The sequence below is a fragment of the Daejeonella rubra genome (assembly GCF_900103545.1).
Lineage (GTDB): Bacteria > Bacteroidota > Bacteroidia > Sphingobacteriales > Sphingobacteriaceae > Daejeonella > Daejeonella rubra.
In genome coordinates this window covers 1-115,343 of sequence record NZ_FNHH01000004.1, presented here as the reverse complement: position 1 = coordinate 115,343, position 115,343 = coordinate 1, and the positions used below count along the sequence as shown (strand labels likewise).

Annotated in this window: 99 protein-coding genes (1 of these 99 running past the window's edge); 46 read left to right on the top strand and 53 right to left on the bottom strand. The window is 38.1% G+C overall.

The genetic code is table 11. The features are described from left to right. Positions 1-1,118, top strand: partial view of a KUP/HAK/KT family potassium transporter gene (locus BLR27_RS04280; protein ID WP_090700733.1) — the 3' portion only. 823 nt of this gene lie to the left of the window's left edge; only the last 1,118 of its 1,941 coding nucleotides appear in the window; its start codon lies off the left edge, out of view; its stop codon occupies positions 1,116-1,118. Positions 1,119-1,235: 117 nt separating this feature from the next. On the opposite strand, the gene BLR27_RS04275 is transcribed toward BLR27_RS04280, so the two are convergent. The 3 genes from BLR27_RS04275 to BLR27_RS04265 all read right to left on the bottom strand — a co-directional run bounded on the left by BLR27_RS04275 (position 1,236) and on the right by BLR27_RS04265 (position 6,807). Next, positions 1,236-2,015, bottom strand: a complete 780-nt coding sequence (locus tag BLR27_RS04275; protein ID WP_090701099.1) for a GLPGLI family protein — start codon at positions 2,013-2,015, stop codon at positions 1,236-1,238. A gap of 4 nt (positions 2,016-2,019) precedes the next feature. Continuing rightward, on the bottom strand, positions 2,020-4,809 hold the full coding sequence (locus tag BLR27_RS04270) for a TonB-dependent receptor (RefSeq protein ID WP_090701098.1): 2,790 nt from the start codon (positions 4,807-4,809) through the stop codon (positions 2,020-2,022). A 294-nt stretch (positions 4,810-5,103) separates the two neighbouring features. Then, positions 5,104-6,807: an amino acid permease gene (locus tag BLR27_RS04265; RefSeq protein ID WP_090700730.1), complete on the bottom strand. Its 1,704-nt coding sequence runs from the start codon at positions 6,805-6,807 to the stop codon at positions 5,104-5,106. A 75-nt stretch (positions 6,808-6,882) separates the two neighbouring features. Between BLR27_RS04265 and BLR27_RS04260 the strand changes: the two genes are divergently transcribed. Together BLR27_RS04260 and BLR27_RS04255 are read left to right on the top strand one after the other, a co-directional pair. Continuing rightward, the gene (locus BLR27_RS04260) at positions 6,883-7,539 is read left to right on the top strand and encodes a phosphatase PAP2 family protein (protein ID WP_090700727.1); all 657 of its coding nucleotides are present in this window, start codon (positions 6,883-6,885) and stop codon (positions 7,537-7,539) included. Then, on the top strand, positions 7,526-9,103 hold the full coding sequence (locus BLR27_RS04255; RefSeq protein ID WP_176767606.1) for an ArnT family glycosyltransferase: 1,578 nt from the start codon (positions 7,526-7,528) through the stop codon (positions 9,101-9,103). The genes BLR27_RS04260 and BLR27_RS04255 overlap by 14 nt, the downstream gene beginning before the upstream one ends. On the opposite strand, the gene BLR27_RS04250 is transcribed toward BLR27_RS04255, so the two are convergent. The 4 genes from BLR27_RS04250 to yihA all read right to left on the bottom strand — a co-directional run bounded on the left by BLR27_RS04250 (position 9,085) and on the right by yihA (position 13,085). Further along, complete coding sequence (locus tag BLR27_RS04250; protein ID WP_090700718.1) at positions 9,085-9,753, bottom strand: DUF829 domain-containing protein; 669 nt, start codon at positions 9,751-9,753, stop codon at positions 9,085-9,087. The two genes, BLR27_RS04255 and BLR27_RS04250, sit on opposite strands and share 19 nt — an antisense overlap. Before the next feature lie 80 nt (positions 9,754-9,833). Next, on the bottom strand, positions 9,834-11,549 hold the full coding sequence (locus BLR27_RS04245) for a M3 family oligoendopeptidase (RefSeq protein ID WP_090700715.1): 1,716 nt from the start codon (positions 11,547-11,549) through the stop codon (positions 9,834-9,836). Between the two features lies 1 nt (position 11,550). Continuing rightward, a complete protein-coding gene (locus tag BLR27_RS04240; protein ID WP_090700711.1) occupies positions 11,551-12,411 on the bottom strand; it encodes a UbiA-like polyprenyltransferase in 861 nt (286 codons plus the stop codon). A 71-nt stretch (positions 12,412-12,482) separates the two neighbouring features. Beyond that, positions 12,483-13,085, bottom strand: a complete 603-nt coding sequence (yihA, locus tag BLR27_RS04235; RefSeq protein ID WP_090700707.1) for a ribosome biogenesis GTP-binding protein YihA/YsxC — start codon at positions 13,083-13,085, stop codon at positions 12,483-12,485. A gap of 139 nt (positions 13,086-13,224) precedes the next feature. Between yihA and ubiE the strand changes: the two genes are divergently transcribed. The 21 genes from ubiE to BLR27_RS04130 all read left to right on the top strand — a co-directional run bounded on the left by ubiE (position 13,225) and on the right by BLR27_RS04130 (position 34,907). Beyond that, positions 13,225-13,956, top strand: coding sequence for a bifunctional demethylmenaquinone methyltransferase/2-methoxy-6-polyprenyl-1,4-benzoquinol methylase UbiE (ubiE, locus tag BLR27_RS04230; RefSeq protein ID WP_090700704.1), 732 nt, complete (start codon positions 13,225-13,227; stop codon positions 13,954-13,956). Continuing rightward, on the top strand, positions 13,953-14,696 hold the full coding sequence (gene porT / locus BLR27_RS04225) for a type IX secretion/gliding motility protein PorT/SprT (RefSeq protein WP_090700701.1): 744 nt from the start codon (positions 13,953-13,955) through the stop codon (positions 14,694-14,696). Before ubiE ends, porT begins: the two co-directional genes overlap by 4 nt. Before the next feature lie 41 nt (positions 14,697-14,737). Continuing rightward, entirely contained in the window at positions 14,738-15,493 is a 756-nt protein-coding gene (locus BLR27_RS04220) for an SDR family oxidoreductase (RefSeq protein ID WP_090700697.1), read from the top strand. Positions 15,494-15,614: 121 nt separating this feature from the next. Beyond that, entirely contained in the window at positions 15,615-16,064 is a 450-nt protein-coding gene (locus tag BLR27_RS04215) for a GatB/YqeY domain-containing protein (protein ID WP_090700694.1), read from the top strand. Between the two features lie 124 nt (positions 16,065-16,188). Next, a complete protein-coding gene (locus tag BLR27_RS04210; RefSeq protein ID WP_090700690.1) occupies positions 16,189-16,947 on the top strand; it encodes an alpha/beta fold hydrolase in 759 nt (252 codons plus the stop codon). 9 nt (positions 16,948-16,956) lie between these two features. After that, the gene (locus tag BLR27_RS04205; protein WP_090700687.1) at positions 16,957-17,619 is read left to right on the top strand and encodes a CBS domain-containing protein; all 663 of its coding nucleotides are present in this window, start codon (positions 16,957-16,959) and stop codon (positions 17,617-17,619) included. Between the two features lie 9 nt (positions 17,620-17,628). Next, entirely contained in the window at positions 17,629-18,513 is an 885-nt protein-coding gene (locus BLR27_RS04200) for an NAD kinase (RefSeq protein ID WP_090700682.1), read from the top strand. Between the two features lie 16 nt (positions 18,514-18,529). Further along, positions 18,530-19,321, top strand: coding sequence for a type IX secretion system protein PorG (gene porG / locus BLR27_RS04195; RefSeq protein WP_090700679.1), 792 nt, complete (start codon positions 18,530-18,532; stop codon positions 19,319-19,321). Between the two features lie 274 nt (positions 19,322-19,595). Continuing rightward, the gene (locus BLR27_RS04190) at positions 19,596-20,336 is read left to right on the top strand and encodes an isoprenyl transferase (RefSeq protein WP_090700674.1); all 741 of its coding nucleotides are present in this window, start codon (positions 19,596-19,598) and stop codon (positions 20,334-20,336) included. A gap of 61 nt (positions 20,337-20,397) precedes the next feature. After that, on the top strand, positions 20,398-22,941 hold the full coding sequence (locus tag BLR27_RS04185) for a BamA/OMP85 family outer membrane protein (protein ID WP_090700670.1): 2,544 nt from the start codon (positions 20,398-20,400) through the stop codon (positions 22,939-22,941). A gap of 93 nt (positions 22,942-23,034) precedes the next feature. Then, complete coding sequence (locus BLR27_RS04180; RefSeq protein WP_090700667.1) at positions 23,035-23,565, top strand: OmpH family outer membrane protein; 531 nt, start codon at positions 23,035-23,037, stop codon at positions 23,563-23,565. A 40-nt stretch (positions 23,566-23,605) separates the two neighbouring features. Beyond that, positions 23,606-24,157, top strand: a complete 552-nt coding sequence (locus tag BLR27_RS04175; RefSeq protein WP_090701095.1) for an OmpH family outer membrane protein — start codon at positions 23,606-23,608, stop codon at positions 24,155-24,157. 128 nt (positions 24,158-24,285) lie between these two features. Next, positions 24,286-25,092 (top strand): glutamate racemase, encoded by an 807-nt coding sequence (gene murI, locus BLR27_RS04170; RefSeq protein ID WP_090700663.1) that lies wholly within the window; start codon positions 24,286-24,288, stop codon positions 25,090-25,092. A gap of 69 nt (positions 25,093-25,161) precedes the next feature. Beyond that, complete coding sequence (gene nuoH, locus BLR27_RS04165) at positions 25,162-26,232, top strand: NADH-quinone oxidoreductase subunit NuoH (RefSeq protein WP_090700660.1); 1,071 nt, start codon at positions 25,162-25,164, stop codon at positions 26,230-26,232. 59 nt (positions 26,233-26,291) lie between these two features. Then, the gene (locus tag BLR27_RS04160; protein WP_090700656.1) at positions 26,292-26,882 is read left to right on the top strand and encodes a 4Fe-4S binding protein; all 591 of its coding nucleotides are present in this window, start codon (positions 26,292-26,294) and stop codon (positions 26,880-26,882) included. Beyond that, on the top strand, positions 26,879-27,412 hold the full coding sequence (locus BLR27_RS04155; protein WP_090700652.1) for an NADH-quinone oxidoreductase subunit J family protein: 534 nt from the start codon (positions 26,879-26,881) through the stop codon (positions 27,410-27,412). The genes BLR27_RS04160 and BLR27_RS04155 overlap by 4 nt, the downstream gene beginning before the upstream one ends. After that, entirely contained in the window at positions 27,409-27,714 is a 306-nt protein-coding gene (gene nuoK / locus BLR27_RS04150; protein ID WP_090700648.1) for an NADH-quinone oxidoreductase subunit NuoK, read from the top strand. The genes BLR27_RS04155 and nuoK overlap by 4 nt, the downstream gene beginning before the upstream one ends. A 1-nt stretch (position 27,715) precedes the next feature. Next, complete coding sequence (nuoL, locus tag BLR27_RS04145; RefSeq protein ID WP_090700645.1) at positions 27,716-29,755, top strand: NADH-quinone oxidoreductase subunit L; 2,040 nt, start codon at positions 27,716-27,718, stop codon at positions 29,753-29,755. A 49-nt stretch (positions 29,756-29,804) separates the two neighbouring features. Beyond that, positions 29,805-31,406, top strand: a complete 1,602-nt coding sequence (locus BLR27_RS04140; RefSeq protein ID WP_090700641.1) for a complex I subunit 4 family protein — start codon at positions 29,805-29,807, stop codon at positions 31,404-31,406. Beyond that, entirely contained in the window at positions 31,403-32,890 is a 1,488-nt protein-coding gene (locus tag BLR27_RS04135) for an NADH-quinone oxidoreductase subunit N (RefSeq protein ID WP_090700638.1), read from the top strand. The genes BLR27_RS04140 and BLR27_RS04135 overlap by 4 nt, the downstream gene beginning before the upstream one ends. Positions 32,891-33,005: 115 nt before the next feature. Beyond that, positions 33,006-34,907 carry an amidophosphoribosyltransferase gene (locus tag BLR27_RS04130; RefSeq protein ID WP_090700635.1) on the top strand — a complete coding sequence of 634 codons (1,902 nt, stop codon included), beginning with the start codon at positions 33,006-33,008 and terminating at the stop codon, positions 34,905-34,907. A gap of 128 nt (positions 34,908-35,035) precedes the next feature. On the opposite strand, the gene BLR27_RS04125 is transcribed toward BLR27_RS04130, so the two are convergent. Next, positions 35,036-35,665, bottom strand: coding sequence for a LysE family translocator (locus BLR27_RS04125; protein ID WP_090700632.1), 630 nt, complete (start codon positions 35,663-35,665; stop codon positions 35,036-35,038). Between the two features lie 145 nt (positions 35,666-35,810). Here BLR27_RS04125 and BLR27_RS04120 point away from each other — a divergent pair, with 145 nt between their 5' ends. The 3 genes from BLR27_RS04120 to BLR27_RS04110 all read left to right on the top strand — a co-directional run bounded on the left by BLR27_RS04120 (position 35,811) and on the right by BLR27_RS04110 (position 39,810). Then, positions 35,811-37,418 carry an MFS transporter gene (locus tag BLR27_RS04120; protein WP_090700629.1) on the top strand — a complete coding sequence of 536 codons (1,608 nt, stop codon included), beginning with the start codon at positions 35,811-35,813 and terminating at the stop codon, positions 37,416-37,418. Continuing rightward, a complete protein-coding gene (locus BLR27_RS04115; protein WP_176767605.1) occupies positions 37,418-37,873 on the top strand; it encodes a deoxycytidylate deaminase in 456 nt (151 codons plus the stop codon). The genes BLR27_RS04120 and BLR27_RS04115 overlap by 1 nt, the downstream gene beginning before the upstream one ends. 98 nt (positions 37,874-37,971) lie before the next feature. After that, a complete protein-coding gene (locus BLR27_RS04110) occupies positions 37,972-39,810 on the top strand; it encodes a UbiD family decarboxylase (protein ID WP_090700626.1) in 1,839 nt (612 codons plus the stop codon). Between the two features lie 28 nt (positions 39,811-39,838). Here the strand turns inward: BLR27_RS04110 and BLR27_RS04105 are convergent, their stop codons facing one another. Then, positions 39,839-40,429, bottom strand: a complete 591-nt coding sequence (locus tag BLR27_RS04105) for a C40 family peptidase (RefSeq protein WP_176767604.1) — start codon at positions 40,427-40,429, stop codon at positions 39,839-39,841. 148 nt (positions 40,430-40,577) lie between these two features. Next, entirely contained in the window at positions 40,578-41,060 is a 483-nt protein-coding gene (locus BLR27_RS04100) for a YdeI/OmpD-associated family protein (RefSeq protein ID WP_090700618.1), read from the bottom strand. A gap of 102 nt (positions 41,061-41,162) precedes the next feature. On the opposite strand from BLR27_RS04100, the gene guaA reads away from it, so the two are divergent. The 3 genes from guaA to BLR27_RS04085 are packed head-to-tail and all read left to right on the top strand — an operon-like array spanning position 41,163 to position 45,059. Next, positions 41,163-42,692 carry a glutamine-hydrolyzing GMP synthase gene (guaA, locus tag BLR27_RS04095; protein WP_090700613.1) on the top strand — a complete coding sequence of 510 codons (1,530 nt, stop codon included), beginning with the start codon at positions 41,163-41,165 and terminating at the stop codon, positions 42,690-42,692. After that, a complete protein-coding gene (locus BLR27_RS04090) occupies positions 42,649-43,890 on the top strand; it encodes an ABC transporter substrate-binding protein (protein ID WP_143007693.1) in 1,242 nt (413 codons plus the stop codon). The genes guaA and BLR27_RS04090 overlap by 44 nt, the downstream gene beginning before the upstream one ends. Continuing rightward, on the top strand, positions 43,887-45,059 hold the full coding sequence (locus BLR27_RS04085; RefSeq protein WP_090700521.1) for an RsmB/NOP family class I SAM-dependent RNA methyltransferase: 1,173 nt from the start codon (positions 43,887-43,889) through the stop codon (positions 45,057-45,059). Before BLR27_RS04090 ends, BLR27_RS04085 begins: the two co-directional genes overlap by 4 nt. A gap of 18 nt (positions 45,060-45,077) precedes the next feature. Here BLR27_RS04085 and BLR27_RS04080 read toward each other — a convergent pair whose 3' ends face one another. The 3 genes from BLR27_RS04080 to BLR27_RS04070 form a co-directional block, all read right to left on the bottom strand. After that, positions 45,078-45,647 (bottom strand): MarC family protein, encoded by a 570-nt coding sequence (locus BLR27_RS04080; protein WP_090700517.1) that lies wholly within the window; start codon positions 45,645-45,647, stop codon positions 45,078-45,080. Positions 45,648-45,757: 110 nt separating this feature from the next. Beyond that, entirely contained in the window at positions 45,758-47,233 is a 1,476-nt protein-coding gene (locus BLR27_RS04075) for an amino acid permease (protein ID WP_090700513.1), read from the bottom strand. 206 nt (positions 47,234-47,439) lie between these two features. Next, the gene (locus BLR27_RS04070) at positions 47,440-49,710 is read right to left on the bottom strand and encodes a sodium-translocating pyrophosphatase (RefSeq protein WP_090700510.1); all 2,271 of its coding nucleotides are present in this window, start codon (positions 49,708-49,710) and stop codon (positions 47,440-47,442) included. A 288-nt stretch (positions 49,711-49,998) separates the two neighbouring features. On the opposite strand from BLR27_RS04070, the gene BLR27_RS04065 reads away from it, so the two are divergent. Beyond that, a complete protein-coding gene (locus tag BLR27_RS04065; protein WP_090700506.1) occupies positions 49,999-51,417 on the top strand; it encodes an APC family permease in 1,419 nt (472 codons plus the stop codon). 72 nt (positions 51,418-51,489) lie between these two features. Here BLR27_RS04065 and BLR27_RS04060 read toward each other — a convergent pair whose 3' ends face one another. From BLR27_RS04060 to cmk, 13 genes are all read right to left on the bottom strand, one after another. Next, positions 51,490-52,323, bottom strand: coding sequence for an energy transducer TonB (locus BLR27_RS04060; protein WP_176767603.1), 834 nt, complete (start codon positions 52,321-52,323; stop codon positions 51,490-51,492). Between the two features lie 73 nt (positions 52,324-52,396). Next, positions 52,397-53,707 (bottom strand): bifunctional folylpolyglutamate synthase/dihydrofolate synthase, encoded by a 1,311-nt coding sequence (locus tag BLR27_RS04055; RefSeq protein WP_090700500.1) that lies wholly within the window; start codon positions 53,705-53,707, stop codon positions 52,397-52,399. 68 nt (positions 53,708-53,775) lie between these two features. Further along, entirely contained in the window at positions 53,776-54,219 is a 444-nt protein-coding gene (locus BLR27_RS04050; RefSeq protein ID WP_245704427.1) for a hypothetical protein, read from the bottom strand. Positions 54,220-54,306: 87 nt separating this feature from the next. Continuing rightward, positions 54,307-55,128: an energy transducer TonB gene (locus BLR27_RS04045; protein WP_090700496.1), complete on the bottom strand. Its 822-nt coding sequence runs from the start codon at positions 55,126-55,128 to the stop codon at positions 54,307-54,309. After that, complete coding sequence (locus BLR27_RS04040; protein WP_090700492.1) at positions 55,125-55,526, bottom strand: ExbD/TolR family protein; 402 nt, start codon at positions 55,524-55,526, stop codon at positions 55,125-55,127. Before BLR27_RS04040 ends, BLR27_RS04045 begins: the two co-directional genes overlap by 4 nt. Further along, positions 55,523-56,221, bottom strand: a complete 699-nt coding sequence (locus BLR27_RS04035) for a MotA/TolQ/ExbB proton channel family protein (protein WP_090700487.1) — start codon at positions 56,219-56,221, stop codon at positions 55,523-55,525. The genes BLR27_RS04040 and BLR27_RS04035 overlap by 4 nt, the downstream gene beginning before the upstream one ends. A gap of 2 nt (positions 56,222-56,223) precedes the next feature. Then, positions 56,224-57,300, bottom strand: coding sequence for an HU domain-containing protein (locus BLR27_RS04030; RefSeq protein WP_090700483.1), 1,077 nt, complete (start codon positions 57,298-57,300; stop codon positions 56,224-56,226). 45 nt (positions 57,301-57,345) lie between these two features. Further along, a complete protein-coding gene (locus BLR27_RS04025; protein WP_090700479.1) occupies positions 57,346-59,016 on the bottom strand; it encodes a TonB-dependent receptor in 1,671 nt (556 codons plus the stop codon). A gap of 11 nt (positions 59,017-59,027) precedes the next feature. Continuing rightward, positions 59,028-62,048 (bottom strand): tetratricopeptide repeat protein, encoded by a 3,021-nt coding sequence (locus BLR27_RS04020; RefSeq protein WP_090700473.1) that lies wholly within the window; start codon positions 62,046-62,048, stop codon positions 59,028-59,030. A 144-nt stretch (positions 62,049-62,192) separates the two neighbouring features. Beyond that, positions 62,193-63,134, bottom strand: coding sequence for an aspartate carbamoyltransferase catalytic subunit (locus BLR27_RS04015; RefSeq protein ID WP_090700469.1), 942 nt, complete (start codon positions 63,132-63,134; stop codon positions 62,193-62,195). Then, complete coding sequence (gene pyrR / locus BLR27_RS04010) at positions 63,134-63,676, bottom strand: bifunctional pyr operon transcriptional regulator/uracil phosphoribosyltransferase PyrR (protein ID WP_090700465.1); 543 nt, start codon at positions 63,674-63,676, stop codon at positions 63,134-63,136. Before pyrR ends, BLR27_RS04015 begins: the two co-directional genes overlap by 1 nt. 181 nt (positions 63,677-63,857) lie before the next feature. Further along, positions 63,858-65,858 carry a 30S ribosomal protein S1 gene (rpsA, locus tag BLR27_RS04005; RefSeq protein ID WP_090700461.1) on the bottom strand — a complete coding sequence of 667 codons (2,001 nt, stop codon included), beginning with the start codon at positions 65,856-65,858 and terminating at the stop codon, positions 63,858-63,860. 321 nt (positions 65,859-66,179) lie between these two features. Continuing rightward, a complete protein-coding gene (gene cmk, locus BLR27_RS04000; RefSeq protein WP_090701084.1) occupies positions 66,180-66,857 on the bottom strand; it encodes a (d)CMP kinase in 678 nt (225 codons plus the stop codon). A 106-nt stretch (positions 66,858-66,963) separates the two neighbouring features. Here cmk and arfB point away from each other — a divergent pair, with 106 nt between their 5' ends. Then, positions 66,964-67,374: an alternative ribosome rescue aminoacyl-tRNA hydrolase ArfB gene (gene arfB / locus BLR27_RS03995; RefSeq protein WP_090700457.1), complete on the top strand. Its 411-nt coding sequence runs from the start codon at positions 66,964-66,966 to the stop codon at positions 67,372-67,374. A gap of 16 nt (positions 67,375-67,390) precedes the next feature. Here the strand turns inward: arfB and BLR27_RS03990 are convergent, their stop codons facing one another. The 3 genes from BLR27_RS03990 to lon form a co-directional block, all read right to left on the bottom strand. Next, positions 67,391-68,356, bottom strand: coding sequence for a lipid A deacylase LpxR family protein (locus tag BLR27_RS03990; RefSeq protein WP_090700454.1), 966 nt, complete (start codon positions 68,354-68,356; stop codon positions 67,391-67,393). Positions 68,357-68,421: 65 nt separating this feature from the next. Further along, positions 68,422-68,937, bottom strand: coding sequence for a hypothetical protein (locus BLR27_RS03985; RefSeq protein ID WP_090700450.1), 516 nt, complete (start codon positions 68,935-68,937; stop codon positions 68,422-68,424). 76 nt (positions 68,938-69,013) lie between these two features. Continuing rightward, positions 69,014-71,491 carry an endopeptidase La gene (gene lon, locus BLR27_RS03980; RefSeq protein WP_090700445.1) on the bottom strand — a complete coding sequence of 826 codons (2,478 nt, stop codon included), beginning with the start codon at positions 71,489-71,491 and terminating at the stop codon, positions 69,014-69,016. Positions 71,492-71,829: 338 nt separating this feature from the next. On the opposite strand from lon, the gene BLR27_RS03975 reads away from it, so the two are divergent. Beyond that, positions 71,830-72,444 carry a tetratricopeptide repeat protein gene (locus tag BLR27_RS03975; RefSeq protein WP_090700441.1) on the top strand — a complete coding sequence of 205 codons (615 nt, stop codon included), beginning with the start codon at positions 71,830-71,832 and terminating at the stop codon, positions 72,442-72,444. 89 nt (positions 72,445-72,533) lie between these two features. Continuing rightward, positions 72,534-72,884 (top strand): hypothetical protein, encoded by a 351-nt coding sequence (locus tag BLR27_RS03970; protein WP_090700437.1) that lies wholly within the window; start codon positions 72,534-72,536, stop codon positions 72,882-72,884. Between the two features lie 31 nt (positions 72,885-72,915). Here BLR27_RS03970 and BLR27_RS03965 read toward each other — a convergent pair whose 3' ends face one another. Next, the gene (locus tag BLR27_RS03965) at positions 72,916-73,443 is read right to left on the bottom strand and encodes a hypothetical protein (RefSeq protein ID WP_090700434.1); all 528 of its coding nucleotides are present in this window, start codon (positions 73,441-73,443) and stop codon (positions 72,916-72,918) included. Then, complete coding sequence (gene gpmI, locus BLR27_RS03960; protein ID WP_090700429.1) at positions 73,443-74,966, bottom strand: 2,3-bisphosphoglycerate-independent phosphoglycerate mutase; 1,524 nt, start codon at positions 74,964-74,966, stop codon at positions 73,443-73,445. Before gpmI ends, BLR27_RS03965 begins: the two co-directional genes overlap by 1 nt. Positions 74,967-75,048: 82 nt before the next feature. Here gpmI and BLR27_RS03955 point away from each other — a divergent pair, with 82 nt between their 5' ends. Genes BLR27_RS03955 through BLR27_RS03940 form a run of 4 tightly spaced genes read left to right on the top strand, consistent with a single transcriptional unit; the run spans position 75,049 to position 77,889 of the window. Further along, complete coding sequence (locus BLR27_RS03955) at positions 75,049-75,450, top strand: DUF4783 domain-containing protein (protein ID WP_090700424.1); 402 nt, start codon at positions 75,049-75,051, stop codon at positions 75,448-75,450. Between the two features lie 43 nt (positions 75,451-75,493). Next, a complete protein-coding gene (gene nadC, locus BLR27_RS03950) occupies positions 75,494-76,348 on the top strand; it encodes a carboxylating nicotinate-nucleotide diphosphorylase (protein ID WP_090700420.1) in 855 nt (284 codons plus the stop codon). 54 nt (positions 76,349-76,402) lie between these two features. Beyond that, entirely contained in the window at positions 76,403-77,047 is a 645-nt protein-coding gene (gene plsY, locus BLR27_RS03945) for a glycerol-3-phosphate 1-O-acyltransferase PlsY (protein WP_090700414.1), read from the top strand. A 26-nt stretch (positions 77,048-77,073) separates the two neighbouring features. Further along, on the top strand, positions 77,074-77,889 hold the full coding sequence (locus BLR27_RS03940) for a M48 family metallopeptidase (RefSeq protein WP_090700410.1): 816 nt from the start codon (positions 77,074-77,076) through the stop codon (positions 77,887-77,889). Here the strand turns inward: BLR27_RS03940 and BLR27_RS03935 are convergent. From BLR27_RS03935 to BLR27_RS03920, 4 genes are read right to left on the bottom strand one after another with little or no spacing between them, the layout of a single operon-like run. Beyond that, a complete protein-coding gene (locus BLR27_RS03935; RefSeq protein WP_090700407.1) occupies positions 77,882-79,174 on the bottom strand; it encodes an anthranilate synthase component I family protein in 1,293 nt (430 codons plus the stop codon). The two genes, BLR27_RS03940 and BLR27_RS03935, sit on opposite strands and share 8 nt — an antisense overlap. A gap of 51 nt (positions 79,175-79,225) precedes the next feature. Beyond that, positions 79,226-80,500 (bottom strand): adenylosuccinate synthase, encoded by a 1,275-nt coding sequence (locus BLR27_RS03930; RefSeq protein WP_090700402.1) that lies wholly within the window; start codon positions 80,498-80,500, stop codon positions 79,226-79,228. 32 nt (positions 80,501-80,532) lie between these two features. Further along, positions 80,533-81,009, bottom strand: a complete 477-nt coding sequence (locus BLR27_RS03925) for a Fur family transcriptional regulator (protein WP_090700398.1) — start codon at positions 81,007-81,009, stop codon at positions 80,533-80,535. A 57-nt stretch (positions 81,010-81,066) separates the two neighbouring features. Beyond that, entirely contained in the window at positions 81,067-83,298 is a 2,232-nt protein-coding gene (locus BLR27_RS03920; RefSeq protein WP_090700393.1) for a RelA/SpoT family protein, read from the bottom strand. A gap of 115 nt (positions 83,299-83,413) precedes the next feature. On the opposite strand from BLR27_RS03920, the gene BLR27_RS03915 reads away from it, so the two are divergent. From BLR27_RS03915 to bshB1, 3 genes are read left to right on the top strand one after another with little or no spacing between them, the layout of a single operon-like run. Further along, positions 83,414-84,034 carry a DUF4294 domain-containing protein gene (locus BLR27_RS03915; RefSeq protein ID WP_090700389.1) on the top strand — a complete coding sequence of 207 codons (621 nt, stop codon included), beginning with the start codon at positions 83,414-83,416 and terminating at the stop codon, positions 84,032-84,034. Continuing rightward, complete coding sequence (locus tag BLR27_RS03910) at positions 84,031-84,537, top strand: glutathione peroxidase (RefSeq protein ID WP_090700384.1); 507 nt, start codon at positions 84,031-84,033, stop codon at positions 84,535-84,537. The genes BLR27_RS03915 and BLR27_RS03910 overlap by 4 nt, the downstream gene beginning before the upstream one ends. Continuing rightward, positions 84,534-85,250 carry a bacillithiol biosynthesis deacetylase BshB1 gene (gene bshB1, locus BLR27_RS03905; protein ID WP_090700380.1) on the top strand — a complete coding sequence of 239 codons (717 nt, stop codon included), beginning with the start codon at positions 84,534-84,536 and terminating at the stop codon, positions 85,248-85,250. Before BLR27_RS03910 ends, bshB1 begins: the two co-directional genes overlap by 4 nt. A 53-nt stretch (positions 85,251-85,303) precedes the next feature. On the opposite strand, the gene lat is transcribed toward bshB1, so the two are convergent. The 3 genes from lat to BLR27_RS03890 form a co-directional block, all read right to left on the bottom strand. Beyond that, positions 85,304-86,635: an L-lysine 6-transaminase gene (lat, locus tag BLR27_RS03900; protein WP_090700376.1), complete on the bottom strand. Its 1,332-nt coding sequence runs from the start codon at positions 86,633-86,635 to the stop codon at positions 85,304-85,306. Between the two features lie 193 nt (positions 86,636-86,828). Then, positions 86,829-87,716: a 1-aminocyclopropane-1-carboxylate deaminase/D-cysteine desulfhydrase gene (locus BLR27_RS03895; protein ID WP_176767602.1), complete on the bottom strand. Its 888-nt coding sequence runs from the start codon at positions 87,714-87,716 to the stop codon at positions 86,829-86,831. 44 nt (positions 87,717-87,760) lie between these two features. Next, the gene (locus BLR27_RS03890) at positions 87,761-88,840 is read right to left on the bottom strand and encodes a DUF6588 family protein (RefSeq protein ID WP_090700373.1); all 1,080 of its coding nucleotides are present in this window, start codon (positions 88,838-88,840) and stop codon (positions 87,761-87,763) included. Positions 88,841-89,062: 222 nt separating this feature from the next. On the opposite strand from BLR27_RS03890, the gene BLR27_RS03885 reads away from it, so the two are divergent. Both BLR27_RS03885 and BLR27_RS03880 read left to right on the top strand, forming a co-directional pair. Further along, on the top strand, positions 89,063-90,082 hold the full coding sequence (locus tag BLR27_RS03885; RefSeq protein WP_090700369.1) for an RluA family pseudouridine synthase: 1,020 nt from the start codon (positions 89,063-89,065) through the stop codon (positions 90,080-90,082). Positions 90,083-90,084: 2 nt separating this feature from the next. Then, positions 90,085-90,924, top strand: a complete 840-nt coding sequence (locus BLR27_RS03880) for an aminotransferase class IV (RefSeq protein WP_090700365.1) — start codon at positions 90,085-90,087, stop codon at positions 90,922-90,924. A gap of 7 nt (positions 90,925-90,931) precedes the next feature. On the opposite strand, the gene fmt is transcribed toward BLR27_RS03880, so the two are convergent. Next, entirely contained in the window at positions 90,932-91,846 is a 915-nt protein-coding gene (fmt, locus tag BLR27_RS03875) for a methionyl-tRNA formyltransferase (protein ID WP_090700362.1), read from the bottom strand. A gap of 197 nt (positions 91,847-92,043) precedes the next feature. Beyond that, a complete protein-coding gene (locus tag BLR27_RS03870; protein WP_090700358.1) occupies positions 92,044-93,309 on the bottom strand; it encodes an exo-beta-N-acetylmuramidase NamZ family protein in 1,266 nt (421 codons plus the stop codon). 110 nt (positions 93,310-93,419) lie between these two features. Between BLR27_RS03870 and BLR27_RS03865 the strand changes: the two genes are divergently transcribed. Next, on the top strand, positions 93,420-94,640 hold the full coding sequence (locus BLR27_RS03865) for an ABC transporter permease (RefSeq protein ID WP_090700353.1): 1,221 nt from the start codon (positions 93,420-93,422) through the stop codon (positions 94,638-94,640). A 2-nt stretch (positions 94,641-94,642) separates the two neighbouring features. Here BLR27_RS03865 and BLR27_RS03860 read toward each other — a convergent pair whose 3' ends face one another. The 5 genes from BLR27_RS03860 to BLR27_RS03840 form a co-directional block, all read right to left on the bottom strand. Further along, positions 94,643-95,089 (bottom strand): hypothetical protein, encoded by a 447-nt coding sequence (locus BLR27_RS03860; RefSeq protein ID WP_090700350.1) that lies wholly within the window; start codon positions 95,087-95,089, stop codon positions 94,643-94,645. A 50-nt stretch (positions 95,090-95,139) separates the two neighbouring features. Then, positions 95,140-95,949 (bottom strand): nucleoside triphosphate pyrophosphohydrolase, encoded by an 810-nt coding sequence (gene mazG, locus BLR27_RS03855; protein WP_090700347.1) that lies wholly within the window; start codon positions 95,947-95,949, stop codon positions 95,140-95,142. Between the two features lie 41 nt (positions 95,950-95,990). Beyond that, the gene (gene mnmD / locus BLR27_RS03850) at positions 95,991-96,665 is read right to left on the bottom strand and encodes a tRNA (5-methylaminomethyl-2-thiouridine)(34)-methyltransferase MnmD (RefSeq protein WP_090700342.1); all 675 of its coding nucleotides are present in this window, start codon (positions 96,663-96,665) and stop codon (positions 95,991-95,993) included. A 36-nt stretch (positions 96,666-96,701) separates the two neighbouring features. Beyond that, on the bottom strand, positions 96,702-97,214 hold the full coding sequence (locus BLR27_RS03845) for a rhodanese-like domain-containing protein (RefSeq protein ID WP_090700338.1): 513 nt from the start codon (positions 97,212-97,214) through the stop codon (positions 96,702-96,704). 149 nt (positions 97,215-97,363) lie between these two features. Then, positions 97,364-99,409 (bottom strand): M13 family metallopeptidase, encoded by a 2,046-nt coding sequence (locus BLR27_RS03840; protein ID WP_090700332.1) that lies wholly within the window; start codon positions 99,407-99,409, stop codon positions 97,364-97,366. Positions 99,410-99,758: 349 nt separating this feature from the next. Between BLR27_RS03840 and BLR27_RS03835 the strand changes: the two genes are divergently transcribed. Then, the gene (locus BLR27_RS03835; RefSeq protein ID WP_090700329.1) at positions 99,759-102,392 is read left to right on the top strand and encodes a valine--tRNA ligase; all 2,634 of its coding nucleotides are present in this window, start codon (positions 99,759-99,761) and stop codon (positions 102,390-102,392) included. 44 nt (positions 102,393-102,436) lie between these two features. Here BLR27_RS03835 and BLR27_RS03830 read toward each other — a convergent pair whose 3' ends face one another. From BLR27_RS03830 to BLR27_RS03795, 8 genes are all read right to left on the bottom strand, one after another. Beyond that, positions 102,437-102,862, bottom strand: coding sequence for a hypothetical protein (locus BLR27_RS03830; RefSeq protein WP_090700325.1), 426 nt, complete (start codon positions 102,860-102,862; stop codon positions 102,437-102,439). Positions 102,863-102,982: 120 nt separating this feature from the next. Further along, complete coding sequence (locus tag BLR27_RS03825) at positions 102,983-103,837, bottom strand: arsenite methyltransferase (RefSeq protein ID WP_090700321.1); 855 nt, start codon at positions 103,835-103,837, stop codon at positions 102,983-102,985. 54 nt (positions 103,838-103,891) lie between these two features. Next, positions 103,892-104,221: an ArsR/SmtB family transcription factor gene (locus BLR27_RS03820; RefSeq protein ID WP_090700317.1), complete on the bottom strand. Its 330-nt coding sequence runs from the start codon at positions 104,219-104,221 to the stop codon at positions 103,892-103,894. A 103-nt stretch (positions 104,222-104,324) separates the two neighbouring features. Continuing rightward, positions 104,325-106,697: an ATP-binding protein gene (locus BLR27_RS03815; RefSeq protein WP_090700314.1), complete on the bottom strand. Its 2,373-nt coding sequence runs from the start codon at positions 106,695-106,697 to the stop codon at positions 104,325-104,327. A gap of 174 nt (positions 106,698-106,871) precedes the next feature. Beyond that, entirely contained in the window at positions 106,872-107,609 is a 738-nt protein-coding gene (locus BLR27_RS03810) for an acyl-CoA desaturase (protein ID WP_090700310.1), read from the bottom strand. Positions 107,610-108,100: 491 nt separating this feature from the next. Next, on the bottom strand, positions 108,101-109,846 hold the full coding sequence (locus BLR27_RS03805) for a RagB/SusD family nutrient uptake outer membrane protein (protein WP_090700305.1): 1,746 nt from the start codon (positions 109,844-109,846) through the stop codon (positions 108,101-108,103). Between the two features lie 33 nt (positions 109,847-109,879). After that, positions 109,880-113,059, bottom strand: a complete 3,180-nt coding sequence (locus tag BLR27_RS03800) for a SusC/RagA family TonB-linked outer membrane protein (protein ID WP_176767601.1) — start codon at positions 113,057-113,059, stop codon at positions 109,880-109,882. A 368-nt stretch (positions 113,060-113,427) separates the two neighbouring features. After that, complete coding sequence (locus tag BLR27_RS03795) at positions 113,428-113,892, bottom strand: type I restriction enzyme HsdR N-terminal domain-containing protein (protein ID WP_090700297.1); 465 nt, start codon at positions 113,890-113,892, stop codon at positions 113,428-113,430. A gap of 112 nt (positions 113,893-114,004) precedes the next feature. On the opposite strand from BLR27_RS03795, the gene holA reads away from it, so the two are divergent. Beyond that, complete coding sequence (holA, locus tag BLR27_RS03790; RefSeq protein WP_090700293.1) at positions 114,005-115,036, top strand: DNA polymerase III subunit delta; 1,032 nt, start codon at positions 114,005-114,007, stop codon at positions 115,034-115,036. Positions 115,037-115,343: the final 307 nt, after the last annotated feature.

Here is a 115,343-nt window from a genome sequence, read left to right as displayed (position 1 = left end):
TGCCGGAGTGGTTCTTAATTGCCGGAATAAGTATTGCTACCGCAGCTGCGATCATTGCCAGTCAGGCTATGATCTCAGGTTCTTTTACTCTGATATCAGAGGCCGTGAGACTTAATTTGTGGCCAAAGGTTAAAATTAATTACCCAAGTAATCAAAAAGGACAGTTATACGTTCCTTCAATCAATATTTTATTGTGGGTAGGATGTATAATTGTTGTTCTGATTTTCCGTGAATCTCAAAATATGGAAGGTGCCTATGGATTGGCAATAAACCTTACCTTCCTGATGACCACAATACTTGTAGCTGTTTTTCTTAAGCGTAAGAAGTTCCCTAATTACCTGATTATAATTTTTGTAACGATCTACGGACTAATTGAATTAGGATTTTTAGTAGCCAATATGGCTAAGTTTCTTCATGGTGGGTGGTTTACTTTATTATTGGCTTCATTACTGCTTTCAGTCATGTGGGCATGGTATTCAGCAAGAAAAATTAAAAACCGCTTTGTAAAGTTTGTTGAGATAGATTCATATTATCCTATTCTAACTGAATTAAGCGAGGATGAATCTGTACCTAAATATGCCTCTCAGTTGGTTTATCTCACCAGTTCAAACTTTAATTCTGAGATAGAATCAAAAATAATGTATTCTATTCTTCAGAAGCAGCCAAAGAGGGCAGATGTTTACTGGCTCGTTCATGTTGATGTTACGGACGAACCATTTACAAGGGACTATAAGGTTGAAGCCTTAATCCCAAATAAACTGATTCGGATTGATTTTAAGCTGGGTTTCCGTGTGGAGCAGCAGATCAATGTGTTGTTCAGAAAAGTAGTGGAAGAGCTGGTGAAAAATGGTGAGGTCGATATTACAAGTAAATATACCTCCCTGAATAAATATAAGATCATTGGTGATTTCAGATTTGTGGTATTGGAAAAAGTATTGGCCAAATCAAATGTTTTAAGCTTCAGGGATAAGTTTATCATGGACTATTATTTCATACTGAAGAAGTTTTCACTTTCTGAAGAACGTGGATTTGGCCTTGATATTAGTTTTGTGACTATTGAAAGGGTACCTCTTATGATCTCTTATCAGGACACCAGTGAATTAACCCGCCTGGAATAGATCTTTATTTAATCTCAAAAACCAAAAAAGACGCTCTATCCGCGTCTTTTTTGGTTGTTATCATTTCGTAACTCCTTGATGAATCTCAGGAATGTATATCACCGGATCAATTCCAGATTACAATAGAAATGATTTCAGGGAATGCTGGGCATAGCTTCCCCAGCTTTTCATCACCTTGGTCAGAATAGCCAGCAGGCCTTTATTATCAGTTGCTTTTCCTTTTTTGGGTGCCACAAGTAGACCCGAAGCTATAGGCTTATCCGTTACCAGTTTGGCAAACCAACTCATGTTTTCATGCGGAAGGGCAACTCCAAGGATCATTCCTGGTAAACCGGTAAATGATTCCGGTCCGCCCGAAACAGGGATCTCATCTGTATAGAAAGCAACTACATAGATCGAATCCATAATAATGGCATTTGCCCTGCGGCATGAATATCCTGCAATGTCACGGGTTTCTGAAGTTATTTTCCAATTGATCTTACGTGTACTGTCACTCACCAGGAAAGTTTCTTCGAAAATAGATTTCTGGACAATGCTGGTATTGGAAGTTAAGTTTGTAAAGATGATATTATTCTGAGTAGATGCAGGAATGTCACTGAACCAGCTGCGGGCTGCATCTTCAACAGGGGCAGGTGTGAACAGGGTCTTATCTTTACTGAATACCAGGGTGCTTTTCAATACTCTGAATTGTGTTTGAGTTTTTTTGAATTGCTCGAAGGCTGGAATATAATAAACTTCATTATCCTTATTGATGTATTTTTTGATCTGAGCATGCATGTTCACACTTTTTTCAAATTCAATTGTGCCTTCAGTAGTGAATCGTGCATTCTGACAATGAGCAGAACGGGCTGATAAAATGGTCAATAATAAGATGGAAAGCAGGGTTAAATTTTTCATAAGTTTATTGTTTTTGTGAGCCTCCACCCATATGGTTCAGGTCATATGAAAGGGAAAACATGAAATATCTTTTGATAGTAGTATAGCTATTCTGAATGATCATATTACTTGTTGCCCTTCTGTTAAAACCAGTGTTTTGATTCAACAGATCATTGCCGCTAAGTGTTAGTTTAAGGCTTTCTTCTTTCAGGAAGCTTTTTGAAATATTTGTATTCCAGATCAGACGGTTAAAGTCCTGATCAAAGGATTGAGTCTTTTGCTGGTATTCGAAATTTGCGCTCGTTTGGATCCTTACCTTTTGTGGTAAGTATACCTGTAATTCAAATTGCGAGTTTGCTCCCCAGCCATTGTTATTGATCTGTTTTTGCAGGGATGATTCACTGGTTATATATTCCGGACCAAGGGAGAAATAAAATTCAATTTTTTTCTGCTTGTACATTTGAAATGTTAGCTGGGTGCCGTAACTGCTCGAACGTGTTTTATTCAATACATTATTGATCATGTTGAAGTAAGTATTGCCATCAGTATTTAAATTCATTCCAATTCTAAGTTCTGTTCCCGGAATCTTTCTTCCATATCCACCATAGAAATAAAAATTATTCGGGTTCTTATCGGCCAGGTTAAATGATTGATAGGTACTTTTTCCTGCTGCATCTGTTACGGTATTGTTCACAATTGCGTTATAGGTAGATGAATAGCTGCCACTTAAATAGATTGACTTGTCGCTAAGTACTTTGTAAGAATTATAGTAGGCATTAAATCCACTTCTGAATGAAGGTTTAAGATCAGGGTTTCCTAAAGTAATATTTAAGGGATCAGTATTGACTTTGATCGGCTGGATCTGATTGAGTGTTGGCTGGTTTGTTGAACCATTGTATCGTACTTCAAATGATTTCTGATTTGAAAAATTATGCCTGAAGGATGCCTGTGGTAGCCAGTTAAGAAAATCTCTTTGGTAAACTGTTCCTGTATTTCTGTCAGTTTGCTTAAAATCTACTGAACTTAATCGCGTTCCGAAATTAATAATGTTCTTATTTTTTCTGTAATTGAAAACGGCTCCGGTTTGGTTTGATGTTTGATCAAGCTCAAAATCATTGCTGAACTCTTTATCCAGAATATCATATTTTCCTGTAGATGATTTATTGAACGATTTCCTTTCTACAATGCTATTGTTCAGGTTTAGGCCGTAATTCAGAATGACAGAAAGGGATTTTGACAGGGGTTCAGTATAAGCAAGATTAGAATTAAATCCTGAATTTCTGCTCACATTGGTCTTATATTGGTCAATTAACTGGATGCTGTCAAGTACCCCTTGTGTATTGAAAAAGCTATTCTCTGAATTTAGAAATCCTGCTGCATCATCATCATCGTATTTCTGACCAAGAGTCAGCGATAGGGTACGGCCCTTCTTTTTTAGTTTTTTTGTCCATAAAGCACTGGTATTAAAAAGCTTCTGGTCTGCATCATTGCTAAGTCTTCGGTTACTTTTGTTAATTGATATACCATTTCCTCTGAAACCTGAGGCCAGAAAATTGCTATTGCTCTGACTGTTTTTTAATGTTCCGTCGATCGTGATTTTAAGGTCTGATGTTGTATCAAGCTTAACCAGAAATATGCCATCCAGTTTTTGCCGGAACATTGAATTATCGAAATTCTGATCGGAATTACTATTGATGATTCCAGTTGGCAGGTTATTCTGGTTTAGGGAGTTTTTGTTTCCTGCAACGTTGATCGAACCCGCTTTATAATTCATGTTTAAGGAATACTTATCTTCCTTCCATTTGGTATCATAATGAAGACCACCACTTCTGGTAACTGGGATTCCTTCTCCATTGAATCTTCCATCAAAGGAATCAAGGTCACTGCCACCTTCTCCGGATATCATGATCATACCACCTTCCATTACCTGAACATTGGATGAACTATATTTGCTGTTATCTTCCCATCCCAAGCCCGTTTTTGCAGTATTGGCAATAGTGCCATAGGCAGAAAATTTCTGTTTCTCCTTAAACACATTGAACATTGCCTGGCCCTGATAAAATTCTTCATTGCCTGCTCCTCCATCAACTTTTCCGAAATAACCCTGTTTTTTACCTTCTTTTAATTTGATATTAATTGTTTTGGTGCGTTCGCCATCATCTATTCCGGTGAAAGTAGCCTGATCGCTTTTCTTATCATAGAGCTGCACCTTGTCGACCATGTCGCCCCGGATATTTTTAGTAACAAGGGTAGGGTCATCTCCAAAGAATTCTTCTCCATCTACCAAAACCTTATTTACCGCCTGACCATGGGCTGTGATCTTACCGTCTTTATCAACCTGTATACCTGGCAACTGTTTCAGCAGATCTTCAACCTTTGAATTGGCCTCTATATTAAATGCTGCAGCATTGAACTCTGTTGTATCACCCTTGATCGTCATTTGTGCTGCAGTACCTTTTACAATTACCTCTTCCAGCAGGCGGGCTTTTAATATCATTTTGATCTTTCCGAAATCCCGGGCTGCTTTGATACTATCCAGACTGAATGTTTCTACATAATCTGCATAATCCGGGTAACTCACCAGAAGTATGAATTTACCTGCTTTAAGGTTATTCAGATTAAATCCTCCGTTGGCTGCTGCTCGTCCGAATCCGACAAGGGTTGAATCATTGGAATTCAAAATGGCGATGCTTGTATTCACCAATGGAACCCCCGAGACCGTGTCAAGCACTGATCCTTTTATAGTGTACTTGTTTTGCGCAAATGACACGATTGTACTGAAACAAATTAGTATTGCCAGTGTGAATACTTTCATATTATTCATTAAATTAATTACTCTATCAAAAGTTAAATATTTTATACATAAAGAAAATATTGATCATTTTTAGAATAAAATAACAGGATATTTTACTTATTATTAAGTATTTATATCCAAAAATGTAACAATTTTTTCATGTGTGTGCCGATCTGAATGTTAAATTTTGTTAATGTCCTACTAATCAGCATTTGTTTTTATTGGAATGTCTTTTTAAATTTTTCCAAAAAATAAGACGATGTAAAATTTTACATCGTCTTATTTTATCGGGACAAATTATTATAGACTCTGATTTTATTTATTCAGATTACTCTTATGATAAGAGTAGGAAAAGTATATGATCAGACCCAATCCAAGCCAGATCAAAAATCTTAGCCAGTTGGTGTACCCCAGTTCTGTCATCAGGTATAAACAACTTAACATACCCAAAACAGGAATAAGCGATAAATTTTTCATGAATGATAGTACAGACATGATGATTGCTGCCAGAATAAACAGGAAATAGGGGAGTTTATCTTTGTAAACATGCCAATCTCCATTGTAGTCAAATAATGCTAAAATTTGCTCTTTGAACACAATAAAGATTCCGATGAAGAGTAGGGGCACAATAAACTTTGAATTTATATAAGGGATGCGGAAACGTTTATGTTTGGATTCTTCAGCACCTTCTTTTGGCAGGAGCAGCACACCCGCACATACCAGCACAAATGCAAATAAAGTACCTATACTTGTCAGGTCAGTTACCTCAGTAAGGTTCATAAATAAAGCTGGAATGGCTACTACTGCACCTGTTACCAGTGTTGCAAACCATGGAGTTTTATATTTAGGGTGAATGCTTGAAAATTTGGCCGGTAACAGTCCATCCCGGCTCATGCTCATCCAGATACGTGGCTGACCCATCTGAAAGATCAGAAGTACACTTGCAGTGGCAATCACGGCACTTATTGAGATGATATAACTGATGTTTTCTAATCCCACATTTTTAAATACAAATGCCAGTGGATCTTCTACCTGTAATTCCTTATAACTTACCATTCCGGTTAATACAAGTGCTACAAGAATATATAATACCGTACAAATTATCAATGAGTAGATCATGCCTTTGGGCAGATCGCGCTGTGGGTTTTTACATTCTTCTGCTGTTGTTGATATTGCGTCAAAGCCAATGTAAGCAAAGAAAACTCCGGATACACCCTTCATCATACCTTCAAAGCCATTAGGCATAAAAGGATCCCAGTTGGCTGGTTTAACATAGAAAAATCCCAGAATTATTACGCCTATAACAACGGCAACCTTCAGGATGACCATTGCATTTGTTGCTCTCTTTGTCTCTCTGATTCCAATATACACCAGATAGGTAATTAAAAATACGATTCCAAGTGCCGGTATGTCTGCAATGAATTTAAAATTACCGGATCCGGGAGCAGTGGCCCATGCCTGCGCTGCAAATTTCGCCTTTTCGCTTATCACGCTAAGGTCAGTACCGGCTGTGAGCATTTCAGCATGGGCTTTTGATGCTGTGAGGTAATCCATTGTTAGATATGCCGGAATATGGATATTGAATCCTTCCAGCAAATTGGTAAAGTATTCGCTCCATGAAATAGCTACCGCAATATTACCAATCGCATATTCCATTAATAGGTCCCAGCCAATGATCCAGGCAATAAGTTCACCAAAAGAAGCATAAGCATAAGTATAAGCACTGCCCGCAACAGGAATCCTTGATGCAAATTCAGCATAACATAAAGCCGAGAAACCACAGGTAATAGCAGTGATAACAAATAAGATACTGACCCCGGGACCGCCCTGAAAGGCTGCATTGCCGATCGTTGAAAAGATACCGGCACCAATAACTGCCGCAATACCCATGAGGGTAAGATCCTTTACGGTTAGAACCCGTTTTAATCCTTCAGCCTCAATTTCAGCATCAGAAAAACCTGCTTTCCGGTCTTTCATAATCAGCTCAATCGATTTTTTTCGAAACAGGTTTATTGACATATCCTCTGAATATTGATTGGTTTAAGAATCAAACATAAAAATTATTTAGTTTTGAAAGCACATTCAAGCTAAATAATGAATAAAAGCCTTTCTGAAATCCTTTATAGACAGCGATATTTCCTGATCCCTTTTCTGATACTGATGATCACAGGATTTTCACTGATGCTGGTATTTTCTAAAAAGGATCTGTTTTTATTGATAAATAATCAGCATACTGCTTTTTTTGATCATTTTTTCAAACTTAATACCTGGCTCGGGGATGGCTGGATGACAATAGTTGTAATAATAGGAATGCTGTTTTTTAAATACCGCTATGCTGTTCTTACTGCGCTTGCATATGCATACAGTTCTCTTGCAGTTCAGATTTTCAAGAGATTATTCAATGCCCCAAGACCGGTTAAATTTTTTGAAGATATCACTCCAATACGTACAATTGATGGTTATACCATGCATGAATGGAATAGCTTTCCTTCCGGACATACTGCTTCTGCATTTACACTGGCGGTTGTTTTATCATATCTGCTTCCTTATAAACATAGCCATTGGATACTTATACCTGTGGCGGCTTTAACTGCATTTTCCAGAGTTTATCTGGCACAACATTTCATGGAGGATATTATTGCAGGTGCTTTATTGGCAGTAATAATGACATTTCAGCTTATCTGGTGGCTTGAACATACCAAATGGTATCATTCGCAAAAATTAGATGGGAGGTTGTTTGGAAAAGCTTGATATACCTACCAAGGCCCTTATTTTATTTGCCCTGAGTTTAACGTTGCTTTTGCTCAATCTGGATAAACCCATGATCTATATTCTTGATGAAGCTAAAAATGCCGAATGCGCTCGCGAGATGCTTGTTTCCGGAGATTATGTAGTTCCATATTTTAACGGCCAGATAAGAACAGATAAACCTCCTCTCCACTATTTTTTCATGGTTTGGGCTTATAAAATGTTTGGAGTTTCGGCATTTAGTGCCCGCTTTTTCTCAGCAGTTTTCGGTGCGTTAACTATCCTGATCAGCTTTTTATTTTGCAAAAAGTTTCTTAACGAGAAGGCCGCCTGGTTGACTGCTTTGGTTTTATTGTCATCATTGCACTTTAATTTCCAGATGCGCATGTCTGTGCCCGATCCATACCTCATATTTTTCATGACCGGGAGTTTTATGTGCTTTTATACCTTTCTGGTAGAAAAGAAGAAGCTTTGGCTGTGGTTGATGTATGCTTGCTTTGGTTTGGGATTGCTGACCAAAGGACCAATTGCCCTGGCATTACCCGGCTTAATTATGCTGGTCTTTTTGATTATTAGCAGAAGGTTTACCTGGTCTTTGGTTTGGTCTTTTCAAATTCCTGCAGGATTGCTCATATTGATGCTCATTGCCCTGCCATGGTATTGGATGAATTATGTGGCAACAAATGGTGTCTGGACTGAAGGGTTTTTTCTGAAGCATAATTTAAAACGATACTCAGATACTATGGAGGGGCATGGAGGTTTCTTTTTATTGCCATTGATCATGGTGATGATCGGATTACTACCATTAGGCGTATTCTGTATTCAGTCTATGTTTTTTGCCTTGAAGCATCGTGCAAAAGAGGCTTTATTGTTCTGTCTTTGTATAGTGCTTGGAATCATCATCTTCTTTTCGTTTTCGCAAACCAAGCTTCCTAATTATACGGCACCTGCATACCCTTTCATCGCTATCCTGATTGCTTATTTATTGTCTGCATTCGAAGAAATGAATGTCTCCCTGAGTAAAGTTAAATGGGCATTCGTTTTTTATTTAATCATAGCATTTTCCATTCCTGCAGCAGTTTATTTTGGCCTTAAGGCAGATCTGAATGTTCAGAGTTCAGCAGGTGTCTGGGTCTATTTTATACCTGTTCCAGTAGGAGCGATACTGGCATGGTACTTTATCAGCAGAGGAGAGATAAACAGATTCATTTTAAGTATTGGCCTGTCATTTATACTCTGCAATTTTTTATTCTTTGCAAAAGCTTATCCTGAAGTTTACGGCATAAATCCTGTTGCCGGATCATTAGATATGATAAAGGACAAGCCTGATCTGGTGTATTACAAAATGATGAATTCAGCCTACATCTTTAATATGCAGCGGTTGATTCCGGCAATTCAAAGTCAGGATAGTCTGTCTGTATATCTGAAATCCCATCCTGATGCGATAGTAATATCACGTAAGCAGTATGAGTCGGAAATACAGGTAGCAGGAGATATGAAGCCTGTTTTTGAGCAGAAAGATACCTTTGAAAATCCCACCACTGTTATTTACGAATTACGACGCTGACCTTTTTTTCGTAAGATCAGAAAAATGGTCAATCCAACAGCCAGCAGAACAACTATGATTCCCCAAATAAGATATTTTGTATTATCCGGCTTTTCAGGGTTGAGAGCCTGGCTTGTATATTGATCAGATCGGCTTAAATTTTCGTTAACTTCAATTGAGTTGAAAAATTTATCACGCTCCGGGATAGCATATTCTTTATGGATATTCTGATAAAGAAATTCAAAAATATAGGTGGCACTATTAGCATGCAATATTCTGAAATCGCGAAACAGAATTCCACCGCCAGTATCGATCTGAAGAGTAAAATCTTTAACTTTTAGTTCGCCAATAAGTTTGTCTTCTTCACCCGTAATAAGAGCATCAGAAGAGGAGCTTTTTACACTTTTTATATAGCCATCATAAAAACTTTTCAGATGTCTGTCTTTCTCGATATCTGGTGTTACCAGTGGAATGTCAGGTGTTTTGAAAAATAAAATAGTGCCAAATGAGGTTCTTGCAACAAGGCTATACTTTTTATCCGTATCTGTTTTTGTAAATCCCTTTGGAAGTTTAACTGAAACAGCGCTGTCGATCTTAAAGGTATCCCAGGTTTGAGCATGGGATAAAACAGGGATCATATATATTGCAAACAGTATGATTAATTTTTTCATACCTGTATGAATACAAAAAGTGTGCTATTTATTTAGCGATATAGTTTTTTGTTCAAAAACTGCACGTTCGAAAAGCAAAATTAGTCCAGCTTTTCAAGTTCACTTTTAATGAAGTCTGCCAGCTCTTTTACATAAGCAGCACTAAAGTTGAATTCGATCCCGGCTGTTTCATAGATCTCTTTAATAGTTTTAGTATAGCCTAACTTTAATGCATCCAGATACCTGGAAAGCCCTGTTTCAGGATCATTTTTATAGTTTTTCCAAACTGCAATTGCTCCAAGTTGAGCAATTCCATACTCAATATAATAGAAGGGCACTTCAAAAATATGAAGCTGTTTTTGCCAGAGATTTTCCAGTGCATATTGATGTTCAGACCAGTTGGCGAAATTATTGCCAAAAGGTTCGAATATATTTTTCCATGCTTCTGCTCTTTCTTCACTTGTATGTTCAGGGTTGGTGTATATCCAGTGCTGAAACTGATCTACAACGGCAACCCATGGAAGAGTTTTTAGTACATCTTTTAGTTGATCTTTCTTAGCTCTCTTAAGTTCCTCCGGATTGTCGAAATAAACATCCCAATGGTCCATTGAGATCAGTTCCATACTCATGGAAGCAAGTTCAGCGACTTCAGATGGAGTATGCTTAAAATCGTTCAATTCAAGGTCTGAAGTGATGAACGTATGAATGGCATGGCCACCTTCATGAACCATTGTTGTAAGATCACGGAAAGTGCCAGCTGAATTCATGAAAATAAAAGGGGCACCGCTTTCCGCCAGTGGATAATTATATCCTCCCGGAGCTTTTCCTTTACGACTGTCGACATCAAAAAATCCATTAGCTTTCATTATTTCGAGTCTTTCGCCTATATAAGGGCTTAAACCCCGGAAGCACTTGATAGACTTCTCAATCAGTTCTTCCCCATCTTTGAATGGTTTTAGCGCTGGTTTTCCTGAAACATCTACCTCCATATCCCAAGGCTTTAACTCATCTAATCCTAAAGCTTCCCGACGATTGTCTGCCTGAAGTTTTAAGATAGGAACAATTTCTTTTTCTATGGCTTCATGAAACTTATAACAGTCTTTTGGAGTATAGTCAAAACGCCCCAATGCCTGGAACATATAATCCCTGAAATTTTCAAATCCTGCATTTAAGGCTACCTGGTGGCGAAGTTTTAAAAGGCTGTTAAATAGTTCATCCAGCTTGTCTTTGTCTTGTAATCTGCGCGCTGTTATAGCCTCCCATGCCTCCTGACGTACTTTGCGATCCGTGTCTTTTAGAAATACAGCTGCTTGTTCCAGTGTATATTCCTGCTCACCAAGTTTAACAGACATTGAACCAGTGATTCCCTGATACTTTTGTTGCTCAACCTGAATTTGGGTCATTAAGGGGATGTTTTCTTCACGGAAAAGTTCAAGAGCTTTTTTAATCCCACGCGTGTAAACAAAGTACCTATCCTTATCTAATTCTTTAGAATACGGATTATCAATAAATTTCTTGTTTAATTGATTATGGATAGGCGCGATCTTAGGTTCGATCTCGGTTGCGAAAAATTGAAAATCCTTCAAAAGCTTCTCGTCTTTCGTATCGCAGGTCATGCGGATATATCTCCAGGCAAAATCTTCCTCGAGGGCTGCCTCAAGTTCACTTCTGTCTAAAAGCCATTTTTCAAGCTCTGAAACAGAATTTATATCCCGGTCTTGTAATTCATTGAATATAGGTTCAAGGCTATTCCAATCTACGTTAAGAGTTTCAGGGATGTAGGTTCTTGGTTTTTTAGAGATCTTAAGGTCGTTCATATTAAATTTGATTTCTCAGGTAAGCGTCAAGTAAAAAAAAGGCAGCAAATACAACTGATGCAATGCCATTGGTAGTGAAAAAAGCACGGTTCACTTTCGACAAGTCATTTGGTTTCACTAATTGATGCTGATAGATCAGCAAAATGATAAAGAACAAAACACCGGCCAGATAAAACCATGACAAGTCTGAAATGATATAGGGTATAGCCACGAATATTACAGCAAGAAAGTGAAATATCGATGAAACATTTAATGCATTTTTCTTTCCAAGCCAGGCCGGTATTGAGTTAAGATTATTTTCTCTGTCAAATTCCTCATCCTGAAGTGCATAGATAATATCAAAGCCACTAACCCAGCATAAAACAGCCAGAGAAAAATAAACAGGAAGCATGGCAAATTCTCCTGCAACAACCAAATATGCTCCGATTGGTGCCAATGCTAGTCCCAGGCCCAGAATAAGATGGCAGAGGGGAGTAAATCGTTTTGTATAACTATACCCGAGTACCACAGCAAGTGCTACCGGAGACAGGTAAAAGCAAAGTTTGTTTATAAGTAAAGTAGTAAGAATAAAAAGAATGCTATTTACGATAGTGAATATTAATGCTTCATTTGAACTGATCTTGCCTGATGGGATATCGCGTATAACTGTTCTCGGGTTTTGTGCATCAATATCCCTGTCTAGGTATCTGTTAAAGGCCATTGCTGCATTTCTGGCAAAGATCATACAAAGTACCATCAGCAAAAGTTTAAGCCAGTTAAACTCTTGTCCTGTTATTGAAATGGCAAGAAAAAAACCAATGAATGCAAAAGGCATTGCAAAAACTGTGTGAGCAAATAATACTAGAGAAAAATATTTTTTCATGAACAATTCTATTTTTAATTGAGCCTGGAAGTAAAATTAATATTAAGGTCTAGGCCTTTTGCTGAATACTTTTAGCGGGTAAACGACTTATTCAAATCACCTATAAAATTGAGAATTTCATCACGTCCCTGCTGAGTTTCTGCTGAAGTAATGTAATGCATTGGCACTTCCTCAAATATCTCCAGGAGTGATTTTCTGAATTTTGCAACATTCTGATCTGACTTAACATGCGATTGCTTATCTGCTTTTGTGAAAATCAGCTGGAAGGGAAGGCCGTTCTCTCCAAGCCATGAACAGAATTCAATATCGATCTTCTGGGGATCAAGCCGGCTGTCGATCAACACAAATACACATTGTAGGTTTTCACGGTTTCTAAGATAAAAACTAATGAATTTCTGCCATTCACCACGGTTGCTTTTGGATGTTTTTGCATATCCATAGCCTGGAAGATCCACCAGCTGCCAGTTTTCATTGATCAGAAAATGATTGATTAGCTGGGTTTTACCTGGTGTTTGAGAGGTTTTTGCAAGTCCTTTTTTCTGAACCAGCATGTTTATTAAAGAAGATTTTCCTACGTTTGAGCGGCCAATAAAGGCATATTCCGGTAATTCAGGAGGTGGTAATTTATCAGTCCTTGTATTACTGCATTGAAATTCTGCGCTTTTTATGATCATTTCACAAAGGTAGAATATTGACCGCAATGTTTAAAGCTTGTAAATTTAATTCAATCTGTTAAGGGTCATATTTATTCGCTTTCTTTCGAAAAGGTACGGGAGCTTTATTATCTCAACCCATATTCCATTATCTTTGCGCATGTCTAAAACTGTACGGCCTTATCAGGATTCGGATGCTACCAAGAAGGAGCAGGTAGCAAGTATGTTTAATAATATCTCTGGAACTTATGATTTCCTGAACCATTTTCTCTCCCTGGGTATTGATATGATCTGGAGAAAGATAGCGATCAGGGAGCTTATTCAGGATAAACCTGCCTACATACTTGATGTGGCCACAGGTACCGGCGACCTTGCTTTCGAGGCGATTCAGACTCTGAAGCCTGAGAAGGTTATCGGAATAGATATTTCAGATGGTATGCTGGGTATTGCCAGGGAGAAGATCCTGAAAAGAAAAATGCAGGATAAATTTGAAGTTCGTTTAGGTGATTCAGAAAAACTGCTTTTTGAAAATGATACCTTTGATGCGGTGACCGTGGCATTTGGCGTCCGGAATTTCGAAGACCTTGAAAAGGGCCTCAGCGATATGCTCAGGGTATTAAAGCCAGGAGGCAAAGCCGTTATTCTGGAATTCTCAAAACCAAAAGTGTTTCCTGTAAAGCAGGCTTATAATTTCTACTTTAAATATATTACTCCTGCAATTGGCAGGATGTTCTCGAAGGATAGCAGTGCCTATACTTACCTGCCTGAATCTGTCGCTTCATTTCCTGATGGTGAAAAATTTAATGCACTGATGCAAAAAGTTGGATTTCAAAATACCAAATACCGCCCTTTAACGTTTGGTATCTGTTCTATTTATATCGGAGTTAAATGAAGAAACTTCTCCTTCTGTGTATACTTTTCCTTTTTACTTTAAACAGATCAATTGCACAGGAGAACTGGGGTGGAGGTGTAGATGGTGAACAACTGCACTTTGGTTTTACCTTCCAATATGTAGCCTCTGAATATAAAATTCAAAAAATTGAGAATTGGAAAGGACCTTTCATAGATCCATTCAACGGATTACCAATGATTAACAGCCAGCTCCGGAGCTTAAGTTCTCCGGTGACTCCTGGTTTCGGCTTAGGTTTTGTATCTGATTACAGACTTGGCAACAACGCAAATTTACGATTCACTCCCGGAATGGTATTTACCGATGCCATCGTTAACTATGAGTTTGAAGATCCCAGCCTTTCAGTTCAGAGAAAAGTACAGGGAACTCTTATTGATCTTCCATTGGGTATAAAAATAAAATCTGACAGGAGAAAGAATTTCAGGGCTTATATAATTGGCGGTGCAAAATATTCCATTGATATTGTGTCTAAAAAGAAGACCGATGATATAGCTTTAAGTCCGGAAGCTAAATATTTAAAAAATCTTAAAAATACGGTTTGGTATGAGGCAGGGCTAGGATTCGATCTGTATTTTGAATTTTTCAAAATGTCGCCTGAAATCAAATTTGCACAATCAAGAAGAAGTGTATTGAAGGATAATGATAGGTTAGAAAACCCCTATACAGCTCCAATTAACAAACTTTTTGTTAGAAACATTCAGTTCAGTTTGTATTTTGAATAGCAATCCACCAGAATTTATTAATTTCGAATTTTAAAATCATTATGTCGAAAATAGCATTAATAACCGGGGCAACTGCCGGAATTGGCGAGGCTTGTGCCCGTCTTTTTGCACAGCAAAATTATGATCTTATCCTTACAGGACGCAGAACCGAGCGCTTAGATGCTCTGGCAAAACAACTCGTTTCAGAATTTGGGATCCGCGTCAACACGCTTACAATGGATGTGAGGAATAAGGAGGAAGTTGAAAAGCTGGAATCTTTATCTGAGGATTGGAAAAAAGTTGATGTGCTCATCAATAATGCAGGCCTGTCTCAGGGTATGGATCCGATAAATGCCGGAAATACAACTGATTGGGAAGTGATGATCGATACAAATATCAAGGGGCTTTTATATGTTACCAAGGTTGTATCAAACTGGATGATACAGAATGGTTCTGGCCATATCATCAACCTGGGATCTATTGCAGGGAAAGAAACCTATTTAAATGGAAATGTGTATTGTGCTACTAAGCATGCTGTAGATTCCTTAAATAAAGCAATGCGTATTGATCTTTTGCCACATAAGATAAAGGTTACAGCTATACATCCTGGTGCTGTCGACACAGAATTTTCTGAGGTTAGATTCAAAGGAGATAAGGATCGTGCTAAAAAGGTATATGAAGGTTATGAACCTTTACATGCACAGGATATTGCAGAAACAATCTGGTTTGCTGCTTCCCGTCCCGCTCATGTGAATATCAATGATATGCTGGTAATGCCTACTGCTCAGGCAAGTACATCCCATATTTTTAAGGAATAAGCCTGAATAATCCAATTTTACACTGCCTTAATAATTGTAATTTTGTAATATTTAACTTCAACTAATCAGGATTGTGTAGTTTTGAGAAAATTACTAACCAATTATTTAACCAATTTAGGCAATGTCTCTTCAACAAACTATTGATCAGGATATAAAATCTGCCATGCTGAGTAAAGACAGTGCACGTCTTCGGGGACTAAGAGCCATCAAAGCTGCATTGCTTCTTGCAAAAACAGAAAAAGGAGCAGAAGAAGGTATAACCGAAGAAATGGAGGTCAAGGTTCTTCAAAAGCTTGTAAAACAGCGTAAAGAATCTGCTGATATCTATCAGGCACAAAACCGCCCGGATCTGTACCAGATTGAAAATGAAGAATTACAGGTCATTGAAGCTTATCTTCCTCAGCAAATGGACAGAGAAGCAATAATATCTCATATTAAAGATGCAATTGCCCGTACAGGTGCTGCAAGTATGAAAGATATGGGTAAAGTAATGGGCATTGTAAATAAAGAATTATCTGGCAAGGCAGACGGGAAAACTATTTCGGAAGTCGTTAAAGAACTTCTTGGGTAATTTTTAAAAAATCTGATACTGATTTCTTAGGCTGATTTTTCAGTATTAAAATAAGTTTTTATATTGATTTAAGATTCAGACTTATATCTTAGCATGTAACACGATATATGTACTTAACAATTCTATGGAGTTCTCGATAAAAGAAGAAAACGGTTTTAAATATATTGATGAGGGTGAAGGCGAGGTGCTTATATTGCTTCATGGCTTAATGGGAGCACTTAGTAACTGGAGTGATGTGGTGAATGAATTTAAAAAGGACTACAGAGTGATCATACCATTGCTGCCTTTATATGATCTGCCACTTCTGACAACAGGGGTTAAATCACTTGCTAAATTTGTTCATAAATTTGTTAAATATAAGCAGTTAAAGAACATTACTGTTTTAGGAAACTCACTTGGAGGGCATGTAGGCTTGATCTATACATTAAATCATCCGGAGGAAGTAAAATCACTTGTGTTAACAGGAAGCTCTGGTTTGTATGAAAATGCATTTGGAGGTTCTTTTCCCCGACGTGAAAGCTATGATTTTATCAAGGAGAAAGTAGAATTTACATTTTATGATCCTGCAACAGCAACCAAAGAACTTGTTGATGAAGTTTACCAGATAGTAAATGACAGGATCAAGGTGATCAAGATACTGGCTATGGCTAAATCCGCTATCAGACATAATATGTCTAAGGATATACATAAGATCAAAGTCCCGGTTTGTTTAATATGGGGTAGGGACGATAAAATTACACCTCCGGAAGTGGCAGTTGAATTTCATCAGCTTCTGACCGATTCTGAATTAAATTGGGTTGATAAATGCGGACATGCTCCAATGATGGAAAGGCCCGTTGAATTTAACGCTCATTTAAAAAAGTTTTTAGACCGCATTTATTAGAATTATCCTATGTATGCACACGAACTTATAACTACTGTCATTCCACCGGTCAGAGCTTCTGATACTATCCAGAAGGTTATTGACAGGATGGCTGAGTTTCGTGTAAATCATCTTCCTATTGTTGATAACAAGCAATATATAGGACTTATTTCTGACCAGGATCTTCTGGAAGCTCAGGATAATTCGCTGCCTGCAAGTGTACTGAGTTTATCTTTATACAGTCCTTTTGTATTTGAAGAACAGCATATTTATGATGTGATTCGGATGTTTTTTGAACAGAAATTAAGCGTTGTTCCTGTTCTGGATTTAAATAAGAATTATAAAGGTGTAATTTCTATCAATGCAATCATAGAACATTTAGCCACAATTACCTCAGCAAAAGATCCTGGAGGCATTATTGTTCTGGAGGTTGATAACAGAAATAACTCTTTATCTCATATAGCTCAGATCGTAGAATCTGATAATGCACAAATACTTAGCTCTTTTGTTCAGTCATTCCCTGATTCAACAAGGCTGGAAATTACTCTCAAGCTCAACCGGACAGAGATCTCATCAATTATAGCTTCATTTCTAAGGTATGATTATCATGTAAAGGCCACTTTCAATGATACAAAATCTGACGATGGCACTTCTGATAGATATGATCAGCTCATGAATTACCTTGATATTTAATAAATCAACATGAAGATTGCAATTTACGGCAGGCAATTCAATAATACTGTATTACCGCATGTTCAACAGATTTTCAATATTCTGGCAGAACATAATATAGAAACGCTTGTACATGATAAATATAATCACTTCATTTCCGGAAAGATATTTTTCCCAAAGAAATTTCAGATCTACAGGAATTACCAGGACCTGATATCATCTGATGTTGATGTGATGATCAGCCTGGGAGGGGATGGGACCTTACTTGATACGGTCACCTTGATTCGTGATTCGAACATACCCGTGATCGGGATCAACTTTGGCAGGCTTGGGTTTTTGGCAAGTATTAATAAAGATGATATATCTTCTGCAATTAATAGCCTGATAAACAAAGAGTTTAGCTTGGATAAGCGCGTTCAGCTATGTATTGAATCAGAACTTAATTTGTTTGGGAACGAAAATTTTGCCCTGAATGATGTGACCATTCATAAGAGGGATACATCAGCAATGATGATCGTTCATGCCTATTTAAATGGTGATTTTTTGAATTCATACTGGGCAGATGGACTGATCGTAGCAACCCCAACTGGCTCTACTGCTTATTCCCTAAGTTGTGGAGGGCCAATTATGTTCCCGGGTTCCGGAAATATGGTAGTTACACCAATTTCTCCGCATAATTTGAATGTTAGGCCAATTGTCTTGTCAGACACAAATATACTTTCATTTGAGATTGAGGGAAGGAGCTCTAAATACCTCTTAACCTGCGATTCAAGAACAGAAGTAATAGATACCTCCATAAAAGTAAGAGTTAAAAAGGCTGATTTCGGAATCAATTTGATCAGGCTTAATAATGAAAACTATTTATCTACGTTAAGGAATAAATTACTTTGGGGAATTGATACAAGAAATTATTGATATCAAACTGTACTGAATGCGTAGACTAATACTTATTACACTCTTTTCCCTGGGATTTACTTTTGCTTCTGCACAGACATGGGAAGCCGGAGGATTTTTAGGTAGTTCTGGTTATATGGGAGATATCAATCCTGTTAAACCTCTAAAGTTTACCGACCTTGCATTCGGTGCCCAGATTAAAAGGAATTTCGATGGATATTGGTCGGCAAAGCTAGGTTTTATGCAAGGTAAGGTGCAGGGAAATGATGCCGAATCATCAAATTCATACCAGCGAGACCGGAACCTCAATTTCTATTCTCCAATTTCAGAGCTTTCTTTACAGGTTGAGTTCAACCTTTTCAAATATTTAGCCGGTGATATCTATGGTTATGGAACAAGGAGGGCTAGTCCCTATTTGTTCATGGGAGTAGCAGCATTCTCATTCAATCCGCTAACACAATATAATGGAGATGAAATAGAGCTGATTGCCGTCCAGACAGAAGCTGTGACCTATAAGAACAACGCAATAAGCGTCCCATATGGTGCAGGAGTGAAATATAATATTAAAGGCAATTTCAACCTGATTGGAGAAATTGGGTACCGGACAGCCTTTACAGATTATCTTGATGATATTAGCGGGAGATATCCTGATTTTACAGTGGTCTCACCCAAGAGTCCAATAACACAGCAATTGTCAGATCGTTCAGTTATCCCCAAAATAGGTATACCAGGTAACCAGCGTGGAGATTTTAGACCCCGGGATACTTATATGTTCGCCGGAATCAGCCTTACTTATACTTTTGTGCCTATTAAATGCCCCACCTTTTGATAAGGGAATATGGAATCAGGTTCAAATTTAAAGAGAAAAGAAAGCCATTTTTTTTATTAAATGCTATATACCTTTTTGACTATGCTGCCTGAATTTTATGCTTTTTTTCATGTGCCATGCTCTTTTTAATTCATGTAGTAGAATAACACAATTAAGTCATAACTTTGCATCGCGAAATTTTGGAACAATTTTTAAGCTCTGTTAATAATAATTTAATTAAAACAGACGATGTTTCTGTTTTAAAATGTTCCTGATTTAATGTTAATAAGAGTCAATGAGTTTACTTGAACAGATAGATAAAAACCGTTTGCCTCAGCATTTGGCAATTATAATGGACGGAAATGGCCGTTGGGCTAAGGAGAAGGGTAAACTGCGTGTTTTTGGACATCAAAATGGAGTTTTGGCTGTTCGGGATACAGTAGAAGGTGCTGTAGAACTAGGTATTAAGTATTTAACTCTTTATGCCTTTTCTACTGAGAACTGGAACCGACCGAAGCTTGAGGTAATGGCACTAATGGAGTTATTAGTTTCCACAATAAGTAAGGAGACTAAAACGCTGATGGATAATGGTGTTCGTTTGAATGCTATTGGAAATTTGAATTCTCTTCCTGACAGATGTCTTCGTCAGCTAAACGAGGCTATGAAAAAGACATCAGGAAACACAAATTGTACACTTACACTTGCTTTAAGTTATAGCTCCAGATGGGAAATAACAGAGGCTGCGAAAAAAATTGCAGTTAAGGTTAGAGATGGGGAACTAAAAGCAGAAGATATTACTGAAGATCTTTTTGGTGCCCACCTCAATACAGCAGATATGCCAGATCCTGAGCTTATGATCCGCACAAGCGGAGAGTACAGGATCAGTAATTACCTGTTATGGCAGATAGCCTATGCCGAATTATATTTCACTTCAAAATTATGGCCCGATTTCAGACGGCAAGATCTCTTTGAAGCCGTTATCGATTATCAGAAACGTGAAAGACGCTTTGGAATGATCAGTGAGCAGTTGAACTAATTTCACTTTTAACACTTTTTAACAAGCGATTAGCTTATTTTAGCACCGTTAAATACACCAAATGAACCGCATTCTCATATTATTTTTATTACTAATATCCGGCACTTCTGCAATGGCCCAGTTTGGGAGAACAGGAACGCCAACACCGGCAAGAACTACTTCAAACGAAGAGCTAAGCTACCTTAACCCTAAGGAAATGGTAATTGGAGGTACTACTATAACAGGTACCGAATTTTTAGATAAAGATGTTCTTATCACCATTTCAAAACTTACCAAAGGCGATAGGATAACTGTTCCGGGTGATGCTACCTCTAATGCTGTTAAAAATTTATGGGGACAGGGCCTTTTTGATGATGTGAAATTGAATATTTCTGAGATCAGGTCTGATACTGTGTTCTTTGAAATCGCTGTAGTTGAGCGTCCGCGTTTAACCCGGATTGAATTATTGGGATTGAAAAAAGGAGAGATAGGAGATGTAAATGAGAAGTTGAATGATAAAACCGGTAAAGTAGTCAACGAGAATTTATTAAAAACTACTACAGATATCATCAAAAAACATTTTACTGAAAAAGGGTACCTGTTTACTGATGTCACTATTGTTCAGAGGAAAGATACAGCAGAAGCTAATAATATTATTCTGGATATTAAAGTTGATAAAAATGATCGTGTAAAAATCAGTGAAGTACTATTTACAGGAAATAAGGACTTTAAAAACAAAACTCTTAAGAAATATCTTAAAAAGACCAAAGAGAAAGCTATTTATAAAGTGTTTGGTGCAGGAAAGTTTCTTCAGAATAAATATGATGAAGACAAACTGAACATGATCTCTAAAATGCATGAAAAAGGCTATAGAGATGCTGAAATTATTAAGGATACTACCTATCGTACTGGAAAAAGTACCATTGGAGTCAAGATTGATCTGTATGAAGGCCCTAAGTATTATTTTGGAAACGTTACATGGGCTGGAAATGCAAAGTATTCTACCACAGTATTGGATGCGATACTTGCAATTAAAAAAGGTGAAGTATTCAGCGAAAAGAAATTAGATAGAAAACTATCAAATAGCCCTGGTGGTGATGATGTTTCATCCCTTTATTTAAATGATGGGTACCTTACATTTAATGTGGATCCGGTTCAGACTAAAATTTATGGTGATACTATTGACCTTGAAATACGGATGTATGAAGGTCCTCAATACACCATTAATAAAATAATGGTAAAAGGTAATGAATTGACGAATGATAAGGTTATTCTGAGAGAGATCCGTACCAAACCAGGACAGAAATTCTCCAAAGAGCTTATAGTAAGGAGTACTCGTGAGATCGCACAGTTAGGAAACTTTGATGATACGAAAACCGATCCTAAACCTATCAATATCAATCCCAATGATGGAACTGTAGATATTGAATACAATGTAGTTGAAAAACCTTCTGATCAGATCGAACTATCCGGAGGTTTTGGTGGAGGCCGTGTGGTTGGTACACTTGGTTTGACCTTTAATAATTTCTCCGCACGCAATTTATTCAATATGAGTGCCTGGAAACCGCTGCCTAAAGGTGACGGACAAAAATTAAGTATCAGAGGGCAAACCAATGGTAAATATTACCAGTCTTATAGTTTTTCATTTTCAGAGCCATGGCTAGGGGGTAAAAAACCAATTTATTTTGGAATAAGTGCTTTTACTTCACTTCAATCAAACGGGCTTAGAAATAACGATATTAATCAGCAAAAAATTCGTTTAAATGGTATGACCTTTTCATTGGGTCAGCGTTTAAAATGGCCTGATGATTATTTCCAGGCGAATACTTCAATCAATCTTCAGCAGTATATCCTGAATAATTATAATCAGTTTATCTTTTCAACCGGTAACTCTTATAACTTTAACTTAACACAGGAATTCAGCAGAAGTTCGATAGATGCTCCAATTTTCCCTACATCTGGTTCAAATCTGAAGTTAACCATTCAGGCAACTCCGCCGTACTCCTTACTGAATAATAAGAACTACGCAGTTGCAACTGATAAGGAAAAGTATCGTTTTACTGAATATCACAAGTGGAAGTTTGAATCTCAGTGGTTCCAGCGAATTTATGGTAAATTAGTATTGAAGGCACAAGCTCAGTTTGGTTTTCTGGGGATCTATAATCAAGCTGTTGGCCAGTCGGCATTCGAACGATTTAAACTTGGTGGTGATGGAATGCAGGGATTCGATTACCTTCAGGGGTCTGAGATCATAGCCATGCGTGGATACGCCAATAATGCAGTTATTCCTGCCGGATCAAATCCAACAATTGCTCAGGGTTCAGGTAGCCCGATATTTAACAAATACGTTCTGGAGCTGAGACATCCAATTACAGCCAGTCAGACAGCAACAATTTTTGTACTTGCATTTGCTGAAGGTGGTAATACCTGGAATACCTTCAGAGAATTCGCACCATTTAACATCAGGCGTACTGCCGGTGTTGGTGCAAGGGTATTCTTGCCGATTTTTGGATTGCTTGGTATTGATTATGGCTTTGCCTTTGATAAAATACCTGGTGTGCCTGATAATGGAAGGAATCCTTTTACGTTTAGTATATCACAAGCCATGAATGGAGGGTTTAACTAATGCCTGTTATTTAGAAAAGGCATACCCTGAAAAAATCTGTAATATTATATAACCGTTATTATTAAGGTGATTACCTGAAACAATTATATAGAAATGAAAAAAATCGTTATTATCGCATTATTATTAGTTCTTTCTAGCTTAGGAGGATATGCACAACGATTCGCGTATGTTGACAGTGATTATATCCTGAAACATATTCCGGAGTATAATTCTTCACAGAAGCAGCTGGATGCATTATCTGCACAATGGCAGAAGGAGGTAGATAGTAAATTTGCAAGTATTGAAGGAATGTTCAAGGCTTATCAGGCAGATCAGGTATTACTTACTGATGAAATGCGTAAAAGTCGTGAAAACGAAATAATAGAGAAGGAAAAGGAAGCAAAGGAATTTCAGAGAATTAAGTTTGGGTTTGAGGGTGAACTTTTTCAGGTTCGAACTAAATTGATCAAACCAATTCAGGATCGTGTTTCTAAAGCTATTCAAGCAGTTGCTGATGCTCAGCAATTGGATATGATATTTGATAAAAACAGCGAGATTACACTTTTATATGCAAGTCCGCGTTTAGACAAAAGTAATGATGTAATAATTAAACTTGGATATAAGCCAGGAACAGTTAATAAATAAGATCTCACTAATCATAAACAAAAAACAGAATACAAAAAAAATGAAAAATTTATTAAAAATAGGAGTGCTTGCAGTTGGAATGATCCTTGCAGTTAATTCGGCAAATGCTCAGCAGAAATTTGGTCATATCAATTCTGCTGATCTTTTACAGTCTATGCCTGAGATGAAAACTGCTGATGCTAATTTTCAGACCTATGCTAAAGCAAAGCAAACATCTCTTGAGTTAATGGGTGCAGAGCGCCAAAAATTAGTAACTACTTACGAAGAGAAATACAAAACACTAAGTGAGGCTAACAGAGCTGCTCTGGAAAAAGAATTGACAACTCTGGGAGGCACAATTCAGGATCTTGAAAAACGTATCACTGAGGCACAGGAAAAAGCTCAGGAAGAATTAACTACAAAACGTACTGAATTATATCAGCCAGTTTTCAAAAAGGCAGAAGATGCAGTTAAGGTTGTGGCTAAAGAAAAAGGTTACGCTTATGTGTTTGACGTATCACAACCTGGAGTTGTATATTTTGACGGTGGTGAAGATCTGATCAATGTTGTTAAAGCAAAGCTAGGTATTGCAATTACCCCTGCGACTAAATAATTAGAAAATTTCTGTAAAAAAAAATGCGAAGCTTAGGGCTTCGCATTTTTTTTGCTCAATATTTTATAGCTTGCTAACTGAATATCCGCTCTTCTGGCAGGATGAAAATAATATACTATTTTTGAAAGATGAGTTCAGCACTACCCATTGGAATTTTTGATTCCGGTATCGGAGGTCTAACGGTAGCAAGTGCTATCCGTAAACTATTGCCAAATGAGCAAATAATATACTTCGGCGATACTGCGCATATGCCCTATGGGGATAAATCGCCAGAAGCAATAAAATTTTATAGTCTTAAAATTGCCAAATTTTTACTGGATAAGAATTGCAAGTTAATTCTTATCGCCTGTAATACCGCTTCTGCGCATGCCTACCATGAACTTCTTCACTTTTTAGGCGATAAGGTTCCGATTATCAATGTGATCGATCCTGTGGTCGATAGGATGGTCAGTTCAGGAAGCCATGGCCGAATAGGGGTGATCGGAACAAAGTCAACCATTCGTTCTGATATCTATGCTAAAAAGTTTAAAGCAATTGATCCTGCAATTCAGGTTTCTTCACTGGCTACTCCCTTATTAGCGCCAATGATTGAGGAAGGCTTTTTCAATAATAATATCAGTAAAACCGTCATTAACTCTTATTTATCATCAGCAAAATTAAAGAAGATCGATAGCCTGATCCTTGCCTGCACGCATTATCCCTTAATTAAGCCTGAAATATCTTCTTATTATAAGGGAAAAGTAGAAATAATCAATACGGCTGAAATTGTGGCTGAACATCTTAAGGAACGATTAACAAGCCTTAATTTACTTAACGACGAACTTCCAAAGAAACATCAGTTCTTCATTTCTGATTATACTCCTTCTTTTGCCCGCAGCACACGCCTGTTTTTTGGTGAAAAGATACATTTATCATATAAACCGATCTGGGATTAAGTTTAAAAGCATGATTTACACTGCATTTTTAAGCAGATTATGTAAGTTTGCGTACATAAGCCCGATAAATTGAATTTCTATCTGACATATGTATTGGTTGCAAGCGCATTATTTGCATTTACTGCCCTGTTTACTTTGTTCGCACTCTATTCTGAACGAAAAATCTCTGCATTTATACAAGATCGTTTAGGCCCTATGGAAGTAGGGAAGTATGGATCTTTACAAGCATTTGCCGATATATTAAAAATGCTTCAAAAGGAGTTTATTATTCCAACAGCCGCCGATAAAATTCTTTTTATTCTGGCTCCGATCATCATATTTGTTTCTGTATACCTTGGATTTGCTGCATTGCCCTGGGCTCCGGGCCTCATTCCGGCATCCTTAAACCTTGGACTTTTTTACATTTTTGCAATACTATCCATAGAAACGCTCGGAATTTTAATGGCAGGTTGGGGTTCCAACAACAAATATGCTTTGTTAGGTTCAATGCGTTCGGTAGCACAAATGGTCTCTTATGAGATTCCTGCCGGTATTTCACTTTTGTCGGTAGTGATGATTTCTCAGTCCTTAAACCTTCAGGAAATAACTATCAGGCAGGGAATACTCACTTCAGAAGCTGTGAATTTTCTGGGCATCTGGGATGTTAAGGCTATTGGAGGCATCCTTGCATGGAATGTTTTTCAGGCACCACATCTTATTGTAGCCTATATCATTTATTTTATTGCTTCATTGGCTGAATGTAATCGAGCCCCATTTGATATTCCGGAGGCAGAATCTGAACTGGTTGGTGGTTTTCATGTGGAGTATTCAGGTTTGAGGTTTGCCTTTATATTTTTGGCCGAATATTCCATGATGTTTTTGGTAGGTATGATCGGAGTGGTACTCTTTCTTGGCGGTTGGAATAGTCCTTTGCCCAATATCAGCTCAGTTTCATTAGCAACATGGACAACAGGAATAGGTTGGGGTATTTTTTGGATACTTACAAAAACCTTATGCGTTGTTGCGGTACAAATTTGGCTTAGGTGGACGCTGCCACGTTTTAGGGTTGATCAGTTGATGAGTTTTTGCTGGAAAGTATTAACTCCACTTGCATTTTTATGTATGCTAATTTCAGGTATTTGGCGCTTAACAATGATGTAAGATCATCGAATTATAAATAAAAAAATAGGAATCCGGTTTGTACGGTAAATCCTGGTAGAATGATAGAGAAAGTATTAAATGTATTTAAAACGGTTGTTAAAGGGTTAAAACTAACACTTGGCCACTTCTTTGCTGCAACAGAAAGCAGAAAGGTGAAGCCAATATCAGATCCAGGGTATTTTTCTCAAAAAACCGGAACAACGACTATTCAATATCCTCATATTAAACTTCCTGTGCCTGATGTAGGTCGCTATCAGCTGGACGTTGAAATGGATGATTGTATTGTTTGTGACCTTTGTGCAAAGATCTGCCCTGTTGATTGTATTGACATTGAAAGTATTAAGTCTACCGAGGCTATTGGTAAAACATCTGATGGTACGACCAAGAGGTTGTATGCAGCAAAATTCGATATCGATATGGCAAAATGTATGTACTGTGGTTTATGTACTGTTGTTTGTCCCACAGAATGTATTGTTATGACCGATACCTATGATCGGAGTATGATCGATCTAAGTGAAATGACCTATAAATTTTCTGATATGACAGCTGCTGAAGCCGATGAAAAGCGGCTGGCATTGGAGAAGTTAAATGCAGAGCGGCTTGCGTCAAAGCAGGCAGCAATGCAGCAAAATACTGACAATAAAATATGAATGCAGAACAATTGATCTTTTACTTTTTTGCTGCATTGGTTCTGATCTCTGCATTGATGGTTGTGACCATGCAGAATCTGGTAAGAAGTATTTTCTTGTTTTTTGTTACGCTTTTTTCTTTGGCGGCATTATACGTGTTTGCGCTTGCAGATTTTATTGCTGTAACTCAGGTTGTAATATATGTAGGAGGTGTATTGGTCCTGATGTTATTCGCATTTATGCTTTCAAACAAGGAGCTGCTAAATTCTCTTGAGCCAATAAAAAGAACTTTCAAATTAAATCATCTTGCCGGAATTTTCATCTGCCTTAGTTTTCTATTTATTCTGGTCAGTCTAATTGTTCAAATAGATTTTTCAGGATTAGATTGGATCAAATCGGCTGCGCCAATCCTTGAAGGGGATAATACGATCCATGCTATCGGAATGCATAGCATGACCAGATATCTGCTTCCCTTTGAAGTATTGTCGGTTTTCCTGATGATGGCATTAATAGGGGCTGCACATTTGGCCAGAAAGGGGAAAAAGATATGATCCCCCTAAGTCATTTTTTGATCATAAGTGCCTGCCTTTTCTGTATTGGTTTGTATGCAGTTTTAACCAAAAAAAATGCAATTCAGATTCTGATAGGTATTGAGTTTATGATCAACGCTGCGGTATTGAATTTCGTAGCTTTTGGCAGGTATGATAAGGAAAATGGAGGAGGGCAACTTTTTGCATTATTTGCCATTGTCCTGGCCGCAGCAGGAGTTGCGGTAGCATTAGCAATCATTTTAAATGTTTATAAGCACTTTAAAACGATTGATCCTTCAAAAATTGACAAGCTGAAAGATTAAAATGGAAGGATTAGAATTTTCAGGATTTGTTGGTATCATTTCACTATTGGTGATTTTGCTGCCTTTACTATCATTCCTATTGATCCTTGCCGGACAAAAGGGCAGGGGGGCTGATCTTGCTCTGATCAATATTTCGCTGACTTTCATACTTTCAGTTTATTTATTCTCCCTTCTCTGGAATAAACAACCCTTTCATTACCAAATCCCCTGGTTTTTAATTGGAGGCATTGAATTTAAGGCAGGTATTTTATTGAATAATCTTACTGTATTGATGATGATCCTGGTTTCGGGTATTTCAGTACTGGTTCATATATATTCCAGGATATACATGAAGGGCGATCCCAATATTCATAGATATTGGGCCTATTTGGGTTTGTTTTGTTTTTCAATGCTAGGTCTGGTCATTTCAGATAACCTTTTGTTGATTTATTTGTTCTGGGAACTGGTAGGCTTTTCTTCTTTTCTGTTGATTGGTTTCTGGTTTACCAGACATGCAGCATCTCAGGCCGCCCAAAAGGCTTTTATAATGAACAGGATCGGTGATATTGGTTTCCTTTTAGGGATAATGATCATTTTTAGCCAGTTTCAAACTCTTGATATTTCTGCGCTATTTGGCGACAATGGTCTCATGAAGGAGTCACGGATCAGCGAAGGCTTATGGATAAGTGGTTCCCGGCAGATTCCTGAAGTTTGGCTTAGTATTGCAGGGATAGCCTTTTTTATGGGTGCTATGGCAAAATCGGCACAGTTTCCTCTTCATACCTGGCTCCCCGATGCTATGGAGGGCCCAACTTCAGTTTCTTCACTGATCCATGCTGCTACCATGGTTGCTGCGGGAGTATTTTTAATTGCGAGGGTATATCCTGTTTTTGATCCTTTTGTATTGAATATAATGGTTTGTATAGGTGCATTTACTGCATTTATGGCCGCAACTATAGCATTAACTCAAAACGATATTAAACGGATTCTGGCTTATTCTACAATCTCTCAGCTTGGATTTATGGTCATGGCCTTAGGGATAGGAGCATATTCTGAAAGTATTTTCCATTTGGCCACACATGCTTTTTTTAAGTGTTTATTATTCCTTGCAGCTGGTTCTGTGATTCATCAGCTGCATCACTACCGTGATAAGCTTGGCCTTGATTTCGACTGCCAGGATATACGGATAATGGGAGGCCTTAGAAAAGGGATGCCAATTGCATTTATTGGGATGTGTTTGGCTTCAGCAGCTCTTATTGGTCTGCCTCTTAGCTCAGGATATTTATCAAAGGATGCTATCCTTATCACCGCTTTTGAATGGGCTGAAACAAGAAATGGTATATTCAAAATACTGCCATATCTATTGGTTTTAACAAGCTGGCTTACTGCTTTTTATATCAGCAGATTAGTTTTTAAAGTGTTTTTGGCTCAACCAAAACTAATTAGCAGGGAACAGACTGAACAGATCAAGGATGCACCAAATCAAATGTCTTATGTATTAATCATTCTGGCATTTTTCTGCTCGTTTATTGCTTTTTCATACAACCCGGCTTCATTTGAAAGCTCATGGCTTTGGAATGGTTTTTCCTCAGCATCTATACAAAAGGTAAATATTTATCATTGGCTCGTACCATTGATCCTGAATATTGGAAGTTTAGGATTATTATTTACAACCTATAAAATTTACGTGAAGAGTGATGGAATTTCCATCCCCGATAGAAATCTATTGTATCGTTTTTCAAAGCGGGAATGGTACCTGAATGAAATTTACAGCTATTTATTTACAGTTCCTGTAGAAAAGTTTTCAAGAGCATGCTATTGGTTTGACAGGAACTTTATTGATGCCCTGGTGTTAAAATCTGCTTCTTTGGTTGGAGTTCTATCAGGAATTACCTATTGGTTTGACAGGACCCTGGTGGATGGTCTTGTGAATGCAACAGGAACCTTAGCAAAATGGATCGGACGATTTTCACGCAATTTTCAGACAGGAAAATTGCAGCATTATCTTATTACTATGCTCCTGGTTGTGCTCTCATTTTTTATTCTAACTTATTTTATATGATCTTAATCAAATTAATCAACACCGCCATGCGGATTTCGGGAGGGACTAATTGAATATGTTATCATTACTGATTTTTTTGCCGCTTGTTGCTGCCTTGCTCATTCTGGTCTTGCCATCGCGATTCCAGCAGCAGTATAAATACATTACTCTGGGGGTAAGTTTGATACAATTTGTGTTAAGTCTGTTCATTTATTTAAAATTTAACAGCTCCTCACTTGCTGCTGGTATTAGTAAAGAGTCTCAATACCAATTAGTCGAGAAACTCCCATGGATTCGTCTGAACCTGGGAAATATAGGTAGTCTTGAAATTGATTATTTCCTGGGTATTGATGGTTTGTCAATGCCATTTTTGATTTTATCGGCCTTAGTTACTTTTGTTGCAACCCTGGCATCATGGGAAATTAAAACTAAACTCAAAGCTTATTTTTCCTTATTTCTATTATTGAATACTGCAGTGATAGGCGTTTTCTGTGCACTGGATTTTTTCCTCTTCTATATTTTCTATGAATTGATGCTTCTGCCACTTTATTTTCTGATTGGAATATGGGGTGGTATAAGAAGGGAGTATGCAGCTATCAAGTTCTTCCTGTACACGCTCTTTGGTTCGGTCTTTATGCTGCTGGTTATCATAGGATTGTACTTTTCGGTTATTAATCCTGCGACAGGTAATCACACTTTTAATATGATTCTGATGATGGATCCTGCCAATTATTCATATGGATCTATTTTCTCTGCTATTGCTGATAAAAATTTGTTTGGTATTTCTGCCCGATTACTTGCTTTTATCGTCTTATTTGTGGCATTTGCAATAAAAGTCCCGATAGTACCCCTACATACCTGGTTGCCTGATGCACACGTCGAAGCTCCAACACCGGTTTCTATTATTCTTGCCGGTTTACTTTTGAAAGTTGGAGGTTATGGAATTATCAGGATCTGTTACAGTATTTTTCCTGATGCAGCTATGCAATCTGCCTGGTGGATTGGCCTTATTGGAGTCGTTTCCATACTTTATGGTGCATTAAATGCGCTCGCTCAAACAGATCTTAAGCGACTGATCGCTTATTCTTCAGTATCTCATATGGGATTTGTATTGCTGGGTATTGCATCCTCTACAACCGAAGGAGTAAGTGGCGCCATGCTGCAAATGATTAGTCACGGCGGTTTATCAGCCATGCTTTTCTTCCTGGTAGGAATGATCTATGACCGGGTGCATGACCGTGAAATTGCAAATTTCCGCGGGTTGGCAGAAATTATGCCTCAGTTTACGGCATTTGTGATAATCGCTTTTTTCGCTTCACTCGGTCTGCCTGGTTTTTCTGCTTTTATGGCTGAAGCTTTCAGTTTAATAGGAGCATTTACCTCAGAACAGGTAAACGGGTTACTTCCACGCTGGATGGCTGTAGCGGCTTCTATAGGTATTCTTTTGAGTGCTGCTTATTTCCTTTGGACTTTACAACGAATGTTCTTTGGTCAGACCCGTTTAAAAGGAGGGGAGGAATGGCTCTCAAAACTCAGCGATGTCAATACCCGTGAAAAATTCGCATTGATTCCTTTGGCTGCCCTGGCTTTAGCACTGGGAATTTTTCCTTCCCTGCTATTTGATAAAATGAATGCGTCCGTTTTGGCCTTTGTTCAATTAATTTCCGGATGATGAACGAATTTATACCGTTTATATCCTCTTCCATTAATGATACGATCGCAAGCTTATCGTATTTTCAGTCTGAGGCGACTTTATTGGCAGGATTCATACTTGTGATACTGTCAGACCTATTTTTCTCTAAAAAATATCCACAGCTAAGTTTTGGTTTAACAATCAGTATTATATTGATTGTAATGGTTCAAAGTTTTGGGCTTCTGCATATAGAAAGCAAGTCGTTATTTGGCGGTATGGTCATACTGGACCATCTTTCCATACTCTTCAAAATTCTTTTTTGCCTTGTCAGTCTGTTATTTGTATTGTTTATCAGGTATAATCGTTCGTTGCAGCAGCATGAAAAAGGTACAGGTGATCTTTATGCTATTCTGCTGGCTGTTCACCTTGGAATGAACCTCATGGCTATGTCGGCCAATTTACTGATGGTTTATATGGCGCTTGAAATGGTGTCACTGGGGTCTTATTTAATGGTTGGCTACATTTCCCGTGATCAAAAACAAAGTGAGGCGTCCATGAAATATGCCTTGTTTGGTGCAGTATGTTCTGCTATTATGCTTTATGGGATCTCTTTGTTATATGGATTTACAGGCACCCTTGATTTGAATGATCCTTCATTTATAACCGGACTAAATAATATCCCACCTATGGCTTTGGGCGTATCATTGATCATGGTTTTGATTGGGATTGCATTTAAATTATCTGTTGTTCCGTTGCATTTCTGGGCTCCGGATGTTTACGAAGGAGCGCCAACGCCAGTTACTGCTTTTCTATCAACCGGACCTAAGATTGCCGGTTTTGCCCTTCTTATTAAGTTTATTGCCGTAATTAATTCTCTTAATATTGCATCATTTGATATTAATTTGATGCTCGCCTCAATGGCTATTGTCAGTATGGTGCTTGGGAATTTTGCCGCAATCTGGCAAAATAATACCAAACGCATGCTTGCTTATTCTTCAATCGGTCATACCGGTTTTATGATTATGGCTTTATTTGTTTCCCCGGGAGAAGGATACAAAGCACTCATATTTTACATGTTTATATACATAATAATGAATATGGCTGCATTTTTAATTGTAGATGAAATTGAAGAGCAAACAGGAAAACAAAATCTGGATGAGTATAATGGCCTGGGCCGTCAATTAAGTATTTTAATGATTTGTTTTGTACTTGTTTTAGTATCCCTGACAGGTTTACCACCAACGGTTGGCTTTACCGCAAAATTTTTTGTATTCTCAACCGCATTGAACGCATATAATTCATCAGGTTCTTTGATAATTTTGATGATGATCATTATAGCGGCGATCAGTACTCTGGTGTCTTTATTCTATTATTTAAAAGTGCCTTTAAATGCATATTTGAGAGAATCTGCCTATTCAGGTGTAAGGGTAAGCAATACGGCCAAAACATACCTGAGTATGTTTTTAGCATTTTTGCTGTTGCTGCTAATTGTTTTCCCCTCACTTATTGAACAATTCCTTTGATTCTGAAGCCTGAATTCACTTGTTTTGAATTATAGCGATCAGGAGATTATTTTCAGTGTTTTTTCATTGGCTTCTTAGGGATTAAATATCTATTTTTGCAATCTCAGAACTACTTATGAGTGACCAGATCAAACATGAGTGCGGAATCGCACTTATCCGCCTTTTAAAGCCTCTATCTTATTATCAGGAAAAATACGGCACGGCCCTTTACGGGCTGAACAAATTGTATTTACTGATGGAAAAACAACATAACCGGGGGCAGGATGGAGCGGGTATTGCCACCATTAAGCTGGATGTGCAGCCAGGAAAGCGTTATATAAGTCGCCATAGGGCAATGGGAGCGAATGCAGTAGCAGAGATCTTTGAGTACGTACAAAAAAAGTTTGCTGATGTCCACAAAGAAACTCCTGAACTTCTTCAGGATACTGAATGGCTGAAAGAAAATATTAGCTTCACCGGAGAGGTACTCATGGGCCATTTGCGTTATGGTACTCATGGAAAAAATAGTATTGAAAGTTGCCATCCATTTTTACGTCAGAATAACTGGATGACCAGAAACCTGGTTGTAAGTGGTAATTTTAATATGACCAATGTGGATGAACTTCTTGAACAATTGTTTGAATTGGGTCAGCATCCCAAGGAACGGACAGATACTGTTACAGTTCTTGAAAAGATCGGACACTTTCTGGATGATGAGAATCAGATACTATTTGATAAATATAAAAATGAAGGTTTCTCTAACGAAGAGATCAGTCACCAGATTGCAGAGCATATAGATGTAGCTTCAATCCTTCGCCGTTCTGCAAAGACCTGGGATGGTGGTTATACAATTAGTGGTATTTTTGGTCACGGTGATGCTTTTGTTATGCGTGATCCTGTTGGCATCAGGCCGGCATTCTACTATCATGACGATGAAATTGTGATCGTTACTTCTGAGCGGCCTGCCATACAAACTGCGTTTAATGTTCCTTTGGAATCAGTAAAGGAGATAAAACCCGGCCATGCCCTGATCATAAAAAAGAATGGCACTGTCAGTGAAGAGCAGTTTAGAGAACCTGAAGAACAAAAATCATGTTCCTTTGAGAGGATCTATTTCTCAAGAGGTAGTGATGCATCGATCTATAAGGAACGTAAGCAACTCGGACTGTTTCTTTGTCCTCAGATATTCGATGCCATTGATAATGATCTTAAAAACACTGTCTTCTCCTATATCCCTAATACCGCAGAGGTAGCTTTTTATGGGATGGTAGAAGGGGTTCATAAATACCTCAGAGATTTCCAGAAGGATGCGCTATTGAACAGAGCCGACAAAATATCGGATGCTGAGCTTGAAGATGTATTGAGCCTGACTGCAAGGATAGAAAAAATTGCGATCAAGGATGTAAAGCTCCGGACCTTTATTACTCAGGATGCTGACAGGCAGGATATGGTGGCTCATGTTTATGATACAACCTACGGACTGATCAACAGAGGTGCTGATAACCTGGTTATTCTTGACGATTCGATCGTAAGAGGTACCACCCTGAAGCAAAGTATTCTGAAAATCCTGGATCGCTTAGGTCCCAAAAAGATCATTGTAGTTTCCTCTGCCCCTCAGATCAGGTATCCTGATTGCTATGGGATAGATATGTCAAGAATGGGAGAGTTCGTAGCATTTGAAGCCACTATTTCCTTATTGAGAGAAACTGGAAGAGAAGATGTAATTGATCGTGTTTACCGCAATTGTATTGAATCAGAGAAGCTGGGGAATAAGCAGGTGAAGAATTATGTTCAGGAAATATACAGCCAATTTACAGATCAGGAAATATCTGACAGAATCGCACAGATCATAACCCCAAAAGAAATTAAAGCCGAGGTAAAGGTAATATACCAGACTCTTGACAATCTCCATAAGGCTATTCCTTCACATCTGGGCGACTGGTATTTTTCAGGAAACTATCCAACACCAGGTGGTAATAAGGTTGTGAATAAAGCCTTTATGAATTGGGTGGAAGGAAAGAATCAGAGAGCTTATTAAAGTTTAATTTGTTTGAACAGCTTACAGGGTGCGTTTGTATTTTCATTTACAGTCACTTTGCTGAAAATTTTACTTTGAATTCTGTTGGGAACTGATCTGATAGAGCCGTAACTCATGCCTACTTATTCCTAAATCAGTGAATGTCCTGTCAGGAGGTTATAGATTATCCTTGCAGCAAATATCAGGATAAGAACTCCTGCAATTTTATTCAGATTGGAAATGGTCTTTTCCTTGATCTTATACCTTAATTTATTGGCGTAATAGGCCTTGATTACATCCAGACTGAACTGTGTGATCAATATTGAACCATAGAATGGAAATATATCTGCTGGTTTTATTGCTCCTGACATTGAGATTACGCCACTTGTAACACTCAGCCAATAAAGTAATATGGCAGGATTGAAAATACACATGAAAAAGCCTTTGAGAAAATAACCTGTATAATGCCTTTTCGAGGTATTTTGTTCATAATTTACCTTTACTTTTTTAAAGAGATAATAAATTCCTATGCTGAATAAGATGATGCTTCCTGCTATTCCTATCTGCATCCTGTAAATATTCTCTAATGCAAGAAAAGAAGTGCCATAAAGGGTCAGTGCAACATAAAATATATCGCTAACCACAACTCCTGCTGCAAGTGAAACTCCTGCGTTGAAACCTTTTTCAATACTGGTTTTAATCAGAGCAAAAAATACTGGTCCTGTTAAAAAAGAAAGCACAAATCCCAAACCAATTCCTGAGATGATCGATTCTATCATTCCGAATTCTATCCATTTACGTGAAAGTGCAAATTAACCTAAAATCGAAGAACTATATAGTATCAATGATAAAAACATTAAAAACTTAGAGATGTGAGAAAATTAATTTATGTTAGACAATTATTTTAAAAATTAGAACTTAGATATGGATAACAATTCACAAAAAAATTATGCTTCCGCATTATATACACTAATCACAGTGTTCTTCTTCTGGGGCTTTTTGGCTGCAAGTAATGGTATTTTTATCCCATTCTGTAAGACCCATTTTAAATTAACACAATTTGAGTCTCAGTTGATTGACTTTACATTTTATGGCGGTTATTTTATCGGGTCTCTGATTTTGTTTTATGCTTCTAAAATTATAAAAGTTGATATCCTGAATAAATTGGGATACAAAAACAGTATAGCTTTAGGCCTTGTTATTTCAGCAGGCGGTGCATTAATGATGATACCTGCGGTTGATTCAGGTTCTTTTTCATTCATATTGACATCTTTTTTCTTTGTGGCAATTGGATTCTCACTTCAGCAAACCGCTGCAAATCCCTTCGTAGTTGCTTTGGGTAGTCCGGTAACTGGTGCTAACCGATTGAACTTAGCGGGCGGGGTGAACAATTTAGGGGGTATTTTAGGCCCAATCGCAGTGAGTGTCATTCTTTTTGGTACAGCAACAGCTGCTGCTCCTAAGGAAGTTGAAATTGCATCTATCAATACATTATATTATATTCTGGCAGGTCTATTTCTTGCTGTCGCACTTTTCTTCTGGGTTTCAAAACTTCCTAAAGTAACGAGTGATGAGAAAGTTGAAGCAAGTGGAAAAACAAATCTGCCCTTATTCATTATTTTCGTTGCCTTCCTATTGATCCTTGCTGCGAATCCAATCTCAGCGGCAACAGGCGTGGGCATTTCAGTGTTTGTTTATCTTTCTCTATTCATCATTATTCTTACACTATTATTATCGCTACGAGCAGCTGGAAAAGATAAAGCAGGCTGGGGTGCAATGGGCTATCCTCAACTGATCCTGGGTATGATTGCGATCTTTACTTATGTAGGGGTTGAAGTTAGTATCCAGAGTAACATGGGAGCATTATTGCAATTGCCGGAATTTGGAGGTTATTCTGATTCTGAAATTGCTCCTTTTATTTCACTTTATTGGGGAAGTATGATGATCGGTCGCTGGACTGGTGCTGTGAGTGCATTTAAATTATCCAGGACCACTAAAACCATCCTTACTATCTTAATGCCTTTTATCGCATTCTCAATAATCTTATTTGTAAATCATTTAAACGGCACTTCAGTTCAGCAGTTTTTTGTCTATGGAATATGTTTAGTTATTTTGATCGCCGGATTCTTTTATAGTCAGGAGAAACCTGCTAAAACACTTTTAACGTTTGGCGTTTTAGGAGGGGTTGCAATGATCGTCGGATTATTAACAACCGGACAGGTAGCTATTTATGCATTTCTTACCGGCGGACTTGCATGTTCCATTATGTGGCCATGTATCTTTGCTTTAGCCATAACAGGTTTAGGTAAATATACTTCACAGGGATCTGCTTTCCTTATCATGATGATCCTGGGCGGAGCGATCATTCCTCCAGTTCAGGGAATTCTTGCAGATACGAGTGGTATTCACTTCTCCTATATTATTCCTTTCCTATGTTTTGCTTACCTGGCATACTTTGCCATCAAAGTAAGTTCTGAATTGAAAAAACAAGGAATTGACGTAAGTAAGCTTGACGTAGAGGCATCACATTAATGAAGGAAAAACCAAGCTTCGACTTGATATTTATGAATCTGGCAACCGACCTTGCTTCACGCTCACATTGCGTGAAAGCACAGGTCGGTGCCGTTTTAACTAAAGACACAAGAATTATCTCCATCGGATATAACGGTCCTCCAGCCGGTACACATAATTGTGATGAAGAATGGCCTGAAACCGGCTGTCCCCGTGATTCTAAGAATAGTTGTTCACTTGCTTTGCATGCAGAAGAAAATGCCATTCTGTATGCAGTTAAGAATGGAATGACATTGGATGGTTCAACGCTGTATTTAACTCTCTCTCCCTGCATTTCCTGTGCAAGGATAATCTACTCATCCGGAATTAAAAAAGTATGGTATAAGGCTTCTTATGCAGAATATAAGGGTCTTGCCAGTGATGAAGGCGTTGATTTTTTAAATAAATTTGGTGTAGAATGTCATAAGTACATTTAGGCATTGTAATCTTTAAAACATAAATTTCAAACGCCCAGATTCCTGATTCACATTTTCATAAATTGCAGCATTATTTAATGGTGTTTTTATTTTAACTCATGGGGTATAAAAGTCTCGCTGAATGTGTTTCTGATCTGGAAAAAAACGGACATCTGATTCGGATAAAAGAAGAGGTTGATCCTTATCTTCAGGCAGCTGCTATTCATTTGCGTGTATTTGAAAATGAAGGTCCGGCAATACTTTTCGAGAATATTAAAGGCAGTAAATTCCCTGCTGTATCAAACTTATTTGGTACTCTGGAAAGATCCAAATTTATGTTCAGGGATACTCTTGATGCCATCAAGACCCTGGTCGACCTGAAATCTGATCCATTAAAAGCAGTAAGAAATCCATTGAAGTATGCAGGGGCGGGGATGACTGCTTTATCTGCTTTGCCATGGAAGAAGGGCTTTAATTCACCTGTTAAATACGGCAAGACTAGTATTTCAGCTTTACCACAAATAGTGAACTGGCCAATGGATGGCGGTCCTTTTGTAACAATGCCTCAGGTTTATACAGAAGATATTGATAAGCCTGGCATCATGAATGCAAACCTGGGGATGTATCGTATCCAGCTTGGCGGAAATGAATATATTCAGGATGAGGAAATAGGTCTCCATTACCAATTACATCGCGGTATTGGTGTTCATCAAACCAAAGCTAATGCAAAAGGAAAGGCATTAAAGGTTAGTATTTTTGTTGGTGGTCCTCCGGCACATCCTTTAGCAGCTGTAATGCCACTTCCGGAAGGCTTATCAGAAATGACCTTTGCCGGAGCGCTTGGCAATCGTCGATTCCGCTATTTTTATGATTCAGAGGGCTTCTGCATTTCTTCTGATGCCGATTTTGTGATAACTGGTATCGTTGAACCCGGGCAGAATAAACCTGAAGGGCCTTTTGGTGATCATTTAGGATATTATAGCCTCAAACACCTTTTTCCCCTAATGAAAGTTCGGAATGTGTATCATCGTAAAGATGCAATCTGGTCATTTACTGTTGTTGGGCGACCACCACAGGAGGATACCAGTTTTGGTGCTTTGATCCATGATATTACAGGTTCAGCTATACCAAAAGAGATCCCGGGCCTTCACGAGGTAAATGCTGTTGATGCCGCAGGTGTACATCCATTGTTATTTGCCATCGGTAGCGAACGGTATACTCCATATCTTAAGGAAAGAAAGCCCCAGGAAATACTTACAATTGCTAACCATATTTTAGGAAAAAGTCAGCTTAGTCTTGCTAAATATTTATTTATTTCTAGCAAGGAAGATGATCCTTCCCTTAAAACAAGTGATATCTCAGGCTTTTTTAAGCACATACTGGAACGAATTGATCTGAGTCGCGATCTGCATTTTTATACCAGAACAACTATTGATACACTTGATTATAGTGGCACTGATATTAATTCCGGTTCAAAGGTGGCAATTGCTGCTGCCGGAGATAAAAAACGAACTTTATGGACCGAATTGCCTGAATCTTTTTCCCTTCCAAGGCCATTTGATAAGTTTAAAATGGTCATGCCGGGTGTTTTAGCGGTTGAAGCTCCTCCATTTTTAAGCTATGAACATACAGAGAGTGAAATTGAAATTTTGAACAGCGCTTTAGCTTCTGCTAACCTGGAAGGTTTGCCACTCTTTATTCTTTGTGATGATGCTGGTTTTGTAGCTAAAACTATTAATGATTTTGTCTGGATAACTTTTACCAGAAGTAATCCATCCCATGATATTTATGGTGTTAACTCATTTATTGAGCATAAACACTGGGGTTGTAAGGGTCCCCTGATCATTGATGCCCGCATTAAGAAACATCACGCTCCGGAACTCATCAGAGATGCGGAAGTTGAGAAGAAAGTTGATAGTATGGGTACAGAAGGTGGAGCTCTGTATGGAATAATTTAATCTGAACGAATTTTAAAGATCTGCTTTTTTATAGCTGATCATCCCTGAAAAATCGGATAACCTTGACAAATCGGCCCTGATAGTACTTATTTAATGGGGTGTTTGTTACTCCGAAGGCTTTTCCTGATGTAGAGTGAATGAATTCATGCATCAGTCCATTGTTTGAGGTGATGATCCCCATGTGACCAACTACTCGTTTTGTGCTATCAGTTCCGGTGAATAAAATTAAATCCCCGCGCTTAGCCTCTTTCAGGTTTATTTCTTTTGCAAAATTTGTGAATTCTATGGAGGATCTTGGGACAGATATGTCAAAATGATTAAAAACATAGGAAATAAAGCCGGAGCAGTCAAATCCCTGGTTGGGATCTTTAGATCCGTATTTGTAGGTAATTCCTTTTAAACTTTCCGCAAAATCTACCAATTGATCGGCTTTAGTTCTTCCTGAATCATTCAATTTTATTACTAAAGAGTCTGATTCAGATCCATCAGAGATAGTATATTCTTTTATTGGAATTTCTGAAACCGACTTTTTGCTGGTAAGCGCTGCAGGAGTGTAATGATCACCTGCTGAAAAATCGCAGGATGACAACAATAAAAGTATAAAAAGGTTGATGATCATAGATTTCATGCATTTAGCCTGCAAATATCTGTCCAATTAGTTAAAGGGACTCTGCTGCCTGTTTTAACATGGGTTTAATAGTTCTGATATCAGTTAAATTCTGTCATAATTACCTGGTTCCAGGCTTATAACATGATTCATGAAAAAATTATTGTTTTGACCCATGTCTCTGCTTTAACTTTTCTGCAATTTCCATGCTTCGTTTTATTCGGGTATCAATTGATTTTCCCTGCCTGATATAATAAATATAACCTCGTTTTCCTCCGTCATTAAGTGCTTCGTAGGCCTGGAAAGCAAATTCATCCTGAGCTAAGACTTCACTAAACTCTTCCGGTAGTTCAAGCCCATTACCAGGATCAATACGTATAGATATCCTGAACGGAATCTCTAGTTGAAGATTGTGTTCTTTGATCAATTTTTTACTGGCGATGATCACAAATCTTTCATGCCTGGGAATCAGGGCGCAGGGGAACTCCGGCTGCTGACCAATGGAACATAGAATGCAAGCAGATCCTTTTCCTGTGATGAACTGTTTCGAAAATTCATCCGGCACTATGATCACGTGATGAACCATCGGGCCTTCAACAGGTTCCAGGTGGACATTGAACGATAAAACTTTAGATCCGGCCATTTTTGTGTCTGCAAATTACCGAATTTAATAAAAATGTGATAAAAAGCTTAAAAGGTTTTTTATAATACTTTCAGCCTCTGTACAAAAAAGTTATCTTTGCCCATGCAAGAAAAAATCATCATTCTTGACTTCGGGTCGCAATACACTCAACTTATTGCACGGAGAGTCAGAGAGCTAAACGTATACTGCGAGATACATCCATTTAATCATCTTCCTGAGTTTGATAGTTCTGTTAAAGGGATCATTCTTTCGGGAAGTCCTTATTCAGTAAGACAGGAGGATGCTCCTCAGGTTGATCTTGAAGAGCTTCAGCAAAAATTTCCCATTCTGGGAGTATGTTATGGAGCACAATATATCGCTCAAAAATCTGGTGGAGAAGTAAAGGCATCCTCTACACGGGAGTATGGCCGGGCCTGCCTTGATTTTATTGATCATTCGCATCCTTTATTTAAAAATATTCCACAAGGTTCTCAAACATGGATGTCTCATGCAGATACCATTGCATCGATTCCTGATAATTTTGAGATTATTGCCAGCACTGATTCTGTAAAAGTTGCTGCCTACCACATAAAGAATTCAAAAGTTTATGGGATCCAATTCCACCCTGAGGTAACTCATAGTACAGATGGAAAACAATTGCTTCAGAACTTCCTGGTAGATATTTGTGATTGTAGTCAGGATTGGACTCCTGATGCATTTATTGAGACCACTATTCAGGCACTGAAAGATAAAATAGGTGATGATAAAGTTATTTTAGGTTTATCCGGAGGTGTAGATTCTTCGGTTGCGGCCGTGCTCCTGCATCAGGCAATCGGTAAGAACCTTCATTGTATCTTCGTTGATAATGGTTTATTGCGTAAAGATGAATTTGAGCAGGTTTTGGACTCTTACCAGCATATGGGACTTAATGTCCGCGGGGTTAGAGCGGGTGATCGGTTTTTAAGTCAGCTTGCCGGTATCAAGGATCCTGAAACGAAGAGAAAAGCCATTGGAAGGGTATTTATTGAAGTGTTTGATGATGCTGCCCATGAAGTGCAGGATGTGAAATGGCTGGGACAAGGTACTATTTACCCGGATGTTATTGAGTCTGTTTCTGTTAAAGGCCCTTCTGCTACTATAAAATCGCACCATAATGTAGGTGGTTTGCCTGATTTCATGAAGCTCAAAGTAGTGGAGCCCTTAAATACACTATTTAAGGATGAAGTTAGAAGAGTCGGGAAAACTTTAGGTATGGATAGCGCACTGTTAGGCAGACATCCATTCCCCGGTCCGGGACTAGCTATCAGAATTTTAGATGATATTACACCAGAAAAGGTAGCTATTCTTCAGGAAGCAGATGCTATTTATATCAATAATTTGAAATCTTCGGGATGGTATGATAAAGTATGGCAGGCAGGTGCTATATTTTTACCTGTGCAATCCGTTGGTGTTATGGGTGATGAAAGAACATATGAGCATGTTATCTGTTTAAGGGCTGTAAGCTCTGTGGATGGTATGACTGCAGATTGGAGTCATTTGCCTTACGATCTTCTTGCTAAGATCTCCAATGAAATAATTAATAATGTAAAAGGAATTAACAGAGTTGTCTATGATATTAGTTCCAAACCGCCTGCGACTATTGAGTGGGAATAATTTTTTACTGATTTTGAGTATGCTGATCCTTTTTTCAGCATGCTCAAAAAAAATTACTGCTCCCAAGCCTGTTGATATCCCTTCACCTGCTGAAAGAGATAAACAGAAAGAAATTGTACCTGTTAAAAAGAAAACAGATCACTCAATAGCGCTCTTGCTGCCATTTGAATTAAATTCCATAAATCTTAAGACTGCTGGCCGAAAAGATGTTGCAAAAGCTGATCTGGCGATAGATTTTTACCAAGGTTTTAAACTTGCACTCGACTCGCTTACAGCAAAAGGCCATGATTTTAACCTTCAGGTATTTGATACACAAAATCAGGAAACCAGAGTGGTTAACCTGGCGATGGCTAGTTCAGTGAGAAGTAATGACCTGATCATTGGCCCTGTTTTTCCTGAAGCTATAAAGTCCTTTGCTGATTTCGCTGAACTGGGGGAGACCTTGCAGATCTCACCATTAGCGGCATCTATGCCATCCGAATTTAATAATCCGGGACTGGTTACAGTTAATAATACGATTGATCAGCATGGACGGAAAATCGCTGAATTTATTAGCATGAATTACAAGCCTGAACTGGTTAACCTGGTATTGATCAATACGCAGAAAGCCGATGATTCAAAGTTTTCCACCTTTTTTAAGAGTTCTTTAACTCAACTGTCGGGAGGGAAGTTTCGAATTACTGAAAGGCCCACTGCTATTGCTATTGAAAGCTATTTGGACCTTTCAAAAAATAATCTGGTGATCATAGCTTCATCCGACAGGTTATTTCTGCTTCCAACAATAGATAAACTGTATAAACTGGTAAATCAAAGATACAGGATCGAATTATTTGGTCATCCTAACTGGATCAAGGCTAAATATTTAAATCAGGAAAAGATGCAGGCTCTTAAATCACGGATCAGTACATCATATTATGTGAATTATAAAGCACAGAATGTTAAAAATTTCATCGCCCGTTACCGGGATGAATATGGTCTGGAGCCCTCAGAGTATTCATTTAAAGGGTTTGATATTGGCTATTATTTCGGAGGATTGCTTGAAAAGTATGGTAAAGCTTATGCTGATCATCTGGATGACAGTATTTATCAGGGCCTGCATAATAATTTTAAATTTTCAAAAAATCCGAAATTTGGATACATAAATAATGAACTAATAATGCTCAGGTATAATAACTTTGAACTTCAGCCTGTAAAATGAGATCAGAACAACAGCTGAGAACCTTTTTGAAGGTTCTGGATAGTTACCCTGGCGATAGGCCTATTACCAAATTTCTACCGGATTTTTTCAAAAAAAATAAGCAGATGGGCTCAACAGATCGCCGGTCGGCTTCAAGGCTATTATATAATTATTTCAGATTAGGCAAGGCCTTATCAGATAAAACAACAGAGCAAAGACTTTTCCTCGCGGAGTTCTTGTGCACCTCGGTAGATAATCCTTTCCTCCAGCATTTTCGTGCTGACCTTAATGAGAAAATATATTTGTCGCTTGATGAAAAAATAAAGTATGCAGAAGAAAATGAAGGCTTGATATTAAAGGAAGTTTTCCCTTTCACAGATCACCTCTCTGATGGAATTGAAGATAGCAAATTCCTTTCATCACTGTTTATTCAGCCGGATCTTTTTATACGGATAAATCCTCCTTCACTTAGCGCTGTTTTGAAAACAATTCAGGAAAGCGGTATTGAATACAGCCAAATTGGAGATTATACCATTTCATTGCCAAATGGAACGAACCTGAATCTATTATTTCCGGATATTAATTATTCAGTGAAGCCATACGAGGTTCAGGACCTCTCTTCTCAGCATACCCTGAACTATTTCAAGCCAAACCGATACGAACACTGGTGGGATGCCTGTGCGGCTTCAGGGGGTAAATCATTGTTGTTATTTTCTGAACAGCCTGATATAAAATTGGTGGTTTCAGATATCCGGGCCAGTGTATTGGATAATCTGGATGAACGATTTATTGCTGCCGGACTGAGAACTTACCAGAAGAAATTAATTGATCTTACGACAAATCCTGATCCGGAACTTCATCATTATGAGTTTGATGGGATCATACTGGATGCTCCTTGCAGTGGTTCAGGTACATGGGGAAGGACTCCGGAAATGATCAGTCAGTTTGAGGAATATAAAATTCAGGGATTTCAAAATTTGCAAAAGACTATCGCCGGAAACGTATTAAAATATCTCAAACCCGGAAAACCTTTGATTTATATAACCTGTTCTGTTTTCAGAGAAGAAAACGAAGAGGTTGTCAAGTATCTTCAGTCTGAGCATGGAATGATGCTTGAAGCTTTAGAATTGATCAATGGCTACACTAGAAAAGCGGATACAATGTTTGTTGCGCGATTAATTAAGCCCTGAAAACAAATATACAATCAATTATAATCCTGTATTGTTTCTGAACAGCTTTATGGCAATGGCCAGAAGAATGATCCCGAATGCTTTACGCATAATATTTAACCCTGTTTTGCCCAGAATTTTTTCAAGGTAAATGGTGTTCTTTAATACGATATATACAAAGATCATATTAAGAATTATTCCAACTATGATATTTTGAGTAGCATATTCTGATTTGAGTGAAAGGAGAGTGGTTAGTGTTCCTGAACCTGCAATAAGTGGAAATGCCAAAGGAACAATTGAGGCACTTTCCGGGGCCTCTTCGCGGAAAAAATTAATGCCCAATATCATTTCCATAGCAATAATGAAGATAACTACAGAACCGGCTATCGCAAAAGAAGAAATATCAAGTCCTATAATTTTGAGCATTTCCTCTCCAATAAATAGAAATAATATCATCAGCAGAAGAGCTACAATGGACGCCTTTTCAGACTGGATATGACCAACCTTATTTCGCAAAGATATTACAACAGGTATGGATCCAAGAATATCAATGATTGCAAAAAGGATCATTGTAACTGAAAGGATCTGCTTATAATTGAAATTTTCCATGTTAGGGTTCTTTTTATTCAAATAGTATGATATGGCGGTATTAAATTCCTGTAATTAAAAAAAGGTTTCAGACATGTCTGAAACCTTTTTTACAAGAATAGAAGATTAAATTATTCTCTTTCTTTCTCAATTATTTTACCATTTCTCAGTTCACGAACCTTACTGTGTTTTTTACCATATATGAAATAGATCACTACACCAATTGTCATCCAGATTAATAGACGAAGCCAGCTTTCTGCAGGTAAAGTATACATCAGGTAAACACAAACAATAATACCCATTACAGGTACGAATGGTACCCATGGTGTTCTGAATGGTCTAACTGCATCTGGAAGTGATTTACGAAGGACCATGATACCGATACAAACCAATGTAAACGCAAATAATGTACCGATACTCACCATGTGCCCTAAATCTGAAACTGGTACGAAACCAGCAAAAAGACTCACAAAAACAAGGAAGAATAAATTAGTTTTCCATGGTGTGCGGAAGCTTGGATGAACCGCTGCAAAGAATTTTGGAAGTAGACCATCCTTAGCCATTGTGTAAAATACACGCGACTGTCCCATTAACATAACTAGTATAACTGAAGTATATCCTGCAAGAATTGCAATGATCAGAGCATCTTGCAGGTATGTATAACCTGTCATTGCAAAGGCTGTTGCCGCAGGTTTTGCGTCTCCGGCAAAGTCTTTATAATTAACAAGACCTGTCATTACGTGAGCAAATAGAACATAAAGAATAGTACAGACAACCAGGGAGCCTAAAATTCCAATTGGCATTCCTTTTTGAGGGTTTTTTGCTTCCTGTGCTGCAGTTGAAACGGCATCAAAGCCAATGAATGCAAAGAACACCACTGCAGCTCCTGTTGAAATACCTGACCATCCGAAATTTTCAAATTTACCTGTGTTCTCTGGAATGTAAGGTACATAATTGTCAGGGTTGATATGGCTCCATCCTAATATGATGAACATTAACACAACAGCAACTTTTAAAATTACCAGGAAGTTGTTCATGTTTGCAGATCCCTGAGTTCCACGAATCAGTACAAGAGATAAAATACTAACAATGAAGATAGCTGGCAGATTGATAATACCACCATCAATGACAGTTCCATCTCCCAATTTCATAGTTTCCCATGGCGATACAATTAACTCATGAGGAAGATCAATATTGTATTTGTTCAGTAGTTCTAAAAGATATCTCGACCAGCTTACTGCTACTGTAGCGGCACCTAATGCGTATTCAAGAACAAGATCCCAGCCGATGACCCAGGCCATAAACTCACCCATAGTTGCGTAAGAATAGGTATATGCACTACCTGCAACTGGTATCATGGAGGCGAATTCTGCGTAGCAAAGTCCGGCGAATGCACAGGCAAAAGCAGCAAGTGCAAATGAAATGGTAACTGCCGGCCCGGCATTCTCAGCTGCCGCTATTCCAGTTAGGGAAAATAGTCCGGCACCAATAATTGCGCCTATTCCCAAAGCAACCAGGTTTACACTGCTTAATGATCGTTTTAATGTGCCTTCACCTGTTTCATTTGATTCGAACATTAACTGTTCGATGGATTTTTTGTGGAACATACGAATTGGTTTAGTTAAAATATTTTATGTGAAAGTATGATTTAAACTGATTTCAAACGTAATTAATTAAAATGGAAAAATGAAACCCGAATGCTATTGCCAATAGGGCTTAGAATATGTAAGAATTGATCAGATTAACAGGTACTTATATAGAATTAGATTAACGCAGAAGGGAATTCAATTTGAATTCCCTTCTGCGTATTTTATTATCTTCTGATCGTATCAGTAATATTTACAATAGTATCAATGGTTGTGTTACCAGCCTGATCTTCAGATTTGATCACTTTAATTTCTTTTTGAACTTCAACGGTTACAGTATGCGTTAAGCCTGCAGAAATATGAGGAGCAATGATCAGTGATACAATAGACATTAGTTTGATCAGAATGTTCATAGATGGACCTGAAGTATCTTTGAATGGATCTCCAACTGTATCACCTGTTACTGAAGCCTTATGTGGTTCAGATTTTTTGTAGTACATCTCACCATCAATTTCAACACCTTTTTCAAATGATTTTTTTGCATTATCCCATGCACCACCTGCATTAGACTGGAACATACCCATAAGTACACCTGATACGGTAACACCTGCTAATAGTCCGCCTAAAACCTCAGGGCCAAAAGAAAAACCTATGATGATAGGAACGATAAGAGCAATAGCTCCAGGTAACATCATTTCGCGGATAGATGCTTTTGTTGAAATAGCAACACATTTTTCGTATTCAGGTTTTGCTTTATATTCCATGATCCCAGGAATCTCACGGAACTGTCTGCGCACTTCATTAACCATGTCCATTGCAGCTCTGCCTACTGCAGAGATACAAAGTGCTGAGAATATAAAAGGAATCATTCCTCCAACAAATAATCCTGCAAGAACATCTGCTTTGTAAATATCAATGTGGTCGATACCAGCAACACCAACGAATGCGGCAAATAATGCCAGTGAAGTTAATGCCGCTGAAGCGATAGCAAAACCTTTTCCAGTTGCAGCAGTAGTATTACCCACAGCATCAAGGTTATCAGTACGATCTCTAACTTCCGGAGGTAATCCACTCATTTCAGCTATACCACCTGCGTTATCAGCAATCGGACCAAAAGCGTCGATAGATAACTGCATCGCAGTAGTTGCCATCATTCCTGCTGCAGCAATTGCTACACCATAGAATCCGGCGAAGTAGAATGATCCGTATATACCAGCAGCAAGTACCAATATTGGAGCAACTGTTGATTCCATACCAACAGCTAAACCTGAAATTATATTGGTCGCATGACCTGTTGAAGATTGCTTTATGATACTAAGTACCGGACGTTTACCCATTGCTGTGTAATATTCGGTGATCAGACTCATTAGTGTTCCGACAACCAGTCCTACAATGATGGAATAAAATACATCCATACTTGTAAATGAAATAGCTCCTTCTTTTAAAACACCACCAACCATATCTCTGCTCATAAACATTTCTCCTGCAGGCAGCATCCATTTTACTGCAAAGAAAGAAACGATGGCGGTTAATACAATTGAAGACCAGTTACCCATGTTCAAAGCATTCTGAACACTATCAGTTTCTTTGCTTATTCTAACAAATGCAGTAGCAACAATTGATAATATTAAACCCAGACCTGCAATAAGCATTGGTAATAGGATAGGGGCAATTCCTCCAAAATTATCGATAGAAACGATTTCACGACCCAGGATCATGGTTGCCAATATAGTTGCAACATATGATCCGAACAGATCGGCACCCATACCAGCAACATCGCCAACGTTGTCTCCAACATTATCTGCAATTGTTGCAGGATTTCTTACATCATCTTCAGGAATTCCCGCTTCAACTTTACCAACAAGATCTGCACCAACATCTGCTGCTTTAGTATAAATACCACCACCAACACGGGCAAATAATGCGATAGACTCAGCACCAAGTGAAAAACCAGCTAAAACTTCAAGAGCTTTTTCCATCTCTTTTCCATTCACACTGCCACCTGTATTTACAACATACATATTATAGAAAACAATGAATAAGCTTCCAAGTCCTAAAACAGCAAGTCCTGCAACACCAATTCCCATTACACTTCCACCAGTAAAGGAAACCTGTAATGCTTTAGCCAGACTTGTACGTGCAGCCTGTGTAGTACGAACATTTGCTTTTGTTGCAATGTTCATTCCTATATAACCCGCAAGGGCTGAAGTAAATGCACCGATAACAAAAGAAACTGCAATTACCCAGCTTGAAGTTTCAACCAGGGTACCTGAATAGGCTAACAATATTGCTGCGATTACCGAAAAATATCCCAGAACCTTCCACTCAGCTTTTAGAAAAGCCATAGCTCCATCCGCGATATAACCTGAGAGCCGCTGCATGTTTTCATCACCGGGATCCTGCTTAGTAACCCAGGCTGATTTTATAGCCATAATCACGATGCCAAAAACACCCATCGCCGGTATTAAATAAATCAAATTGTTTTGTAAAAACTCCATGGATAATTCTCTGTTTATATTCGTTATTTTTTCTTATACAATCGGCAAAAATAGCAGGCTTATTCTATTAATCAAACAATGAAATTCATAATGTTGTGATATTCAACCATATTTCTTTCAGGCATGAATTATACTATCTGATTATGAGTAAGTTATGTAAAATATTTATTTGCATTTTTTGTTCTTTTTTTTGATCAAAAGAAAGAATAATTGGATTTCGAATAATTTTATTGATTACAGATATTTTTTTAATGTAAGTTTAATCTTAAATCAAAACACAATATTAATATGAATGAAACTCTAGACCAAAATGAAATGAAGCGTGAGCTCGGTCTGCTGGATGCAACTTTACTGGTTGCTGGTAGTATGATCGGTTCCGGAATTTTTATCGTTGCAGCTGATATTACCCGTAATGTTGGTTCTGCCGGATGGCTGATTGCTGTTTGGCTTATTACCGGATTAATGACTTTAATTGCAGCGGTTAGTTATGGAGAGCTTAGTGCAATGTTTCCGAAAGCTGGTGGACAATATGTTTATCTGAAAGAAGCATATAACCCGCTTGTTGGGTTTTTATACGGTTGGAGTTTCTTTGCAGTTATACAAACAGGCACTATTGCAGCTGTTGGTGTTGCTTTTTCAAAGTTTACAGCATATTTATGGCCTCAGGTTAGTGAAGATCTCATTCTGCTTACGGTTGGATCAGTCAAAATATCTGCAGCCCAGGTTCTGGCAATTGCGATAATTATATTGCTTACCTATATAAATACAAAAGGAGTAAAGGGTGGAAAAATGATTCAGACCTCATTTACTCTGACCAAATTAGTCAGCCTTTTTGGTCTGATCATCTTTGGATTTATCGTTATGAAGCCTGAAATATGGACAAGTAACTGGGAGAATGCATGGAGTATGCAAAAACTAAGCCCTGATGGTTCATTTCAGTCGCTTACCATAGCTGCCGCTCTTGGTGCGGTGGCCGCTGCCATGGTTGGTTCTATATTTAGCAGTGATGCCTGGAATAACGTAACTTTTATTGCGGGAGAGGTTAGAAATCCTAAAAGAAATATCGGATTGAGTTTATTTCTGGGTACTATGATAGTCACCATTGTTTATGTTCTTGCAAATCTTGTTTATTTGGCTGTTCTACCCTTAGAGGAAATTGCCTATGCGGAAAAAGACAGGGTTGCAGTGGCAGCTTCAAGCGTGATCTTCGGAAATGTTGGGACGGTAATTATCGCACTTATGATCATGGTCTCAACCTTTGGTTGTAATAATGGATTAATCCTTGCCGGAGCTCGTGTTTACCACACAATGGCAAATGATGGCTTATTCTTTAAAAAGACTGCAACTCTGAATAAACATGCGGTTCCTGAATTTGGATTATGGTTACAATGTCTGGTGGCATCTGCGCTATGTCTAAGTGGAAAATATGGAGACCTCCTTGATATGATCTCATTTGTAGTCGTTATATTTTATGTGTTAACAATCCTGGGGATCTACATTTTAAGGGTTAAAAGACCCGATGCAGAAAGGCCTTATAAGGCTTTTGGATATCCTTTTCTTCCTGCATTATACATCATAATGGGTATCAGTTTTTGTATTTTACTTATTATTTATAAGCCTAATTTTACATGGCCCGGACTTATAATTGTTTTAACCGGTGTGCCTATTTACTATATGTGGAAAGCACTGGATAAGAATAAGAGTTAGTTTTAAGACTAATTTTATAGAAATCTTATTTTTTATGAACCGGCATCAAATTTTTGATGCCGGTTCATGATTTTAGGGCAAACTAAAATTAATGGGCAGGGTATAGGCAACCCTCACCTTTTGCTTGTTTTGTATCCCTGGCTTCCATTTGGGGGATTTTTCAAGTACTCTTATGGCCTCTTCATCACATCCGTTGCCAATTCCCCGTATGATCTTTATATTGGATAATTGGCCATCTTTTTCAATAATGAAGCTAACCAACACCTTACCCTGGATACCCCTTTCAACGGCAGCTTCCGGATACCTTAAGTTTCGGTTAAGGTATTTGACAAATGCTGCATGACCTCCTGTAAATTCCGGGTAGGTTTCAATCCCATCCAGGGTATAAAGAGTTGTGTTCTCTTCCGGAATTTCTGTAGTTACCGCTCCATTAAAGACTCCGGTTGAGATCTCCACAGGATTTAATCCAGAACTTTCAATACCTTCTGAATCAACGGAACTGATCACTGCTTCAGTTAGTTGTTGTTGAGTAGGAGGTTCGGATAGTGGCTGCTCTTCAGGAACAACCAGCAAATTACTGAAGTTTACACTTTTTAGTTTGACCGGTTTAGCTGGAGCTTTAGCAACAGGGGGAACCGGCTTTACTATTTGAATCTTTGTTAATTTGACTTCAATTGTTGAAAAGGGCTCAATGATCTTATCTGATAGTTTAGTTCCGAAGATTTGATTATAAATTATAGGAGCCATAATGAGGGCACTGAATAAAACGCAGGCATAGATTAAAGCTTTAAGCGTTGTTTCTGTATTTTGATTTCTTAAAGCATAGGCACCATATGCTTTGTTACGATTTTGGAATACAATCTCCAGCCACTGGGTCTTGTATAAATTCTCGGTGAAATTTATCATAAGGCTCATAATTTATTTACCTTATGGATGATAAAATTAATCAGAATCCATAATCACGACCGGAATAATAATTTTATATAATTTCAGCCACCACGAATGTGCTTCCACCTATAAATATGAGGTCGTTATTTCCTGCGTTTGCCTTTGCTGCGTCTAAAGCTGCATTTACTGAAGTGTAATATTCACCTTTAAGGCCAAATTCCTGAGCTTCTAATTGTAATTCATTCGCCGGTTTTGCCCTGGGGATATCTGGCTGACAGAAGTAATAAAATGCTTTTTGGGGTAATAGCGTAAGGATTTTGGAAATGTCTTTATCCTTAACCATTCCAATTACCATATGAAGATCCTGATGAGGCGTTAAATTGATGTTTTTCATAACCTCCCTGATCCCATCTTCATTATGTCCTGTATCACAAATGATCAGTGGATCTTTATCCAAAGTTTGCCAGCGTCCCATCAGGCCGGTAAGAGTTTTTACCTCTTTTAAAGCGGATATAACATCCAGGTCATCTATTTGATAACCCTTTAGTCTTAATTGCTTTATAGCGCTTAATACGCCTGCCAGATTCTTTAATTGATAGCTTCCGGTAAGATCTAATTCAAGACTGCCGAAATTGAAAACAGGAGAACTTGTATTTGTTTTTTGCCTGATCTCTAATTTTAAGAAATCAGTTGAGATGTTTTGTGTTGAAGACCTAAGTATCTCCCATTCATCACTTGCAAAAGTAAGATCTGAATGCATTTCTAAGGCCCTGTTGACGAATATATCTTCAACATCTTTTTGTCTTTGGCTAATAACCAGAGGTACTCCCTGTTTAATTATACCTGCTTTTTCAGCTGCGATCTCATTCAGGGAATTTCCCAAAATATTCATGTGATCATATCCAATATTACTGATCACACTCAGTTCAGGGTTGATCACATTTGTTGAATCAAGCCGGCCGCCAAGTCCGACCTCTATAATTGCGATATCTACCTGATTTACTGCAAAATGCTCAAAGGCCATAGCAACTGTAACCTCAAAAAATGAGGGTTCCAGTTCCTCTATGTATTGCTGATGATCTTTAACGAATTGAATCACTTCCTTTTCAGAGATCATTTTCCCGTCTATTCGGATTCTTTCTCTGAAATCCCGGAGATGCGGTGAAGTGTATAAGCCTGTTTTATACCCCGCCGACTGAAGTACAGCAGCCAGCATATGCGAAGTTGAACCTTTGCCGTTGGTGCCACCTATATGAACTGATTTGAATTTTTCCTGTGGGTTGCCTAATTCTTTACAGAACCTGACTGTATTTTGTAAGCCCGGCTTGATCGCAGCCTTTCCCTGGCTGCTGAACATGGGAAGCCTTGAATATAAATAGTGGAGTGTCTCAGAATAATTCATTAATACCCTAATGATTTTATTCGGCTAATATCCTGAAGAGAATCCTATTCTGGAAATTTGGCTGTTAATTAAAATGACCTGGTGCTTAAAATAACCTCTGAACCTGGTACTGTGATATCACTATTTTCTTCTGCGGTTATAAAAATCCTGGTCGGGACAAATGGAGTAACAGTTTTCAGTGTAGCCTCTAAAAGACTTGAAAATAGTCCCCTGGAACTTACCAACTGGCCAATATTCTTTACTCCGTTTTCTTTTGTAACCATCCAAACAACATAAACAGACTTTGCAGGCTTAAGCCTATCCGGTTCTGCCAGGTTTTTTATTTTAATATCTATTGTATGATTTTTATTATCGTCTTTATTGATTTTAACAACACCCTGTGCTGCCGGAACAACAGTTGATGTGTTAAAACTTATTTTTTTCGAACAGGAGCTTAAAAGAAAAAAGATAAATAAGATACTAAGGGAAATTAGTATTTGTCGGCTTAAACTATATAATTTAATTGTTTTCATACATATGAAACACATATATGAACGAATTGTTTGATGAAATCGTAAATTGATTTAATTGAAATTGTAAAATTTAAACCAGAGATTAATTTATTTAACCTTAAAATTAAACATAACCACACCAATCTGAACATCAGGTGCTGATTCAAGTTTGTTTAAGGAAGATCCTATAACGGCGATCCGGCATTTTTCCCAGATAGCTTTGTCTGATAAGGTGGTTCCTTTTACACCAGGGATGGCATTCACAACAATACCATTTTTGTCTACATATATTCTAACGGCTACTTTTCCGTATTTCTGACCATCATCTTTAGGAATAGTCAGATTGGTGAATTTTCTGCTTTTAAGGTCCAGCGCATAACTTCCGTTACCTGAGCCGCCTTCTCCATAGTCGGGCGAAAGCGGATCGCCATTAGTACTTCCCTGATTGCCTGCAACGGTACTTGTTCCATCACCTTTTCCAAGGCCATCGTTCTTTTTACCTTTATAAAGTGCATTCTGGTTTACAGCAGGCTTGTTATCTTTAGCCGGGACGCTCACTGAAGGTGATTTTGCTGTGCTTTTTTCTTTGGTGACAATTTCAGGAGCATCTTCGTTATTCTGAGTTGCAATGGCTTTATCCGTAACCTCTGAACTTACATCAGCAGATGTGTTGTTATCCATGATCACTTTATCAGGTGCAGTATTATTGGCATCAGGAGAGGTTGAGGGTTCTTCAACACTCATATAATCATCTCCCATACCGAATTCTGACGTACCATAATTTACTATGATCCCACCTGTTCCTGTATCAGGTTCAACACGGCTCGCAATAATGAAAAAGCTGATCACCAGAAAGATGATCATAATACCAGTTGAAATGGCATATGCTTTCGGATAATTATTCTCTTCCTGTCTGCGGTATTCTATCATTTTTTTGTTTCTGTAGCTAACACTAGTTTAACCTTCAGTTTGTTGGCAATATCTGTCAGTTCGATCACATTCTCAATTGCGATCGTACGATCGGCATATAGAATTATGGTCAGGTCAGGAGATGCTTTTTGATATACTTCTATATTCTGAAACAGATCGGAGGCATTTACCTTTTTTTTCTCTACAAAATATTCAAGATCCTTTGTTATTGATACGTTAATGGTCTTTTGAGGTATAGACTGCCCTGAACTTGATCTGGGTAAGAACAGTTTAACAACATTGGGATTTGCAACAGCTGATGCCAGGAGAAAGAACAGCAGCAAAAAGAACATGATATCGTTCAATGCTGATGTATGAACCTCAACGGTTCCTCTCTTTTGTCGTTTTCTTAAATTCATTTGCCTGGTTCTTCTAATAGGTCAATAAACTCAATAGCATCAGTTTCCATTTTAAGGATGATCCTGTCGACCATGATATTCAGAATATGATACAATACATAGGCAATAATACCAATGATCAGGCCGGTTGCTGAAGTAATCATTTTTACATAAAGTCCTCCAGAAATAGTTCCAATTTCGATGATTCCTTTAACAGATACCTCATGAAAAATAGTAATTACACCAATGATGGTACCTACGAAACCAAGCATTGGAGCAATACCTGCAATAATACCAAGGATACTGATATTCTTTTCCAGTTTTGAAACTTCAAGTTTTCCAACATTTTCAATCGCTCCTTCAATATCTTTAATAGGTCTTCCAATTCGCAAAAGGCCTTTTTCAAGCATTCTTCCAAGCGGAGTATTACTGTTTCTGCAGATGGCTAATGCAGAATCCAGCTTTGCAGATTTAATGCTCTGTTTTACTTGCAGCATTAGGTTCATCTCATCTTTGGAAGCCTTTCTAATAGTTAGATATCTCTCCACAAATATAACCAGACCCATAAATGCAAGAAGTGCCAAAGGTACCATTACCCAACCACCCTTAAACAGGAGTTCAATAAACCTCAATTCTTCACCGGTTTGCATGGTCTGAATGGTAGCTGCTGCGGTATCAGCTATAGGATTAAGCGTATCAATTTGAAGTAGTAACATTATTATGGATTTTTGGATTGTTTTACCCGGGCTATCCAGGCATCTTTATTTATATTTTTTTGTATTCTAGTTAATTCTTTTTTTGCCGATTCTTCATCTAAGAACGTACCAAGACTGATCTTTAGCATTTTTCCGGGCATATTTTCTACGATCTTTGCCTGAATCCCTTTTGTGCTGAGCTCTAAAATATAAACTTCTGCCTCACTTTTTCTTGCAAATGCAGCTGCAATTATCTCATAATTAATGGATTCACTTTCTGAAGTTGCAGCTACTGCCGCAGGTGCATTGGCAACTGCAATGGTAGTATCTGATTTTTGCCTGATACTATCTGCTAAGATTGATGCACTATCAACAGCATTTTTTATTGAATCTGAGCTTAATTTTGTTGAATCAATTAAATCAGTTGATGGCTCCTGAACTGTATTAGCTGAAGAAAAAACTCCTGCACTTTTATTTTTAATGAAACTATTGAAGTCGGTATTGAAGTAAAATAATGCTGAAAGAGCAATTAAAAAGGCTAAAAAGCTCGCGAAAATGGTAATCCAGGATCTTGTTTTCTTAATTTCTTCATAATCCTCATCTTCCTCTTCTTCCTCTTCTTCCTCTTCTTTTTCCTCACTTATTACAGGTGCAGCTATTTCTTTTTCTTCCTGAACAGGAATAGAATTTTCATTTTTAAGCTCAGCAATGGGTTTTAATCCGAAAAAGTTATCTGTTGTTCCAAAATCATCGGCTGCTATTAAAGTAAGTTTTCCATTTTTTTTATGAAGGACACCTATATGCAGGATTTCAACTGAATCAGAGCTATTTAGTAGTTCAACTATGCCTGAAACGAGCTTTTTAATCAGTTCTTCTACAGAAGAAATACTCAGACTTTTTTTAATACTTATATACTGGCTTAGACTTGAATCGCTGGTTTCACGCTCAATAAAAGATAATAAGTAGGATGGAGGGTAGAATATATTGCTTGATCTGTCAAATGTTCCGGCTAGCCTTACCTTCTTAAAAGTACCTAAGCCAGAGACGCTTACTTCATCCTGCTCACGTAACAAATCTTCAATATAAAGGCCTATTTCCATTAATGTCTAATTTAAATTTTAATTCTCAAGCTGCCAAACAAAGCTTTAAAAGGAATAATTTACTCCACCAAGTATTGTCAGCCCCATTTTGGGATAAAATAAATATCTCTGATAGGATTGTCCTGTTAAATTATTAGCTCTCAGATAGACTCCGATCTTATTATGAACTTTATATTCTGCACCTGCACTAAGATCTACAAACCCTTTTAAAGTTCTTGATGTAAAACCTCCACCTGCTGCATTCACCCTTGCAAAAGTTTCTCCCTGGAAAAGAACTTCAGCATCCAGGTAAAGTTTTTGATTAACCTGAGCTCTGGCATTAGAGATTAGCCTTACAGTTGGTTTGAACCAGGCTTGCGCTTGACTGGCCAGATCATAATTGAAGATCTGGGCTTTGCCACTAATATTAAAAACATCGGAAGCTTTTACATTTAATTCACCTTCGAAACCAAAAATATTACTTTTGCCATTATCATAAATTACATCAAAGCGGTTAATTGTTGTTTGATTATTAACCATTAGCTGCATATCATCTATGGTTTTATAATAAGCCATGATCTTATAACCAAATTCAGCACCCGCATTGCCTTTAACTCCTGCCTGGATATTCATACTTTCCAGCGAGTTCTTTATGGCTAAATTTTTACTTAAAAATGGATTTTCTAAAGCAAGGTCCCTTATTGATGTTTTAAGTACATCGCCCGTTACTCCTGCAAATACTACTGCATATCCCTGAACCACAGGAATTTCTGCGGATACTGATGGGAAAATATTTAATCTGCTATTTGTACCAAACTCCTGTACAATATTAGCCCCCAGCTTTAATTCAAAGCCATTTCCTTTAAAATTCACATAAGGGTTTACTCTAAGTATATTGTTGCCTAGTTTATAAGCAAGGTCTTTTGTGGAAGTGAAATCTGCCGATGTATTCAATCCGATATTAAAAAGGTTGATTTCTTTATTAAGATATCCTTTTAAAAGGACTGAGCTTTCACGGGCATCGTCAATATTGCTGAACTGGTAGGCATTTATACTTGCAGCATAATTGAATAGGGCGGACTCGGAATAATTATTCACTATTTCAGCATCTGCAGCAATGGTACTGAAGCGCTGTTTACTCATGTCGGCAGGAACACTTGATGAAGGATCAAAACCATAGAAGAAAGTTGATCTTCTGTCGTAGCTTAAATTTCCTGAAATAGCGTAAGAATCGCCAATTGACCTGCCAAAAATACCCAGTTCCTGATTTGAAAACTGCTGTTTTTCTAAATTGCCTTGTTGAGAAAGGTGTTTGAAATATGCTCCGCTTTGTAATGCTTCATCACGGCCAGTATTAATGTAAGCTTCAGCCTGAGCTGTATTGAAATTTCCAGCTCCAACTTTGATATAATTATTGGAAAGTACAGCTGCACGTTCATCTGCCATTTTTTGTGCCTGTAATTCTTTGATATTGGAATTCAGATCTAGCTTCTTATCAATTATATTATAGCTCAGAACCGGTTTAAAGGCCTTGGTGGTGTTCATGTCAGGATTCCTACGGATCTTTACAGCATCAGCCAGAACTGGTTTATATGGCCTGACAACCTCTATCTCTTCAGTAAGGGTTGGAGGTTGGGTGCCTGGAGGAGTTTCATTTTTTTTATCCTGTGCCTGAGCTGTAACAGATAAACAAAACAAACTAACTATCAGCGTATATTTTAAAGTCGGAATATTCATTATCTATTATTTTATTTCAGTTTTTCCAATTTTTCTTTGGCCATCTTAAGAATGTCATCATCCTCGTTCTCGTAATTTTCAATGATACTCTGAAGAGTGCTTTTTGCCTGGAAAACATCTTTTAGTCCGATGTAGTTATCAGCAATCAGAATATATGTTTTTGCCACCCAATAATCATGGGAAGGCATTTTGTTGGTAAGATCAAATGCTGTAGACAAGGAGGTTTTATATTCACCTCTCAGGTATAAGATATTAGCGATGTTGTATTTTGCTTCAGCTCCTGTAACAGTTTGTGTTTTTTCTGCAACTTCAGTGAAATCATTAACAGCCTGGATGGTATCACCAATGATCAGATTGGCTTTTCCAGAATAAAGTCCTGCTCTGAAAAGATCTTCTTCAGAGGATTTGTTAGACTCTCTGATGAATTTTACATATTGAAGTGTTTCATCCGGTAAATTCATATTGGCATAAGCCTCCATCAGATTATTAACGGCAAAACTATAATTAGCCTTGTATTCAGATGTCAGTTCGAGCTTTTTCAGGTGAACGATAGCTTCGTTATATTTCTTTTGAGCAAGGTAGATCTTTGATATACTGATTAGCGCACGTTCAGTATAATCGCTTGTCCAGTCATTTAAAATGTACTCGTAATCCGGAATAGCGTCATTTGGTCTCTTCAGTTTTACTAAACTTTCTGCTCTAATGAAACGGGCATGCTTATCATGTACCGCTTTTGGGAATTTATCGAAGTATGCATTTACAGACTCAAATGTGCCCTGATAATCAGCTGTAAGAAAGCGATTATTAGCAGCCTGGAAAGTGATGTTATCCTGCTCATAGGTGCTCAGGTTTCCTATACTCGTGGTATTGGCATAGTCCAGAAATCCTGTGGCGTCTGATTTTTGCAGGTAGATATTTTTGATAGATTCTAAAGCAAGTTTTGCTTCATCAGTAGTGGTGTATTCACTAACTACACGTTTGAAAGTTACAATCGCCGCTTCTTCCTGATCCTGATTAAGTTCAACGAGGCCAATTGTGATCAAAGCACGTGGTACATAACTGCTTCGCGGATATTTTTCTATCAGTGAGCTTAGATCCGTTTTGGCAATTTCAAAATCACCTTTAATGAAATAAGTATAGGGGATCTCGAAACTGGCGTCATCCGAGTAGTTTGATTTTGGAAACTGTTGCAGTAATGATTGATGAGTTGCAATCTTTAAGTCGTTCTGGCCCTGCAGACCCTGTATCATTCCTCTCTGAAACAACGCATAATCTTCACTCGATGTTTTTGATGCAATGATCCTGTTATAATAGACCAGGGCATCATCATAATCTTTTAATACAAAATATGAATCTGCCAATCGAAGAATGGCATCATTGATAGTATTCGGGTCTTTTTCATTACCACGCAGAAAACGGGTGAAATACGTAGCAGCCTTTCTATAACTCTCATGCTCAAAGGCAGCATAGGCAAGTGCATAATTAGCGAAATTATAAACTTCAGTTTTACGTGAGGCCGGAAGTTCCATGAACTTTTCAAAATTGTCTACTGATTCTCCAAATTTTCTAACCTCATACATAGCTTCTGCAAGCCAATAGGTCGCTAATGAGTGAATCTCATCGTCTTCAACGTTTTTATTGGATCGCATAAACATGGAAATACCATTCTGGAAAGCACGTTCATTATAAAATTCTAATCCTCTGTAATAAGTTACCTTCTGATAAACTTCGTTTGCCTCCCTGTTTTTGTTCGGAATACTTTCCAGGATGTCAATGGCGTCTTTATAGTTTTTTGTGGTCAGAAGAATCTCTCCCAATAAGGTTTTTGCAGAATCCAGTTTTGGAGATAGCGGGTATGTTTTAATAAATAGCTGAGTCGCATCAAGAGCTACCTGATGGAATTCAAGTTCATAAGATAATTTAGCATAATTGAATAGCCCTTCCTCTTGTAACTGCTTGTCAAAGGTTAATTTTGAGGCTTTAAAAAACGCACTTCTTGCCGCTTGTTTATTATTAGTTTTCAGGAAGGATTCACCCAAAGCGATCATTCCACTTTGGAAATATTCATCCGCAGTTTCAAGTTTTTCCAGTTCCAGAATGGCTTTTTTATAGTCCTTAAGCTTAAACGCGGTGTAACCGATCTGGTAATTGTCCTGATTATTTTGGGTTTTCCCCTGATCTTTTTGCTGAAAATTCTGAAAGTAAACTCCTGCATTCGTATAATCTGATTTGGCGAAGTATGATGCTCCAACAATTCGGAACATTTCTGTTTCATATAATTGTTTCGTCGACTTCAGGATAGGAATGGCATAGCTTAAGACATCGTCATAACGGTTATCCAGAAAGTATAGAGCAGAAATATAATAAGGATAACTGTTTTCATACAAGGTTGACCCTTTTAATCTTTCGAATTCTACCAGTGCTTTTTTGTAATCCTTTTGCAGATAGCTGATATAGGCAAAATAGTAAGTGGATTGCTCATTATAAATGCTTTTTTCATCCTTCAGCTCAGCGAAAAGTTTCTTTGCATTATCGTATTCCTTTACTTCAAAATAGGAGTAAGCTAATTTATACCGGTACTCTGACGACTCTTTACCGGATAAGCTGTTGCCTTCCAGTTTCTTGAGCCATTCGATCACTTTTGGATAATTTTTCTGAGCAAAGTAGGAGCGACCAACCTGATAAAACGCAAGCTTCGTGTAGTTGTTTGCAGGATTGGCACTTATAAAGCTTAGAAATAGGGATTCCGCATCGCTATTGCCAAGTTCTAATGCACATAATGCGATATAATATCTGGCATTTTCTTTCAGGAGGCTGACTTCAGGATTGATTTCTGCCTTCGCATTTGATTTTTGATCATTCTTTAAAACGCGGTTAAATTGAATGGAAGCCGCAGCATATTTTTCTTTTTCCAGCAATTCCATTCCGCTTTTAAAGTCCTGGTTGAGATCAAACCATGCAGTGTTTTGGGCCAGTACAGGAATAGTAAAAAATGCGAAGATTAATGTGAAGATTGTGTATTTTCTGAGCATAAGTAACCAAAATAATAAGTGCTAATTTAATCTAAACCCTCTCAGACTTTTGCATTAGTAATTAACATGTGTTGAAAACAGAATAATAACGAAGATTTGTCAATGATGTTATTGAAAAAATAAAACTATTAACAACTCAGGATTCTACTGGTTGCGCTGATTGGCCAGAAGGTACAGTACAGCCATTCGGATAGCAACTCCATTTTCTACCTGATCCAGGATGATAGATTGTTTACTGTCAGCTACATCACTTGTGATCTCCACCCCACGATTAATAGGTCCGGGGTGCATGACTGTAATTTCTTTGTCAAGCGAGTTAAGTATCTGTTTATTAAGCCCGTACATCATTGAGTACTCTCTTAAAGAAGGAAAATATTTTATGTCCTGACGTTCAAGTTGAATGCGCAGCATATTTGCTACATCACACCAGTTGAGTGCTTTTAAAAGATCATGTTCAATTTTTACACCAAGCGTTCCAATGTATTTAGGAATAAGTGTGCTTGGTCCGCATACCATTACTTCTGCACCTAACTTTTGAAGGCAAAGTATGTTAGAAAGGGCTACCCTTGAATGAAGTACATCACCTATGATCGCAATTTTCTTCCCTCTTACCTCACCATATTTTTCTCTGATAGAAAAGGCATCAAGCAGGGCCTGTGTAGGGTGCTCATGAGCTCCATCTCCGGCATTTACTATTTGTGCGTTTACATGCTTGCTTAGAAAGATTCCTGCCCCGGCATAAGGGTGCCTCATAACAACCATATCTACTTTCATTGACAAGATGTTGTTCACCGTATCGATCAATGTTTCACCTTTACTTACGGATGAAGATGAAGCTGCAAAATTTACTGTGTCTGCAGACAATCTTTTTTGTGCAAGTTCAAAGGATAAACGTGTTCGGGTAGAGTTTTCGAAGAATATATTTGCTATAGTTATATCTCTCAGGGAAGGGACTTTTTTAATTGGCCTGTTAAGTACATCTTTGAAGGTATCAGCAGTCTCAAAAATTAATTCGATATCTCTGGTAGTGAGATCTTTTATTCCCAGCAGGTGTTTAGTACTTAAAGTAAGAATTTGTTCTGCCATTATTTTTCTGATAGTAAGATTACTTTGTCTTCATGATCAGTTTCTTTCCAGTTCACTATGACCTTTTGTGAATCAATAGTATCGACCTTGATTCCAATATAATCAGCTTCTATAGGCAGATGCCTTGAAAAACGCCTGTCTACCAGTGTCAGTAATTCAACTTTCTCTGGCCTGCCGAATGACTGAAGAGCATCCATGGCTGCGCGGATAGTCCTTCCGGTCCATAATACGTCATCCACCAGAATCACCTTTTTTCCTTCAATAATGAAATCGATCTCAGTACTGCTTGGAATTAACAAGCCTTCTTTACGACGAAAATCATCCCGGAAGAAAGTGATGTCGAGGTTGCCGCTTTCGATTGAAACATCAGGTAAGGTCTTTTTCAACTCTGCTATTATCCGCTTCGCGAGGAATACTCCGCGAGGCTGAATGCCGAGGATTACTGAATTATCGAAATGGTCGTGATTTTCTATTAGCTGATGGCAAAGGCGCTGGATTGTGATCTGGAATCTTTGACCGTCTAGCAGGGTTAATGTTTGCATCAGTGGTTTAATTTGAGCAAAAATATGAAAAATTATTAAACCCCTGTCGAGAATTCTGTAATTTAATACAGGATATTAAATAATTGGAAATTGGGAGCTAGAATTCTTTGAAATAATTCATTTAAATAAAAAAAGCCCTGACGTGAATCAGGGCTTTGGTATTATAATAAAGCTTTAGAGCTTATTCTTCTGTGCTTTCTGCTGCTTCAGGGCTAGCTGCTGCGGCATCATCTTCAGTTTTCTTTGCTTTTTTGGCTTTGCTTTCTGCACCTTCCATCTTCTCTTTCAATTGTGCCAATACACCAAGATCACCTAAAGTAGATTTCTCAACTGACTCTTTTACCTTTTTAACGGCAGTAGTAGTAGCTTTTGCTTCCTTCTTCTTAGCATTGAATTCTTCTTTGCGTTCTTCAGCTTTTGCCTCTTCCCAGATACGGGCATGAGAAACTACGATACGCTTAGAATCTTTATTGAATTCAATGATTCTGAATTCAGCAGTCTCATCAGCTTTAACAGAAGAACCATCTTCTTTTACCATGTGTTTTGTAGGAGCGAATCCTTCAACACCGTATGGCAACGCAACGATAGCACCTTTATCTGTAACCTTTAAGACAGTTCCTTCGTGGATTGAATCAATAGTGAATACAGTTTCGAAAGTTTCCCAAGGATTTTCTTCTAACTGTTTGTGGCCTAAGCTCAGTTTACGGTTAGCCTCATCAAGTTCTAAAACAACCACATCAAGTTCTTCACCTACTTTAGTGAATTCATTTGGATGGTTAACTTTCTTAGACCATGAAAGATCAGAAATATGGATTAATCCGTCGATGCCTTCTTCGATCTCAACAAATACACCAAAATTAGTCATGTTCTTAACAACAGCTTTGTGCTTGCTTCCGATAGGGTAGCGCTCACCGATGTTCTTCCATGGATCAGGAGTAAGTTGTTTGATACCAAGGCTCATTTTACGCTCGTTACGATCTAATGTCAATACCTGAGCTTCAACTTCATCGCCAACTTTCAGGAATTCCTGAGGGTTACGAAGATTTTGAGACCATGACATTTCAGAAACGTGAATCAAACCTTCAACACCCGGGGTGATTTCAAGGAATGCTCCGTAATCTGCAACTGTAACAATTCTGCCTTTAACTTTAGATCCGATCTCTAATGCCGTATCTAATGCTTCCCAAGGATGTGGAGTTAATTGCTTTAATCCTAATGCGATACGTTTTTTCTCGTCATCAAAGTCTAAAACAACAACATTGATCTTCTGATCAAGGTTTAATACCTCACGTGGATGCTCTATGCGGCCCCATGAAATATCAGTTATGTGTAATAAACCGTCTACGCCACCAAGGTCAATGAACACACCGAAATCGGTAATGTTTTTAACAGTACCCTCAAGTACTTGTCCTTTTTCCAGTTTCGCAACGATCTCAGTTTTTTGATTTTCTAAATCGTCTTCAATCAGCACTTTGTGTGATACTACAACGTTTTTGAACTCATGATTGATCTTAACAACCTTGAATTCCATTGTTTTACCTACATAGATATCGTAATCGCGGATAGGTTTGATGTCGATCTGCGATCCCGGAAGGAAAGCTTCAACACCCATAATGTCCACAATTAATCCACCTTTTGTACGGCTCTTAACAAAACCAGTAATGATCTTGTCCTGATCCAAAGCTTCATTGATAGTTTCCCATGAACGCTGAGTTTTTGCACGCTTACGGGATAATACTAACTGTCCGTTAGCATCTTCCTGTGATTCTACAAATACGTCAACTGAATCACCAACCTTAAGGTCAGGTGTATCACGGAATTCTGATAATGATACTAAACCGTCAGATTTAAATCCGATGTTCAATACCACATCTTTGTTGTTGATCGATACAACAATACCCGAGATGATCTCGCCTTTGTTGATCGAATTGAAAGTTCCTGCATACAGTTCTTCAAACTTTTCACGGTCTGCAGCACTGTAATTTCCGAAACCTTTATCATCCGCATCCCAGTCGAAATCGCCTGTAGGGGTGATCAATGTTTTTGATTTGATCTCTTCGATCGACACAGAATCAGCTTCTGATTCAATGGTTTCCTTTTGTTTAACCGTAGTGGTCTCTTCGCCTTGAAGTTCCGCTTGTTTAGCAGTCAACTCCTTTTCAGCTTCTAGTTTTTTAGCCATTAATTAATTTATCTCCTTTTTCCGATATTAAATCGGACTGCAAAGGTAGAAAAATTCATTTTTATTAAAAAACATTTTGACGCTTTATTTTCATTTAATTATATCCGGAACTGTCTGATACTAATCGCTTTATTTATTAAAGCATATTCATTCAGTTAAATGAGCCATTTTCTGTTCCGGGGGTATGTAAAGTACTGGATAGTATGGATTCTTTTGAGATGAAAAAAAGCGGGTAATTATCGCATTTGGTAAATAGGAAAATGTTTACCCTCGTGGAAAGGATAAAAAGGCATTCCTGAAAGGTGTTTTAATAATTGAAACTTATATTGCGAGGAGTGGTTTGATATATACCATAGCAAAGTCCAGTTGTTGGGCTTCATCAATATAGCTATTGTCCAATACCACTGCATCCTCTGCCTGGATCAAGGGGCTCTCCTCCCTGGTGGTATCCTGATGATCACGTTTGGCAAGATTTTCAAAGATCTCATCAATATTTACTTTTTCACCCTTACTGATAAGTTCATTATATCTTCTTTCTGCCCTGATATGAGGATCAGCTGTCATGAATAGTTTAAGATCTGCATCAGGAAAGACCACCGTTCCAATATCCCGACCGTCCATCACGATGTTTCCTGTTCTGCCCATTCTTTGCTGTTGCCTCACCATTTCTATGCGAACGTCTTTTATGGCACTGACTGTACTAACCATATCTGCGACAGGCATCTGACGTATTTCTTTCGAAACATCTTCGCCATTCAGGGTAATTAATGTTTGACTTTCTGTTGTTTGAAAATCCAGGTGAATATCATTTAAGGCATTTTTAATCGATTCCTGGTCTTTAAGATTTATCTTATTTCTAAGAAAAAACAAGGTTACCGACCTGTACATAGCTCCACTATCAATATAAATGAAATGCAATCTTTTGGCTAATGCTTTTGCCAATGTGCTTTTACCGCATGAAGAATATCCATCTATGGCTACAACAATATTTTTGCTCATTCCTGCAAAAATAGGATTTGCTTTGGATATCTGAATAGTGCTGTTCAGATTTCTAACAAAAGACTCTGCAAGGATCCTGTTGATTTTCAAATTGCTATTTTTGTGTATGACATTTTCTAAACAGGATCTTTTGAAGGAAATTACATTCCGGACTTCCAGAAGCGGAGGCAAGGGGGGACAGAATGTTAATAAGGTATCCAGCAAGGTTGAACTTAATATAAATATAAGATCATCACCGATATTTACAGAAGGAGAAAAGGAATTGTTATTTCTGAAACTTGCCAACCGGATTAATTCAGAAGGAGTGCTTCAGGTTATCACAGAAGAGGAGAGAAGCCAGCTTCATAATAAGGAGAAGAGTATTGAAAAACTTCTAATACTTCTAAAGAAGGCATTGTACAAGCCAAAGCTTAGAAAACCAAGCAAACCAAAGAGATCAGCAATAGAAAAACGATTGAAATCAAAGCAATTGACAGCCTTGAAAAAGATCAGCCGCAGGGCTCATTTTAATGATTAGATAATATTGATCAGATCTAATTAAATCTGTAGTACAAAGCAATGGAACCAAATTGATGTGGTTTTGCTATGCTTTCCACTTCCCTGGTTTTAAATAATATGGAAAAATCGGCTGTAAAACGGTTGTGAGAATAGATTGCTCCTGCCTGCTGACTAAAAACCACAGGCTTAGTCTCAAATACAACCGGTCCCTTTTCTTTTATAAACAGCCCACCCTGAATGGTTGCATCATATGCAATATAATGCAGCATTGGTTTCGCATAAAAAAAGAACTCTTTTTTAACCAGATCCTTTTCGGGAGCGTTTTTTGAAATCCTGCTTTGAGTGCCTGCTGAATTAAATAGTGGATTTATTGCTCCTGCTCTGAACGTGATGCCTGCACCGGCTCCTGAAAAGGTATTTCCGATATTAACATAGGAGTTAGCTGCAAAATCAACCTTGCCAGTCTTTGAGCGATTAAGTAAATAGTTGTATTCTGCTGACGCGTTTATTGCAAATTCATTTTTAACCTGCCATTGCCATCCATTGATCTCATAGAACCCAACTACATCATGCATCAATTCCTGAGCTTCCTTTGCCAGGGCAGATGGACCAATGGTTCCAGTCTGCAAACTCAGCTTAAGGTTATTCTCTGAATTGTACAATAGGTTAAGAGCAGCTCCGGCATATAAATACCCTGCAAAGGGGCGGTCAACATTGACAATATCCAGAATGCTACCTGATTGAGGATTGTATATTTTTTGACCTGCTTCAAATTCAAGGATCATTTTATTGAGTTTTTTGTTTCCCAATTTACTTTGATCTAATGCAGTGCGAAAGTTTAGTAATAATCCGTTGGTATAATACCGGTCTTGTCCACCGGCAAGATAGGAGTCGTTTTCACTTCTGAATCCGAATTCACTTTTATAATTATTGGTTTGAGCCTTTGCTGAATAAAAAGAAAGACAAAAGGTAAGACATAACGATAAAATTGCTTTTTTCATTTAATAGGTAAAAGTAGAAGGTTTAGGTAGATATTAAATCCAACAAAATTGCATTTCTTTCAGGATTAAAAACTGTATCCTAAACTTAATCCTGCATAGTAGGGAATAAAAAAATCCTTGTTGAAAACCGGACTGAGTCCTGCTCTGAATGAAAATCCACGATCAACAGGTTGTAGTCTGTAAGAAAAGCTCATTGTCCCGATGATATTACTGTTGTTTTCATCAAATAAAAAGGAGTCATCGTTGCCACCGGTAGCCAGAAGTGTAGCACCAAGGCCCATCTCGAAAAAATGTCTTCCCTTTCCCAGCAAGTAGTTCAGTGATAAAGGTACGGTGGTTGCATTATCGCCTTCTATAGAGAGGTAGCCAATTCCTGCCCTGCCGCCAAAGCCATCTCTGCGGTTTGAAAAACGAGAGTCGTAATTGGCGGTAAATAACAATCCCTGACCACCTAGCTCAACAAATATATTTTGTGCCCTTTTTTCATTTCCTGAAGAAGTTGAACCGGATTCCTGACCTTTTACAAGGACGCTTAAAAACAATAAGACAAGGGTTAATAATGCAGTGTATTTTGTTTTCATCTTGCTTTCATTTTGGATATAGTAAACCCTATTAATATTATCGATATAAATATAACCAAAATTGCAATACTGCAGTTTAATGTACTGCAGCAGATACAGGGTTTCTTACAGAAATATCAATGGCATCCTTTACTTTGTCCTTACTTAGAGCTAATTCAATAACTTCTTTCATCTCACTTACATAATGAAAGCTCAGGTCTTTTATATAATCCTCTTTGATCTCAAGAATATCTTTCCTGTTCGATTTTGACAATATGATCTCCTTGATATTTGCTCTTTTCGCAGCAAGAATTTTTTCTTTGATCCCCCCGACAGGCAATACCTTACCACGAAGTGTGATCTCTCCGGTCATAGCCAGGTGAGGTTTCACTTTACGTTGGGTAAATGCAGATGTCAAAGCTGTTAACATGGTAATTCCCGCTGAAGGTCCGTCTTTTGGTGTTGCACCTGCCGGAACATGTACATGAACATCCCATTGATCAAACAAGCGGAAATCAATATTAAATTTTGAGGCATTGGCACGTAAATAAGCCATGGCTATTGTTGCAGACTCTTTCATCACATCTCCAAGGTTGCCCGTAAGCGATAGTTTCCCTTTTCCGGGACTTAAACTTGCTTCGATAAACAGAATATCACCTCCCACCTGAGTCCATGCAAGTCCTGTGACAACACCAGCAACCTCATTGCCTTCATAAAGGTCTTTATCATATATTGGCGGACCAAGAATAGTCTCTACATCAGTTTTGCTAATAGATGGATTATATTCCACATCCATTGCAATTTTAGTTGCAACACCACGAACCAGTGATCCAATCTTTTTCTCAAGTCCTCTGACACCCGATTCACGGGTATAGTCTTCGATGACTTTTTCAATAACATTAGCCTTTAGAGATATGTCTTTAGATTTAATACCATGCTGTTCACGCTGCTTGGGTAATAAATGCTGTTTCGCGATCTCAATTTTCTCTTCTATGGTATAGCCATTCACCTCAATGATCTCCATACGGTCTAATAATGCCGGTTGAATGGAACTCAATGAATTGGCAGTAGCAATAAACATAACGCTTGACAGATCATAATCTACTTCAACATAATGATCGTAAAATGCATTATTTTGTTCAGGATCAAGTACTTCAAGCAGGGCAGAAGATGGATCTCCACGGAAATCATTGCCTACTTTATCTATTTCATCAAGAACAAATACAGGATTAGAGGTACCGGCCTTTTTTATCGACTGTATGATCCTTCCGGGCATAGCACCAATATAGGTTTTGCGATGACCTCTTATCTCTGCTTCATCTCTTATCCCACCCAGGGCCATTCTGACATATTTTCTGCCTAATGCTTTTGCAATGGATTTCCCCAGTGAAGTTTTTCCAACTCCCGGAGGGCCTACCAGGCAAAGTATTGGAGCCTTCATGTTATGCTTTAGTTTTAAAACAGCCAGGTATTCAATGATCCTTTGTTTTACTTTTTCAAGCCCGTAGTGATCTTTTTCCAGAACTTTCTCAGCTCTTTTCAAATCGAAATTATCCTTTGTGAAATCATTCCATGGCAGATCCAGAAGTAATTCCAGATAGTTTATCTGAATGGAATAATCAGCTGCTGCAGGGTTCATTCTGGATAATTTTTCAATCTCCTTATTGAAATGAGTGGCTGCGTCTTTACTCCATTTTTTTCTGGTGGCCCGTAATCTTAAATTTTCTATCTCCAGATCGGGTGAGTTACCACCTAACTCTTCCTGAATGGTCTTTAATTGCTGATTCAGGAAATAATCTCTCTGTTGTTTATCAAGGTCAACTCTGACTTTTGATTGAATCTGGTTTTTAAGCTCCTGCATTTGCAGCTCCTGAGTTAAATGACCCAGAACCATTTTTGCACGTTCATGCAAGTTAACTACTTCCAGCATTTGCTGTTTTGCAGCCACATCTGCATTCATGTTGGAAGAAATAAAGTTGATCAGGAATGATGAACTTTCAATATTTTTTATGGCAATACCTGCTTCGCTAGGGATATTAGGAGAAAGTTGTATGATCTGCATGGCCATCTCTTTAATGGAGGCCATCAGCGCTTTAAACTCTTTGTCAGTTTTTGGCCTTATCTCTTCAAATTTCTGTATGCTAGCCTTAATGTAAGGGTCACTCTGGACCTCTTCATTTAGGCGGAAACGCTGTTTACCCTGAATGATAACGGTCGTATTTCCATCAGGCATCTGTAGCATTTTAATAATAAGTGCTACTGTTCCAACCTGATTCAACTGCTCAAAAGTAGGATCTTCAATGCCAACATCACGCTGGGAAACAACCCCAATGATTCTGTCGCCACGAAAGGCATCTTTTATTAATTTGATGGATTTATCTCTGCCAACTGTTATAGGAATAACGACACCTGGAAATAAAACAGTATTTCTTAAAGGCAGAATCGACAAAATGTCTGGTGTCTCTTCGTTGTTCATTTCCTCTTCATCCTCCTGGGACATCAGCGGAAAGAACTCAGTATCTTCATTAATTAAGGGCAATGTACGGTTAAAGTCAAAGTTGTCGTAGTTACTCATCTATATCTTTAATAACGTCATAATGACAGTTGAATTTATTCAAAGGCTATAAAACAGCCTGCATATTAAAAGTGCAAGGTATGTGCCAATTCCCGTTCTTGTTAATAATCGGCAGATTCAATTTTATTTACCGACAATTCTACCGGCTTTATTAATTTATTGCTTTATGACAAACATTTTATTAATTAAAGATACGATGATTACTCATTTCCAGGGTTTACAAGATTCCCGATCTTTCAAATAACAATTTCTTTTTTCTTCTGTTTTATAAATTTGTACATTTAAAATAATTTACGATTTAAGTCGTTCTAAACCAATATAATTTTTCGCTAATTCAAATGAGATCATTCTTAGGTTTATTATTAATCCTTTTAACAGCGGATATAGCATTCGCTCAAACTTCTTACCATAAGATGGGGCAAAAAGCCCTTATTGACGGAAATTTTAAAGCAGCTGTTTCCAACCTCGAAAAAGCACTTGCTACAGACTCTTCAGACGTGAACACCCTTTATATGCTGGGATATTCATATTATCATTCCGCCAGTTATAAAGCAGCAGTAAATACCTTTAATAGGGTAATTTCTTTAAAGCCGGGTGAGAATAGTGCCTATTATTACAGGGGAAAAGCCAGAAATATAATGGCAAATGAAACAAAGGGCATTTCAAATTCAGATCGTGAAAAATTGCTTCTTTCATCTATTAAGGATTTTTCCAGGGCCATTGAACTGAATGCTGAAGATGTGAAATTGTATCAGAACAGAGCCGTTGCTTATAGAGATTATGGAGTATTGAAAGGTCAGAAAATTCCTAATTTTTACGATAAAAATAAAGCTACAAGCTCATTCAGAGCTTGTATTTCAGATTTTGAAAAGGTTTTGTCAATCACTCCTGATCGAAGAGATATCATAACTCAGTTAGCAGATGCAAAAACTTACATGCAAAATCTGAAATAATTTTTAAGATTTAAATTTTTGAAAACCCGGTAATCGCCGGGTTTTCTTTTTTAAAAGAATTTGGGGATATTGGCTATTCAAATAGCTCAATGATCAATTCTATAAGAAAATTTGAAAACCTGCACATCGCATGCTGGCTTATTAAAGATACCTGCTGGGTTATGGATATCCGTACTCTGGGTATTATAATGATCTTTCCAACTCTTTTTCTTGCCTTTTATATAACCTATAAGTTTAGACAGCTTTTATCTGAATTGTACCATAATTTGGCTGTATGTTTTTGGATAATGGCCAATACCATTTGGATGATCGGAGAATTTTTCTTTGATGATACACTCCGGCCTTATTCAATTGTGTTTTTTCTTGCCGGACTTCTGGTCATCTTATATTACTACCTTTTTGTTTACAGAAAACTAAAAGTTGATTCCGAAATTGAATAAGTTGATTTGAACAAATGACTTCTCGAAGTCTCTATTTGATTATTTCAGCGTTGATGCGGTAAGAATTTTTACCCAGAAGAATGACTTTTTGGTTCTTATCAATGCTATATGCTGAGTCTGGTATATAGATGAGCGTTTCTGACGACTCATAGAGATAATTCCTGCTGATATTTTTGATCTTTATTTGCCTGGGTTTGCCATTGATGTCTTTTATGATCCGGATCTCCCTGGTACGTAAATTTGGATCAATAGCATGATAGGATACTGAACTGCTATCTTCTATGATCTTATAACTATCCTGCCATGCGGCTTTGTTGATATCCGATCCTGTAAAAAGACTGAGTTCATTTTCCCAGTCAATTGAAAGGCTGGTTTTTGTTTCTGAAAGACCATTTTGTTCGATCGTTTTATCTACGGCAGACTTATTCCTGGTCAATCGTAATACCTCGGCCTCGAAAAAACCTTTAATATCTGCATAAGGAGCTTTAAAAGCCTTCTCTTCTGCTGGTTTACAGGAGAGCAGGATAAAAAAAAGCAGAAAAATAGGACTAGCTCTCATTAAGATACCAGTATGTCTCCAGTCATGATTTCGGGAGACTCAATATTCATAAGTTTCAGGATCGTAGGAGCAACATCGCCGAGCTTACCATCATGAATATGCTTATAGTCCTTGTCGATTAATATACAGGGGACAAGATTAGTGGTATGTGCGGTATTGGGAGAGCCATCTGCATTAACCATGTAATCGGCATTGCCATGATCGGCCAGAATAATGAATGAATAGCCATTTTTTATACCGCATTCAACTACTTTCTGAAGACATTGGTCTACCGTTTCAACAGCTTTGACTACGGCACTGAAAACTCCGGTATGTCCAACCATGTCAGGATTTGCAAAGTTCAGACACACAAAATCAGGCCATCCATTTTCCAGTTCAGTACATATTGCATCTGCAATTAGTCTTGCACTCATTTCAGGCTGCAGATCATATGTTGCAACTTTTGGTGAAGGAATAAGTATCCTTTTTTCATTTGCAAACTCTTTTTCTCTTCCGCCCGAAAAGAAAAAAGTTACGTGAGGGTATTTTTCAGTTTCGGCGATACGAATCTGTTTTTTGTTGTTTTTCTCAAGAACAGCACCCAGGGTATCATTCAGATCATCCTTGGTGAATATGACACGAACATTTTTAAAGGTATCATCGTAGCTTGTCATGGTCACATAATATAGATCAAGGGGTTTCATTTCGAACTCAGGGAATGCCTGCTGAGTTAAAACAGTGGTAATTTCCCTTCCTCTGTCTGTTCTGAAATTGAAGCATATTACAACATCTCCTTCTTCAACTTTTCCAATAGGGAGACCATCATTATCTATTTTTACAATTGGCAGAATAAATTCATCGCTTACACCCTGGTCATATGAACTCTGGATACTTTCAGAAATATCATTACTTGGTTTCCCTGTGCCGTGTACCAGAAGGTCATAAGCTAATTTAACTCGTTCCCAACGATTATCTCTGTCCATGGCATAATAACGACCCACAACAGAAGCAATCGTTCCTGTTGAATTCTGCAAGTGGTCTTCAAGTTCCATAATGAACCGCAGACCGGAGTTAGGGTCGGTGTCACGGCCATCCATAAATGAATGAATGAAAACATTTTTGACCTGATTGGCTTTGGCGGCATCACATAGCCCTTTTATATGATCGATATGAGAATGTACTCCTCCATTTGATAATAGTCCAATAAAGTGTACATTTTTATTATTGTTTTTTGCATAATCGAATGCTGATTTTAAAACCGGGTGGTTAACCAGTTCATTGTCTCTGACAGCTTTATTTATCCTTCCCAGTTCCTGATAGATCACTCTGCCTGCACCGAGATTCATATGTCCGACTTCAGAATTTCCCATTTGCCCTGCCGGTAGTCCAACTGCCTCACCGGAAGCCTCAAGTTTAGAATTTGGATAGGTTTTGATCAGCTGATCAAAAAATGGGGTATTTGCTGCACTTACCGCATCAGACTTATCATGTTTCCCGTAGCCCCATCCATCGAGAATAAGAAGAATTGCTTTTTTATTTTCCACAATGCAAATATACACTCACTGATTAAAATAATGTACATTATTTGTATTATGGCGTAATTATTGCTCTGCTACCTCTAAGAATATGGGAACTTCAATCTTTATCACTATTTTTTCTTTTTTTATAATATTATCACCTGTTAAAAGCCAGAAAACAGATGCTTTTGATTCCATTGCCGGATATTTCAAAGCATCAGACAGCCGGAATATTTCCGGACATTTTGCTCCCTTAATAGAAATGAATATTCTTATGGACGAGAATGAATATTCAAAAGCCCAGGCAGAACTTATTCTCCGGGATTTTTTATCAAAGAATAAACCTGTTTCTGTAAAAGTAATTCACCGCCTTAACTCAAGTCCAAATTATCGGTTCGCTGTTTTATCTCTTCAAAGTGCAAATAGTAAATTCAGGGTTTCTATCTCTATGGCAAAGGATGGGGAGATGTTCTATATTAAGGTGATCAGGATAGAGTACGACAAAGGATAAATTTATTAATAAGTATTTCTATTTTTGGGGACAGTCAATTTAAATGAATTTAGACAAAGAAATTTTAGTGCCATTCATTCTCAATGCTCTCGCTGAGGATGTTGGTGATGGAGATCATACATCACTTTCTACAATACCTGAAGGTCAGGAAGGAAAAGCCAAATTACTCATTAAAGATTCAGGTATCATTGCCGGGATTCAGGTTGCTTTAGAGATATTCAAAATTGTTGACCCAAAACTTAGTATAGAGGTATTGATCGCTGATGGGCAGCCAGTAAATTATGGTGATATAGCCTTCTACGTTTCGGGAAGTGTACATTCAATTCTAAAGGCAGAACGTCTGGTTTTAAATATTATGCAACGAATGAGTGGCATTGCAAGTAAAACTAACCGAATTGTTAAGATCCTTGAAGGGACAGCTACCAGAGTTCTTGATACCCGAAAAACCACTCCCGGATTGCGCTATCTTGAAAAGATGTCAGTAAAGATAGGAGGAGGAGTGAATCACAGGTTTGGTCTATATGATATGATACTGATCAAGGATAATCATGTTGATTATGCCGGAGGTATTACAAACGCAATAAGATCAGCACAAAATTACCTGAAAGTAAATCAGATTAATATTCCAGTTGAAATAGAAGTCAGAAGCTTGCAGGAGTTAAAGCAAGTGATCGAAATTGGCGGGATAGACAGGATATTACTTGATAATTTTGAGTTCTCAATGCTCAGGGAAGCTGTTGATCTGATCAATGGTGCTTTTATTACTGAAGCATCCGGAGGAATTACTGAAGAAAATGTCCTGGAATATGCACACTGTGGTGTTGATTATGTATCAATGGGAGCGTTGACACATTCTGTAAGAAGTCTCGATATGAGTTTAAAGGCAGTAAAATCCTAAATAAAATTAAAATTTGATCTTTACACCTGATTGAATTAGTAATATTGCACCTGAATGATTTCAATTTACTCCATTTCGGCATTAATTCTTGCATACCTTTTCGGTTCTATTCCTACAGCAGTATGGATAGGACAGGCTTTTTATGGAATCGATGTTAGGGAATATGGCAGTGGAAATGCAGGTGCTACCAATACATTCAGGGTTTTAGGGAAAAAAGCCGGAATTGCAGTAATGGTACTTGATATTTTAAAGGGTTATACGGCAACTAATCTTGCCTATCTGATCGGTCTTTCAGTTACTGGTCCGCAAAATTCAGTTCAGTTTGTTAATTATCAGCTTGCACTAGGTGTTACAGCAGTAATGGGCCATTTATTTCCAGTTTTTGCAGGTTTTCGAGGTGGAAAAGGAATTGCAACTTTATTTGGAATGATATTAGCAGTACACTCAGGGGCAGCATTGCTTTGCGTTCTTACCTTTGTAGTTGTATTGATGATTTCAAAATATGTTTCGTTGAGTTCAATACTTTCAGGATTTACATTCCCTTTAAGTATTATATTCATTTTTCAATCACCGATCCGTTCAGTAGTTCTCTATGGAATGTGTATATGTGTATTGATCCTGGTCACACATCAAAAAAATATTGAACGTCTATTAAAAGGGAAAGAATCAAAAGTCAATCTGTTTAAAAGAAAAGAATAACACCCCTGATATTTTAAAACAGAATTATGAAAACACTATCCATGATCAGCGCACTTGCTATTAGTGCCCTGCTTTTTTCCTGCTCTCAGGTACCACTTACAGGACGTAACCAATTAAGTTTGGTTGATGATGCTACCTTACAACAGGCAGCAGGACAGGCCTACAATCAATTTCTATCTGATCCCTCAACAAAGGTCATTTCCAGTGGAGCTGATGCACAAAGAGTTAAAACTGTTGGCAATAAGCTGGCTACTGCCATTAACCGCTACATGCAGGCAAATGGTTATGGAGATAAATACAATTATCAATATCAATTTACGCTTGTTCAGAGTAAAGATATTAACGCCTGGTGTATGCCGGGTGGTAAAGTAGCTATATATTCGGGAATCTTGCCGGTAACTCAAAATGAAGCAGGACTTGCCACAGTTATGGGTCATGAGATAGCGCATGCTATTGCCCAGCATTCAGCAGAAAGGTATTCACAAATGACTCTTGCACAGGCAGGCGGCGGACTTGTAGGTGCAGCTGTTGGTGGTGCATCGCAAGGTACGCAGCAAATTATAGGTCAGCTGTATGGAATTGGCGGTCAATTGGCAATATTGAAATATTCACGTAACCAGGAAAGTGAAGCTGATCGTTTAGGCTTGATCTTTATGGCTATGGCCGGTTATGATCCTACAAATGCAATAGCATTTTGGGAACGTATGTCAACAGCTAAAGAAGGAAATGGTACTCCTCCTGAATTCCTTAGCTCTCACCCAAATGATGCGAGCCGTATTTCTGCGATCAGAAAATTATTGCCTGAAGCACGTCAGTTTTATACAGGAGCCAGAATTAAATAAGTTTATTCTGTGTATTCAGGGATAAGACTTCAGTGATCGCCATCCCTTTCAATAAACATTCGTCGTATTCCTTTTCTGGGTCGGAATCCAGTGTTATTGCACTGCCGACATGGAAAGACAAATAGTTTGAATCAGCATTGTAGAGGATCGTGCGTATAACCACATTGAAGTCGAAATCGCCGTTGGGAGCAAAATACCCAACGGCCCCGGAATATACTCCGCGTTTACTGCGTTCATATTTCTCAGCAAGCTGCATAGCACTTATTTTAGGCGCACCGGTCATTGAGCCCATCGGGAAGGTATTTAATATTATACTGGTATTTGGGAGGCCTTCCTTTACTTCACAAACCACTGTTGATATCATTTGGTGAACTTGTTTAAAGCTATACAAGCCAAAAAGTTCTTCTACTTTTACAGTCCCTGCCTTTGCGCTTTTTGTCAGATCGTTTCTTACCAGATCAACGATCATCACATTTTCAGATCTTTCTTTTTCATCCTTAAGGAGCAGATTTTTTTGCTCTTCATCCTGAATTGCATCCGGTTTCCTGGAAGATGTGCCTTTTATAGGCTGACTGATCAGTTTATTACCTCTGCGACTAAGGAAACGTTCTGGCGTTGCTGAAATAATGTAATGGTCCTTTATTTTGAAATAGTTAGCGAATGGAGTAGGGGAAAGTTTGTTTAATTGAATGAAGACATCAAGCGGGTTAATGCAGGAGTTTTCAGCATAAAATTCCTGGCAAAAGTTAAGTTCATAAATATCGCCCCGCTGTATATGTTTCTGAATTTCCTGAACCGTGCTGATATATTCATCCCGGCTGAACCGGCTTTGAATGTGCGGCTTTTTAACAGGTTCTAAAGATATAGGAACCACAAATTCATTCAGAGTTATCCAGATGTCTTCAGGCAAATCGCTATAGATCTGAACCTCATTTCCCTTGATTAAAATGGTATGCTGAGGCAGGAAAAAGTGTATGTCCTGAAATGCAAGATGATCCGGATTGTTTGAATATAACTCCTCTGCCTCATTTTTAAGGTCATACGAGAAATAACCAGGAATAAAGGCCTGATTCTGTGATAAAAGATCATTTAATTGATCAAAAGATCCTTTTTCTGAATGATTCAGATCCTTTTTTACTCCTGCTGCAATAAATACATCAAATGCTGAATAGGGATCAGAATAATGATTTGAATCAAAATAGCAGGCGGTAGTAAAGGAATTCGCCCAATGTAAACCCTTTAATTTTAATGTATCCGGATCATCAGTATAGAAAACCTTTAACATAGATACATTAAATCATAATTACTGCCATAAATAAATTTTATGCAGCCTTTACTAGCAAAGTGTTAGTGTTTGTACACGATCTGGACCTACAGAAAGATATTTTACCGGTACACCCAGATGTTTTTCAAGGTAGTTGATATAATTCTTTAGTTTTTCCGGAATGGCATCGATCTCACGAATTCCTGTGATATCTTCTGCCCAGCCTGGAATTGCTTCGAATATAGGCTCTGCTTTAACAGCATTGATATCATATGGCATATAATCAATTACTTCACCATTGTATTTATAATGGGTACAGGCATATATAGTTTCAAATCCGCTAAGCACATCCGCTTTTGTCATGACCATTTCTGTCACTCCGTTAAGCATGATCGCATATTTTAATGCAGGAAGGTCAATCCAGCCACAGCGGCGCGGCCTGCCTGTAGTTGCTCCAAATTCATGGCCAATTTTTCTTAGTTCTTCGCCTGTCTCATCTTCCAGTTCTGTTGGAAAGGGACCGCTGCCTACACGTGTACAGTATGCTTTAAATATTCCGATTACGCTCCCTATGTTTTTAGGGGCAACACCTAGACCTGTACAAGCTCCTGCAGTGGTGGTATTTGAAGAGGTAACGAAAGGGTAGGACCCGAAGTCGATATCAAGCATAGTGCCCTGAGCGCCTTCAGCCAGAACTTTCTTTCCTTCTCTTAAATACTGATTAACAAAATGCTCGCTATCAACCTGAGGAATAGATTTTAATAATTCTACAGCTTCAAAGAATGCTGCTTCTTTTTCAGAATAATCAGGGATCTCACCGTAATGTGATAAAATAGATCTGTGTTTATTTACCAGCCGGTCATAACGCTCACGGAAATCTGTAAGCATGGTATCACCAACACGTAAGCCATTCCTGCCTGTTTTATCCATATAAGTCGGGCCGATACCTTTTAAGGTCGAACCAATTTTTGCCGCCCCCATATTACTTTCTGACGCTGCATCAAGCAATTGATGTGTAGGCAGGATGAGGTGTGCCTTGCGGGCAATAACCATCTTTTTTCTGGCTACCGGGTCAAATCCGTTTTTTTTCAGATTATCAAGTTCTCTTTTTAAAATGATCGGATCGATAACCACCCCATTTCCGATCAGGTTCATGGCCTTGTCGTTGAATATTCCTGAAGGAATTGTATTCAGAACATATTTCTGATTATCAAACTCCAATGTATGACCAGCATTTGGTCCACCCTGAAAACGGGCAATTAAGTCGTATTCAGGACTTAATACATCAACAATTTTTCCTTTTCCTTCGTCGCCCCATTGGAGGCCTAACAATACGTCAACAGTCATGATTTAAAATGCGGGGTATGGGTATATTAAAATTAATTTTTATTTACAAATGAATCGCAATGCCCTTCTTTCAGGCGACCACAATTGCCATATAAATTGAGAGAATGATGTTTTATGTCGAATTTCAAAATATCGCCCATCATACTTTGGATCTGTTGAATTCTTGGATCACAAAATTCTACTACTTTTCCGCAATCAATGCAGATAATATGATCGTGCTGCTTGTAACCGTAAGATTTTTCGAACTGTGCCATGTTCTTGCCAAACTGATGCTTGGTAACCAGGTCGCATGAAACCAAAAGCTCAAGGGTGTTATAAACAGTGGCACGACTTACCCGATATTTCTTATTTTTCATATGGATATACAATGATTCCACATCAAAATGGTCGTTTCGGGAATAAATTTCTTCCAGGATTGCATAGCGTTCCGGGGTTTTTCGCAAGCTTTTATTTTCAAGATAAGCCTCAAAAATTTTAATTACCAGTGCAATAGTGTCTTTTCCGGACATAGTATGTTTTAGTGACCCCCAAATTTATCCAAAAAATAAGAATATTCAGTATTTAATTCAGGAAGCCTTTACCAAATCTTCAGGGTTTGAATCAAAACGTGTTACCGAAGTAACCCCAACAACTTCCTTCAGCTTGTTAATGAGGTTGTCAAGATGCTTCGTATTGTTCACATAAACCATGATAGACCCCTCGAAAATACCATTATCAGTATCAACGGTGATCGAACGCATATTAACTTTGAAATCACTCGAAATTACCGTTGTGATTTTATTAATCAGGCCAACATCATCAATGCCAGTAATATGTAATCCGGTTAAGAATGCCAGTTCTTTTTGTGAATTCCAACGGGCTTTTACAATCCTGTAACCGTAGTTTGACATGAGTTTTGCTGCATTTGGGCAATTGGTGCGGTGTATCTTGATGCCATCACCAACGGTTACGAAACCAAATACATCATCCCCGGGAATTGGGTTACAGCAGCTTGAAAGCTTATAATCCAGTTTCTGAAGGTCTTCACCGATTAATAATGTGTCGTTATCGTCACCTTTTACTTTCTTTATCAGCTGCTCATTATAGCCATTATCAATTTTTTCTGGCTTATTCTCAACAACTTTTTCAGAAGCTACAAACTCTTTAAGTTGTTTTACATCGATCTTTCCCTGAGCAACATTATAAAAAAGGTCAAGGGTAGATGAAAGTTTGAAATAATACGAAAGCTTGTAAAGGTTATCGGTATTGTAAGTGACTTTTAAAGATTTGAGTTTTCGTTCCAGTATTTCTTTTCCCTGCTCAGCGATCTTTCTTTTTTCCTCTTTTAATGAAGATTTGATCTTGGATTTCGCCTTGGCAGTTACAACAAAACTAAGCCAGTCTTCTTTTGGGCTTTGCTTCCCTGAAGTTATGATCTCTACCTGATCTCCATTTTGAAGTTTATGAGATAATGGAACCAGTTTATGGTTGACCTTGGCTCCAATACAACTTGCACCAATATCGGTATGGATCTCGAAAGCAAAGTCAAGTGCGGTAGCTTCAACAGGCAGCTGAATCAATGCACCTTTTGGAGTGAAAATAAATATCTCATCCGAGAAAAGGTTCATCTTGAAGTCATCCAGGAAATCTAATGCATTGGCTTCAGGGTTGCTCAGCAGCTCGCGTACTTTATGGATCCACTGGTCAAGGCCACTGTCTGTATTAGGTTCTTCTTTATATTTCCAATGTGCAGCAAAGCCTTTCTCAGCAATTTCGTTCATTCTGTTAGTACGAATCTGAACTTCCACCCATTGTCCTCTGGGACCCATTACAGTAGTGTGCAGTGATTCGTATCCGTTTGCCCTCGGTGAAGATATCCAGTCGCGGAGGCGATCAGGGTTCGGACGGTATAGATCTGTAACTATAGAATATGCTTTCCAGCAATCTGATTTTTCACTTTCAGGTTTACTGTTCAAGATAATACGAATGGCAAAAAGATCATATACCTCATCGAAAGGAATATTTTTCTTGCGCATTTTGGTCCATATAGAATGTATGGACTTCGGTCGTCCGTACAGGTCGGCATCAAGGCCCTGTTCGTTTAATATTTCTTTGATCGGTGTTATAAAATCCCTTATGAAATTTTCCCGCTCTGCTTTTTTCTCATTTAGCTGCTGTGCAATGAACTTATAAGTAACCGGTTCCATGTACTTCATGGCAAGGTCTTCAAGTTCTGATTTTAAGGTGTAAAGGCCCAGCCGGTGTGCTAAAGGAGCATACAGATAAACTGTTTCTGAAGAAATTTTCAGCTGCTTATCTCTGGGCATAAAGTCCATCGTACGCATATTATGCAGACGATCGGCCAGTTTGATTAGAATTACCCTGACATCATCAGCAAGGGTAAGAAGCATTTTTCTGAAGTTTTCAGCCTGTAATGAGCTGTTATAGTCAAATACCCCGGATATTTTTGTTAATCCATCAATGATCTTTGCAACTTTTTTCCCAAACTCGCGCTCAATATCATCCAGTGTAATGTCAGTATCTTCAACAACATCATGAAGCAGCGCACACACAATGGATGTTGTACCCAAACCAATTTCTTCTGCAGCGATCTGTGCCACCGCTATTGGGTGGTAAATATATGGCTCACCAGATTTTCTGCGCATATTCTGATGGCTTGCCAGGGCCATGTCAAAGGCAAGACGAATCATTCGCTTGTCGCCTTTTTGCATAGTCGACTTACATGCCCTTAATAATGCACGATATCTCTTAAGTATTTCTTTCTTTTCCGCTTCAATATCGATCACAAGTTCTTTCATCCTTTAACACAATAGCTATTTCTAAAAAACGTTAACATTTTCACAGGGTTACAATATCTAAATTTGGGTATTAATAAATATAATAATTAGCTGTATTTTTGTAGACTATAAATTTATGAAATTTTTAAGGCTATCGGTAATACTTTTAGTGGTTTTGATGTCAAAAATGGCATTAGGCCAATATAAGAATGACCCAACGGTAAAGGGTATGGCCGACACAATACGCGTTTCCACCACCAACATAAATAATGAATTGATCCCCTGGGTTGTTATACCTGAAATAACGATCTCAGATACCCGTTTATTTAAGTCGCCCGAAGAAAAAGCCAAATTCAATCGCTTAAGATATAATGTTCTGAAAGTATTGCCTTATGCCATGTACGCCAGAAGGAAATATGCAGATCTGCAGGTACAGTTGAACTATGCGAAAAGCAGAAAAGAGAAAAGAGTATTAATAAAGACCTTCGAAGGTGAAATAAAAGATATGTTTAACAAAGAGATAAAAAATTTAACTATAACGCAAGGCGGTATTCTGATTAAATTAATCGACAGGGAGACAGGTACCAGTAGTTATGATCTCCTGAAAGATATGAAAGGTGGAATAACAGCATTCTTTTACCAGTCGATTGCAAGAATTTTCGGCAATAACCTCAAAAACACGTATGATCCTCAGGAAGATAGGGACATAGAAGCCATCATACAAGCCTCAGGCTATTACTCTTACAGCTATTTATGAATAAAGAATCAGTTTACCAGTTTACTGTTCAGCGATTGAATGGTACAGAAACGAATTTGCTTGATTATAAGGGTAAAGTATTGTTAATAGTCAATATAGCCTCAGAATGCGGGTTTACTCCCCAGCTGAAGGAACTGGAAAATCTTTATAAGGTACATGAAGGGGATGATTTTGAAATCCTTGCCTTTCCCTCAAATGATTTTGGAGGACAGGAACCTCTGGAAGGTGCTGCAATTAGTACTTTTTGTGAGGTTAATTTCGGAGTAAGCTTCCCTGTATTTGATAAGATCCGTGTCAGGGGAGCTTATGCGCATCCATTATACAAATTTCTTTCTGATAAGAAGCTCAACGGTAGCGTAGGTGCCAGTCCGAGATGGAATTTTCATAAATATTTAATTAATAAAGATGGCGAGCTGGTTGATTTCTTTTATCCTTTTACCAAGCCTAGTTCATCCAGAATTAATAAGAAGATCAATAAATTACTGAATTCAACCCCCTTATGAAGTTAGATATACTGGTATTTGCAGTGCATCCTGATGATGCAGAATTAGGATGTTCCGGAACAATTCTGAAGCAAATTGCTGCAGGTAGAAAGGTTGGTATAATCGACCTTACCAGAGGTGAATTAGGGACACGTGGAACAGCTGAAACACGTGACCAGGAGACAATTGAATCAACAAAGATATTAGGTCTGCATGTTCGCCAAAATCTTGAAATGAGGGATGGCTTTTTTCGTAATGATGAGGAACATCAACTAAAGATCATTCAGATGATCCGTAAATATACTCCTGAGATCGTTTTATGTAATGCCCTTCATGACCGTCATCCTGACCATGGCAGAGCGAGTGATCTGGTAAATGATGCATTATTCCTTTCAGGACTTCCCAAAATTAAGACAGAGCTGGATGGGGAATCCCAAACAGCTTACAGGCCCCGTTTAATGCTTCAATATATTCAGGACAGATATATTGAGCCTGATATTGTGGTAGATGTTAGCGATTTCTGGGATAAAAAAATGGAATGTATTCATGCCTTTAAAACCCAGTTCTTTAATTCTGCAAGTGATGATCAGGAAACCTATATTTCTTCCCCTCACTTTTTAAAAGTAATAGAAGCACGTTCCCGCGAATTAGGAAAGTCAATCAATGCTATTCATGCTGAAGGCTTTACCTGCAGGAAATTGCTTGGTATTGATGATCTTATGGATCTAAGTTGAATTTGTATTAGCCCCGCCCAGGATTTTAATCCGGGGCTGGGCTAATATGTTTATTACAGATTAGGAATAATCCGTTCCAGAACTTCAAGCCCTGTATCAATATGCTTCTCTTCAATGATCAGGGCAGGCCTGAAACGAATGGTCTTTTCACCGCAACCCAGAAACATAACATGCTCTTCCATCCCTTTAGTGATGAAGCGATCGCGCATATCTTTATTAGGGAAGTCAAAAGCAGTAATTAATCCCTTTCCACGTACATTTGAAACCTTTTCGGTCTTTCCAGAGATCTCGGTTAACCTTTCCTGCAGATAGCTTCCGCTGATGGCTGCGTTAGATAATAGATCGTCTTCTTCAATAATTTCAAGTATTCGCGTAGATCGAACCATATCTACCAGGTTTCCTCCCCAGGTGGAATTGATCCGTGAAGGTACTTTGAACACATTTGTTTCTATCTCATCCACTTTATTGCCTACCAGTATTCCGCATACCTGCATCTTTTTTCCAAAAGCTACAATATCCGGACGAGCGTTCTCGCCAAAATGCTCATGTGCCCAAAATTTACCTGATAAACCTACACCAGTTTGAACTTCATCGTAGATCAGAAAACAATCGTTTTCATCAGCTATAAGTCTTAATTGCTCCAGAAATTCCTGACGAACATGGTTATCACCACCTTCTGATTGTATAGGTTCAATGATTATAGCACAAATATCATCCTTGTTATCTAGAAATGCCTGATGGATCTGTGCTAATGAAAGTGCTTCTCTCTTAATAAGATCTTCATATCCATCTTCAGTAAATGGAAATTTAATGGCAGGTATGCTTACCCTTGGCCATTCAAATTTGGCAAACCATTTCGTTTTGTCGGCTACAGTATTGGTTAAACTTAGCGTGTAACCGGTACGGCCATGAAATGCTTTTTCAAAATGAAGCACTTTCAAACCACGTTCCTTTGTATATCCCTTTTTAAAGTTCTTCTGAACTTTCCAGTCCATGGCAACCTTTAATGCATTTTCAATCGCAAGTCCTCCGCCAGCAATGAAGAAGGCATGAGGAAGGTATTCCGGAATTCCAACACGAGAGAAGGTTTCAACAAACTGAGCGTATTGAGTGGTATATATATCTGAATTGGATGGATTAGTTAAAGCTGCCAGCATCAGATTTTTTTTAAACTCTTCATCATTGACCATCTTGGGATGATTATAGCCCAAAGGAACAGAGGCAAAGCAGGTGAAAAAGTCTAATAGTGTGCGGTTATGTCTGGAATCATAGATATGAACCCCATTACTTTTTTCCATGTCGAAAGTTAAATCATAACCATCAGCAAGTATATGTTTGCTGAGTGTTTCCTGAACCTGATCTGGTGATACTGATAGTTTATACATGGTCAATTGATTAGACCCAAAATTAAAAAAAAGCCCTCATATGACCAAATTTAGCCTTTTTTAGCCCTGCTTCAGTAAAAAATAGCTTTAAACAGTTTAAAGCTATTTTTTGAATGTTTAATAATTTTCAGGTATTGTTTCAGGGCTGTGGGATTCTGTGGGAACCAGTAAATTTCTGCCTGAAATTGATTGTTTAGAAATTAAATCGGTTGATCATTCCCGAAATTCCGGAGAGCCCACCTGTATGGATTGCCAGAATTTTACTGCCGGGTTTAAAATGATCTTTTGTGATCAGATCAAACAGTGAATAGAACATTTTTCCTGTGTAAACGGGTTCGATCAATATTCCGCTTGTGCCACAGAAATCTTTGATAAAATTCAAAAGTTCTTCATCCGTTTTTGCATAACCTCCAAAATGATAGCCGGAATGAAATTCAAAAGAATTTCCGCCTGAAAAGGTTTCAATTTCTGCTCTGAGGAATTCTGCGCCTTTCAATACCGGAATTACATGAGTTTTTGTGGGCAGTGATCGGTCCATTAATCCCTTTATGATCCCGGATGCAGTGGTTCCGGTTCCGGCTGCACAAAATATATCATCATATACCTCCGGTAATTCATTGATTAGTTCTGAGCAGCCCATAACAGCAAGTGGACCAGCGCCTCCTTCATCAATAAAATATGCTTTGGAATTATCTTGAAAATGCAGTTCAAATAGCCTGTTTTTATTCCTGTAGCTCTCCCTGTCAATAAATATTAGTTGCATGCCAAACAGCCTGCATAAAGTCAGGGTTTCATTTTTAACTTCTTCCCCACGAACAAACCCGGTAGTTTTAAATCCGAATTTCGCTCCTGCACAGGCAGTTGCCAGAAGATGATTGGAGTATGCACCACCAAAAGTTACCAAATGGTCTTTGTTTAGATATGCGGCATCCCCTAGTAAATACTTAAGCTTCCGCCATTTATTGCCGGAGATGAACGGATGGATCATATCATCTCGTTTTACAAAAACCTGTATCCCCTTTTTTATAAACAGGGGATTAATGATTTCTTCTACCGGGCTATAAATATCTAGTTCGATCATCGGAGGACTGGATTGCTGGGCAGATTCAAAATATCCCTTAAATCTTATTTCCCTAAGCCAAATCCGATACCACCATTAAATGAATTGTATTCAGCCATGCTGTAGGATCCATATATTCTGAAGAAGGCAAGGTTTAGCTGGAAACCAATATTAGTTCTGAATCCATTTATATCAGTCTGATTGATATTCACAGGGTTGGCATAGCTTGTATATGTTTTTTGTCCTAATGGAGTAACACCGGTAACAATAGGATAATTTCCCTTTAACCCGGCATCTGTTTTAGCGGTATTGTAACCAAGACTTAAAAATGGAGTGAAAACCAAAAATCTTTTTGAAATAATTGCCTCTGTATTGATTCCTGAAAATGTTGCTTCAATCCTTTGATTCGAAAAATCCTGGATCTGACCAGGTGATGCCGGGATTGATCCTGAAGGTACAGGAACATCCAATGGAACCTCAAAACTAAATTGAGTATAACCTGCAGCCACCGCTATATCAACCGGAAATAATTTGTCGGCCATCCCGGATATTAAAGGAAGTAATTCAACCTTTATTCCCCCTCCAAACATACCGATCGACCCAATGTCGTTTCCTATATTCACTTTTGGCATTGCCCTTAATGTAAGCTCAATGCCTCTTGGGAGCCCGATGGAGCCTTGTAATTGTGGGGCAGGTATCAAACCAAGACCGGTTCCTTTTGGCATAGTGAATGATTCTATAGGCTGGTTAGCTGAATCATAAACAGTTAGCTGTGTATTTAAAGAATTCCCGCCAGCAAAGGTGGGAGTGAGGGTTTGAGCCGGATTAGTTGGCCTTACATTATTAGACAATCCGATTTTTGTTACATCGAAAGTCTCATCCATCGGTGGAACTACAGCTCCTGTCAATCCAATACGAAGATCGAAACGCAGCAGGTTCTTTGAGTGTGCTGAATTGTTCCATCCTGAGTTTAAACCTACCCCAAATCCTTTGAAAAGTGGTTTCAAATATGCTTGTGCCAGTTTTGTTGCATCTGCCGGACCAGATTTTATTAAGCCTGATACATCACTTTGTGAATATGCAGAACCTGAAATTAAGAAGATCAGAACGGCGATAAAGATTCGGATAGATAGGATTTTTTTCATTCTATTTTATTTTGAGAGTCTCATTTAAATGAGACCAGATTAAATTAATTCTTTAATTGATCATTCGGGTTAAAAGCATATCAATTGAATATCAGCAATAAAGGTAAATTCTTTTAGGCAATCAGGATGAAAAATGCAAGATTAAAACAATCGCATCTAAATCTTAGTAAGATCAATGCTGGTTTATTCTTAATAATCCTTTCAAAGGTTTAATTTTGCACCATGACAGATGAGAATCAGGATTTAGAGGAACAGGATCTTTACGAGCACCTGCGAATTGTGGTGGACAAGGGCCAGTCATTGTTAAGGCTGGATAAATTTCTGATCATCCGAACCGAGAATACTTCGAGGAACCGAATCCAGAATGCTATTGATGCCGGAAACGTTTTAGTGAACGAAAGGGTGGTAAAGGCTAGCTACAAAGTTAAGCCTTTGGACGTAATTTCTATGGTTCTGCCTCATCCTCCCCGTGATACAGAGGTTTATCCGGAAGATATTCCAATTGATATCATATATGAAGATGATGATGTGATCATGGTAAATAAAGCGGCTGGTATGGTCGTTCATCCTGGTTTTAATAATTATACAGGCACTCTGGTGAACGCGTTGGTATTCCATTCACAGCAATTGCCTCAAATGCCTGGAAATGATGGCAGACCCGGTTTAGTTCATCGAATTGATAAAGACACCTCCGGACTACTTCTTGTCAGTAAAAACGAATGGGCCATTACTTTTCTGGCGAAGCAGTTCTTCGATCATTCGATCGCAAGAAAGTATATAGCGCTGGTTTGGGGAGATTTAACTGAGGATGGTACCGTTACAGGTTATATCGGTCGAAGTGTTAAGGATCGAAAAGTAATGGCTGTTTATGATGATGAAAGCAAAGGCAAGTGGTCGGTTACTCATTACAAGGTTTTGGAACGGTTCAACTATGTAACATTGATCGAGTGTCAGCTGGAAACCGGGCGCACACATCAGATCAGGGCACATATGAAACATATAGGTCACCCTTTATTCAATGATAGTACCTATGGCGGCGACAAGATTTTAAAGGGTACTGTATTCAATAAGTACAGGCAATTTGTAGAGAACTGTTTTGAAATCCTGCCCAGACAGGCCTTGCATGCTAAATCATTAGGGTTTATACACCCCTCAACGAGAAAATTTATCCATTTTGAAACGGAGCTTCCTGCTGATATCTCAGCTGTGATAGAGAAATGGCGTAATTATATAAAAGAATAAAAATGGGTAAGCAGTTCATTAATTTTAATGGTAATATTCTCCCATCTGATCAGCAGATCTTTTCAGTAAATAACCGTGGTTTTCGTTATGGTGATGGACTTTTTGAATCCATGCGGTACATGAACGGGGTTTTGAAATTCCCGGATCTTCATATTGACAGGGTTCAAAAGGGAATGAAAGTGCTTAAACTGGACAATAGTTCATACATAGATTCCTGGTTTTTGCGTGAGAAGGTTGATGAGCTAGCACGAAGAAACAAAACCGGACCTGATGCAAGATTCAGACTAACTGTTTTTCGTGATACAGAAGGTTTGTACAGTCCGGTTTCCAATAAAATGGCTTATGTGCTGGAGAGCCAGAAAATGGAAGACAACCAGTATACTTTCAATAAAAAAGGACTCATTATTGACGTTTATGATGAACTGACCAAGCCGGTAAACATTCTTGCTAATCTTAAAACCTGTAATTCACTGGTTTACGTTCTTGCTGGTATTTTTAAAAATCAAAATGCACTTGATGAAGTGATGATCTTAAATCAACATGGATTCCTTTGTGAGTCAATGAGCAGTAATGTGTTTGTTGTCTATGACAGGAAGTTATATACACCATCTCTGAATGAAGGCTGTATTGGGGGTGTAATGAGGCAGGTAGTTATGCGTTTGGCGAAAGAGAACGGCATAGAACTTATTGAAGCTCAGGTGAATCCGGATATTCTAAATGAAGCGGATGAGGTGTTTATCACAAATGCAGCAAGAGGCATTCAATGGGTAATGGGATATAATAACAAGCGATATTTTAACGAAGTGTCGAAGTTTCTGAGTGAAAAATTAAACTTGCTATAATACGCAACTATAAGCGCACACCTCTTAAAAATTCATCGATCTTCATTTTCTTTTTACCTTCTAATTGTAATTCCTTTACAGAAATAAAGCCATCTGGGCAGGCAAATTTAAGGGTCGTTTTATGGTCAGTCTGAAAACTTCCCGGTTCCAATTGATGTACTGCCTGTTCTGCTTCAGCTTTGTAGATCTTAAGTGTCTTGTCCTGGAAAATGCAAAATGCAGCAGGATAGGGGCTAAGTCCCCTGATATGGTTATATATTTTCATTACCGGCTGATTCCAGTCGATCTGACAATCCTCCCTGAAAATTTTTGGAGCCGTTTTCAGAACCTTTTCGCCGGTTTTATCCTGAGGGATTTCTTTATACTCGCCTGATTCAATTGCTTTAACAGTTTTAACCAGCAGATCTGCACCGATATTCATCAATTTATCATGCAGATCACCGGCAGTATCCTGTTCATCGATCTCTACCCTTACCGTAAATAAAATATCACCGGTATCAATCTCCTGTTTCAGGAAGAATGTACTTACTCCGCTTTCTTTTTCGCCATTAATGATCGCCCAGTTTATGGGTGCAGCACCCCTGTATTGGGGCAGGAGAGAACCATGAAGGTTAATTGTTCCCTTTGAAGGCATATTCCATACTATTTCAGGTAACATCCTGAAAGCAACCACAATCTGAAGGTCTGCTTTTAATGAGCGTAATTCTTCAATGAATTCAGGATCTTTCAATTTTACTGGCTGCAGTATTTTTAGTCCTTTTGCTACTGCATATTGCTTAACTGCAGATTCATTGATCTTCTGCCCCCTGCCTGCAGGTTTATCAGGAGCTGTAATGACTCCAACTATATCAAAGCCCGCTTCCAGGAGCGCATTTAAAGAAGCGACGGCAAAATCGGGGGTGCCCATGAATACTATTTTCATATTGAGGTATGAGGTTTGAAGTATGAGGTATGAAGTATGAAGTATGAAGTATGAGGTATGAAGTATGAGGTTTGAAGTATGAGGTTTGAAGTCTGAAGTCTGAGGTATGAGGTATGAGGTTTGAAGTATGAGGTAAGAAGTATGAGGACTGAATTTCCGACCTCAGACTTCCGACCTCCGTCCTCCGTCCTCCGGTCCTATTGATACAGTAAATACTTCTTCCTCATTAACTTGTACTGAGAAAGTCCGGGTTCCCAGCTTTGGCGGATCTCTTCCTCTGATTTACCAGCAATGATCTGTTGTTTCAAATCGTAGGTGCCGGCAAGTTTGTCGAAATTACCCATCTGATTACTCTGCTTGAAGTCAAAGAATTTATCTTTATATGGATAAGCATTGTATAATTCGATTAACCAGCTAAGGTTTATTTTTCCTTCCTTACGGATCTTATTTGTATTGTACTGACGAAGATCTATCCCATAGCAATCTTTGTTCATGTGCAAAGGGGTTTCGCTCATTCCTTTAATCCCTTTGGGTACAAATGAAAATTTGTATTTCCCTTTCAGATCAGGATTTCCCAGAATAGTGAATGGAAAATAAGTTCCGCGTCCCTGGCTAATGATAGTTCCTTCAAATAAACATAATGATGGGTACAGTAAAATAGATTGTGCGGTATTCAGGTTAGGTGATGGCTTAACCGGTAATACATAAGGCATTGTATGAGTGTAATTAGCATTCTTGATCACTTTTATATTACACTTAACCTTATTGGCAAGCCATCCTTCTCCATTCAGCATCTGTGCATACTCCGCAATGGTAAGTCCGTGAGTGATAGGAATTGGGTTAATTCCGATACCTGATTTCAATTTTTGATCAAGGATTGGTCCGTCCACATAAAAACCATTTGGGTTTGGTCTATCCAGAATAAGTAATTCTTTATTATTGTCTGCACAAGCTTCCATAACATGCTGCAGTGTGTTTATATAGGTATAGAACCTTACACCAACATCCTGAATGTCATAGATCATCAGATCTATATCTGCAAGATCTTCTTTGGTTGGTTTGTTATGTTTTCCGTATAGAGATATCGCAGGTATGCCGGTTTTTGCATCAAAGCTATCGTCAACATGAATCCCTGCGCTCGCATCTCCCCGGAATCCGTGCTCAGGGCCAAATATTTTAACGATTTTAACACCAAGGGACAATAAACTATCCACAACAGTGGTACTGCCAATAACAGAAGTTGGATTTACAACCATTCCTATTCGCTTTCCTTTCAGATAAGGAAGGTATAGTTCAGTTTGTTCCGCTCCGGTACGAAGTTTACCCCGGACTTTGTCAATATTTTCAATTTTGACATTTCTGGGGTCAGGAACTGGATTTCTTCCTGTTTGTATCTGCTGTGCTGAGCTGTTGCAGGAAATAAAAGTGAATATTGCTAAAATTAAATAAGTAAAACGGGACATGTTTTGTTAGGATTAAATCAGGTATAAATGAATCTTTAAGGCTAATTGTTTCTGAAACGAAATTAAAAAAAATGCATCTTTGCTAAGGTACAAAAAAAACCATTTCAGGATTGAATTTACCTTTTTTCATTGCAAAGCGTATAACGTTTAACTCCAAACGTACTTTTTCAAAGCTAATTGTGCGAATCGCAATTCTTGGAATTATGCTTGGCCTTGCCGTAATGATTTTGGCTGTAGCCATAGTAAAAGGGTTTAAATCTGAGATCAGAGAAAAAGTAAGAGGTTTTTCAGGTGATATTCAGATTGCTAAGCTTGACCTGAATACATCCTATGAAAATACTCCTTTCAGTATTTCAGATTCTGAATTTAAAAAAATAAGCATAAGTCCGGGAATTTCATTTATCCAGCCTTTTGCAACAAAGCCGGGAATTATTAATGCCGGCGATGAAGCCGAAGGAGTTGTGCTGAAAGGGGTTGATAAAACCTATGACTGGGAATATTTTAAAAAGATACTTGTCGCAGGTAAAGTGATTGATTTTTCTGATCCTGTTAAATCACGATCACAGATACTGATCTCGGAATTTACTGCCGACAGGCTTAATCTGAAGGTAGGTGATGACTTTCTGATGTATTTTATTGAAAATTCACTCCGGAAAAGAAAATTTGAAATTACAGGCATCTATAACCTGGGCGTCGAAGAGGTTGATAAAATATTTGTGATCGGCGATCTGGAACTGATCAGAAGTCTCAATAAGTGGGAACCTTCACAGGTTGGAGGATACGAGTTGAGGGTAAACGATTTTAATGATCTGGATATAATCGAGAATAAGGTTTATGAAGATCTTGGGGTTGAGCTCAAATCATATACTGTAAAGGAGTATTATCCAGCCATTTTTGAATGGTTGTCTTTATTGGATGTGAATACTCAGGTTATCCTGATCCTGATGATGGCCGTTGCAGTGATCAATATGATATCTGCTTTACTTATCATGATCCTGGAACGTACCAATATGATCGGAATACTGAAAGCATTAGGAAGTTCCAACTGGAATGTTCGTAAAATATTCTTGTATAACGCTACTTACCTGATCGGGCTCGGCTTGTTAAGCGGAAATGTTCTGGGGATAGGATTAGGTCTTTTTCAGCACTATACCCACTTTTTTACGCTGGATCAGGCTTCTTATTATATGAGTTTTGTACCCGTTCAGTTAGATATTCAGGATATCCTTTTACTTAATGCGGGAACCTTGCTAATCAGTTTAATGGTACTTCTTATTCCTTCACTGCTGGTTACCAGAATTTCTCCTCTGAAGGCGATAAGATTTAAGTAATATTAGATCTTACTAACCGAAAACAGAACTTTTTTTTCCTGTGTATCATTTATTTTTGGATAGGGCTCAACTTTTCTTATTGTAATTGAATAGCTGATATTGCTCAGAGTGATCTGTTTTGTATCTGATCCTGAATTTTCACATTGACCTAAACAAAGTTCTGTAAATACTTCCGATCCTGAATTATCGGATAATCTGAGTTTTACAATTGCATTTCCGGCAGTGACACAGTTTGCATTTATCGGGCAGCGACTGTCGTTTACACTGATCATGCTTATGGTTAATTCTTTACTGTCTTTAGCGAATATTACAGTCCTGCCGATGCTAAGCTCAAATATAATATCAAAATAAGCTACGCCGGATCCATTCATTGAATCTTTGCTGCACGACAGCATGGACAAGAATAAAACAAATGTTGCTGCCAATAATGGCCTGTATGCAGTGTTCATTTTATAGAATTTAAAGGAAAACGATTATCCCTCATTAATATACGAAATTTTTAAATACTTTTTGCCTCATTCCAGAAAACGTCCATTTCTGTCAAACTCATATCTTTCAGGCTTTTCCCCAACTCTTTAGCCTTACTTTCGAGGTATTGAAAACGTTTGATGAATTTTTTATTGGTCTTTTCCAGGGCATCTTCCGGGTTTATGTCAATGAACCTGGCATAGTTTATTAAGGAGAACAACAGATCCCCAAACTCAGCCTCCGCTTTTTCTTTATCAATGGCCGTGTTTTCAATAGTGTTAAATTCGTCCCTGAACTCTCTTAATTCTTCCTCAACCTTTTCCCAAACCTGTGATTTTTCTTCCCAATCGAAACCTACTCCGCGGGCTTTTTCCTGAATTCTGGAAGCCTTGATCAATGCAGGTAATGATAATGGTACACCTTCCAGAACTGATTTGTTGCCCTCTTTTAATTTTAGCTGCTCCCAGTTTCGTTTCACATCTGTTTCATTCTCCACTATTACATCACTGTAAATATGAGGATGACGATGAATAAGCTTCTCACAAATACCATTCAGCACGTCCACGATGTTAAAATCATTGGTTTCGGATGCAATACGGCTATAAAAAACAAGATGGAGCATTATATCTCCAAGTTCCTTTTTAATTTCGTCCATATTCCCTTCAAGTATTGAATCAGAGAGTTCATAGGTCTCTTCAATGGTGAGATGCCGAAGCGTCTCCATGGTCTGCTTTTTATCCCATGGGCATTGCTCCCTAAGCGTATTCATAATAGTTAAAAGGCGTTCGAACGCAGATGCAGGATTATTTCCTGCAGGGGGTATGGTATTGGGAGCCGGCATGATGTGGATCTTATTTCTGGTAAAAATAGGGTTTTTGTTTTTTACAATTTGACGGCTCTCAGCATTTCCCGCTTTCCGGCAGCCCCGGGTGCTTTTTCAATTGAAAAACCAAGACTCTTCATCGTTCTTTTCAGATCGCCGGTGATCGCATAGGTTACAAATACACCACCCGGCTTTAAGAATTTGCAGATATGATTTAGCGATTCCGGATTCCACATCTCTGGCTGATGAACAGCAGCAAAGGCATCGAAGTAGATCACATCAAACAGCTCTTCTGATCTGAAGTCAAGCAGTTTTTTATGAGCAATTCTGAGTGAACAAGCAGAGCTTATTTCGGTATTCCGATTTAGGGCAACAGAGTAATTATTAAGGAATGAATTCCATAATTCTTCAGATACATATTCCTGATATCCAGTTTCAGCGATCATTTCCTGATTCAGAGGATAGGCTTCTATTCCAGTATAATTAAGAGAGATCTCATTTTTCAGGCAATGATCGGCGGTAACCAAAAAGTTTAAGCCTGTTCCGAAACCAACTTCAAGTACTGAGGCTTTTTTTTCTGTTTCCTTTTCCAGGTAAAAACAAAGTCCGGAGTTTAAAAATACATGTTTGCTTTCCTGTAATGCTCCGTGACGGGAATGATAATTCTCACCTACCTGTTCATTGAAAAGGGTTTTTGAACCGTCAGAGGTCAGTGCAAAGCTTAAATGATCCATTGTATAGGTTGCTGTGTTTGATTTGTTTTGAAAGGATCAATAAACTTTAGTTCCACGGCTTACCCAATGGCTCCAGGATTCATTGTAGGTATGGATCTCAGAGGTCTGAACGCCATTTTTTTTGTAAACCGGATTTCCCTGGTTTACCCATTCGAAAAGACTGCCGTATAGATTAAATACATTTTTATATCCTGCTTCTATCAGTTTTTCGCCAATTTTTTCGCTTCTCATCCCAACAGAACAATATAAAACGATCGTGGCATTCTCAGGTATATCATATATTTTGCGCATATCAAACCAGAAATATCCAACATTACGGGCATTTTTTATATGGCTGACATTGAATTCTTCCTTTTCACGGGTATCCAAAATGTAAAGATCCTTTTTATCTAGCTTGATAAGATCTTCTACAGATATAAGGGGAACGCTGTGATCGTACAGGCTGTCCAGCATTAGTTTATATTCCTGGTTTTTGATCTGTGCTTGCAGTTCGAAGCTTAAAAAGCATAAAATGAACAGACAGTACTTAGAAAATCTCTTTATTCTCATAAACAATTCCGGGGGATACTCTGAGTATGCAAATTAAACTTATTTTTTTTCAGTTTCTTATGTAGAATACTATCTGATTCAAAAATTTATTAAAAAAAGCCCTTTGTTTGATTTAAACAAAGGGCTTTAATGGTCTTATTTAAATGATTTTACCAGATCCTGATGCGGTCTTCCGGTTTTTTATAAAGTTTATTTTCCGGTTTAATATCAAATGCATTATACCATGCATCCATATTTACCGGTGCACCGATAGTACGGTATGGTCCTGGTGAATGGGTGTCTGTTACGATGAACTGTGCAGCTGTTTCATTCAGGATATTGCCTTTCCAAACTTGAGCCCATGAAAGGAAAAATCGCTGATCAGGAGTGAACCCATCAATTTTTACAGTGCTTTGCCCTTGTTTGGTCATTTTGAATGCCTCATATGCTGCATTTAATCCGCCAAGATCACCAATGTTTTCACCAAGAGTAAGCTTTCCATTTACATGAATGGTATCCAGTACAGTATAGGCGTCAAATTGCTCCTGTAATGCTGTAGCTTTTACTTTGAAACGGGCACGGTCTTCATCAGTCCACCAGTTACGTAATGTGCCGTCTTTATCATACTGACTTCCTGAATCATCAAAACCATGAGATATCTCATGCCCAATGACAGCTCCAATTCCTCCATAATTTACTGCATCGTCAGCATTTGGGTCGAAGAATGGGAACTGAAGAATTCCTGCAGGGAAAACGATCTCATTATTAACCGGATTGTAATACGCATTTACAGTTGGTGGGGTCATTCCCCAGCGGCTTTTATCCACCGGTTTCCCAAGTTGATTGACCATATCTGAATATCCCCATGCTCCAGCATTTCTAAGATTTTGAAAGAATGATTCTCTTTTGATCTCTAGGCCATTGTAGTCTTTCCATTTATCCGGATAAGCGATCTTCGGAGTAAATGCATGTAGTTTATCCAATGCTTTTTGTTTAGTTACATCAGTCATCCAATCCAGATTCTTGATCCTGATCTCATAAGCCTTAACCAGGTTGCTAACCAGTTCCTGCATTCTTTCTTTTGCTTCAGGTTTAAAATGTTTTTTAACATAGATCTGACCAAGAAGATCACCAACGGTGCCATCAGTTAATGAAGACATACGCTGCCAGCGCGGTGTTTGAACCTTTTGACCGGAAAGAGTCTGGTTAAATGCAAAGCTTGCATTCACAAATTCAGAGCTTAGAAAAGGTGCTGAAGTTTTAAGCACATTCCATTTCAAATAGGTTTTTAGATCATTGACAGGTGTTGAACTAAGCAATCCATTTAATTCAGTGAAGAATTTCGGAGAGTTTACCAGAACCGTATCCTGCCCGCTTACCTTCATTAATGGCATTAAGCTCTTCCAGTTCAGGTTAGAAGTGGACTTGCTAAAATCAGCAACTGAGAATTTATTATATGTTTTATAAGGATCACGCATCTCAACCCTGCTCATTTGTGCAGAGGCAAGTGCCTTTTCCAGGTTGAAAATAGTTTCAGCAGCCTTTTGAGCGTCTGCCGGAGATGATCCTGAAAGGGTGAATAAACGTGTGATATAATTTTTGTAGGATTCCTGAATGGTTAAGCTCCTTGCATCATTCTTCAGGTAATAATCGCGGTCGGGAAGGGTTGTGCCACCCTGGCTCAACTGCGGGACTATGTTTTTTACGTATTTTCTGTCTTGTCCGACAAAAAAACCAAAAAACGGAGATCCGCCACCATAGGTACGCATTGTTGCTGCGTGATTAATTATTCCGTTCAGATCAGAGATCTGGTTAACCTTTTCAAGATCCGGTTTGATTGGAGAATATCCCAGTTTTTCAATAGTTAAACTATCCATACCAGCCATGTAGAAGTCGCCTACACGTTTTTCAACTGATCCGGCTGCTGCTTTTTTATTGCTCGCCGATTCTGCCAGAATAGTTTTTACAGCAGTTATGTTAAAGTCGCGTAAGAGGTTAAAACTACCCCATCTCGTTTCCTTTGCAGGAACAGGGTTGTTCTTTATCCAGGTACCGCTGGCATAATTATAAAAATCATCCCCTGGATTTTTAGTCAGATCCATCCCGGATTTATCAATGAATACAGGCTTTTTGACTGGTTTTGAGTCATGCTGTGCACTGGCATGCATCGTAACAATGCATAAGCCTGCAGACAGAATTATTTTAGTATAATTCATGGTTCAATATTTATTGGTTAGTATAGAAAAGATAAAAATAAGAGTTAATTGCAATAAGAAAAGAATGAAATTGATTGAAACTACTATTGAACAATGAAATTTGGCGGCCCAATCTTAAATTATTAAGAAAAAAGCCTTGAATTTTATAATAATGAGAGTTTTTCATTATAAAAATCAAATCTACAATTTATAACAGTTTTGCAGTAAAATTATCGTTGGGTAATCCCTGTTATTGATCCGGAACAAAAAAATATCCTTTAAACCTGTTTTTATGAAAATACAGCTTGAGTCTATTCAAAAAATACCTCTCAAAAATGTACTTTTACAATTTTAAATTCCCCTTTGGCAAATGAGCATTCCTAAAACATATAATCCTAGAGAAACAGAGGATAAATGGTATTCATACTGGCTGGATAAAAAATTCTTCCGTTCAGTTCCCGACGACCGTGAACCTTATACCATTGTGATTCCTCCACCAAACGTTACCGGAGTATTGCATATGGGTCATATGCTTAATAATACAATACAGGATGTGTTGATTCGCCGGGCTCGAATGCAAGGCAAAAATGCTTGCTGGGTGCCTGGTACAGATCATGCATCTATCGCGACAGAGGCTAAAGTAGTAGCCATGCTGAAGGAAAAGGGAATTGAGAAAAAGGATGTTAGCAGAGAGGAATTTCTTGATTACGCCTATGAATGGAAAGATAAATATGGAGGAATCATACTTAAACAGTTAGAGAAACTTGGTGCATCCTGCGATTGGGACAGAACACGTTTCACTATGGAAGAAGATCTTTCAGAAGCTGTTATTGATACTTTTATTCATCTATACAAGAAAGGCTGGATATACCGCGGTATCCGGATGGTCAACTGGGATCCTAAAGGTAAAACAGCGGTTTCTGATGAAGAAGTTATCCGCAAAGAGGTCAATCAGAAATTATATTATGTCCGGTACGAAGTAAAAGATCTGGCTGCTGAATCTAAAACCTATCTGACCATAGCCACAACCCGTCCGGAAACGATCATGGCCGATACAGCAATTTGTATCAATCCAAATGACCCCAGATTTAGTCACCTGAAAGGAAAATCTGTATTTATACCATTGATAAACAGGGAGATACCTGTTATTGAGGATGAATACGTGGATATGGAATTCGGTACCGGCTGTCTAAAAGTTACTCCGGCACATGATCTGAATGATTATGAACTGGGTGTAAAACACAAGCTCCAGGTAATCGATATTTTAAGTGATGATGGTACCTTAAATGAAAATGCTCAGATACTGGTAGGAGAGGACCGCTTTGTTGCCCGTAAGATGATCAGTAAAATGCTTGAAGAGGCTGGTAGCCTTGAGAAAGTAGAGGATTATAAATCACAGATCGGTTTTTCTGAGCGGACAGATGCCGCAATTGAGCCTAAGCTTTCTATGCAGTGGTTCTGCAAAATGTCTGAAATGTCTGAACCTGCATTGAACTATGTGTTGAACGGAGAGGTAAAGCTGATCCCTGAAAAGTTCATCAATACCTATAAGCACTGGATGGAGAACGTCAAGGACTGGTGTATTAGCAGGCAATTATGGTGGGGACAACGCATACCGGCATGGTATAATTTAAAAGGAGAGTGGGTTGTTGCCAGAACCAGAGAAGAAGCGATTCATGAATTTAAGACTCAGTTTCCGGAATCTGATTCAAATGAGATCAGGCAGGACGATGATGTAGTAGACACCTGGTTCTCTTCATGGCTTTGGCCAATTTCTGTTTTTGATGGATTTAAAGATCCTGATAATGAAGATATTAATTATTATTATCCAACCAATGATCTGGTTACTGCCCCTGAGATACTTTTCTTTTGGGTGGCAAGAATGATCATGGCGGGACATGAATTCAGAGGAAAGGCGCCATTCAAAAATGTTTATCTCACAGGTATTGTACGTGATAAGCAGGGCAGAAAAATGTCGAAGTCATTGGGTAATTCACCTGATCCAATAGACCTGATCGAAAGATATGGTGCTGATGGAGTTCGGGTAGGGATGCTATTATGCTCTCCTGCAGGAAATGATCTGATGTTTGATGAAAGCTATTGTGAACAAGGTCGTAATTTTGCCAATAAAATTTGGAATGCCTTCAGACTTGTGAAAGGCTGGGAAGTTGATGAAAACCTGACGAATACCAATCAGCAGGCTATCAGCTGGTTTGACTCTGCATTTAATCAGGCTTTTGCTGAGATTGAGGAAAATTACAGGCAATACCGTCTTTCAGATTCATTGATGGGTATCTATAAATTGGTTTGGGATGATTTCTGCGCCTGGTATCTGGAAATGATCAAGCCTGTTTATCAGCAGCCGATCGACCCGGAAACCTATCGGGTTACCATAGAATACTTCGAGCGGATCTTGAAATTACTTCATCCTTTTATGCCTTTTCTGACAGAAGAATTGTGGCATGATGACCTTTTTACTGAACGCCAGGAGCTTGATTGCTGTATTGTTGCTCCTTATCCTGTTGCAGGCAAGGTAAACGCGGCACTTTTGAGTGATATTGATACCGTTAAACAAGTAGTTTCTGAGATCAGAAATGTTAGAAATGCAAAGCAGATATCTCCGAAAGAGGCTTTACCATTAAGTATAAGAGTTAATTCTTCAATTAATTATGAAGAATATTTATCTATTATATTCAAGCTGGCTAATATCAGCACCTCTGAATTTGTGAAGGAGCCCGTTCCTGGTGCAAACACTTTCATGGCAGGTAAAGATGAATTCTTTATTTCTCTGGAAAACAATATTGATGTGGATTCAGAAAAGGAGAGGCTTGAAAAGGAAATTGACTACCTGAATGGTTTTCTGCGTTCGGTGGAAGCTAAACTGTCTAATGAACGATTTGTTCAAAATGCAAAAGAAGATGTAGTTGAAAATGAGCGTCGCAAAAAAGAGGATGCTTTGTCTAAACTCGCAATCCTGAAAGCAGGATTGAAGTCATTACAATAAATCAATTGAAATAAATTTTAAGGCTGGCGGAGTTTAAAATTCTGTCAGCTTTTTAATGTTCTGATCTTTTCTTTGATCTCCCAGCGCTTTGTTTCGTTTCTGATTGCATTTAAGTAAAGAACATGAATCTTTTCATCAGTATGTACTCTTAATTCACAAAATTTGGTGCTGATATGGGTAATATCCTTTACACAAACCTTTATAATTTCATTCTTTTCGGCATCGAAATAATTTAATATTTCATTGTTTATTTCGACGAAGGGTACTTTTTGATATTTCTGAAAATATGAGAAAATAAGTAGAAAAAGTATTAAGATCAGAGTCAAATTCATGGTTATGACTGCAATATTTTCAAAATTATAGCCAATAATATTCAGAACCAGAATAAGAGTAATAACAATTGAAAACTTCCAATAAGGAACCTCTGTTCTTAATGAACGATAGTTATTGATATAATACTGATAAGTCATAGTGAACAATCTTTTTCCTTTGATACGTGGATTAAGTGAAAATGGTTTTGAAAATGACTGATTATCAGGCAGGTTTTCTAAGCCGGGCAGCTTTGCAAAAGCTGCCCGGCTTGTGTAGTTTTAACAACAACCTCCTCCAGGAGTGCATGTAGAAGCAACAGCTGCAGAGTCTGGCTTTTGTGCATAGACACTGATACTGAAAATGCCGGTTTTACCAGACTTAAATTCAGCGATCTCTTCAGCATTTAAATAATTAACCAGTATGTCATCCGGTATAATGATCGCTTTCTCTTTTTGTAACTGAATATTTGTAAAGCCATTGATCTGGATCAATTCAAGGTAGGTTTCTTTCTGAATTGCACCTGCAACACAACCTGCATACATTTCAGCGGCATTTTTGATTTTTTCAGGAAGCTCACCTGTTAATACAACATCCGAAATGCTGAAGTGTCCTCCGGGTTTTAAAACCCGGAAAATTTCTTTGAACACATTGTTCTTGTTCGGAACAAGGTTTAATACACAATTACTGACCACTACGTCAGCGCTATTTGCTGTTACAGGAATGTTTTCAATATCTCCCTGACGGAATTCTACGTTATTGAAGCCAAGATTTTCAGCATTTGCTCTAGCCTTTGCGATCATTGCTTCAGTAAAATCAATGCCGATCACTTTGCCGCTTTCGCCGGTTTCTGCACGGGCAACAAAGCAATCGTTGCCTGCTCCTGAACCAAGGTCAATCACTACATCTCCTTTTTTAATCACAGCAAACTGGGTTGGTAAACCACATCCCAGGCCAAGGTCAGCATCAGGGTTATAACCTTCCATATTGCTATAATCATCTGTCATGATGTTATAAACTTCAGTGCTGCATCCACCTGCACCACAACAAGAGCTTTCATTGGTTGTCTTATCCTGTAAAGCAATTTCACTATACTTTTGTCTTACCAGTTCTTTGATCTCTGCTTCAGTTTTCATAATAAATTGATTTATAATTGATTGTAATATTGCGATATTTCTCTTCAAAAAATTTTAACAGCAGTTTATTGCAGGTTTGAAGGATGCAAAGAAACCGCTGGTCTCTTTTTCCAGCATTTTCCAGGTTTCAGGATTAATGCAATAACAAACACTAACTCCATCAATGGTGCCCTGAATTAAACCGGCATTTTTTAGTTCTTTAAGATGTTGTGATATGGTAGCCTGTGCTAAACCGAGTTCTTCAACCAGATCTCCGCATATGCAGGTATTGCTTTTCATTAGTTGTTGTAATATGGCAATACGTGCCGGATGAGCCAAAGCTTTCAGTAATTGAGCTAATTGATTTTGCTCGGCCGAGAATATTTCAGATTTCGTAAGTCCCATAATTAATTGCAATATTACGATTAATATATCGTATTTGCAAATAAATCTATTTCAGCACAAATATTTTAGCAGTTTCAGGCCTTTTGCCATCAATTGATCAATTTTACTGCTTTTTAAATACGTAATGCAATACCTTTCTGTAAAGTTCATCAGGCAGGAAAGGTTTAACAACGATATCATCAATACCACATTTCATGACTTTATCTTCCACTTCTTTTGGCAGGTTAGCTGTAAGAGCAATAATTGGTAGTTTAATACCTATTTCCCTCATCTTTTTGCTGGCTTCATAACCATCCATCACAGGCATATGAAGATCAATAAGCACAAGACTATGCTTTTTAGGATCAACCATTTCTAATGCCTCTAATCCATTAATTGCAATATCTGTCTTAGCTCCCCATCGCTCCAGGAATTTTTGTGCTACCATTACATTCATAGGATTATCTTCCACCAGTAAGATTTTTATCCCTGATAGAGGTTGATCCTCTTCTGAGGAGATTGTAATTGAAGCGGACTCTATTTTAGTACTTTGAAGGCATTTCTCAAAAGTTTGAATAAAATAAAAATCAGATCCCTGACCTTCTATACTTTCTACATTAAGGGAGGAGTTCTGTAATTCAAGAATTTTTTTACTGATCGCAAGCCCTAAGCCTGTCCCTCCAAAGTTCCTTGATGTAGATGAATCTGCCTGTGTAAAACGTTCGAAAATCAGCTTTTGCTTTTCTGCTGAAATTCCTATTCCTGTATCTTTAACTCTAAATTCGATAGTTATTGTTTTTTCAGTCTGTTCTTTTGCAAATAGAATAAGCTCTACAGACCCTTCTTTTGTAAACTTTATTCCATTATGGATCAGGTTACTTAATACCTGAGTTATTCTTGTAGGATCTCCTAAAAGCTTGTTTTTAATGGTTTTATCTAGGCTTAGCTTTATTTCAATTCCTTTATCACCTGCCGAACCCTTTAGTCCGTTCATGATATTTTTGGATATGAGTAAAATATCCATTTCAATGTGTTCAAAGCTTACTTTGCCTGCTTCTATTTTATTGTAATCCAATATGTCATTGACAATAGCTAACAGATTATTTGCCGAAAATAGCATCACATCGAGTTTTTCTATCTGGTCTGGACGTGGACTCTTTTTCAGTAATAAATGGCTCATACCAATCACTGAATTTAATGGAGTCCTGATCTCATGGCTCATCGTGCTTAAAAATTCACTTTTTGCTATTAAACCAAGTTCTGCTTCCTGCCTTGCTTTTTTTAAGGTGAAAGATACCCGGTGCGAAAGAATAAGTGATTGCAGAAAGAAAAAGCATATGTACAGTATGAAAATGATTGTATCTAAAGGGCCCGTCAGGTGCCAGTAATTTAATAAGGCAATTGTAAATATAGCCATCAGCATGACTGCACTTAACAATGCATAAAAGGACCCGGGCCGTTTATTTTTGTATGCAATAAGATAGATAAATGGAGTATAGATTATACAAACTATCATTACAATTAAAAAGGGATTGATCAATTGCGAAAAATATAAAGGGGGCAGTACCAGGGTTAAAATAGAAAAGATGAAACACATTGAACTTATAAATCTGGTGATCTTAAAGTAGGCATCTTCTATATATAAATAACGTGTATATAGAGCAAATATTCCAACTCCTACGAACAAGGTCAGATACTCAATTCGAATCGTTATGTACCAGTCCATTCCAGGGAAAATGGTATGGAGAATATAATCTTCAATTCCCATGATCCTATAACTGTAAACAATGCAGAAAAGTGAAAATAGCAGAGTCGCTTTATCCTTGTTGCCTAATAGGTATAGGCCCAGAAAGAAGAGCCCACCCATAAATAAGCAACCAGTTAAAAACAAGTCAATAGATATTGCCCGAACTCTGTATTGCTCAATGACGGACTTAAACCCTATATACATAGGTTTAGATATTCCTCCCCGGCTATGGACAAAATTTGAAATTTGAAGAACCATTTTTAAGGTATCTGTACCAGGATTGATATCAACTGTTTGATATTGCCAATAAGGTTCAAAATTCTCCTTAGTGGTACTTACATTCCCGTTGAAAGCTACCTGAATACCATTAATATAAAGCCGGTAGGCAGAATACATATCCGGAATGCCAATACGAACAGGCGTGTTACTTTTGGGAAGGAGAACATTCAGTTTGTAGGTCGCATATCCAAAGGATGGAAGTTTTTGGCCATTCTTTTCATAATTGGTCCATAGGAAAGGAAAATCAACGATGGTTCCTTTTTTAAAATTTTCTGTACCCGGACTAATAAGCTGATTCCAATAAAAGAACCATTCACCGTTCAATGGTATTTTTGTGTTTAGGGAAGAGTTTCGAAGATCAAGAATTCCATTTTTTGCGTTCGGCCCGGAAACATACGCTTTATGAGACCCAAAACTATTTATACAGAAAATCAGTAATAAAAGAGCAAAAATGTACTTATGGTATTTCATTCGTATTAATAATTGCCCTTATGTTTTGACCGGCCTTGCTAAAGTATTAAGTCATTAAATATAGCAGATAATTAATTAATTGTAAATTAATTACAGATGAATACTTTGTTTACACCTCCTTTTGTAGGTTAAAATTTTTAGTGTAAGAAAATCATCAACTAAAAATTGGCATAATTAGATTGCTTTTTTAAGTTTTATGATTCCTGCCATATGCATTAACTTCATGATGGGGTATACAGGATCAACTTCAAACCATTTTTTTCCAAAATTGGCGCTATTCGGATAACGGTGGTGGTTATTCTGGAATAATTCTCCCAGCATCAGCAGATCGAATGGAGTTGTATTTTTTGATTTGTCATTATTGTCAAAATTTGAATATCCGTATTTATGACCACACCAATTGACAATTGCACCATGCAGGGGGCCCATCAAATAATGAATAGGAAGCAAGAGGTACATCCACTCTGATCCTGCCGGAACAAAGGCAATATAAAACCAGGTATAAGCTGCTCCGAAAAGTAGTCTGGAGGCTATGGATGATCCAATTCTGTCGATAAGGGGCCATTCAGGATAGTTGCCCTGAAATCGAGCCTCCGGATCTTTCGTACGATTCAGGTGGTCTCTGAAAGTAATAATCGTAGATTTCATCAACTGAAATATATCAGTAAAAAAATGGGGAGAATGCGGATCCTTTTCGGTGTCGCTATAGGCATGGTGTTCACGATGCATCAGTGCATAAGCACGCGGATTTAAGAAGGAAGCACCTTCAAAGATATAAGCCAGGAGGTAAATTATACGTTCCCATGTTTTACTCATAGTAAACATCCTGTGGGAGGCATAACGATGCTGGAAAAAAGTTTGAAAAAACAGAGAAAGGAACCAATGCGCAATAAAAAAGATCAAAATAGCCATATAAATATCGAAAGTGTTAAACACAAGTAATGGCCACCTTTTACGATGAATTTAGAACGAGTGAGGGTTAATCAATCCAGGAACAGAAATTATGTTAATCTTACCTAAAGGTTTCTGCAATATAACAAATTACATGACCGTATAGCTATTAAGTAGTATTATTTCGAAGATATATGGTATAAATCCCACTTTTCTTTTGTAATTATTGTCCCGGAAAGTAAAGGTTCTGAGCAAAAGATATTGACACAGACTTAGGTTTAAATGATTATAAATCTACTTGCCAGCTTTTCAATAATTCCTGAACCTGTGCCTGGCTTTTGTCGGAAATGGCGAATAATTGAAGTGACTAGATTATTTTAACTGAGGTTTTAAATCGGAATTGATTCATTTGAAATGATCTTTGAAATTATGTGCCTCAGGATTTCAGATTGAATTTTTCAATAAAAAAACAAACCCCCGCCATAATGACGAGGGTTTGTTTGACTATTTAATTACCAATCTTTATTCTGACCTAAAGCAGGGTTTAATAAGATCTCATTTGCAGGTATAGGATATAAGTAATGCTTCTCTGCATATGACTTAGGCGTATTGCTCAGCCAGATGAGGTTCCCTTTATTTCCCTGAGATAACTTTGATGTATTATTGTCAAGTACAAAATAGGTAACTCCGCTAACCCGGTTTGCAGGTACTTTATCTACGAAGCTTACATCAGGTTTACCATCCTCATTTAAATCAAGAAGCTGATCTTTGCCCGGTACATAAATACCTTCATATACTTTTTCAAGGAGTTTACCGGCTTTCCATCGGCGTAAATCATCATAACGAATACCTTCGGATACCATTTCAACTCCTCTTTCTCTCCTGATCTCCAGCAAGGCTGCATTGCTTATACCCGGAAAAAATTGTGATTGTAAATATACATCAGGACTTACAGGCATACCTGTATTGGTGATACCGGCACGATTTCTCAATGCTCCAATTGTAAGGTTCCAGTCGGTAACAGTAATAGTTCCCAGCTCTGCTTTTGCTTCGGCATAATTAAGCAATACCTCTGCATATCTTATAATTGGAATGGAATTGTAACTTTCAGTTCTTGTATCAAAATACTTATCATCCATAGAAAACTTTTGGATTTGATAGCCCGAATAAGTAACTGTAAAGTCCGGCGGGGCTGGTGATCCGTCGGTTCTTTTATAATTCCCCATTCTGATTGTTTGCTGTAATCTTTTATCTCTGTTTTTTACCTCATTCTGGAATTCCATTGTTTGATAGCCCGAAATATCAGTAAATCGGCTCCCGTCTGAATTAAGGTAGGTATTAATGAATTTTTTATCCAGTCCTAAACGTGCCCCTAAAGTTGCACTGTTGAACCACCATGCTGCATTGTGCCATTTCTTTAAAGAGTTATTGTACACTGCGGCTAATAAGACTTCATTAGATACAGGATTTTCACTTATAAACAGTGATCGGTAATCTGTATTAGGATTACCAGTATTCTGTAACCTGTATTGCCCGCTTTTGATCAGCAAGTCCGATGCATTTGCAGCTTCCTGTAGCCATTTGTCAGCTGTTGATGTTAATGCAGCCTCAGGATGATACTTTCTAAATGTTCCTTCAAAAAGACAAATTCTTGATTTTAATGCAAGCGCTACCCATTTACTGATCCGGGTGCTTGAATTGTCTTTAGTACTGTATATGTTATTGCTTGCAAAATCAATATCAGCCAAGACCGAGTCCATAACTACGCTTCGGGAATCACGACCCTTATACAAATCTTTGTCATCTACATTCAGTGTTTTTCCATACCATGGCACATCACCAAATTGCTTAACTTTTTGATAATAGAAATAGGCTCTGAAAAATCTGGCAATACCTGCATAATGGTTTCTTGCTTTTAAGGGAATAGCAGGATTGTTGTAATTTTCAAGAAAATAATTGATATTTCTCAGATCTCCCCAGGTCCATCCTGTTGCATCCTGACTACTCAATCTTCCTCCGATATAGTTGGGAACAGCATTGGGAACAGTAATATCCGACATAACATCTCCCTGATAGATAGCCGGTCCGGTAGGCAGCATCTGGTCATAAAAGGAATTAACATAAAGCTGGAGATTATTTTCATTTGCAAAAGCCTGTTCCGGAGTAAGTTTATCAATGGGTTTCAGGTCGAGGTACTTTTTGCATGACGTTATAGTAAATGCTGCAATTACTAATAATGGAATAAATATTTTACGCATGTTCTTGTATTTTAATATTTTATTAAATGTTGGTTAGATGCCAAGGTTGATTCCAAGGGTAAAGCTCTTTTGCATTGGATATGAAAATCCATCTCCTCCACCTGAGTTAATTTCTGGATCAGATCCTTCAATAACTTCCGGGTCGAAGTTTTTGGTAACCTTAAACATTTTGGAGTAAGTCCATAGGTTCTGACCCGTTACATATGCTCTGAATGAGGATATCTTTAGTTTTTTTAAGACGGGGGATGGTAATGAATATCCGACAGTCAGGTTCTTCAAGCGTATATAACTTGCATCCTGAAGATATCTGGTCTGTTTAACGGCAAGTTCTCTTGTTCCTGACAATGCTGTATATCCTCTGTAGCGTGGGAAGTAAGCATTAGGATCTGGGTTTTCTGGAGTCCAGCGGTTCAGGTTGAAGGCTGGTAAAAAGCTATAAGGCCTGTTTGACTGCCCCCAGAAGTATGCTGCTTCTGTTGAAGGGAACCAATCTCTTTTGCCTATACCCTGGAAAAAGAATGATAAAGAGAAGTTTTTCCAGCCCAGATCGCCTGTAATACCATATGGGAATCTGATTGATGAATTACCAATGATAGACTGATCTCCCGGATCACCCAATGTGTTTTTGCCGTTATTGACTTTCCCGTCATTATTCACATCCCTGAATTTTATGTCACCCGGGAGCAATTTATTGGCGTTTGAGACAACGAAATAACTCTGATTTGCATGTGTTGCTATGTCTTCTGCTGATTCAAAAAAACCTTCAGTCTGGAAACCCCAGATATCTCCAAGCCGCTGATTTTCATAATAAGTTGAAAGCAGATTATTGGGGTTATAAAACTTGGTGATCGTGGAAACATTATCAGCAAGGGTTAATCGTATGCTATAACTTAAAGGATTAGATGTCCCGATCCTGTCAGCCCAGCTTGCTGAAACTTCCCATCCTTTTGTTAGCAGGTCAGCAAAGTTTCCTCTTGGTACTGCTGAACCAAATACAGAGGGCAAAGGCTGTCCGGATGTGATCATGTCAGTGGTTTTTCTCTGATACCAATCAAATGTTGTTGTAAATCTGTTGTTTAAAAGTGACAGATCCGCACCTATATCCAGGGTAGTGGATTTTTCCCAGGTAAGGCCATCGGGCAGGACTGCCGGCTTTTGGATATAATTAGGAAAAACTCCGTTTGAGATTACATTTGATGTCGCTGGTGAAATGGTCTGTATAAAGCTATATGGAGCAATATTTCCGTTTCCTAATGAGCCATACGAACCGCGTATTTTTAAATTGTCAAGCCAATTTTTGCTACCCTGAAGAAATTTTTCTTCAGAAAGTATCCATCCTGCTGAAGCTGAAGGAAAAAATCCAAATGCCTGGCTTTCAGGGAATTTTGAAGAACCATCATACCGGCCATTCAGCTCAAGTAAATATTTATTTTTGAAGGAATAATTTGCACGGTAGAATATACCTGCTGTTGCCCACTCGGCACCACCTCCAGTTAATCTGTAATTAAGCCCGGTTGCCAGATTAAAATCTACGAGATCGTCAACTAGTAAACCATCTCTTTGAGTGTATCTGTTTTTTAGCTGATCGTATTCCAGGTTTCCCCCTGCCAGGAATTTCAATTTATGATTACCCAATGGTAGTGAGTATTCTCCGTACAAATTCGAAACATAATAATTTCTATCCGAAGCATTTTCTGACAAATAGTTTAATCCTGAAGTGATCATCTCACCGGGTTTTATGCTGTATGGTACAGGGAAAAATTTCCTTTCATCACTGCTATTGGTCTTTAAATAAGAGAAATCTCCTTTTATACTCAGTCTGTTCTTAATAGGGTTTGCTTCAAAACCAATAGTATTTCTGGTAAAACTTTCTTGTGCAGTTGATTTACTTTTTCCATAATAAAAGTCGCCTATTGAATATGCTCCTACAATCGACATAGTTCCATCAGGATTTAACATGGGAGAAACCGGAAATGCAGTTACAGCCATCATTCGCCAAACGGCATTAAGTCCCCCAACAGCTGTTAAGGGATAGGTATATTGATCATTCGAAAAATCAGAGTTAGTATTTAAACTAAGCCAGTCGTTTATCTTTATATTTCCTTTTACTCTGAAGTTATATTTATTGAAATCATCAGAATTATATCTGAAAATCCCTTCCTGCGAATAATATCTTCCTGATACCATAAAGTTGATCTTTTCAGTTCCACCACCAATACTCAGGGAGTGTTCCATAGATGCGTTATTGTCTTTGTATAATTCCTTGAACCAGTCTGTACTGCCATAATATTGGTAATTGCCATTTACAGGGTTAATGGAAATCTTGGAAAGAGAAGGATTTTCAGAACGTGCTTTCAGAGAGTCAAGATCTGACAGGGAAAAAGGTAATTGTGAGTTTATACTTTGAGGATGTGACAGATAATCATTCCAGGAGTTAAAAGACTCATCAAAGTTTTTGGCCCAGGTATACCCGTCAGAAATAAGATCTGGAGTTGTGGTTCTCTGATTGAGAGAATAGTTTGTACTGTAGTTAACCTGTATTTTATCTTTATTCGGACTTTTTGTTGTAATCAGGACTACTCCAAATGCTCCTCTCGCTCCATAGATGGCAGCTGATGATGCATCTTTAAGTACCGAAATACTCTCAATATCATTGGGATTTAATGTGTTCGGATCTCCGGGCACTCCGTCAACCAATACAAGGGCGCTTCCTCCTGATCCTATAGAAGTTATTCCACGTATGTTATAAGTGGCACCTCGGGTAGGTTTTCCGTCTGTCATTTTTATATTGAGATTCGGAATTACGCCTTGCAGACCCCGGGTTATATTAGTTAATGGGCGGTTTTCAAAATACTTGCTGCCAATCTGATCAACAGCTCCTGTTAAATTTGCTTTCTTTTGAGTGCCATAGCCAACAACGATTACCTCATTTAAGGCTTCGGAATCAGTTTTTAACAGAATTCGTAAGGAGGTTTGTGATTGAATTAAGATTTCCTGTGTTTCAAAACCAATGAAGCGAAAAACAAGTGTCTGGCTGTTATTTGCCTGAATACTAAAATAACCTTCATTGTTGGTAGTTGTACCGGTTGTACTACCTTTAACCAAAACAGTTACACCTGGTAACGGAATCTGCTGGTCATCCGTAACTATTCCGGAAATGATTCCCTGCCCGCGTACCTGGCTCGAAAATGAGAACACTAAGAGAATTACCATCAGTGTTGTTTTGAATAATGTGTAAAGAACATTCATTTTTTTTTTGTTTTTTTAATTATATAGATGGGTTATAAATTTTCACAATAGTATAATCCGCATGTTATGTATCAGGTTTAATCCTGTTATCATTAAATTAAAAAAATGAAAATATAAGGTTAAGGGTTAAGGTTTGGATAATATTGGGGTGTGATGGCCTTCGATTCAGCAAAGTTGTTTACTGAGGTATATATTTACCCTAATAATTCGAAAAATCCAGATATGTAGCTTCAGTACCAGGGTTTTGTAAATCGATCTGGAGAAGCCAAAAAATGCCAGAAGAAAATGGATTCTAAGCTTTTGTTTAAATAGTGTTAAGAAATCTTGATATTTTAATAATTAAAGTCCCCATATTCCGGCAATTCTTCAACAAATCGGTAACTTTCATTTTCAAAGTCAATTTCACAGCAATAATGCTGCAAGCCATTGCTTACCAGAAGCCATTGAACACGGTGGATGAAATTATATCGTGCGATCTGGTCGAAGGTATCCTGACTGATCTTAACTGATGGTGCTTTGCATTCAACAAGTACGATTTTTTTTCCTGCGTTATTGTATATCAGAATGTCTGAACGCTTCTGCATCTTATTCAACTTCAAGCCTCCCTCTAGTTGTATCAGTGAACGGGGATATTTCTTTTCATGGATCAGAAATTGCACCAGATGCTGCCTGACCCATTCTTCAGGGGTCAGGACCAGAAATTTTTTCCTGATCTCATCAAAAATATAGGTTGCGTTTCCTTCTTCTTTGACACGAAGTGGATAGGACGTAAGATTTAAAGGGACAGGTTCAAACATTTCTGTAAATTTCACAAAATCATTCTATTCTGCCTAATACCCGGAATTATATTTTAATTCGCGCTATGTACCCTTTAAAGATTTGCAATATTTTGTAATTTCGAAGACCAGAATGGATATCAACGACCTTATTAAAGATCTTAAAAACCGGAAATTTAAACCGGTCTACCTGCTTCATGGCGAGGAGTCTTATTATATAGATAAGATCAGTGATTTTATTGAAGAGAATGTGCTGTCGGATGCCGAAAAAGGCTTTAATCAGAGCATTTTTTATGGTAAGGACTCAGATATCATGAGCATATTGAATGCTGCCAAGCGCTATCCGATGATGAGTGAGTATCAGGTAGTTTTGGTTAAGGAAGCCCAGGAGTTGAAATGGGGGAAGGATGGAGAGGATGATAAAAAATCAGGTGATCCTTTATTAAGCTATTTTGAAAACCCTCTTCAAAGCACTATTCTGGTATTTTGTTTCAGGAATGGCAAGTTTGATAAGCGTAAAAAGACCTATAAAGCCATAGAGAAAAAGGGAATTGTTTTTGAATCAGCTTCTCTGAATGATAATAAGGTTTCAGCCTGGATTGAAAGTTTCGTTCGTGAAAAAGGATATAAGATTCAGCCGCAGGCCTCGGCTCTCATGGCAGAATATTTGGGCAATGATCTGTCCAAAGTTGCCAATGAGCTCGAAAAGCTGATGCTTAACGTAAAGGCAGGGCAGGAGATCAACACAGATGATGTTCAGAATAATATTGGTATCAGTAAGGAGTACAATGTATTTGAACTTCAAAATGCCATAGCCCGTAAGGATGCCTTTAAAGTTAACCAGATCATTAATTATTTCGCTGAAAACCCTAAGAATAATCCCATTTTCTTATTGCTGGGAAACCTCAATTCTTATTTTGGAAAGATCCTAAAAGTTCATTATGCTACCGACCGGTCTCCGCAGGGACTTGCACGGGAGCTGGGAGTTTCACCCTATTTTGTGAAGGATTTTGAAAATGCAGCAAGGATTTACAATAAGGAAAAGGTTTTTCGTGTGATCAGCTACCTCAGAGAATGTGATATGAAAATTAAAGGTGTAGATGCAAGCGGAAATACGGAACAGGGTGAACTGATGAAGGAGTTATTATTCAAGATCATCCATTGATTTGCTGGTGTATTTGAATTTTTTGAATGGTTTTATTCACTGTTACCTCAGCCCAATCAATCTCTCTTTAACGAATGTCAATTGAAAGGCATTAAAGTGCATTACAATTTTTCCTGTCTTCGTCATAAAATCTAATGAAGGTTAAAAAATGATCGATACAAATAATTTCGCAGTTTTCCAGGAGAAAGTGAAGATCCGCCTTATTATATTGGTGTATCGTCCTAAAAAAAGTTTACAGGTTTTGATTTAATCCTGAAATATGTTTACAGGTTTTTTGTTGTCCTGAATTGGGTTTACAATTTTAGCA

Coding starts and splice junctions, on each gene's coding strand:
- BLR27_RS03890 (WP_090700373.1), bottom strand. CDS start 88,840: ATGAAAAAAATCCTATCTATCCGAATCTTTATCGCCGTTCTGATCTTC.
- BLR27_RS03810 (WP_090700310.1), bottom strand. CDS start 107,609: ATGGCTATTTTGATCTTTTTTATTGCGCATTGGTTCCTTTCTCTGTTT.
- guaA (WP_090700613.1), top strand. CDS start 41,163: ATGCAAGAAAAAATCATCATTCTTGACTTCGGGTCGCAATACACTCAA.
- BLR27_RS04110 (WP_090700626.1), top strand. CDS start 37,972: ATGGGGTATAAAAGTCTCGCTGAATGTGTTTCTGATCTGGAAAAAAAC.
- BLR27_RS04040 (WP_090700492.1), bottom strand. CDS start 55,526: ATGAATTTAAGAAAACGACAAAAGAGAGGAACCGTTGAGGTTCATACA.
- BLR27_RS04120 (WP_090700629.1), top strand. CDS start 35,811: ATGGATAACAATTCACAAAAAAATTATGCTTCCGCATTATATACACTA.
- BLR27_RS04115 (WP_176767605.1), top strand. CDS start 37,418: ATGAAGGAAAAACCAAGCTTCGACTTGATATTTATGAATCTGGCAACC.
- BLR27_RS03965 (WP_090700434.1), bottom strand. CDS start 73,443: ATGAGAGCTAGTCCTATTTTTCTGCTTTTTTTTATCCTGCTCTCCTGT.
- murI (WP_090700663.1), top strand. CDS start 24,286: ATGAGTTCAGCACTACCCATTGGAATTTTTGATTCCGGTATCGGAGGT.
- BLR27_RS03880 (WP_090700365.1), top strand. CDS start 90,085: ATGGGTAAGCAGTTCATTAATTTTAATGGTAATATTCTCCCATCTGAT.
- BLR27_RS04090 (WP_143007693.1), top strand. CDS start 42,649: ATGATATTAGTTCCAAACCGCCTGCGACTATTGAGTGGGAATAATTTT.
- BLR27_RS04130 (WP_090700635.1), top strand. CDS start 33,006: ATGAGTGACCAGATCAAACATGAGTGCGGAATCGCACTTATCCGCCTT.
- BLR27_RS03825 (WP_090700321.1), bottom strand. CDS start 103,837: ATGAAAACTGAAGCAGAGATCAAAGAACTGGTAAGACAAAAGTATAGT.
- BLR27_RS04245 (WP_090700715.1), bottom strand. CDS start 11,549: ATGAACGACCTTAAGATCTCTAAAAAACCAAGAACCTACATCCCTGAA.
- BLR27_RS04275 (WP_090701099.1), bottom strand. CDS start 2,015: ATGAAAAATTTAACCCTGCTTTCCATCTTATTATTGACCATTTTATCA.
- BLR27_RS03895 (WP_176767602.1), bottom strand. CDS start 87,716: ATGATCGAACTAGATATTTATAGCCCGGTAGAAGAAATCATTAATCCC.
- porT (WP_090700701.1), top strand. CDS start 13,953: ATGAAGAAACTTCTCCTTCTGTGTATACTTTTCCTTTTTACTTTAAAC.
- BLR27_RS04125 (WP_090700632.1), bottom strand. CDS start 35,665: ATGATAGAATCGATCATCTCAGGAATTGGTTTGGGATTTGTGCTTTCT.
- porG (WP_090700679.1), top strand. CDS start 18,530: ATGCGTAGACTAATACTTATTACACTCTTTTCCCTGGGATTTACTTTT.
- BLR27_RS04105 (WP_176767604.1), bottom strand. CDS start 40,429: ATGATCATCAACCTTTTTATACTTTTATTGTTGTCATCCTGCGATTTT.
- BLR27_RS03815 (WP_090700314.1), bottom strand. CDS start 106,697: ATGAAATACCATAAGTACATTTTTGCTCTTTTATTACTGATTTTCTGT.
- ubiE (WP_090700704.1), top strand. CDS start 13,225: ATGTCTAAAACTGTACGGCCTTATCAGGATTCGGATGCTACCAAGAAG.
- yihA (WP_090700707.1), bottom strand. CDS start 13,085: ATGATCATAAAAAGCGCAGAATTTCAATGCAGTAATACAAGGACTGAT.
- BLR27_RS04155 (WP_090700652.1), top strand. CDS start 26,879: ATGAATGCAGAACAATTGATCTTTTACTTTTTTGCTGCATTGGTTCTG.
- BLR27_RS04070 (WP_090700510.1), bottom strand. CDS start 49,710: ATGGAGTTTTTACAAAACAATTTGATTTATTTAATACCGGCGATGGGT.
- BLR27_RS04200 (WP_090700682.1), top strand. CDS start 17,629: ATGAAGATTGCAATTTACGGCAGGCAATTCAATAATACTGTATTACCG.
- BLR27_RS03955 (WP_090700424.1), top strand. CDS start 75,049: ATGGGAACTTCAATCTTTATCACTATTTTTTCTTTTTTTATAATATTA.
- BLR27_RS04085 (WP_090700521.1), top strand. CDS start 43,887: ATGAGATCAGAACAACAGCTGAGAACCTTTTTGAAGGTTCTGGATAGT.
- BLR27_RS03800 (WP_176767601.1), bottom strand. CDS start 113,059: ATGGTAATTCTCTTAGTGTTCTCATTTTCGAGCCAGGTACGCGGGCAG.
- BLR27_RS04050 (WP_245704427.1), bottom strand. CDS start 54,219: ATGAAAACAATTAAATTATATAGTTTAAGCCGACAAATACTAATTTCC.
- BLR27_RS03885 (WP_090700369.1), top strand. CDS start 89,063: ATGACAGATGAGAATCAGGATTTAGAGGAACAGGATCTTTACGAGCAC.
- BLR27_RS03920 (WP_090700393.1), bottom strand. CDS start 83,298: ATGAAAGAACTTGTGATCGATATTGAAGCGGAAAAGAAAGAAATACTT.
- rpsA (WP_090700461.1), bottom strand. CDS start 65,858: ATGGCTAAAAAACTAGAAGCTGAAAAGGAGTTGACTGCTAAACAAGCG.
- lon (WP_090700445.1), bottom strand. CDS start 71,491: ATGAGTAACTACGACAACTTTGACTTTAACCGTACATTGCCCTTAATT.
- BLR27_RS03870 (WP_090700358.1), bottom strand. CDS start 93,309: ATGTCCCGTTTTACTTATTTAATTTTAGCAATATTCACTTTTATTTCC.
- holA (WP_090700293.1), top strand. CDS start 114,005: ATGGATATCAACGACCTTATTAAAGATCTTAAAAACCGGAAATTTAAA.
- BLR27_RS03940 (WP_090700410.1), top strand. CDS start 77,074: ATGAAAACACTATCCATGATCAGCGCACTTGCTATTAGTGCCCTGCTT.
- nadC (WP_090700420.1), top strand. CDS start 75,494: ATGAATTTAGACAAAGAAATTTTAGTGCCATTCATTCTCAATGCTCTC.
- BLR27_RS03925 (WP_090700398.1), bottom strand. CDS start 81,009: ATGTCCGGAAAAGACACTATTGCACTGGTAATTAAAATTTTTGAGGCT.
- BLR27_RS04055 (WP_090700500.1), bottom strand. CDS start 53,707: ATGAATTATTCTGAGACACTCCACTATTTATATTCAAGGCTTCCCATG.
- BLR27_RS04020 (WP_090700473.1), bottom strand. CDS start 62,048: ATGCTCAGAAAATACACAATCTTCACATTAATCTTCGCATTTTTTACT.
- BLR27_RS03795 (WP_090700297.1), bottom strand. CDS start 113,892: ATGTTTGAACCTGTCCCTTTAAATCTTACGTCCTATCCACTTCGTGTC.
- mnmD (WP_090700342.1), bottom strand. CDS start 96,665: ATGGATCATTTAAGCTTTGCACTGACCTCTGACGGTTCAAAAACCCTT.
- cmk (WP_090701084.1), bottom strand. CDS start 66,857: ATGAGCAAAAATATTGTTGTAGCCATAGATGGATATTCTTCATGCGGT.
- BLR27_RS04190 (WP_090700674.1), top strand. CDS start 19,596: ATGAGTTTACTTGAACAGATAGATAAAAACCGTTTGCCTCAGCATTTG.
- BLR27_RS03935 (WP_090700407.1), bottom strand. CDS start 79,174: ATGTTAAAGGTTTTCTATACTGATGATCCGGATACATTAAAATTAAAG.
- BLR27_RS03835 (WP_090700329.1), top strand. CDS start 99,759: ATGAGCATTCCTAAAACATATAATCCTAGAGAAACAGAGGATAAATGG.
- BLR27_RS03910 (WP_090700384.1), top strand. CDS start 84,031: ATGAATAAAGAATCAGTTTACCAGTTTACTGTTCAGCGATTGAATGGT.
- bshB1 (WP_090700380.1), top strand. CDS start 84,534: ATGAAGTTAGATATACTGGTATTTGCAGTGCATCCTGATGATGCAGAA.
- BLR27_RS03805 (WP_090700305.1), bottom strand. CDS start 109,846: ATGCGTAAAATATTTATTCCATTATTAGTAATTGCAGCATTTACTATA.
- BLR27_RS04075 (WP_090700513.1), bottom strand. CDS start 47,233: ATGTTCCACAAAAAATCCATCGAACAGTTAATGTTCGAATCAAATGAA.
- BLR27_RS04250 (WP_090700718.1), bottom strand. CDS start 9,753: ATGAAAAAATTAATCATACTGTTTGCAATATATATGATCCCTGTTTTA.
- BLR27_RS03845 (WP_090700338.1), bottom strand. CDS start 97,214: ATGAGAATAAAGAGATTTTCTAAGTACTGTCTGTTCATTTTATGCTTT.
- mazG (WP_090700347.1), bottom strand. CDS start 95,949: ATGCCGGCTCCCAATACCATACCCCCTGCAGGAAATAATCCTGCATCT.
- BLR27_RS03970 (WP_090700437.1), top strand. CDS start 72,534: ATGATCAATTCTATAAGAAAATTTGAAAACCTGCACATCGCATGCTGG.
- BLR27_RS04030 (WP_090700483.1), bottom strand. CDS start 57,300: ATGGAAATAGGCCTTTATATTGAAGATTTGTTACGTGAGCAGGATGAA.
- BLR27_RS04210 (WP_090700690.1), top strand. CDS start 16,189: ATGGAGTTCTCGATAAAAGAAGAAAACGGTTTTAAATATATTGATGAG.
- BLR27_RS04185 (WP_090700670.1), top strand. CDS start 20,398: ATGAACCGCATTCTCATATTATTTTTATTACTAATATCCGGCACTTCT.
- BLR27_RS04035 (WP_090700487.1), bottom strand. CDS start 56,221: ATGTTACTACTTCAAATTGATACGCTTAATCCTATAGCTGATACCGCA.
- BLR27_RS04060 (WP_176767603.1), bottom strand. CDS start 52,323: ATGATAAATTTCACCGAGAATTTATACAAGACCCAGTGGCTGGAGATT.
- BLR27_RS04135 (WP_090700638.1), top strand. CDS start 31,403: ATGATGAACGAATTTATACCGTTTATATCCTCTTCCATTAATGATACG.
- BLR27_RS04260 (WP_090700727.1), top strand. CDS start 6,883: ATGAATAAAAGCCTTTCTGAAATCCTTTATAGACAGCGATATTTCCTG.
- nuoL (WP_090700645.1), top strand. CDS start 27,716: ATGGAAGGATTAGAATTTTCAGGATTTGTTGGTATCATTTCACTATTG.
- BLR27_RS04160 (WP_090700656.1), top strand. CDS start 26,292: ATGATAGAGAAAGTATTAAATGTATTTAAAACGGTTGTTAAAGGGTTA.
- plsY (WP_090700414.1), top strand. CDS start 76,403: ATGATTTCAATTTACTCCATTTCGGCATTAATTCTTGCATACCTTTTC.
- BLR27_RS03840 (WP_090700332.1), bottom strand. CDS start 99,409: ATGAATTATACTAAAATAATTCTGTCTGCAGGCTTATGCATTGTTACG.
- BLR27_RS04265 (WP_090700730.1), bottom strand. CDS start 6,807: ATGTCAATAAACCTGTTTCGAAAAAAATCGATTGAGCTGATTATGAAA.
- BLR27_RS04080 (WP_090700517.1), bottom strand. CDS start 45,647: ATGGAAAATTTCAATTATAAGCAGATCCTTTCAGTTACAATGATCCTT.
- BLR27_RS03985 (WP_090700450.1), bottom strand. CDS start 68,937: ATGAAAACAAAATACACTGCATTATTAACCCTTGTCTTATTGTTTTTA.
- pyrR (WP_090700465.1), bottom strand. CDS start 63,676: ATGCAAACATTAACCCTGCTAGACGGTCAAAGATTCCAGATCACAATC.
- lat (WP_090700376.1), bottom strand. CDS start 86,635: ATGTATAAACTATCAGTATCACCAGATCAGGTTCAGGAAACACTCAGC.
- BLR27_RS04045 (WP_090700496.1), bottom strand. CDS start 55,128: ATGATAGAATACCGCAGACAGGAAGAGAATAATTATCCGAAAGCATAT.
- BLR27_RS04065 (WP_090700506.1), top strand. CDS start 49,999: ATGAATGAAACTCTAGACCAAAATGAAATGAAGCGTGAGCTCGGTCTG.
- BLR27_RS04240 (WP_090700711.1), bottom strand. CDS start 12,411: ATGAAAAAATATTTTTCTCTAGTATTATTTGCTCACACAGTTTTTGCA.
- BLR27_RS03915 (WP_090700389.1), top strand. CDS start 83,414: ATGAAATTTTTAAGGCTATCGGTAATACTTTTAGTGGTTTTGATGTCA.
- BLR27_RS04180 (WP_090700667.1), top strand. CDS start 23,035: ATGAAAAAAATCGTTATTATCGCATTATTATTAGTTCTTTCTAGCTTA.
- BLR27_RS04220 (WP_090700697.1), top strand. CDS start 14,738: ATGTCGAAAATAGCATTAATAACCGGGGCAACTGCCGGAATTGGCGAG.
- nuoK (WP_090700648.1), top strand. CDS start 27,409: ATGATCCCCCTAAGTCATTTTTTGATCATAAGTGCCTGCCTTTTCTGT.
- BLR27_RS03830 (WP_090700325.1), bottom strand. CDS start 102,862: ATGACTTATCAGTATTATATCAATAACTATCGTTCATTAAGAACAGAG.
- BLR27_RS04015 (WP_090700469.1), bottom strand. CDS start 63,134: ATGGCAGAACAAATTCTTACTTTAAGTACTAAACACCTGCTGGGAATA.
- BLR27_RS04025 (WP_090700479.1), bottom strand. CDS start 59,016: ATGAATATTCCGACTTTAAAATATACGCTGATAGTTAGTTTGTTTTGT.
- arfB (WP_090700457.1), top strand. CDS start 66,964: ATGACATTTTCTAAACAGGATCTTTTGAAGGAAATTACATTCCGGACT.
- BLR27_RS04175 (WP_090701095.1), top strand. CDS start 23,606: ATGAAAAATTTATTAAAAATAGGAGTGCTTGCAGTTGGAATGATCCTT.
- BLR27_RS03930 (WP_090700402.1), bottom strand. CDS start 80,500: ATGACTGTTGACGTATTGTTAGGCCTCCAATGGGGCGACGAAGGAAAA.
- BLR27_RS04205 (WP_090700687.1), top strand. CDS start 16,957: ATGTATGCACACGAACTTATAACTACTGTCATTCCACCGGTCAGAGCT.
- fmt (WP_090700362.1), bottom strand. CDS start 91,846: ATGAAAATAGTATTCATGGGCACCCCCGATTTTGCCGTCGCTTCTTTA.
- BLR27_RS03860 (WP_090700350.1), bottom strand. CDS start 95,089: ATGAACACTGCATACAGGCCATTATTGGCAGCAACATTTGTTTTATTC.
- BLR27_RS04215 (WP_090700694.1), top strand. CDS start 15,615: ATGTCTCTTCAACAAACTATTGATCAGGATATAAAATCTGCCATGCTG.
- BLR27_RS03990 (WP_090700454.1), bottom strand. CDS start 68,356: ATGAAAAAAGCAATTTTATCGTTATGTCTTACCTTTTGTCTTTCTTTT.
- BLR27_RS04270 (WP_090701098.1), bottom strand. CDS start 4,809: ATGAAAGTATTCACACTGGCAATACTAATTTGTTTCAGTACAATCGTG.
- BLR27_RS03975 (WP_090700441.1), top strand. CDS start 71,830: ATGAGATCATTCTTAGGTTTATTATTAATCCTTTTAACAGCGGATATA.
- BLR27_RS04100 (WP_090700618.1), bottom strand. CDS start 41,060: ATGGCCGGATCTAAAGTTTTATCGTTCAATGTCCACCTGGAACCTGTT.
- BLR27_RS03820 (WP_090700317.1), bottom strand. CDS start 104,221: ATGGGACTTACGAAATCTGAAATATTCTCGGCCGAGCAAAATCAATTA.